At 53.3% G+C, this 115343-nt stretch carries 100 protein-coding genes (2 of these 100 running past the window's edge); 44 read left to right on the forward strand and 56 right to left on the reverse strand.

Annotated features, from left to right (window positions below; translation table 11 throughout):
• From ACIPDS_RS14260 to bcsR, 9 genes are all read right to left on the reverse strand, one after another.
• Nucleotides 1-1291, reverse strand: partial view of a pitrilysin family protein gene (locus ACIPDS_RS14260; protein ID WP_166515345.1) — the 5' portion only. Its footprint begins 200 nt before the window's first position; 1291 of the gene's 1491 nt are visible here — the first part of the coding sequence; it begins with the start codon at nucleotides 1289-1291; its stop codon lies off the left edge, out of view.
• 285 nt (nucleotides 1292-1576) lie between these two features.
• Nucleotides 1577-2863 carry a dicarboxylate/amino acid:cation symporter gene (locus tag ACIPDS_RS14265; RefSeq protein WP_166515344.1) on the reverse strand — a complete coding sequence of 429 codons (1287 nt, stop codon included), beginning with the start codon at nucleotides 2861-2863 and terminating at the stop codon, nucleotides 1577-1579.
• 142 nt (nucleotides 2864-3005) lie between these two features.
• Nucleotides 3006-5024 (reverse strand): biofilm formation regulator HmsP, encoded by a 2019-nt coding sequence (gene hmsP, locus ACIPDS_RS14270; protein WP_400736988.1) that lies wholly within the window; start codon nucleotides 5022-5024, stop codon nucleotides 3006-3008.
• Between the two features lie 151 nt (nucleotides 5025-5175).
• Complete coding sequence (gene bcsC, locus ACIPDS_RS14275) at nucleotides 5176-8481, reverse strand: cellulose synthase complex outer membrane protein BcsC (RefSeq protein WP_400736991.1); 3306 nt, start codon at nucleotides 8479-8481, stop codon at nucleotides 5176-5178.
• Nucleotides 8463-9560: a cellulose synthase complex periplasmic endoglucanase BcsZ gene (gene bcsZ / locus ACIPDS_RS14280; RefSeq protein ID WP_400737617.1), complete on the reverse strand. Its 1098-nt coding sequence runs from the start codon at nucleotides 9558-9560 to the stop codon at nucleotides 8463-8465. Before bcsZ ends, bcsC begins: the two co-directional genes overlap by 19 nt.
• 6 nt (nucleotides 9561-9566) lie before the next feature.
• On the reverse strand, nucleotides 9567-11861 hold the full coding sequence (gene bcsB / locus ACIPDS_RS14285; protein WP_400736994.1) for a cellulose biosynthesis cyclic di-GMP-binding regulatory protein BcsB: 2295 nt from the start codon (nucleotides 11859-11861) through the stop codon (nucleotides 9567-9569).
• Between the two features lie 13 nt (nucleotides 11862-11874).
• On the reverse strand, nucleotides 11875-14493 hold the full coding sequence (gene bcsA / locus ACIPDS_RS14290; RefSeq protein ID WP_400736997.1) for a UDP-forming cellulose synthase catalytic subunit: 2619 nt from the start codon (nucleotides 14491-14493) through the stop codon (nucleotides 11875-11877).
• Entirely contained in the window at nucleotides 14490-15239 is a 750-nt protein-coding gene (gene bcsQ / locus ACIPDS_RS14295; protein ID WP_400737000.1) for a cellulose biosynthesis protein BcsQ, read from the reverse strand. The genes bcsA and bcsQ overlap by 4 nt, the downstream gene beginning before the upstream one ends.
• Before the next feature lie 163 nt (nucleotides 15240-15402).
• On the reverse strand, nucleotides 15403-15597 hold the full coding sequence (gene bcsR / locus ACIPDS_RS14300; RefSeq protein WP_166515338.1) for a cellulose biosynthesis protein BcsR: 195 nt from the start codon (nucleotides 15595-15597) through the stop codon (nucleotides 15403-15405).
• A gap of 301 nt (nucleotides 15598-15898) precedes the next feature.
• Between bcsR and bcsE the strand changes: the two genes are divergently transcribed.
• From bcsE to bcsG, 3 genes are read left to right on the forward strand one after another with little or no spacing between them, the layout of a single operon-like run.
• Nucleotides 15899-17458: a cellulose biosynthesis protein BcsE gene (bcsE, locus tag ACIPDS_RS14305; protein ID WP_400737004.1), complete on the forward strand. Its 1560-nt coding sequence runs from the start codon at nucleotides 15899-15901 to the stop codon at nucleotides 17456-17458.
• On the forward strand, nucleotides 17455-17652 hold the full coding sequence (bcsF, locus tag ACIPDS_RS14310; RefSeq protein WP_166515336.1) for a cellulose biosynthesis protein BcsF: 198 nt from the start codon (nucleotides 17455-17457) through the stop codon (nucleotides 17650-17652). The genes bcsE and bcsF overlap by 4 nt, the downstream gene beginning before the upstream one ends.
• Nucleotides 17645-19318: a cellulose biosynthesis protein BcsG gene (bcsG, locus tag ACIPDS_RS14315; RefSeq protein ID WP_400737009.1), complete on the forward strand. Its 1674-nt coding sequence runs from the start codon at nucleotides 17645-17647 to the stop codon at nucleotides 19316-19318. Before bcsF ends, bcsG begins: the two co-directional genes overlap by 8 nt.
• A 1481-nt stretch (nucleotides 19319-20799) precedes the next feature.
• On the opposite strand, the gene dppF is transcribed toward bcsG, so the two are convergent.
• From dppF to ACIPDS_RS14355, 8 genes are all read right to left on the reverse strand, one after another.
• A complete protein-coding gene (gene dppF, locus ACIPDS_RS14320) occupies nucleotides 20800-21807 on the reverse strand; it encodes a dipeptide ABC transporter ATP-binding subunit DppF (protein WP_400737012.1) in 1008 nt (335 codons plus the stop codon).
• On the reverse strand, nucleotides 21804-22787 hold the full coding sequence (gene dppD / locus ACIPDS_RS14325; protein WP_166515333.1) for a dipeptide ABC transporter ATP-binding protein: 984 nt from the start codon (nucleotides 22785-22787) through the stop codon (nucleotides 21804-21806). Before dppD ends, dppF begins: the two co-directional genes overlap by 4 nt.
• Nucleotides 22788-22797: 10 nt before the next feature.
• Nucleotides 22798-23700, reverse strand: a complete 903-nt coding sequence (gene dppC / locus ACIPDS_RS14330; RefSeq protein WP_166515332.1) for a dipeptide ABC transporter permease DppC — start codon at nucleotides 23698-23700, stop codon at nucleotides 22798-22800.
• A gap of 9 nt (nucleotides 23701-23709) precedes the next feature.
• Nucleotides 23710-24729, reverse strand: coding sequence for a dipeptide ABC transporter permease DppB (gene dppB / locus ACIPDS_RS14335; protein WP_279215856.1), 1020 nt, complete (start codon nucleotides 24727-24729; stop codon nucleotides 23710-23712).
• 159 nt (nucleotides 24730-24888) lie between these two features.
• On the reverse strand, nucleotides 24889-26496 hold the full coding sequence (dppA, locus tag ACIPDS_RS14340) for a dipeptide ABC transporter periplasmic-binding protein DppA (RefSeq protein ID WP_166515330.1): 1608 nt from the start codon (nucleotides 26494-26496) through the stop codon (nucleotides 24889-24891).
• Nucleotides 26497-27227: 731 nt separating this feature from the next.
• Nucleotides 27228-28907: a kdo(2)-lipid A phosphoethanolamine 7''-transferase gene (gene eptB / locus ACIPDS_RS14345; protein ID WP_166515329.1), complete on the reverse strand. Its 1680-nt coding sequence runs from the start codon at nucleotides 28905-28907 to the stop codon at nucleotides 27228-27230.
• Nucleotides 28908-29120: 213 nt separating this feature from the next.
• Nucleotides 29121-30323 carry an MFS transporter gene (locus ACIPDS_RS14350; RefSeq protein WP_166515328.1) on the reverse strand — a complete coding sequence of 401 codons (1203 nt, stop codon included), beginning with the start codon at nucleotides 30321-30323 and terminating at the stop codon, nucleotides 29121-29123.
• Nucleotides 30324-30495: 172 nt separating this feature from the next.
• A complete protein-coding gene (locus ACIPDS_RS14355; RefSeq protein ID WP_400737020.1) occupies nucleotides 30496-31203 on the reverse strand; it encodes an autotransporter domain-containing protein in 708 nt (235 codons plus the stop codon).
• A 155-nt stretch (nucleotides 31204-31358) separates the two neighbouring features.
• Between ACIPDS_RS14355 and tag the strand changes: the two genes are divergently transcribed.
• Both tag and ACIPDS_RS14365 read left to right on the forward strand, forming a co-directional pair.
• Nucleotides 31359-31940 carry a DNA-3-methyladenine glycosylase I gene (tag, locus tag ACIPDS_RS14360; RefSeq protein WP_400737023.1) on the forward strand — a complete coding sequence of 194 codons (582 nt, stop codon included), beginning with the start codon at nucleotides 31359-31361 and terminating at the stop codon, nucleotides 31938-31940.
• Nucleotides 31918-32349 (forward strand): N-acetyltransferase, encoded by a 432-nt coding sequence (locus tag ACIPDS_RS14365; RefSeq protein ID WP_166515325.1) that lies wholly within the window; start codon nucleotides 31918-31920, stop codon nucleotides 32347-32349. Before tag ends, ACIPDS_RS14365 begins: the two co-directional genes overlap by 23 nt.
• On the opposite strand, the gene ACIPDS_RS14370 is transcribed toward ACIPDS_RS14365, so the two are convergent.
• Nucleotides 32327-34651: a molybdopterin guanine dinucleotide-containing S/N-oxide reductase gene (locus ACIPDS_RS14370; protein WP_400737027.1), complete on the reverse strand. Its 2325-nt coding sequence runs from the start codon at nucleotides 34649-34651 to the stop codon at nucleotides 32327-32329. The genes ACIPDS_RS14365 and ACIPDS_RS14370 overlap by 23 nt on opposite strands.
• A gap of 157 nt (nucleotides 34652-34808) precedes the next feature.
• On the opposite strand from ACIPDS_RS14370, the gene ACIPDS_RS14375 reads away from it, so the two are divergent.
• The 6 genes from ACIPDS_RS14375 (at nucleotide 34809) to ghrB (ending at nucleotide 40729) form a co-directional block, all read left to right on the forward strand.
• A complete protein-coding gene (locus ACIPDS_RS14375) occupies nucleotides 34809-35471 on the forward strand; it encodes an OmpA family lipoprotein (protein ID WP_166515323.1) in 663 nt (220 codons plus the stop codon).
• 100 nt (nucleotides 35472-35571) lie between these two features.
• The gene (locus tag ACIPDS_RS14380; protein WP_400737030.1) at nucleotides 35572-36588 is read left to right on the forward strand and encodes a LacI family DNA-binding transcriptional regulator; all 1017 of its coding nucleotides are present in this window, start codon (nucleotides 35572-35574) and stop codon (nucleotides 36586-36588) included.
• Between the two features lie 100 nt (nucleotides 36589-36688).
• A complete protein-coding gene (locus ACIPDS_RS14385; protein ID WP_400737032.1) occupies nucleotides 36689-37438 on the forward strand; it encodes a sugar phosphate isomerase/epimerase family protein in 750 nt (249 codons plus the stop codon).
• Between the two features lie 3 nt (nucleotides 37439-37441).
• Entirely contained in the window at nucleotides 37442-38380 is a 939-nt protein-coding gene (locus ACIPDS_RS14390) for a sugar kinase (RefSeq protein WP_400737034.1), read from the forward strand.
• Nucleotides 38381-38451: 71 nt separating this feature from the next.
• The gene (locus ACIPDS_RS14395; protein ID WP_166515319.1) at nucleotides 38452-39732 is read left to right on the forward strand and encodes an MFS transporter; all 1281 of its coding nucleotides are present in this window, start codon (nucleotides 38452-38454) and stop codon (nucleotides 39730-39732) included.
• 22 nt (nucleotides 39733-39754) lie between these two features.
• A complete protein-coding gene (ghrB, locus tag ACIPDS_RS14400) occupies nucleotides 39755-40729 on the forward strand; it encodes a glyoxylate/hydroxypyruvate reductase GhrB (protein ID WP_400737038.1) in 975 nt (324 codons plus the stop codon).
• 36 nt (nucleotides 40730-40765) lie between these two features.
• Here the strand turns inward: ghrB and ACIPDS_RS14405 are convergent, their stop codons facing one another.
• Nucleotides 40766-41476, reverse strand: a complete 711-nt coding sequence (locus ACIPDS_RS14405) for a DUF3053 domain-containing protein (protein WP_166515317.1) — start codon at nucleotides 41474-41476, stop codon at nucleotides 40766-40768.
• A gap of 418 nt (nucleotides 41477-41894) precedes the next feature.
• Between ACIPDS_RS14405 and ACIPDS_RS14410 the strand changes: the two genes are divergently transcribed.
• Together ACIPDS_RS14410 and cspA are read left to right on the forward strand one after the other, a co-directional pair.
• Entirely contained in the window at nucleotides 41895-43268 is a 1374-nt protein-coding gene (locus ACIPDS_RS14410) for an MFS transporter (RefSeq protein WP_400737041.1), read from the forward strand.
• Nucleotides 43269-43609: 341 nt separating this feature from the next.
• Nucleotides 43610-43822, forward strand: a complete 213-nt coding sequence (cspA, locus tag ACIPDS_RS14415; protein WP_061284519.1) for an RNA chaperone/antiterminator CspA — start codon at nucleotides 43610-43612, stop codon at nucleotides 43820-43822.
• Nucleotides 43823-43876: 54 nt separating this feature from the next.
• Here cspA and ACIPDS_RS14420 read toward each other — a convergent pair whose 3' ends face one another.
• The 5 genes from ACIPDS_RS14420 to ACIPDS_RS14440 all read right to left on the reverse strand — a co-directional run bounded on the left by ACIPDS_RS14420 (nucleotide 43877) and on the right by ACIPDS_RS14440 (nucleotide 49710).
• Nucleotides 43877-45496: an ABC-F family ATP-binding cassette domain-containing protein gene (locus ACIPDS_RS14420; protein ID WP_400737045.1), complete on the reverse strand. Its 1620-nt coding sequence runs from the start codon at nucleotides 45494-45496 to the stop codon at nucleotides 43877-43879.
• Between the two features lie 301 nt (nucleotides 45497-45797).
• Nucleotides 45798-45950, reverse strand: a complete 153-nt coding sequence (gene hokA / locus ACIPDS_RS14425) for a type I toxin-antitoxin system toxin HokA (protein WP_126441025.1) — start codon at nucleotides 45948-45950, stop codon at nucleotides 45798-45800.
• Between the two features lie 328 nt (nucleotides 45951-46278).
• The gene (glyS, locus tag ACIPDS_RS14430; RefSeq protein WP_400737049.1) at nucleotides 46279-48348 is read right to left on the reverse strand and encodes a glycine--tRNA ligase subunit beta; all 2070 of its coding nucleotides are present in this window, start codon (nucleotides 48346-48348) and stop codon (nucleotides 46279-46281) included.
• A 9-nt stretch (nucleotides 48349-48357) separates the two neighbouring features.
• Nucleotides 48358-49269, reverse strand: coding sequence for a glycine--tRNA ligase subunit alpha (gene glyQ, locus ACIPDS_RS14435; RefSeq protein WP_166515313.1), 912 nt, complete (start codon nucleotides 49267-49269; stop codon nucleotides 48358-48360).
• A 138-nt stretch (nucleotides 49270-49407) separates the two neighbouring features.
• On the reverse strand, nucleotides 49408-49710 hold the full coding sequence (locus ACIPDS_RS14440) for a YsaB family lipoprotein (RefSeq protein WP_400737053.1): 303 nt from the start codon (nucleotides 49708-49710) through the stop codon (nucleotides 49408-49410).
• Nucleotides 49711-49878: 168 nt separating this feature from the next.
• On the opposite strand from ACIPDS_RS14440, the gene ACIPDS_RS14445 reads away from it, so the two are divergent.
• Nucleotides 49879-50874: an acyltransferase gene (locus ACIPDS_RS14445; protein ID WP_400737056.1), complete on the forward strand. Its 996-nt coding sequence runs from the start codon at nucleotides 49879-49881 to the stop codon at nucleotides 50872-50874.
• A 36-nt stretch (nucleotides 50875-50910) separates the two neighbouring features.
• Here the strand turns inward: ACIPDS_RS14445 and yiaA are convergent, their stop codons facing one another.
• The 4 genes from yiaA to xylA all read right to left on the reverse strand — a co-directional run bounded on the left by yiaA (nucleotide 50911) and on the right by xylA (nucleotide 54792).
• Nucleotides 50911-51348: an inner membrane protein YiaA gene (yiaA, locus tag ACIPDS_RS14450; RefSeq protein ID WP_400737059.1), complete on the reverse strand. Its 438-nt coding sequence runs from the start codon at nucleotides 51346-51348 to the stop codon at nucleotides 50911-50913.
• A gap of 70 nt (nucleotides 51349-51418) precedes the next feature.
• Entirely contained in the window at nucleotides 51419-51769 is a 351-nt protein-coding gene (gene yiaB / locus ACIPDS_RS14455; protein ID WP_400737062.1) for an inner membrane protein YiaB, read from the reverse strand.
• A 167-nt stretch (nucleotides 51770-51936) separates the two neighbouring features.
• Nucleotides 51937-53391 carry a xylulokinase gene (xylB, locus tag ACIPDS_RS14460; protein ID WP_400737065.1) on the reverse strand — a complete coding sequence of 485 codons (1455 nt, stop codon included), beginning with the start codon at nucleotides 53389-53391 and terminating at the stop codon, nucleotides 51937-51939.
• 78 nt (nucleotides 53392-53469) lie between these two features.
• Nucleotides 53470-54792, reverse strand: a complete 1323-nt coding sequence (xylA, locus tag ACIPDS_RS14465) for a xylose isomerase (protein WP_166515308.1) — start codon at nucleotides 54790-54792, stop codon at nucleotides 53470-53472.
• A 359-nt stretch (nucleotides 54793-55151) separates the two neighbouring features.
• Between xylA and xylF the strand changes: the two genes are divergently transcribed.
• The 4 genes from xylF to xylR all read left to right on the forward strand — a co-directional run bounded on the left by xylF (nucleotide 55152) and on the right by xylR (nucleotide 60181).
• Nucleotides 55152-56144, forward strand: coding sequence for a D-xylose ABC transporter substrate-binding protein (gene xylF / locus ACIPDS_RS14470; protein ID WP_166515307.1), 993 nt, complete (start codon nucleotides 55152-55154; stop codon nucleotides 56142-56144).
• 83 nt (nucleotides 56145-56227) lie between these two features.
• Nucleotides 56228-57769: a xylose ABC transporter ATP-binding protein gene (locus tag ACIPDS_RS14475; RefSeq protein ID WP_400737070.1), complete on the forward strand. Its 1542-nt coding sequence runs from the start codon at nucleotides 56228-56230 to the stop codon at nucleotides 57767-57769.
• Nucleotides 57747-58928 (forward strand): xylose ABC transporter permease XylH, encoded by a 1182-nt coding sequence (xylH, locus tag ACIPDS_RS14480; RefSeq protein ID WP_400737072.1) that lies wholly within the window; start codon nucleotides 57747-57749, stop codon nucleotides 58926-58928. Before ACIPDS_RS14475 ends, xylH begins: the two co-directional genes overlap by 23 nt.
• A 68-nt stretch (nucleotides 58929-58996) precedes the next feature.
• The gene (xylR, locus tag ACIPDS_RS14485) at nucleotides 58997-60181 is read left to right on the forward strand and encodes a D-xylose utilization transcriptional activator XylR (RefSeq protein ID WP_400737075.1); all 1185 of its coding nucleotides are present in this window, start codon (nucleotides 58997-58999) and stop codon (nucleotides 60179-60181) included.
• A gap of 64 nt (nucleotides 60182-60245) precedes the next feature.
• Here the strand turns inward: xylR and ACIPDS_RS14490 are convergent, their stop codons facing one another.
• Complete coding sequence (locus tag ACIPDS_RS14490) at nucleotides 60246-61085, reverse strand: protein bax (RefSeq protein ID WP_400737078.1); 840 nt, start codon at nucleotides 61083-61085, stop codon at nucleotides 60246-60248.
• A gap of 308 nt (nucleotides 61086-61393) precedes the next feature.
• On the opposite strand from ACIPDS_RS14490, the gene ACIPDS_RS14495 reads away from it, so the two are divergent.
• Nucleotides 61394-63430, forward strand: coding sequence for an alpha-amylase (locus tag ACIPDS_RS14495; protein WP_400737081.1), 2037 nt, complete (start codon nucleotides 61394-61396; stop codon nucleotides 63428-63430).
• A 171-nt stretch (nucleotides 63431-63601) separates the two neighbouring features.
• The gene (avtA, locus tag ACIPDS_RS14500) at nucleotides 63602-64855 is read left to right on the forward strand and encodes a valine--pyruvate transaminase (RefSeq protein ID WP_400737084.1); all 1254 of its coding nucleotides are present in this window, start codon (nucleotides 63602-63604) and stop codon (nucleotides 64853-64855) included.
• A 45-nt stretch (nucleotides 64856-64900) separates the two neighbouring features.
• On the opposite strand, the gene ACIPDS_RS14505 is transcribed toward avtA, so the two are convergent.
• Nucleotides 64901-65362 carry a 4Fe-4S dicluster domain-containing protein gene (locus ACIPDS_RS14505; protein ID WP_400737087.1) on the reverse strand — a complete coding sequence of 154 codons (462 nt, stop codon included), beginning with the start codon at nucleotides 65360-65362 and terminating at the stop codon, nucleotides 64901-64903.
• 438 nt (nucleotides 65363-65800) lie between these two features.
• On the opposite strand from ACIPDS_RS14505, the gene ACIPDS_RS14510 reads away from it, so the two are divergent.
• Nucleotides 65801-66136 (forward strand): hypothetical protein, encoded by a 336-nt coding sequence (locus ACIPDS_RS14510; protein ID WP_166515296.1) that lies wholly within the window; start codon nucleotides 65801-65803, stop codon nucleotides 66134-66136.
• Nucleotides 66137-66250: 114 nt separating this feature from the next.
• Here the strand turns inward: ACIPDS_RS14510 and yiaY are convergent, their stop codons facing one another.
• The 5 genes from yiaY to ACIPDS_RS14535 form a co-directional block, all read right to left on the reverse strand.
• Entirely contained in the window at nucleotides 66251-67402 is a 1152-nt protein-coding gene (gene yiaY / locus ACIPDS_RS14515; RefSeq protein ID WP_400737091.1) for an L-threonine dehydrogenase, read from the reverse strand.
• A 183-nt stretch (nucleotides 67403-67585) separates the two neighbouring features.
• Complete coding sequence (selB, locus tag ACIPDS_RS14520) at nucleotides 67586-69436, reverse strand: selenocysteine-specific translation elongation factor (RefSeq protein WP_400737094.1); 1851 nt, start codon at nucleotides 69434-69436, stop codon at nucleotides 67586-67588.
• On the reverse strand, nucleotides 69433-70824 hold the full coding sequence (gene selA / locus ACIPDS_RS14525; protein ID WP_400737097.1) for an L-seryl-tRNA(Sec) selenium transferase: 1392 nt from the start codon (nucleotides 70822-70824) through the stop codon (nucleotides 69433-69435). Before selA ends, selB begins: the two co-directional genes overlap by 4 nt.
• 96 nt (nucleotides 70825-70920) lie before the next feature.
• A complete protein-coding gene (locus ACIPDS_RS14530; RefSeq protein ID WP_400737620.1) occupies nucleotides 70921-71529 on the reverse strand; it encodes a glutathione S-transferase in 609 nt (202 codons plus the stop codon).
• A gap of 211 nt (nucleotides 71530-71740) precedes the next feature.
• The gene (locus tag ACIPDS_RS14535) at nucleotides 71741-71950 is read right to left on the reverse strand and encodes a hypothetical protein (RefSeq protein ID WP_400737100.1); all 210 of its coding nucleotides are present in this window, start codon (nucleotides 71948-71950) and stop codon (nucleotides 71741-71743) included.
• 274 nt (nucleotides 71951-72224) lie between these two features.
• On the opposite strand from ACIPDS_RS14535, the gene ACIPDS_RS14540 reads away from it, so the two are divergent.
• The 5 genes from ACIPDS_RS14540 (at nucleotide 72225) to trmL (ending at nucleotide 77189) form a co-directional block, all read left to right on the forward strand.
• Complete coding sequence (locus ACIPDS_RS14540; RefSeq protein WP_166515289.1) at nucleotides 72225-72587, forward strand: YibL family ribosome-associated protein; 363 nt, start codon at nucleotides 72225-72227, stop codon at nucleotides 72585-72587.
• 278 nt (nucleotides 72588-72865) lie between these two features.
• Nucleotides 72866-74521: an L-lactate permease gene (gene lldP, locus ACIPDS_RS14545; RefSeq protein WP_166515288.1), complete on the forward strand. Its 1656-nt coding sequence runs from the start codon at nucleotides 72866-72868 to the stop codon at nucleotides 74519-74521.
• Nucleotides 74518-75294 carry a transcriptional regulator LldR gene (gene lldR, locus ACIPDS_RS14550; RefSeq protein ID WP_400737105.1) on the forward strand — a complete coding sequence of 259 codons (777 nt, stop codon included), beginning with the start codon at nucleotides 74518-74520 and terminating at the stop codon, nucleotides 75292-75294. Before lldP ends, lldR begins: the two co-directional genes overlap by 4 nt.
• Nucleotides 75291-76475 (forward strand): FMN-dependent L-lactate dehydrogenase LldD, encoded by a 1185-nt coding sequence (lldD, locus tag ACIPDS_RS14555; protein WP_400737108.1) that lies wholly within the window; start codon nucleotides 75291-75293, stop codon nucleotides 76473-76475. The genes lldR and lldD overlap by 4 nt, the downstream gene beginning before the upstream one ends.
• Nucleotides 76476-76715: 240 nt before the next feature.
• Nucleotides 76716-77189 (forward strand): tRNA (uridine(34)/cytosine(34)/5-carboxymethylaminomethyluridine(34)-2'-O)-methyltransferase TrmL, encoded by a 474-nt coding sequence (gene trmL / locus ACIPDS_RS14560; protein WP_123651055.1) that lies wholly within the window; start codon nucleotides 76716-76718, stop codon nucleotides 77187-77189.
• Nucleotides 77190-77275: 86 nt separating this feature from the next.
• On the opposite strand, the gene cysE is transcribed toward trmL, so the two are convergent.
• The 5 genes from cysE to ACIPDS_RS14585 all read right to left on the reverse strand — a co-directional run bounded on the left by cysE (nucleotide 77276) and on the right by ACIPDS_RS14585 (nucleotide 80467).
• Entirely contained in the window at nucleotides 77276-78097 is an 822-nt protein-coding gene (gene cysE, locus ACIPDS_RS14565; protein WP_166515285.1) for a serine O-acetyltransferase, read from the reverse strand.
• A gap of 77 nt (nucleotides 78098-78174) precedes the next feature.
• The gene (gene gpsA, locus ACIPDS_RS14570; RefSeq protein WP_400737111.1) at nucleotides 78175-79194 is read right to left on the reverse strand and encodes an NAD(P)H-dependent glycerol-3-phosphate dehydrogenase; all 1020 of its coding nucleotides are present in this window, start codon (nucleotides 79192-79194) and stop codon (nucleotides 78175-78177) included.
• On the reverse strand, nucleotides 79194-79661 hold the full coding sequence (secB, locus tag ACIPDS_RS14575) for a protein-export chaperone SecB (protein WP_052282753.1): 468 nt from the start codon (nucleotides 79659-79661) through the stop codon (nucleotides 79194-79196). The genes gpsA and secB overlap by 1 nt, the downstream gene beginning before the upstream one ends.
• Before the next feature lie 84 nt (nucleotides 79662-79745).
• Nucleotides 79746-79997: a glutaredoxin 3 gene (gene grxC / locus ACIPDS_RS14580; protein ID WP_062775832.1), complete on the reverse strand. Its 252-nt coding sequence runs from the start codon at nucleotides 79995-79997 to the stop codon at nucleotides 79746-79748.
• A gap of 38 nt (nucleotides 79998-80035) precedes the next feature.
• A complete protein-coding gene (locus ACIPDS_RS14585) occupies nucleotides 80036-80467 on the reverse strand; it encodes a rhodanese-like domain-containing protein (RefSeq protein WP_400737116.1) in 432 nt (143 codons plus the stop codon).
• Nucleotides 80468-80715: 248 nt separating this feature from the next.
• Between ACIPDS_RS14585 and gpmM the strand changes: the two genes are divergently transcribed.
• Genes gpmM through ACIPDS_RS14600 form a run of 3 tightly spaced genes read left to right on the forward strand, consistent with a single transcriptional unit; the run spans nucleotide 80716 to nucleotide 84468 of the window.
• The gene (gene gpmM, locus ACIPDS_RS14590; RefSeq protein WP_400737119.1) at nucleotides 80716-82263 is read left to right on the forward strand and encodes a 2,3-bisphosphoglycerate-independent phosphoglycerate mutase; all 1548 of its coding nucleotides are present in this window, start codon (nucleotides 80716-80718) and stop codon (nucleotides 82261-82263) included.
• 9 nt (nucleotides 82264-82272) lie between these two features.
• Entirely contained in the window at nucleotides 82273-83544 is a 1272-nt protein-coding gene (gene envC, locus ACIPDS_RS14595; protein WP_166515281.1) for a murein hydrolase activator EnvC, read from the forward strand.
• Nucleotides 83545-83547: 3 nt separating this feature from the next.
• Nucleotides 83548-84468: a divergent polysaccharide deacetylase family protein gene (locus tag ACIPDS_RS14600; RefSeq protein ID WP_166515280.1), complete on the forward strand. Its 921-nt coding sequence runs from the start codon at nucleotides 83548-83550 to the stop codon at nucleotides 84466-84468.
• A 258-nt stretch (nucleotides 84469-84726) separates the two neighbouring features.
• Here the strand turns inward: ACIPDS_RS14600 and ACIPDS_RS14605 are convergent, their stop codons facing one another.
• The 3 genes from ACIPDS_RS14605 to kbl all read right to left on the reverse strand — a co-directional run bounded on the left by ACIPDS_RS14605 (nucleotide 84727) and on the right by kbl (nucleotide 88003).
• A complete protein-coding gene (locus tag ACIPDS_RS14605; RefSeq protein WP_400737124.1) occupies nucleotides 84727-85677 on the reverse strand; it encodes a glycosyltransferase in 951 nt (316 codons plus the stop codon).
• Between the two features lie 94 nt (nucleotides 85678-85771).
• On the reverse strand, nucleotides 85772-86797 hold the full coding sequence (tdh, locus tag ACIPDS_RS14610; protein ID WP_166515278.1) for an L-threonine 3-dehydrogenase: 1026 nt from the start codon (nucleotides 86795-86797) through the stop codon (nucleotides 85772-85774).
• A 9-nt stretch (nucleotides 86798-86806) separates the two neighbouring features.
• On the reverse strand, nucleotides 86807-88003 hold the full coding sequence (gene kbl, locus ACIPDS_RS14615; protein WP_166515277.1) for a glycine C-acetyltransferase: 1197 nt from the start codon (nucleotides 88001-88003) through the stop codon (nucleotides 86807-86809).
• Between the two features lie 216 nt (nucleotides 88004-88219).
• On the opposite strand from kbl, the gene rfaD reads away from it, so the two are divergent.
• The 4 genes from rfaD to ACIPDS_RS14635 are packed head-to-tail and all read left to right on the forward strand — an operon-like array spanning nucleotide 88220 to nucleotide 92461.
• Nucleotides 88220-89152, forward strand: coding sequence for an ADP-glyceromanno-heptose 6-epimerase (gene rfaD / locus ACIPDS_RS14620; RefSeq protein ID WP_400737129.1), 933 nt, complete (start codon nucleotides 88220-88222; stop codon nucleotides 89150-89152).
• Between the two features lie 9 nt (nucleotides 89153-89161).
• On the forward strand, nucleotides 89162-90208 hold the full coding sequence (rfaF, locus tag ACIPDS_RS14625; protein WP_400737132.1) for an ADP-heptose--LPS heptosyltransferase RfaF: 1047 nt from the start codon (nucleotides 89162-89164) through the stop codon (nucleotides 90206-90208).
• A gap of 3 nt (nucleotides 90209-90211) precedes the next feature.
• On the forward strand, nucleotides 90212-91189 hold the full coding sequence (gene rfaC / locus ACIPDS_RS14630; protein ID WP_400737135.1) for a lipopolysaccharide heptosyltransferase RfaC: 978 nt from the start codon (nucleotides 90212-90214) through the stop codon (nucleotides 91187-91189).
• A 27-nt stretch (nucleotides 91190-91216) separates the two neighbouring features.
• Complete coding sequence (locus ACIPDS_RS14635; RefSeq protein ID WP_400737138.1) at nucleotides 91217-92461, forward strand: O-antigen ligase family protein; 1245 nt, start codon at nucleotides 91217-91219, stop codon at nucleotides 92459-92461.
• Nucleotides 92462-92496: 35 nt separating this feature from the next.
• Here the strand turns inward: ACIPDS_RS14635 and ACIPDS_RS14640 are convergent, their stop codons facing one another.
• From ACIPDS_RS14640 to rfaQ, 6 genes are all read right to left on the reverse strand, one after another.
• A complete protein-coding gene (locus ACIPDS_RS14640) occupies nucleotides 92497-93282 on the reverse strand; it encodes a glycosyltransferase family 25 protein (RefSeq protein ID WP_400737141.1) in 786 nt (261 codons plus the stop codon).
• Nucleotides 93283-93308: 26 nt separating this feature from the next.
• Complete coding sequence (locus tag ACIPDS_RS14645) at nucleotides 93309-94328, reverse strand: glycosyltransferase family 8 protein (protein WP_400737144.1); 1020 nt, start codon at nucleotides 94326-94328, stop codon at nucleotides 93309-93311.
• A gap of 48 nt (nucleotides 94329-94376) precedes the next feature.
• Nucleotides 94377-95393, reverse strand: coding sequence for a lipopolysaccharide 3-alpha-galactosyltransferase (gene waaO, locus ACIPDS_RS14650; RefSeq protein WP_400737147.1), 1017 nt, complete (start codon nucleotides 95391-95393; stop codon nucleotides 94377-94379).
• Nucleotides 95394-95518: 125 nt separating this feature from the next.
• On the reverse strand, nucleotides 95519-96316 hold the full coding sequence (rfaP, locus tag ACIPDS_RS14655; protein WP_400737150.1) for a lipopolysaccharide core heptose(I) kinase RfaP: 798 nt from the start codon (nucleotides 96314-96316) through the stop codon (nucleotides 95519-95521).
• A complete protein-coding gene (locus ACIPDS_RS14660) occupies nucleotides 96309-97433 on the reverse strand; it encodes a glycosyltransferase family 4 protein (RefSeq protein ID WP_400737153.1) in 1125 nt (374 codons plus the stop codon). The genes rfaP and ACIPDS_RS14660 overlap by 8 nt, the downstream gene beginning before the upstream one ends.
• A complete protein-coding gene (rfaQ, locus tag ACIPDS_RS14665) occupies nucleotides 97430-98500 on the reverse strand; it encodes a lipopolysaccharide core heptosyltransferase RfaQ (RefSeq protein ID WP_400737156.1) in 1071 nt (356 codons plus the stop codon). Before rfaQ ends, ACIPDS_RS14660 begins: the two co-directional genes overlap by 4 nt.
• A gap of 405 nt (nucleotides 98501-98905) precedes the next feature.
• Here rfaQ and waaA point away from each other — a divergent pair, with 405 nt between their 5' ends.
• Nucleotides 98906-100183 (forward strand): lipid IV(A) 3-deoxy-D-manno-octulosonic acid transferase, encoded by a 1278-nt coding sequence (gene waaA, locus ACIPDS_RS14670; RefSeq protein WP_400737159.1) that lies wholly within the window; start codon nucleotides 98906-98908, stop codon nucleotides 100181-100183.
• A gap of 8 nt (nucleotides 100184-100191) precedes the next feature.
• Nucleotides 100192-100671, forward strand: coding sequence for a pantetheine-phosphate adenylyltransferase (gene coaD, locus ACIPDS_RS14675; protein ID WP_166515266.1), 480 nt, complete (start codon nucleotides 100192-100194; stop codon nucleotides 100669-100671).
• 50 nt (nucleotides 100672-100721) lie between these two features.
• Here the strand turns inward: coaD and mutM are convergent, their stop codons facing one another.
• The 4 genes from mutM to radC all read right to left on the reverse strand — a co-directional run bounded on the left by mutM (nucleotide 100722) and on the right by radC (nucleotide 102987).
• Entirely contained in the window at nucleotides 100722-101531 is an 810-nt protein-coding gene (mutM, locus tag ACIPDS_RS14680; RefSeq protein WP_166515265.1) for a bifunctional DNA-formamidopyrimidine glycosylase/DNA-(apurinic or apyrimidinic site) lyase, read from the reverse strand.
• A 98-nt stretch (nucleotides 101532-101629) separates the two neighbouring features.
• Nucleotides 101630-101797 carry a 50S ribosomal protein L33 gene (rpmG, locus tag ACIPDS_RS14685; protein ID WP_003024094.1) on the reverse strand — a complete coding sequence of 56 codons (168 nt, stop codon included), beginning with the start codon at nucleotides 101795-101797 and terminating at the stop codon, nucleotides 101630-101632.
• A 22-nt stretch (nucleotides 101798-101819) separates the two neighbouring features.
• The gene (gene rpmB, locus ACIPDS_RS14690) at nucleotides 101820-102056 is read right to left on the reverse strand and encodes a 50S ribosomal protein L28 (RefSeq protein ID WP_062775871.1); all 237 of its coding nucleotides are present in this window, start codon (nucleotides 102054-102056) and stop codon (nucleotides 101820-101822) included.
• Nucleotides 102057-102321: 265 nt separating this feature from the next.
• Nucleotides 102322-102987: a DNA repair protein RadC gene (gene radC, locus ACIPDS_RS14695; protein WP_166515264.1), complete on the reverse strand. Its 666-nt coding sequence runs from the start codon at nucleotides 102985-102987 to the stop codon at nucleotides 102322-102324.
• 166 nt (nucleotides 102988-103153) lie between these two features.
• Here radC and coaBC point away from each other — a divergent pair, with 166 nt between their 5' ends.
• The 3 genes from coaBC (at nucleotide 103154) to slmA (ending at nucleotide 105560) form a co-directional block, all read left to right on the forward strand.
• On the forward strand, nucleotides 103154-104374 hold the full coding sequence (coaBC, locus tag ACIPDS_RS14700; RefSeq protein WP_400737623.1) for a bifunctional phosphopantothenoylcysteine decarboxylase/phosphopantothenate--cysteine ligase CoaBC: 1221 nt from the start codon (nucleotides 103154-103156) through the stop codon (nucleotides 104372-104374).
• Nucleotides 104352-104810 (forward strand): dUTP diphosphatase, encoded by a 459-nt coding sequence (dut, locus tag ACIPDS_RS14705; protein ID WP_035895829.1) that lies wholly within the window; start codon nucleotides 104352-104354, stop codon nucleotides 104808-104810. The genes coaBC and dut overlap by 23 nt, the downstream gene beginning before the upstream one ends.
• Nucleotides 104811-104963: 153 nt before the next feature.
• Nucleotides 104964-105560, forward strand: coding sequence for a nucleoid occlusion factor SlmA (gene slmA, locus ACIPDS_RS14710; RefSeq protein WP_166515263.1), 597 nt, complete (start codon nucleotides 104964-104966; stop codon nucleotides 105558-105560).
• Nucleotides 105561-105596: 36 nt separating this feature from the next.
• Here the strand turns inward: slmA and pyrE are convergent, their stop codons facing one another.
• Together pyrE and rph are read right to left on the reverse strand one after the other, a co-directional pair.
• Complete coding sequence (gene pyrE, locus ACIPDS_RS14715; RefSeq protein ID WP_234501743.1) at nucleotides 105597-106238, reverse strand: orotate phosphoribosyltransferase; 642 nt, start codon at nucleotides 106236-106238, stop codon at nucleotides 105597-105599.
• A 63-nt stretch (nucleotides 106239-106301) separates the two neighbouring features.
• Nucleotides 106302-107018, reverse strand: a complete 717-nt coding sequence (gene rph / locus ACIPDS_RS14720) for a ribonuclease PH (protein ID WP_061281027.1) — start codon at nucleotides 107016-107018, stop codon at nucleotides 106302-106304.
• A 125-nt stretch (nucleotides 107019-107143) separates the two neighbouring features.
• On the opposite strand from rph, the gene ACIPDS_RS14725 reads away from it, so the two are divergent.
• From ACIPDS_RS14725 to ACIPDS_RS14735, 3 genes are all read left to right on the forward strand, one after another.
• The gene (locus ACIPDS_RS14725) at nucleotides 107144-108007 is read left to right on the forward strand and encodes a YicC/YloC family endoribonuclease (protein WP_166515261.1); all 864 of its coding nucleotides are present in this window, start codon (nucleotides 107144-107146) and stop codon (nucleotides 108005-108007) included.
• A gap of 294 nt (nucleotides 108008-108301) precedes the next feature.
• Nucleotides 108302-110032, forward strand: coding sequence for a phosphoethanolamine transferase CptA (locus tag ACIPDS_RS14730; protein WP_400737173.1), 1731 nt, complete (start codon nucleotides 108302-108304; stop codon nucleotides 110030-110032).
• 233 nt (nucleotides 110033-110265) lie between these two features.
• The gene (locus ACIPDS_RS14735; protein WP_166515259.1) at nucleotides 110266-110883 is read left to right on the forward strand and encodes a trimeric intracellular cation channel family protein; all 618 of its coding nucleotides are present in this window, start codon (nucleotides 110266-110268) and stop codon (nucleotides 110881-110883) included.
• Here ACIPDS_RS14735 and ligB read toward each other — a convergent pair.
• The gene (gene ligB / locus ACIPDS_RS14740; protein WP_400737626.1) at nucleotides 110880-112556 is read right to left on the reverse strand and encodes an NAD-dependent DNA ligase LigB; all 1677 of its coding nucleotides are present in this window, start codon (nucleotides 112554-112556) and stop codon (nucleotides 110880-110882) included. The two genes, ACIPDS_RS14735 and ligB, sit on opposite strands and share 4 nt — an antisense overlap.
• Before the next feature lie 256 nt (nucleotides 112557-112812).
• Between ligB and gmk the strand changes: the two genes are divergently transcribed.
• The 3 genes in view from gmk to spoT are tightly spaced (at most 53 nt apart) and all read left to right on the forward strand, a layout consistent with a single transcriptional unit that may run on beyond the window.
• Nucleotides 112813-113436, forward strand: a complete 624-nt coding sequence (gene gmk, locus ACIPDS_RS14745) for a guanylate kinase (RefSeq protein ID WP_166515258.1) — start codon at nucleotides 112813-112815, stop codon at nucleotides 113434-113436.
• 53 nt (nucleotides 113437-113489) lie between these two features.
• A complete protein-coding gene (gene rpoZ / locus ACIPDS_RS14750) occupies nucleotides 113490-113765 on the forward strand; it encodes a DNA-directed RNA polymerase subunit omega (RefSeq protein ID WP_002442542.1) in 276 nt (91 codons plus the stop codon).
• Between the two features lie 17 nt (nucleotides 113766-113782).
• On the forward strand, nucleotides 113783-115343 hold the 5' portion of the coding sequence (spoT, locus tag ACIPDS_RS14755; protein ID WP_400737179.1) for a bifunctional GTP diphosphokinase/guanosine-3',5'-bis pyrophosphate 3'-pyrophosphohydrolase. Its footprint extends 554 nt past the window's final position; the window shows 1561 of its 2115 coding nt (coding positions 1-1561); it begins with the start codon at nucleotides 113783-113785; its stop codon lies beyond the right edge, outside the window.

Below are 115343 nucleotides of genomic sequence, written 5' to 3' on the forward strand. Positions count from 1 at the left end.
CCAGCGTCAGCGAATCAAGGAAGCTCTGGCGCAGCTTTTGGTACTGCTCCGGCGCAATGTCTACCACCTGATTTTGCTGTGAACGTATGCGCTGGTTAATGAGCACGTCGGTATCCATTCTGGCGTAGGTCGCAAACAGCTTTTGCAGCTCGAGCTTTTTCTGCGCAATCAGCGCATCAAATTCGTCTTGCGGCAGACCGTTTTCACGAATTGCGGCCAGCTCTCGTGCAACCAGTCCCAGATTACCGTCGAGCTTTTCGCCCGGAGAATCCAGGTTAATGCTGCACTGCGCGCGCAGGTAAAGCACGCGGCAATCGAAGCCCAGCCCGATGTCTTTCATGTTGGTACGGCTTAGCTTTTGCTGAACGTGCCAGAACAAGGCTTCACGCGCCAGGTCCGCACGCCAGTAGCGCAGAAGCGCCGCTGATTCGCGGATGGGCTGCCACGGCGAGTCCCACATAATGGACAACCGGTCCTGACTCACCGCGTTAGTCATAATACTTACGGCTTCCGGGCGCAATGGCGATAACGTTGGCACGATGGCTGGCGTTTCGCGCTTGCCTTTGAGCTCACCGAAAATTTTGCCGATCTGTTCGATGGTCGCACGGCTATCAACATTGCCCACCACGACAAGCGTCATGGCATCCGGCGTGTACCATTTTTGATAAAACTCGGCGAGTTGCTTGGCATCTACTGGCTGCTTCAACGGTTCGGACGGATCGTGGCCCAACATGGTCGAACCTTTCAGGCGATAGCGCCACCAGCCCTCTTTCGTGTCCTGCGGCCAGGTGGCGACCATATCCTGCTCAGCCAGCGCGCGGCCCACGGTTTCAGTGGTGATGTTCGGTTTCGCCAGCGAGCTTGCCAGCCAGACCAGCGCTTCTTTTTGCAAATCGCTGCGGTTATTCGGCAGGCTCAGGTTAAAACGGGTGTAATCATAAGAGACAATCGCCGGCGGGAGCGGGCGTTTTGGGTCGATTCCCTGCTGCCACATTGAGCGCACCTGCGCAGCAGGCAGGCTGCCGCTTTGGGTCAGCGCGATACGCGGAATAAGGTGGCTGTAGCCGGTCTGCTGAGCGCTTTCGTTCAGCGAACCAATATCCACCGAGAGCCGGATTTCTACACGGTCACTCGGACGTTGCGGAGTGGCAAGCACCTGCCACTGGAAACCATTTGGCAGCGTACCTTGTTGCCAGGCCGGGTCCGGCTGGAGCGTTTCTGCCTGCACACAGCTGGCTGCTGCCATCATCAGCAAACCACCGGCTAAAAGTCGAATTGTTGTGCCCTGCATGTGAACCCCTGATGAACATTCCTGGTGACTTCCTGAAGGGATCGAGCTGCCGCAACGTCAGTCGCCGCTCTGTCCCTTGAGGGAATAAAAGATAACCGCACTGGGGCCGTTATCAAAAATCTTGAAGTAAATACGTCAGTTAGACCACACAATCACGTAAATGTTGCATAGCTAAGTAAAATAAAAATCACCTTAAACTTATGCTAACAGGTTCAGTAAAAGACGCGCCTAATTATGCGCAGGAGCCCGCACTCCAGCAAGGGAGTACGGGCTTAAGTGAGAGGATTAAGAGGATAATTCGTGCGGTTTGTTAGCAGTCGGACGGTTATTAAGCACGTCGTCGAGCTGTTTGGCATCAAGTTGTTTCACACGCTTCGCCACCACAATCGTCGCCACACCGTTACCAATGAGGTTAGTCAAGGCGCGCGCTTCTGACATAAAGCGGTCGATACCCAGAATCAGCGCCAGGCCGGCAACCGGCAAGTGCCCTACCGCTGAGATAGTCGCCGCCAGCACGATAAACCCGCTGCCGGTAACGCCCGCCGCCCCTTTTGAAGAGAGCAGGAGCACCACTAACAAGGTGATCTGGTGGAAGATATCCATGTGGCTATTGGTCGCCTGTGCGATAAACACCGCCGCCATCGTCAAGTAGATAGAGGTTCCATCGAGGTTAAACGAGTAGCCGGTTGGAATCACCAACCCCACCACCGATTTACGACAGCCCAGCTTTTCCATCTTATCGAGCATGCGCGGCAGCGCCGATTCTGAGGAAGATGTTCCCAGCACAATCAGCAGTTCTTCTTTGATATAGCGAATAAATTTGAAAATGCTAAAGCCGGTCGCACGGGCAATCGAACCCAGCACCACCACCACGAACAGGATACAGGTGATGTAGAAGCAGACAATCAACTGCCCCAGTTGCACCAGCGTACCGACGCCGTATTTACCGATGGTAAAGGCCATCGCCCCGAACGCACCAATCGGCGCCAGGCGCATGATCATGTTGATAATGCCGAAAATAACCTGGGAGAAGCTTTCAATGACATTGAAGATCAGCTGGCCTTTATGCCCAAGACGATGGAGGGCAAAACCAAACATCACCGCAAACAGCAGCACCTGCAAAATATTCCCGCTGGCGAACGCGCCGATGACGCTTGACGGGATGATGTCCATCAGGAAGCCGACAATTCCCTGATCTTTAGCCTGCTCGGCATACATCGCCACCGCTTTGGCATCAAGCGTTGCCGGGTCAACGTTCATTCCGGCACCGGGTTGCACTACGTTTACGATAATGAGGCCGATAATCAGTGCAATCGTACTGACCACTTCAAAGTAGAGCAGCGCCACGGCACCGGTTCGGCCTACCGCTTTCATACTTTCCATGCCAGCAATCCCGGTTACAACCGTACAAAAAATAACCGGGGCAATAATCATTTTAATCAGTTTTACGAAGGCATCACCGAGCGGCTTCATTTGCGCGCCCAGTTCCGGGTAATAGTGACCGATTAATACACCGATCACTATCGCCGTCAGCACCTGAAAATAGAGGCTTTTGAAGAAAGAGGTTTTCATAGGATGTCCTTAAGCTATAGCCACAGGAAAAGTAGGGGTTAATTTTACCTGTGGGCACAAAATAACATCCGGGAAACATAATCGAAATATTTGTACGTGATTTTGATACTTAATTGTTAAAAACTTGAGCTGACACGCATAATCACGCGTCATTTACTTCCGGCAGCAGTGATTTCTCCTTGCCTAAATAATCCTGCTCAAAGACCTCTGCCGGGACGGCGCGCGCAAACAAAAAGCCCTGGAGAATATCGACCTCAGCCGCCTTCAACCATTCATATTGCTCTTTTGTTTCAACACCTTCGGCAACGATTTGCAGGTTGAGGCTACGCCCAAGCTGAATAATTGCCGCCACCATGCTGGCATCTTCCGGCAGCGTTTCGATAAAGATTTTGTCGATTTTTAAGATATCGACCGGAACGGATTTCATATGCTGTAGCTGACGCAGCCCGGCGTAGCCCATACCAAAATCATCCAGCGCGATGCGGACGCCGGCATTGCGCAGCGGACGCAGAATCGCCACCGCCGCTTTCGGGTCATCAATGCGGCGGCTTTCCGTCACCTCCAGCACCAGGGTGCCAGGTGCGATGCGGTAGTGATTTAACAGCGCCAGCATGTCGGACACCATATCGTGGTGCAGCAGCTGTAAGGCGGAAATATTCACCGACAACGGCAGCATAATGCCGCGCGATTGCCACACCGCCAGCTGGCGGCAGGACTCTTCCAGCACCCAGTGACCGACGGTCACCATCAGGCCGCAGGATTCAATATTGTCGATAAGATCGTCGGGTAACACCCAGCTACCGTCCAGCTGGCGCTGGCGCAGCAGCACTTCGGCGCTACAGATTTTGCCGGTAGCGGCCTCCACCTGCGGCTGAAGCCAGACGGAGAATTGTTGGTTATCCAGCGCGGTCAGAATATCGCTCTCTTCCGTCAGACGTTTCTGGGCTTTCGCCATCTGGTCTGGGTCGAAAAACTCAATCTGATTTTTCCCTTTACGGCGCGCGGTGAAGGCGGCGGAGATCGAGCGGCGGTAGAACTGTTCCGCGGTCAGGCCTTCGCTGCCCATTGCAATCCCGATACTGGCGCTTGGCCGGAGCTGGATGCCCTGCAACGGCAGCCGCTCGTTAATAATAGTAAGTACTTGCTGACCTAACGTAATGGCATGCCACGGCTCTTTAACGCCGTTGGCCAGAATGGCGAAGTCGTAGCCGCTTATCTGCGCCAGCACCATACGGGGCGAAATCACCTGCTTAATTTTCTCCGCCAGCGTGAGCAGTAGCATCTCGCGCTGCTCCTCTTTTAGCACGCCCGCCGTATCCTGTAGCGTTTCACAGGCGATGGTCAGCAGCGCGACCGGGGATTTGCGCGCCAGACTCTGCTCCAGCAGGCCCAGCAAAAAGGCTTTGTTCGGCAGGTCTGAGATGGGAAAACGCGTCGATTGGCCGCTAAGTTCGTCGTATTGACGTAATAACGCCTGCTGATTACGGTTATAGCTGCGCACCAGCGTACCGATTTCATCGTCATGATGCAGCGGCGGCAGCGTCAACTGGTGCCCGATGCGATCCGCTCCCGGGAGATCGTGTATCTCATATGCAATCTTGCGCAGCGGTCTGACAATCAGCCGGTTGATGCACCAGGTGAGCGCGACGGTCAGAATCAGCACTAAAAGGAAGTAAGCGGTCACTATCGTTGCCAGCGCGCTCATCACGAATTTATACATGCGATAAGAGTCAGCCTGAAGCACCAGATAGGCCAGCGGCTGCGGATTTGCCGGGCGTTCCAGTGAATAAAGCGGCAGCGAAATTTGTACCGGCAATTCAAAGATACGGGTGATGTTCACCGGCACCGGGCGTTCGGGGATAAAGCTCATGCGCAGCGCCTGGAACTGATTCGGCAGCACCACGTCTGCGCGGCTAACAATTCCGGCTGGCTGAATACGTTCAAGAATGCTTTCGGCTTCTGGAATATCCGCCTTAAGAATGGCGGCGGACAGCGGCTGGCGCACGGAGCGCGCGATACTCTCAAGTTGCGCAGCGGTGTTATAGCGATCCTGCTGAACAAAATGGAACAGCAAGATGAAGCAAAAGATAAATAAAAACAACATGGTTACCACAGCAACCATCGCCATTTGTTTTATGGTAAGTGAACGGCTGACGCGCAAAAGAGCTCTCCACAGATACGAACGTATTGCTCAGGCATTGAGAATAACGAGGCTGGCGCCAAAGTCAAAATTGACGCTGACACAAAGATTATAACCCGGTCTGTAACCGGGTTATATAAGACGAACACTTAGAGCACGATTACTTATAGCGCTACCAGTCGGCGTAAGGCACCAGCGGCTGCGGCGGCATATCGAGATCGCCCTGCCAGCCTGCGGCAGAATAGCGCACATAAAGCAGCGCATGGCTTGGCGTGTAATCCTTCGCCTGCTGAATATCGACGCCCGCGCCAACAAACCAGTTTGATGTTACCCGTCGCTCGACAATGGCCCGCGCCGTGTAACCAAAACCCTGGCTGCTGCCGCCGCCGTTAGTGGCTTCACTGGCGGCTTTTTGCCATTGCGACGGGATAAGATTCATCAGCGGATAACGCGGCTCAGTTTTGCTGCGCGAATGTGACCAGGACACCGAACCGCCCAGCTCCCACGACCAGTTTTCGGTACGCTGACGCCAGTTGACCGGCACCGCAAACGACACGTACTCCTGAGGGCTGTAATAGCCGCCCTGGCCCAGCGTGTAGCCGCTCAGGTCTTTCTGGTAGTGCCAAATCATATTATTCAGCCCCACCGTAACCCGGCGATTATTTTCGTTGATCGCTTTGTAGTAATAGCCGGTCATCCAGCGCACGCGCCAGTTGTCCGCCACGTTCTTACCGGTTAGTTGATCGCCACCCAGTGACGCCCAGATACCGTTGGCCTCACCTTTGTCATAGCTCATGCTAACAACGCCACCGTCGGCACGAACGCCACCCCAGGTGGTGCCCGGATGCAGGCCGCTGCTGTTATCTTTCTGTCCGCCAAATGCCAGCAGCGAACTGGAGACCGGGCGGCGGTGTGCGTTCAACGTGTAGCCCACCGGGCCAAGATCGTTGCTGTAGCTCAGACCACCGACGACATCCACCACCTTGAAACCCATTGGCGTGGTGCCAATATCCGCGTCCCAGGTGTCATTTTTCCAGCCAATGGCTACGCTTGCGCCACTGTCACTTTGATTCTTCGAACCGTAACAGGTGGCGAGGTCACACGTCCCCCACTGTTCTTTATACGCATTATTTTTACTGGAGAAGGTCCCGGCATCCATATTCACCAGATCCGAGCGGAAGAACATGCGCCCATCATAAAGCGGGGCATCCACCTGGAACATGGTGGTGTGCGCTTTCAGATCGGAGTAACCACCCGTGCCGCTGGAACCCCAGAATTCATGCTGAAGCGTGACGTTCAGATCCTGCTGACGGTAGAGATCGGCGGCATCGCTGCGCACGCCGCGCTTGAGCCAGTCATCTTTCGCGTCATTACGCGTCAGACGGGTAAAGCTGTCGTTATCCTGCGGCCGCGCCGGGGTGATATCCGCCGCCACCATCGCATCTTTGTAAGTCTCCAGCGCCCGTTGTGGATTGCCGTCCAGCGCCTGATAGCGCGCGGCATCACGCAACACCATCGCGCTTTCCATTGAAGGCGGCTGTGCTTTGGCCTGTGGCACCATGGCGGTAAGCATTTTCTGCGCCGCAGCCGTGTCGCCCAATTGCGCGCTGACTAGCGCAATCCGGCGCTGGGTTCCCAGCGATCGTTCGCCTTCGGCAGGCAAGGCGGCCAGTTGCTGGCGCGCCGCCAGGGCATTCCCCTGCGCCGCATAAACTTCCGCCAGCCCCAGACGAGCGTCTTCATTCTGCGGTTCTTTTGCCAGCAAGGCGTTGTATTCCGCCAGCGCGGTAGCATTATCGCCCCGCTGCTGCGCCCAATCGGCCAGCGTTGAATGGATACGGGCTGACTCTGGCTGTTGTTTTAACAGCGCAATGGCCTGTGGCTCCTGACCAGCATCCCGCAGCAGGTTGGCCCGGGCAATAAGCTGGTCACTGCGCAGCCGCGTATCCAGTTCACGAATATTGTCCGTCCACTGCGCCGTCGGTAGCGCGGCCAGATGCGACAATGCCGCCTCATCCTGTCCGTTACCGGATAAATACAGGCTATAGGCATACACCTGATCGGCATCGGTCGGTTTTTTGCGCGCCAGATTGAGCATCAGGTTGTCGGCTTCGGCGCGTTGCCCGGCGCTGACCAGGTCACGTGAGAGCCGATAGGTTATCCAGACGTCATCCGGCGACAGCGCCAGACGACGGCGCTGCAATTCGGCGGCCTGCGCCCAGCGCCCCTGGTTCTCAAGCGCCTCTGCCTGCTGCGAAAGCCGGTCATTGGTCAGACTACGTTCGATATCATCAATACTGCGTCGCTGGCTGGCGGAGAGACCGTTGATAAAGGCCGTCGCGCGCTCGGGTGATTGCGCGCGATAGAGATTCGCCAGTCCGCGTATCGCGCTGCTGTTGCCTTTATCCAAACGCAATGCTTGCTGATAGTAACGCTCAGCGCCCGCGCTATCTTTTCTGGCGAGCGCCACATCGCCTAGCCCCAGCACCGCATAGCTGTCCGTGGCGTCAAGCCGGCGTGCCTGCTGATAAGCGCTCTGCGCCTGTTCCAGATTATTGGCTTTCAGCGCCGCGTCGCCTTTGCGGATAAGCGGCCAGTAAAGCTGCCAGGTCTGCGGTTTGCTGGCTTCCACTTCTGCCGCTTTTGCCTGCTGTTCGGCCTTCGCGCGCTGCACCGGGTCAGCCATTTGCTTTTGCTGCTCCGCCAGCATGCCACGCGCGCTATCCACCGACTCGCCGGTGCTGAAAATCATCAAATAACGTTGCAACGCCTGCACGCTGGCCGGGCTGGTTGGGCTATCTTTGATGGCATTAAACCAAAGATCGCTTGCCGCCCCGCGACCGCTGGAGGATTTTGCCATCTGCTCAAGCACCGCAAACGCGTCATCGCGCTGGTTGCTGGCAAACAGCATGTTGACCAGGGTTATCTGTAGGCCAAGGTTACCCGGCGACTGGCGGTTCAAGGCTTGCAGATGGTTAAGCGCCTCATTGCGGCGCTCAGGAATTTTCGCCACCGTCGTCCAGTACTCGACGGCGTAATCACCGTCCGGCGGCGGGCCGTTAAAGGCTTTCTCATATGCCGCAAGCGCCTCTTGGGCATGGCCGGTGGTGGCCTGCAAACGCGCTTCCTGAAGCGCCTGACGCCCTGCGCTACTGTTGAGGCCAATTTCAATGCGTGCCGCGTTGTATTCCGCCGAATTCGGGGCCACCTGCGCCAGTTTATCCAGCTGTTTTTGCGCCCCCGCACCGTCGCCCTGACGCAGTAAATAGCGCATCCGCGCCGCCAGCACTTTTGGATTATTCGGGTTAATAAGTTCAAGTCGATACAGCGACTGCTGCACCAAATCTTCGCGTTTACTGGCCTCGCCCAGGCGCACCTGGTTGAGCAACTGCTCTTCTGCCGAGGTATCCGCAAAGCCTGGCGGAACAAACGTCAAGCCAAGCGAGAGAGTGATTAAACTTAGTGTGAACTTGCGCATTCCTGGCCCCAGTCAGGTAGTAATTCGCCGCGGGCGCTAAAGCGAAAACGGTGTTGATCCCAGCCCTGGCCAAAAAGGGTCAGCACAAAATTATAGTACGCATCCGCGCCGGGAAAATGGTCGGCAACGCGCTGGCGTTGTACCGCCGTGGCGTCACGATTTTGTAGGAAGGGTAATAATGAGGCAGAGAAGCCTACCGGGCCATCGCCGGTGACTTTGCCCGTGGCTATCGCTACTTTTTCAGGGGGAAGCCCCTGCTTGACGGTCTGCGCCGCCATCGCGTTAAAGCGTTTAAGCAAACGCGCTTTTTGCGGGTCGGCATCATTCATCATACCCACCCACAGATAGACGCGAATAGCATCGTAGCTGCCGATGACATCCGTCGCTTTTAGCTGCCAGCCCTGCGTTTTATCGTAGCTCACCCAATCCGGGGAAAAACCCTGCGGTGCGGTATCCATCAATAGCTTGAGGTTCGTGTCACGCAGCGCAGTCCACGGTGCGCCGAAGCGGCTGAAATACTGCGCCACCTGCGGTGGTAAATAGCTCGGATTAAAGCGCCAGCGTGTCTCCTCAGCAAAGCCCACGCGACCGGGCAGCAGCATTAAGCCTAAGCCCGGCACCTTCACCACTTCATCTTCAGCGATTTTTGCCAGCAGCGCTTTGCCGGTGGCGCTGTAGTCGTCGTTTTTCCACAGTCTACCGGCTTCAAGCAGCGCCCAGGCAATCCAGATATCGGAGTCAGATGCAGAGTTGCTATCCAGCACCGTCCATTCCGTTTCGCTCTTTTTACCCCACAGCCAGGCCGGAAGATTCTCGCGCAGGGAGCCTGCGGCGAGATTATTCTGCGTCCAGTTCAGCAGCGAAGCGAACGCCTTTTGATCGTTGGCTGCCAGGGCAAAGAACAAAGCGTAGCTTTGCCCCTCCGAGGTGGTAATTTTGCGCGAATCGCTGGGGTCGATAACGCGCCCTTCGGCACTGACGTATTCCTGCTTAAACTGCTCCCAGGCCGGCCACTGACAGGCGGCCTGAACCTGGCCGCCGAGGGCGCATAACACGATTATCCAGCGCAGCATTTTCATCAAGGCTTACTCGTCTTCTGGATCCAGGCGACGACGGCTAATGATACGCAGCAGACGCCACAGTACCCACGCCAGCAGCACGATACTTATCGCCGCAAAGATAGCTAATAAAACGGGGTGATTTGACAGCGCAAACCACACGCGTTCAAACCACGGCAGGTGGCCGACATAGTAAATATCGCCCACGCGCAGGCTGCTGACGCCCGATTCACGAATCACCGAGACGGAGCCAAACATCGCCGCGCGTTTGCCGCTGTCATTCAGCGCATTGTTCAGTAGGTTGTAGCCGGTGGCGCTGTCCGCCAGCAGTGCGACAACGCTGCGCTGTTTGTGATACGGCGATTCAAAGCCGACGATCGCCGCCATCGGGCCTGTGGAGGTGATCCCCGTCTGCACGCTTGGCTGACGATCGTCCGCATCCAGATAGATGCTCGGCAGATCGTTATGGCGCACCGGCGTTTTCACCCAGCTCTGGGTGGCATTCACCAGCAGGTCGATATGCTTGTCATCTTTGAGTTTTTGCGGAATGGAACCAATCAGCAGCAGATCGGCGTCTTTATCCTGAATCTGATTACCCTCATCGACGATAGTCATTTTCGCGCCCGCAAGGCCAGTCTGGCCGCCAATGACGCCAACGGCGTTCAGCAACGTACTGACCTGCGCCTCTGACGGCGTTTTTGGCATGACGATAACGGTGTCGGAAAGGTCAGCCATGCGGGTGAATGGGAAGCCAGCGTTGGCAAACGTACGCAGGTCCGGCATCGGCAGGAAGTGATAGTAATGCGAGAAGTCGATAGTCGAATCGTCGCTAATTACCACGTGGTTCTGTACCGGCTGGAAAGTGACGCAGTTATCTACCGAGCCGCCGGGCATCGGGTTCATATACTGGAAGTCAAAGCGCAGCTGGTTCATCGCGCCCAGACGCAGCGCCGGGATGCTGACATCATTTTTACCGTCCAGCAGACCTTGCAGAATCGGCAGGCGCAGCATCAGTTTATTGACGTCCTGCGTGCTGTTGAGGCTAAAGGATTGCAGGAACTGGTTGTTCAGGCTGATGTCCATCCGCGAGCTGTCCTTCACCGGCGGCATGGTGTAGCGATATTTCAGATCCATATCAATGCCGGTACTGCGCATCAGGTAGAGATCCGGTGGCAAGTTCAGCGACAGGTTGATAGACGCAGGCTCAAGCCCGGTCGACTGTAGCTGCTGCTCGTAGGTTTTCAGCTCGCCAAAGGTGACCGGGCGGTCGGTACGCACCCAGTTCGGCGCATCATAAGGCACGCGCGCCAGCAGCGGTTTCACTTCATCTACCGTAACGCTATCGCCACGGAACAGAATATTCCCCGACGAGATCCCCTGTGCCGCTTGCAGCAGGTCTTTATCATCACGACCAAAGACCACCAGCAGTTTCAAATACGGATTGGTCGGGTGATCTATCATTTCGACCGTTGGCGCTTTTACCGGCGGATGATCGCGCAGGAAGTCCGGGCGATTATCGTTGGTGGCAAAGACGATAGCATTGCGGTCAGGCAGTGAATTGTAGAGCACCGGGAACGTCTGGCCGCGCCAGCCCGCTTTCGCGCCAAACCAGGATGCAATAATCCCTGCCGCCTGCTGTTGCTGGAGGTCTGGGGATTTGGCAAATACCATCGGCAAATTCAGCGCGCGGTTATCGCGGGCGTCAAAGAACGGCACCGGGAAGTGTGAAAGGTCATTGCGCAGCTTCAGCGACTGGTAGGTTAAATCCAGCGAGCTGTTACGGGCAACATCGAGCCACACGGTGGTGTTCGACGGGTTTTCACAGACGTCGCGATAGTGGCCTATAAACTCAAGGCGCACGCGGTTAAAGTCGGTGATATACAGCGGGTCGACGGCGATTTGCGTTGTCACCTTCTGCCCAAGCTGCTCTTTGGTTACCGGCAGCACGCCCATCAGCTCATCGTTAAGATAAACCTTCAGCTGTGAGGTCACCGGCAGTAATGATGGCGATGGCGTATAGGTCAGGTTCAGCATCGCCTTCGATACCACTTCATCGCTGCGCATCCCAAACTCAATGCTGCCGTTCGGGTTTGCGCCCCGCAGCACCATGCTGCCCGGCGGTGGCGCAATCTGCGCGAAAGAGAGCTTCACATCACGGCCAGGCGAATCTTCCACCACCACCGGCGTGGCAGCCACGTCAGGGGTCGCCGCCTGCGTTGGGGCAACGGACAGTTCGGTCGTTGGTTCGGAATACGTCGTAAGCGGTAGCAAACCGCCCACCCCCATCGCCACTGCACAAATCCAGGAAAGGTTTCTTTTCATCGCATCATCATCATTATTGTTGAGCCACAGCCGATAGCGGATGCTCGATTATCACGCCGCGCTCTGGACGACGCGGGACGAACGAGGCCACCCACGCCACAAGCGAAGTGAGTGACCGGAAAATTTCTTTTGCCACCGGCGGCGCAAATTCTGCCAGGTGGCGATAACCACGGAACCCCAGCTTCAGAATATCCATTAAGCTTTCCAGCGGTTTATCTTCCGGGAAGCTGTCTTGCCAAAGCGCCCACGTATCCGCGCGCGCAAACGTACACTGCACAAAATCGATATGCTGACGGGTGCTCATCGGCAGTAATTTGAGGCCGACTTCATTCCCCAGCACACGCACCACCTGAGTCGGGAAGACATACTCTTGCTGGCCGCGTTTGAGCAGAAGATTGACCTTTTGCTCCTCCAGCACCTGGGCATCGCCGTTAATTCGGATCCCCACGCCGCCGTCTGAGAAGTCGTGAACCGTACAGGAGAAGAGATGACCATCTTCGCGGGAAATCGCCCCCGGCATCTTAATTTCCACGCGGTGCGAGCGTCGCACCTGCTTACTTTCAACCGATACCGCTACCGCACCGCCAAGGATAATCAGGTTATAGAATACCCACAGCAGACTGACCCATACGGTGAGGATTTCATCTTCCGGCCCGTACATGTAACGCCAGATACCAAACGCCACGCCGAGCAGATTCAGCAGTACCAGATAGATATACGGGCGGGAGATCACCCAGTCGACATACTCTTCTTTCACCAGGCCACCTTTGGCGGTGACGTTGAACTTGCCTTTATGCGGGGCGAATAGCGCCACCATGGTCGGCGGCGCAATGTACCAGGCCAGTACCGTTTCATAGATTTCACTCCAGAAGGAGTGGCGGTATTTACCCTGAATTTTCGAGTTAGTCAGGCTGGCGTGAATCATGTGCGGGAACACAAACAGCGCAATCATCAGCGCCGGGGCGTAAATGATGTAGGCGTGTAAGAGCAGGAAAGCCAGCGGCGCGGTCAGGAAGATAAGCCGCGGGATACCGGATAAGAAGTGGAACATGGCATTCAGGTAGCAAAGCCGCTGCGGTATTTTTAATCCTTTGCCAAACAGCGGGTTATCGAGGCGGAAGATTTGTACCATGCCGCGCGCCCAGCGAATACGCTGACCGATGTGCGCAGACAGGCTTTCTGTCGCCAGACCCGCCGCCTGCGGCAGACGCATATAAGCCGAGGTATAACCCAAACGGTGCAGGCGCAGCGAGGTGTGCGCATCTTCGGTGACGGTTTCAACGGCAATGCCGCCTATCTTGTCCAGCGGCTCGCGACGGATAACCGCACAGGAACCACAGAAGAAGGTGGCATCCCACATATCGTTACCGTCCTGCACCAGTCCGTAGAACAGCGTACCTTCGTTAGGTGTTTTACGAAAACGCCCCAGGTTACGTTCAAACGGATCCGGCGAGAAGAAGTGGTGCGGCGTCTGCATCATCGCCAGCTTCTTATCTTTAAGGAACCAGCCCATGGTCATTTGCAGGAACGAGCGCGTTGGGACGTGGTCGCAGTCGAAAATCGACACGAATTCGCCTTTTGCATATTTAAGCGCGTTGTTGATGTTCCCGGCTTTCGCATGTTCATGCGTCGTTCGCGCGATATATTCAACGCCCACATCTTTGGCAAACTGGCGGAATTCTTCACGGCCCCCGTCGTCCAGGATCCAGACCACCACTTTATCTTTCGGCCAGTCGATGCCCAATGAGGCGTAAACGGTATTTTTAACGACGTTGAGGTCTTCGTTGTAGGTCGGAACAAAAATATCTACGGTCGGCCAGCTATCCATATCCTTCGGTAGCGGTACCGGCTGGCGATTGAGCGGCCAGGCCACCTGGAAGTAGCCCAGCACCAGCACAATCCAGGCGTAGGTTTCAGCAAACAGCAGTATCAGGCCACAGACGAGGCTCACCGGATCGTTCCAGTTCAGCGTCGAGGTATAGCGCCACCAGATGTAACGACAGGAGACCGTCAGCGACAATACGATAAGCATCAGCGCGGAGAAGCGCCCCGGAATACGTCGCACCAGCAGCGCAACGCCCCACAGCAGCAGCAGGAAGACAAACTGCGAAAGCGGGTTAAACGGCTGTGTGATACACACCAGCGCCAGAAGGAGCGATAGCGCCACCACCACTCCAAGAATCAACCGACGCAGTTTAGGATTGAGATGCGCCAGCTCCTTTCTGTTCGCCCGGTCGCTCGCTTGCGGATTGATGCGTGCCGGTAGTTCGTCTGCCCAACGGATGTAGCGGTTGCGTAGCCGGTCAATACCTGCCAGAGGGCGCCATTCGCGGGGTGTACGGCTTTCCGGCGGTTTCGTGGCAATGAGCCAAATGGCTTGTAATAGGTAACGTAGCGGGTCGAGCGGGCGCGGACGAGAGAAATTAATATGCGGGAAAAGCACGTCCTGACGCACAAGTAACGCCTGCCAGCGCGCGTTCTCCAGCGGCAAAAACATCCATGCCAGTCCAACCCATAGGCAGGTTAGCGTTGCTGCGAGCGCCGACGATTTGTTGCGACGATAATCCATGTAGCGTGCGCGAATACGCGCATAAACTGGCGGGACGAAGATCCAACTGCCGAGGCGAATCATGCTTCGCGCTCCGCCGCATGATGTCCGGCATAGTGCATCAGGCACCAGTTGGCGAGGGTGATCATCTCTTCCGCCGCCAGGGAGTCATAGCGATATTCGCCCAGCGGCTGTTTGCTTGCCAGACTCTCCGCCATCGCTTCATCGCGGTGGATAACCACCGGTAATAACCGAGGCTGGGTTTGTAACCAGACCTGGTAGAGATCTTCTTGTAAAGGACTGCTCATACGCAGGCCGTTCAGTAAAAGGTGGGTATTCGTCGGCAGCGGCTGTTGATGCAAGCGGATATGGCAGTTCGCATCCGGTTTCACCACGGTCAGGGTAAAGTGACAGGCTTCAATAAGGGGGGATGTCCAGGGATAAAAAGCCTGCGGCAGGTCAATCAGGATCCACTGGTATTTCCCCTCTTGCTCTAACGTACTGGCAAGGGTGGCAATAGCCGCCAGCGTGTCGCCGCGGGTGTGGATATTTTGCTGCTCACCTGCCTGCAACTGACCAAAAGGGAGAACATCGATATGCGAGGTGTAACGCAAACCTGCATCACGCCAGTCTTTACCGTCCAGCAGCGCACGCGCCCAACCGCTGTCACGACTAATCTCGTCGTTAAACGACAGACGCAGCATGTTGTCCGGGCAGGCATCGATAACCACCACCGACTCCCCGAGCAGTTGCAAAGACCACGCTAATGCCGCCGTGACGGAGGTTGTACCCACTCCACCACGCAGGCCCTGTAATCCCAAAATAGCCATTCTGGCTTCCTTAGAGCCTATCCCAGTAGGCGTAATTGTTGAAGCCAGTTTGGTGCCGGACAGCGCGCAGAAACCGCAGCGTACACGGAGTACGTGAGGATTTCGAGCACTGCCCGGTGCCAAACTGGCGAATAAAATAGCCTAATGGGTTAGGCTCTTATTTTTATTTGGCATTTTGTTCTGCAAACTCCGCCAGCAGTGGCCAACGCTTAAACGCCGCAGCTAATTTTTCTCGCTGCGAAATATCAGTGTAATCTATATTGGGTAGAGAGAAAGCCCGGCTCAGCGCGATAAAATCATTCTGAAAGGTGTAACCAAGTTGCGAATCAACTGATTTCACAGGTTTATTATCTGCCATCGTTTATTTCCTCTGAAATCAAATCCTGATGCACTGCGTCAATCGAAAGACAAATTTTCTATGAATTTCGTTTATACTCGTCTTACTTCTGATCGAGCTTATGTGCATCGTCGTTTACGCATTTCGATTACATAGTTATGCACAAACCAGTCGAAATTAACGTTCTTATCACATGGCGATAAGTCGATTTAATAAGATTATACATGCTAAATCTGATGCTATTTAATTTCAATATTAGGTTTATTCTGACGTTTACACTAGTAAACTTAGACGCAAGATTATCGTCGATAAGAGGGACACGATGAACCCCATATTTTCTATTGGTATTGATTCATTGTGGGATGAAGTCAGCCATATGCCCACAGGCGGCGTGTGGTGGATGAATACAGACCGTCATGAAGACGCAATTAGTCTGCTCAATCAGACGCTTTCGGCGCAGGCTGAAGGGGCGAAAGTCGCCGTTGTCAGCATGGGCGAAAATCCAAAAAACCTTATAGAATTAACGGGTAATTCGGGCCCCAAACGTATTTCGATGTTTGCCATGCAGGATAGCGCTGATGGTCTATACTTGATGCGCCGCGATTTGCTCTGCACGCTTCAACCAAATAACTATTTTATTATCCTTGTATGCTCTCATAACGCCTGGAAAAATATTCCTGCGGAAAAACTTTTAGATTGGGTAAAGAAATCGCAGAAATGGGCGAAATACTACCATTGCACTCTGCTGGTACTGAACCCAGGCAACAATGCTGATGCCCAAATATCCCTATTATTAGGTGCATATCGCTCGCTCTCCGGTCTCGCAAGTTTACGTTACCAGGGTGATAGTCAACTGCTGGATATATCTTACTGGGCCAATGAAAAAGGCGTCAGCGCGCGCCAGCAGCTTTTAATTACCCACAATGGTAACCGTTGGCAATTATCTCAGGATGAAATTGCCAACGTTCAACCACGCAGTGATGAAAAAGAAGTGCTGAGTAATATCGCTATTCTTGAAGGCGCTCCGGCATTGTCCGAACACTGGAGCTTATTCGATACCAACGATGCGGTTTTTAATGCTGCGCGTACTGCCCAGGCTGCCACGGTCATATTCTCGCTTAATCAAAACAGTCAGGTAGAACAGCTTGCGAGATTCACCCACACCTTACGCCGCCAGCGCGGCAGTGCATTAAAAATTATCGTTCGCGAAACCACCGCGAGCCTGCGCGCCACCGACGAGCGATTGCTATTAAGCTGCGGTGCTAATCTGGTGATTTCCGCTAACGCCCCGCTGTCGCGAAGCCTGACGTTGATTGAAAGCGTGCAGACGCAGCAGTTCACCCGCCACGTTCCAGAAGATCTCTCGACCCTGCTTGCGAATACTGAGCCGCTGAAGCTCAAGGGCTATCAGAAGTGGGATGTTTTTTGCGAAGCGGTGCAAAAAGTTATCAATAACACCTTATTACCCGCAGACAGCAAAGGCGTGATGGTCGCCCTGCGTCCGGCTCCCGGGCTGCGCGTTGAGCAGGCGCTGACATTATGTCGTCCACACCGTGTCGGCGATATTGTCACCATCGCTGACAACCGGCTGGTGCTGTTCCTCCCTTTCTGTCGGGTAAACGATCTTGATACCGCACTGAACCATATTTTCCCGCTGCCAACCGGTGATATTTTCTCTAACCGCATGATTTGGTTCGAAGATAAGCAGATTTCCGCAGAGCTTGTGATAATGCGTGACGTGAAACCGGAGAACTGGACAAAACCCTTAACGATTGCGCCGAAACCGACCAACGTTATCAACGCCACCTACGAGGGCAAAGGCTGGCGCCGTTATCCAGAACCGCATCGCCTGTCTACGGATACCGAAGGAACACCGTCATGATGTCGATAAGCGATATTATTCAATTGGTTGTACTTTGCGCGCTGATTTTCTTCCCGCTAGGCTATCTGGCGCGCCATCATCAACGACGCATTGAGAACGCGTTTCGTCTGATGTTTCTTAAACCCCGTTATGTTAAACCAGTAGGCGTTTTACGCCGGGATCTGGCCGCCAGGGCAAAATCAAAAAATGACTAAATCGACGCAAAATGCCGCCACTCAACCTTCCCCACTTTGGCATTACTGGCGGGGACTGGCGGGCTGGAATCTCTATTTCCTGGTGAAATTCGGGCTGCTGTGGGCGGGATATTTAAACTTCCACCCCATGCTCAATTTGGTCTTTATGGCGTTCTTATTGCTGCCATTACCGAATAATCGCCTGCACCGCTGGCGGCACTGGATAGCTATTCCGCTAGGCTTTGCGTTGTTCTGGCATGATACCTGGCTCCCCGGCCCTGAAAGCATCATGAGCCAGGGTTCGCAAATTGCTGGATTTAGTGCTGACTATGTCTGGGATCTGGTTACCCGCTTTATCAACTGGCAGATGGTGGGCGCCTTCTTTGTGCTGGTTGTGGCATGGCTGTTTTTAAATCAGTGGATTCGTATTACCGTTTTTGTGGTCATCGCGATGGTCTGGATCAACCTCAGTACGCTGGTTGGCCCATCCTTTAGCCTGTGGCCTGCGGGGCAAAAAGCCGACGCTACGGCCGCGAATACCGCGGCACCCGCGACGGCGGCTGGCAGCAGTGCCACCAGCGCCGATATTCCGGCGCAAACCGCTGCGCCAACGTCGGATAATCTGAATGCCTGGCTAAGCAGTTTCTATGCCTCAGAAAGCAAACGGGCCACCACGTTCCCGACCGCGCTTCCGGCAGATGCTCAGCCGTTTGATCTGCTGGTGATTAATATTTGTTCGCTGGCGACCTCCGACGTTGAAGCGGCGGGACTGCTCCAGCATCCATTATGGTCACATTTTGATATCCGCTTTAGTAACTTCAACTCCGCAACCTCTTATAGCGGCCCGGCGGCGATTCGTTTATTGCGCGCCAGCTGTGGGCAAACATCGCATACCGACCTTTATCAGCCAGCAGGGAATCAATGTTATCTGTTTGATAACCTTGCTAAGCTTGGTTTTAACCAGCACCTGATGCTCGACCACAACGGCGTGTTTGGGGATTTCCTCAAAGAGGTGCGGAATAATGGTGGGATGCAAAGCCCGCTGATGGATCAAAGCAAACTCCCGGTTAACCTGCTCGCCTTTGATGGCTCCCCGGTGTATGACGATCTTGCCACGCTCAACCGCTGGCTTAACTCACCGGATAAACCCGCCGGTGACCGTTCCGCCACCTTCTACAATATTTTGCCGCTTCATGATGGCAACCACTATCAAGGGCAAAGCAAGACCGCAGACTACAAAGCTCGTGCGCAGAAACTGTTTGATGAGCTGGACGCGTTTTTCGATGAGTTGCAGAAGTCAGGTCGCAGGGTGATGGTTATCGTGGTGCCGGAACATGGCGCGGCGCTGGCGGGCGATAAAATGCAGGTTTCCGGCCTGCGTGATATCCCAAGTCCGTCGATTACCCACGTCCCGGCTGCCGTTAAGTTCTTCGGTATGAAAGCGCCGCACCAGGGTGCCGCGGTGGATATCAACCAGCCGAGCAGTTATCTGGCGATTTCCGAACTGGTCGCACGTGCGGTGGATGGCAAAATCTTCACCGAAGATACGGTTGACTGGTCTGCCTTCACGGGAAATCTGCCGCAAACCGCCGCCGTCTCCGAAAACTCGAATACGGTGGTGATGCAGTATCAGGGGAAACCTTACGTTCGTCTGAACGGTGGTTCCTGGGTGCCATACCCGCAGTAAAAACAAAAAAGGCCGCAGGATTTTACCCCTGCGGCCCGTTTCGGGCGCATGCCGCCACTGCGGCGGACATCACGCCCCGTCAGGTTAGAACTTGAAGAAGTGACGTACCAGCGCGACCACGATTGGGCCGACGATGGAGGTCACAACAGCAAGTAATAACGCCTCGTTGAGCGTCATATAACCGCCTGCGTTGCAATGGCAACCGTTCGCGGCTATCCTCTTGTTGTCGAGCAAGTGAATCGCCCCCGTTATGTTGCCGGTTTATACCAAACAACGTGCGGGGGTTTTCTCTTTCCAGCAACCGATGCCGCCGGGGATCAATGCAGAGATAAGCACCGAGCAGCCCCGGGGGCGGCGTAAACGCCTTGCCCGGGCTACAAATACAAAAAAGGCCGCAGGATTTTACCCCTGCGGCCCGTTTTGGGCGCTGCTGCCACTGCGGCGGACATCACGCCCCGTCAGGTTAGAACTTGAAGAAGTGACGTACCAAAGCGACCACGATTGGGCCGACTATGGAAGTCACCACGGCAAGTAATAACGCCTCGTTGAGCGTCATATAACCGCCTGCGTTGCAATGGCAACCGTTCGCGGCTATCCTCTTGTTGTTGAGGCAAGTGAATGGCCCCCGTTATGTTGCCGGTTTATACCAAACAACGTGCGGGGGTTTTCTCTTTCCAGCAACTGATGCCGCCGGGGATCAAGCCCCCGCAACATTGCGCCTCATCAGAAAACCCGACTTGCCAACGATACTACTGCAATCCGCCGCTCAACTCGCCGTCACCGCCCCATTTTCAGAATTGCGCCCGACCGGCTCGTAGCCCGGCCGAGCAGAGCGACGCCGGGGATCGATGCAGAGATAAGCACCGAGTATTCCCGGGGGCGGCGTATACGCCTTGCCCGGGCTACAAATACAAAAAAGGCCGCAGGATTTTACCCCTGCGGCCCGTTTCGGGCGCTGCTGCCACTGCGGCGGACATCACGCCCCCGTCAGGTTAGAACTTGAAGAAGTGACGTACCAGCGCGACCACAATTGGGCCGACTATGGAAGTCACCACGGCAAGTAATAACGCCTCGTTGAGCGTCATATAACCGCCTGCGTTGCAATGGCAACCGTTCGCGGCTATCCTCTTGATGTCTGGTCAAGTGAATGGCCCCCGTTATGTTGCCGGTTTATACCAAACAACGTGCGGGGGTTTTTCTCTTTCCAACAACCGATGCCGCCGGGGATCAAGCCCCCGCAACATTGCGCCTCATCGGGGAAACCCGACTTGCCGACGATACTACTGCAATCTGCCGCTCAACTCGCTGTCACCGCCTCATTTTCAGAATTGCGCCCGACCGGCCCGTAGCCGGCCGAGCAGAGCGACGCCGGGAGCACCGAGCAGCCCCGGGGGCGGGGTAAACGCCTTGCCCGGGCGACAAATACAAAAAAGCCGCAGGGTTTTATCCCTGCGGCTCTGTTATAGCTGATGAGTATAGGTTTACGCCGTTTTCTCTGGATTTTCGTCCTGATCAACCGCAAAACACGCGACCAACTGACCCCCGTAGTCTTTCAACTGCGGCTGCAGCTGAGTACACGGCCCAAAACGGCGGCGGCAGCGAGCGTTAAATGCGCAGCCCGGCGGTGGATTGAGCGGGCTTGGCAGTTCGCCTGTCAGCTTGATGCGCTCGCGACGGTCGTCCGGATTCAGACGTGGGGTCGCTGAGAGCAACGCCTGGGTGTATGGGTGACGAGGATTATTGAAGATCTGATCCTTCGTACCCTTCTCCACGCAGCGCCCCAGATACATCACCATCACTTCATCAGCAATATGCTCAACAACCGACAGATCGTGCGAGATAAAGACGTACGACAGCCCCAGATCCTGCTGCAAATCCATCATCAGGTTCAATACCTGTGCGCGGACAGACACGTCGAGGGCAGAAACCGGTTCATCAGCAATCACCACGTCCGGGTCGAGCATTAAACCGCGGGCAATCGCGATACGCTGGCGCTGGCCGCCGGAGAACATATGCGGATAGCGGTCGTAATGCTCCGTTTTCAGACCCACCTTCGCCATCATCGCCAGCGCTTTTTCACGGCGCTGCTCTTTGCTAAGCGAGGTGTTTATCTGTAACGGCTCCTCCAGAATTTGCCCCACTTTCTTACGCGGGTTCAGCGAACCGTATGGGTTCTGGAACACAATCTGGATTTTCTGCCGACGCAGTTTCTGCGCCTGTGGATCGTGCTTAAGCAGATCCTGCCCTTGATAATAAAGTTCGCCGCCGGTCGGAATTTCAATCATCGTTAATAGGCGGCCCAGAGTGGATTTCCCACAGCCTGACTCGCCCACCACCGCCAGCGTTTTACCGCGCTCGAGGGTAAAGGATACGCCATCCAGCGCTTTCACCAGGCGTTCCGGGGCGAAAATGCCCTTTTTCACCGGATAGTGTTTTTTCAGATCAATGGCCCGCAGCAGCGGCTGCGAGGTGGCCTCATGCGTACTCATAGTGTGGGCCTCCCGGCATCATCGAGTGGGTAGTGGCATTTCGACTGACGACCGCTGGCAAGCAGGTTCAGCTCGGGTTCAACGCTGCGGCATTTATCCGTGGCATACGGGCAGCGCGGGTTCAGCAGACAGCCTGCAGGGCGATCGTACTTGCCCGGCACCACGCCCGGCAGCGAGGCCAGACGTGCTTTATCCTGGGCAAACTCCGGCAGCGCACGCAGTAAGGCTTGAGTATACGGATGACGTGGCGCGCGGAAGATATCCGTTGCCGCGCCGGTCTCCACCACTTGACCGGCGTACATCACGATGATTTTGTGTGCCGCTTCGGCGACCAGCGCCAGATCATGGGTGATCAGAATCAGCGCCATGTTCTCTTTTTGCTGTAATTCCAGCAGCAGTTCGATGATCTGCGCCTGAATGGTCACGTCCAGCGCGGTGGTCGGTTCATCGGCAATCAACAGCTTTGGACGACAGGCAATCGCCATGGCGATCATCACGCGCTGGCTCATACCACCGGAAAGCTGGTGCGGATATACGTCGAGACGCGAAGCCGGGTCGGGGATCCCCACCTGGTTTAGCAGGTCGATAGCCCGCTGACGACGGGTTTTCTTGTTGCCACCCTGGTGCACCTTAATGGCTTCCATAATCTGGAAACCGACGGTGTAACACGGGTTGAGGCTGGTCATCGGATCCTGGAAGATCATCGCCACTTCGGCGCCCACCAGATTCCGGCGCTCTTTCTCCGAAATACGCTTCAAATCCTGACCGTTGAAGGCGAGGCTTTCCGCCATCACGCGGCCGGGATAGTCAATCAGCCCCATAATCGCCAGAGAACTGACCGATTTCCCCGAGCCCGATTCCCCAACGATACCGACCACTTCACCCTGATCCACACTGTAGCTTACGCGGTCTACGGCTTTAAACGGTGTGCCTTCGTCGCCGAAGTGCACCGATAATTTATCTACATTTAATAACGCCATCTCGAACCTCTTACTGCTTCAGTTTGGGATCGAGCGCATCACGCAAACCGTCACCCATCAGGTTAAATGCCAGTACCGTCAGCAGAATAGCCAGCCCCGGGAAGGTCACAACCCACCAGGCACTTTGTGCAAACTGCAAAACGTCAGAGAGCATGGTGCCCCATTCCGGCGTAGGCGGCTGAGCGCCCATCCCCAGGAAGCCAAGAGCAGCCATATCGAGAATGGCGTTAGAGAAACCGAGCGACGCCTGAACAATCAGCGGAGCAAGGCAGTTCGGCAGAATATTGACGAACATCTGGCGCAGCGCGCCAGCGCCGGCCACGCGGGAAGCGGTCACGTAGTCGCGATTCACCTCCACCAGCACGGCGGCGCGCGTTAAGCGGACATAGTGCGGCAGGGCCACGAAAGTCAGCGCCAGCGCGGCGTTACCGATGGAAGGGCCAAAGATCGCCACCAGCACCAACGCCAGCAGCAGGCTTGGCAGCGCCAGCATAATATCGACAACACGCATGATGACGTTATCAATAATACCGCCGAAGTAACCGGCAACCAGCCCAAGCACCACGCCCATAATCAGCGACAGTACAACCACCAGGCAGCCGACCAGCAGCGATAAACGCGCGCCGTACATCAGACGCGATAACACATCGCGGCCCACATCATCAGTGCCAAACAGATGCGCCCATGTGCCGCCATCCTGCCACGCAGGAGGAGCCAGCAACGTATCGCGGAACTGGTCCGCCGGGTTATACGGCGCAATCCAGTTCGCAAAGATGGCAATAAACAGCACGATGACCACATACACCAGGCCAACGACCGCGCCTTTATTACGTTTAAAGTAATGCCAGAATTCCTGGAAAGGGGTCATCGGCACCGGTGCGGACACCGTTTTGGTTTCAGTAACTTGTGTCATGACGGCCCCTTACTTCTTATGACGGATGCGCGGGTTAACCACGCCGTACAGCAGGTCAACCAGCAGGTTGACGAGGATAATCATCGTCGCCACCAGCAGTACTCCACCCTGCACCACCGGATAGTCGCGGCGTTGTAGGGCATCGATTAACCAACGTCCCAGGCCCGGCCAGGAGAAGATGGTTTCCGTCAAAATGGCCCCAGCCAGCAGCGTACCGACCTGCAGGCCGATAACGGTGACCACCGGCAGCATGGCATTGCGCAAGGCGTGGACAATAATCACGCGCATCCGGGTCAGGCCTTTAGCACGGGCGGTGCGGATATAGTCCTCGCCCAGCACTTCCAGCATCGACGAACGGGTCATACGCACAATCACCGCCAGCGGAATCGTACCCAGCACCATCGCCGGCAGAATCATATGCGCCAGCGCGTCGATGAAGTTGCCCTCTTCGCCCCAGATGGCGGTATCAATCAGCATGAAACCAGTTAGCGGGTTGGTATCGTCAAGGAACACCATATCGCTCACGCGCCCGGAAACCGGCGTCAGGTTCCACTGTACCGATACCAGCATGATAAGCATCATGCCCCACCAGAAAATCGGCATAGAGTAGCCAGTCAGCGCCAGACCCACCGCGGTGTGGTCGAAGATAGAACCGCGTTTAACTGCCGCCAGTACACCTACCGGGATACCCACAGCGACGGCAAAAATCATGGCGCAGATACCGAGTTCCAGCGTCGCTTTAAAGCGCGGCACGAACTCGTCCCATACCGGGAGTCGGCTTTTTAATGAAATACCCAAGTCGCCGTGCAGTACGCCCCAGATATAGTGGAGATACTGCTGCCACATCGGCTTATCAAGGCCAAGTTCGGCCAGCAGCTGGGCGTGGCGCTCAGGGGAAATACCACGCTCGCCCGCCATAATCATCACCGGATCGCCGGGGATCATATGCACAAAGGCAAACGTCAGAAGGGTGATACCGATAAACGTTGGGATCACCAGACCCAAACGTTTGAGGATAAACTGCAACATAACCCTGATTCTCTCTAATGACGGCCCGCCTGGTCACAGGACGTCTGTATTGCTCACAAATCTGCCGTCTTGCTCAAACGAGAGGGACGCAGATACGGCGCAGCTTCCCACCCAAGGGGGGCAGGAAGCGTCGCGTTGCCGATTAAGGCATCATCTTTATTATTCGATAGAGACGTTGTCGAAGTGGTGCTTACCTAATGGATCAACCACGTAGCCTTTGACTTCTTTACGCACTGGCTCGTAAACGGTGGAGTGAGCGATGATCAGCGCCGGAGCCTGATCGTGCATCACCACCTGAGCCTGTTTGTACAGTTCAATACGCTTGTTGTGGTCGTCGGTCGCACGTGCCGGTTGAATCAAATCTTCAAACGGCTTGTAGCACCAGCGAGAGTAGTTGGAACCGTCTTTCGCCGCAGCACAGCTGAACAGGGTGGCGAAGAAGTTATCCGGATCCCCATTGTCCCCGGTCCAACCCATCATCACGGCCTGGTGTTCGCCCGCTTTCGCACGCTTGAGGTACTCGCCCCACTCGTAGGTCACGATTTTGGCCTGTACGCCGATTTTCGCCCAGTCAGCCTGAATCATCTCAGCCATGCGGCGAGCATTCGGGTTGTATGGACGCTGTACCGGCATCGCCCACAGCTCAACGGTAAAGCCTTTGTCCTGGCCTGCTTCTTTGAGCAGCGCTTTGGCTTTTTCTGGATCGTAGCTGTAGTCTTTGACGTCGTCGTTATAGCCCCACATGGTTGGTGGGATCAGGTTCTTAGCGGCAACGCCTGCACCCTGATAAACCGCTTTGATGATCGCCTCTTTGTTGACCGCGTAGGTCAGCGCCTGGCGAACTTTGACATCATCAAATGGTTTTTTCTCGGTGTTGAAGGACAGGTAACCCACGTTCAGGCCCGCCTGTTCCATCAGGTTGATGCTCTTATCTTGCTTCATGCGCGAGATATCAGCCGGGTTCGGGTACGGCATCACCTGGCATTCGTTCTTCTGCAACTTGGCGTAACGCACGGAAGCGTCAGGCGTGATGGAGAAGACCAGACGGTCGATCTGCGGCTTGGTGCCCCAGTAGCCCGGGAACGCTTTGTAGAGAATGCGGGAGTCTTTCTGGTACTGCAGCAGCTGGAATGGACCAGTACCAATTGGGTTCAGGTCAACCTTCTCCGGCGTACCGGCTTTCAGCATGTTGTCAGCATATTCTTTTGACAAAATGGACGCGAAGTCCATCGCGAGGTCTGCCAGGAATGGCGCTTCCGGGCGAGTCAGCACAAACTGAACGGTGTTATCGTCGACTTTTTTCACTTCGCTAATCAGGTCTTGCAGGCCCATGCCTTCAAAGTATTCATAGCTGCCGCCAGAAACCTTGTGATACGGGTTCTGGGCATTTTTCTGACGATCGAAGGAGAAGACGATATCGTCGGCGTTCACGTCACGCGTCGGTTTGAAATCTTTATTATCCTGCCACTTCACGCCCTGACGCAGGTGGAAGGTGTAGGTTTTGCCGTCTTCGCTGATGTCCCATTTCTCCGCCAGACCCGGGATCACTTCCGTGGTACCGGTTTTGAATTCAACCAGACGGTTATAGATAGGAACTGAGCTGGCATCGTAGGTGGTGCCAGACGTGAAGAGCTGTGGGTTAAAGCCTTCCGGCGAACCTTCTGAACAGTAAACCAGGGTTTTTGCCTGTACGCTGGCGGCAACGGTCATAGCGACCAGGCTGAGACCCAGCTTCAGCATCCCTGACTTCTTCAAGGAAATACTCATTATTGTGCTCCAAAGTGATATGTGTTGTTTTACCCTTTGCAATGGGTTACACCGCCAGGCCTTTATTTGTGTTTTACCCGGCCAGGTCGATGCGTAATAGAGGCGGAATTCCTTTCACTTAGAACAACTGAGTTGCAGCGCATATTCTCCATGAAATGCCCCTCATGCCCTACAATCTGTCAACAGAATGTGAATACGTCAATACAGTTAGCCGGGATTTGTATTGAAGGTGAGAATAGATGGGCAAAGATTAAAAAAACCCCCAAGGGCTATTTTCAGCAGAGAAATTTATGCTACGGCGTTAAAGGCAGAGTTATCCACTTAATACTTTGCAACATTTAGTGATTAACATTTAAGCGTTAGGTGAAAAAATTCTTTCGATATGATGAATATCTGAGCGATTAATGCGGTGAACGTTAAAACGCACAGGTGAAAATGCTGGGCTTAGTCATAAGTAGCACGAAAAAAGATTCATCTATGCATAAAAAAAAGCAATGGAATATGTCACAGAATTGTTAACGCGTAGCGGAAGAATTTGGGACGGTGTTGTCGTCCTGGGAAGGGGGCATGTTCCCGGCGTCGCTTCGCTCGGCCGGGCTACAATTATCGTCACCACATTGCCGGATGGCGGCGACGCCTTATCCGGCCTACACCCCAGCATCCGACATCGAGTGGTAGCCCGGGCAAGGCGTTTACGCCGCCCCCGGGGCAGCGCCGAATCAAACCCAGCGCTACTTCTTATCAGGTACGTGGCACCAGTTGTTATGCTCGTTGATACCCCCATCCGGCGAGGTGTATCCCAGACAACCCATAATCGTGTCGTACAGCTCAACGTGACGCTTTGGCTGCTTCATCGCGGCCTGTTGTTTCAGGTAGGCGAACGACTTCGCGTGGTCAGGGTTTTCCAGATATTTATCCGACATCCACACCATCATCGGCACGCGGAATTGCTCCGGCGGCGCCATCTTGCGCGGCGTACCGTGCAGGCGCTCATGCTCGTTGATAGACTCACCGTGGTCGGCGGCAAAGAACACAATCGCCTTCTTGTCGCGCATCTGATCGAAGATATTCACCAGGAAATGGTCAACATAGGTGATTGAGTTATCGTAAGAATTGATTAACTCCGCCTTGCTGCACTTATCGTCCACGTTGACGCACTCCGGCTTCCACTGCGCGAAACTACGCGGATAGCGCTGCGTATAGTTAAAGTGTGAACCTTTGGTATGCAGGATAATCAGATGCTTACCGTCCACACCGCTACGCGCCAACACGGTTTTCATCTCATCGGCCAGCAGCATGTCGTCGACGCTTTTGCCGCGGTTACGCGGTTCGGCGCCAATCTGCTCACGATAGGCAATGTTATTCGCCATCGTGTTGCTGTAGAACCACAGCTCGCTTTGCATCGCCAGCAGGTCGCCGGTAAAACCGAGTTGATGCAATACTGCAAACACGTTCTGCTCTTTGAGCGTGCGCTGCGGGTTATCGCTGGCACCGCCTTGACGCACGAACATGCAGCGCAGTGACAGCTTGGTGGCGGTGTCGCAGGAGTAGCCACGGAACGCCACCAGGTTTTTCTCTTTTTCCAGCTCCGGCGTGGTATTACGCTCGTAGCCGAATAGACCCATATGATCCCAGCGGGTGGTTTCCCCGATGATAAACACCACATAGGTATCATCGAGACCTTCCGGTGCGACATAGGTGAATTTTTTGGTCGGGTCGATAAACTCTTTGGTGTCAAACCTCTCATCGACCTGCGTCCAGCCGTACAGGCTCAGCGCGGAGACCCAGTTCGTGGGCAGATAGGAGTTTGCCAGCACGCCGCCGTAGCTTGGCAAATCAACCTGCGAGAGACGCTCGCTCTCCTTGAGATGGGCCTCCATCAGGCGAATCGGCCCCCACACTAACGCAGCGCACGCTAAAATCACCGCGATACTGCGGACACGCTGCCCCGGCGTGCGAAGTTGATTGAGCAACGTATCGCGCGCGCCGTTCAGCCAGATGAAAACCAACGGTACGATGCTGGTCAGCACCAGCCATGAGATGAAATGCCAACCGACGACCTCTTTAGACAGATCGACATCCGTGGTCATTACCGAGGCAATAATGCCATAACCAATCACCACGTTCAGATTGGTCATGTAGTAGCTGGCGCCGGCAGAAATCAACACCACCACCGTTGCCAATACCTTCCACAGCGTACGTCCACCTAACGACAGCATACGCAGTAAGAAGAACGTCACCAGCAACGTGCCCACCAGCTCAATAGCGATAAAAATCCCTTTTTCGGCGCTAAAATCTTGTAGGTAGCCCTCAAACCGACGGACAAACACGGAATAATTCATAAACCAGCCGATGTAGATAGCCAGCAGAAAACTGAGCGTCTGCTGGGACATCGCTTTTATATATGTCATGCGAAAAACCCTGGAAAAAGGGAGAACCAAAAACGTGTTACCAATAACAGTAAGTAAACTCGTTAATATTTGCGGTCGGCTATAAGAGCCTTTATTGCAAGCGCGGTCAGTAGACAACAAGAAAGGGGAAAAGTATTTGGGAGAAATGTGATTTGGCCAGATATTTACAAAAATATCTGGCCAGAATCTACTTAATAAGTGAGGTAATTATTTTCAGGCGTGCGCCTGATGCAAGATTTCTGTTTTTGGCTGACGGATAGTGGTCGACAGCGCCAGGGAGATAATCAACAAGGCGAAGATGACGCAGAAGGTCACATAGAAGCCGCCGAACAGGGAAGCAATCAGCGAACCACAGATGCTACCAATCCCGAAACCTAAGTAAATCACACCGTAGTTTTTCGCCAGGTTATTCAGACCAAAGAACTCACTGACCAGCGATGGGAATACGGTAATCGTGCCGCCAAAGTTAAAGGCAACGCAGGCAATGGCTGCAAAGAAAGTGTATTCATTGAGCGGTGCGAACAACAGTGCTGCCATCCCTACCAGAGAAATAACTTGCCCGATGGTGATAACACGAATGCGGGAAATCTTATCGGACAAAATACCCAGTACCAGGCGACCGCTCAGGTTGGCAATAGAGATAATCGTCACCGCGTTAGCCGCCGTCGCCAGATCCAGATGTACCATGCCCTGCGCAATATCTTTCGCCACACCGATAACGTACAGACCGCTCATACAAGCCGTCAGGAACATCACTGCCAGCATCCAGTACTGTGGTTTGCGCATTGACTCGGCCAGCGTGAAATCGTTCTCCATCACACCGTCGTGGCTTGCTACTGCCTGATTTGGTGCATCTTTCATCAGCATCGCGCCGAAGACGATCATCACCAGCACAATGGCGCCCCAGATCATGAAGGTTTTTTCCAGGCCGACGGTTTCCAGCAGGTGGCTATCGATAAATTTGAACCCCAGGCTGCCTAAACCGTAAGAACCGATAGCAAAGGCAGAAATCAGACCCTTACGTTCCGGGAACCATTTTACGCAGTTGGAAAGCGTTAACAGGTAACCTGCGCCATCCGCGAGGCCGACAATCACCCCTGCGCTCAGCCACAGCATTGGCAAGCTGTTCGCATGTGCGGTCAGGAAGAAGCCTAAGCCCAGCAAAACACCAGAGGCCATAGTGACGTGCTTCACGCCGAAACGCTCCTGCAGTTTACCGGCAACTGATGAGGAGATAGCCAGGCCTAAACTTAGCAGACCAAAAGAAAACGCCACCTGGCTTACGGATGCATCCAGCTTGGTAGACAGCGCGCTGTTGAACAAGCTCCAGGTGTAAACGGAACCTAAAGCGAATTGGGTAATAATGGTGCCGAATAATGTCAGCCAGCGAGTGTGATTTTTAGTTGCAGCGTTCATGATGAAGATGCCTTCTTAAATTAACTGCTGCCAACGATAACGAAGTTAGCATTTTCGCGGGTTTAAAAAGGCATGAAGTGCGTTCAGGACGGAATGAAATGCATCAGCGGCGGAATGAACGACATTGCAAAAAATGACCTGCCGCTGATGTCTATAAGATAAATTGACGATTTCAGAAGCGTGCGCTGACGCCCATGGTGTAGAAATAGTTCGCCCCAACGCTCATATTATCCGCCTGCGAAAGCGCGGCATAAGCGGCAAGATGTGAATTCAGCAACATATCGGCACCAACGGTGACATCAACCCAGTTACCGTCCTGTAAAGCCGTGGGCATACGATTAAGCCCGGACTGCGCTTTCCATTGGTTTTCACCGAACTGCTGATTGTAGCTCACCTGCGCCCACGGGCGAATGCCCAGCCAGGCGTGTGAATCTACCCGCCAGCCCAGCGTGCTGACGCTGGCGTGCCACAAGGGGTCGGTCAGCGATGCGGTCGACGCAACATCACCAAACTCATTCCACATATACCCCGGCGAACCATCATAATGCCATTGTGCAACCGGCCCCGTAGTGAGGTGGTCGGAGAGCGGAAAATTCCAGCCCAAACTCATCGTTTTATTGGCGTCCAGCGGCATATCGTCCGGTGCATTTCTGTTTAACCCGGGCCCTGACTGCACCGCTTCAATGCGCTCAGCCAGAATGTCATCATAGCGAGGTTGGTGATCGCTATCCCATGTATAGCGCTCAGCAGTATTATTGTGTGAGTCAGACACGATATATTCTTGTTGCCATGCATGCGCATGTGGGGAAAGTAACATCCACACGAAAACCGCTGCTGGCGACATATATCGCCAGTGACCAATGCATTTCTTGTTAATCATCAATTGACTCCAGAGAAGAGCCAGATTCGGCAGTTATTGTTATGTTTTATAGGAGTGACTCCTGTATTAACTATTGCTTCTTTATTTTCGGCGTCAAGCGAAGTTCAGGGTTTTATTAAGGTGCGTGGGTCATCGACAAAAAAAGGGAGAACCAGATGCAACGTTGCGGTTGGGTAAGCCAGGATCCGCTTTATATCGAGTATCACGATAACGAATGGGGAGTGGCCCAGCGTGATAAGCAAATGCTGTTTGAGATGATCTGTCTTGAAGGCCAGCAGGCCGGGCTGTCATGGATAACGGTGCTGAAAAAACGCGAAAATTATCGTCAGGCCTTCCATCAGTTCGACCCCGTGAAGGTGGCGGCGATGACCGAAGAAGATGTTGAACGCCTGGTGCTGGATGCCGGCATTATTCGCCACCGGGGAAAAATTCAGGCCATCATTGGCAACGCCCGCGCGTTTTTGGCGATGGAGGCCAACGGTGAGCCGTTCAACGATTTCGTCTGGTCGTTTGTCGATAACACGCCGACAATCACCGACGCGGCAACGCTTAGCGACATTCCGACCTCAACGCCTATCTCAGACGCCCTGTCGAAAGCCCTCAAAAAACGCGGCTTCAAATTTGTTGGCACCACGATTTGTTATTCCTTCATGCAGGCCTGCGGTCTGGTCAACGACCATGTGACCGGCTGCTTCTGCCATCCTGGAGTTCAGCATGATCAGAAAATGGAACACTAGCCAGTTCGAGCCATTACTCGCGCTGTGGCTGGATAGCACCACCTACGCACATCCGTTTATTGCCGAACAGTACTGGCAGGATAGCCTGCCGAGCGTGCGAGATACCTATCTCCCTGTTGCCGAAACCTGGGTCTGGGAAGAACCACAGGGCCTGCTCGGCTTTATCAGCGTGATTCAGGAACGTTTCGTCGGCGCACTGTTTGTTGCCCCCGATGCCATTCATCGGGGGATTGGTAGCGCGTTGATTAACGTCGCTAAGCAGCATTTTTCTGATTTAAGCCTTGAGGTGTACCAGAAAAATATCCGGGCGGTAAATTTCTACCACGCGCAGGGTTTTCGTATTGAAGACAGCGCGTGGCAGGAGGAGACCCGGCATCCCACCTGGATTATGCGTTGGCAGGCGGATTAAAGGCGGTTAACGCCAGCGCCGGGCCGTCATACTTTTCGACCCAGGCCAGCGCCGTGTTGCCCGCGCAGCCATTCCCCAGCCGTGAGCTGGGGATATCCTTGGTGAGCACGTTCACCGCGCCATTTTTGCAAATGCCACCCGCCTCAGGGGCTAAATCAGGCCATGCCCCTTCATGTAAGCACATCACGCCAGGCCTGATATCGTCACTGACCACGGCACCGGCTAGCACCTGACCACGCTGATTCCACAGGCGCACAAGGTCACCTTCACGGATCTGCCGCGCTTTTGCATCCTGCGAATTTATCGTCAGCGGCTCACGCCCTGCCACCACATAGCGTTCGCGCAGTGAAGTGTGATTGAGCTGACTGTGCAAACGGTGCGCGGGATGAGCGGATAAGAGCTGAAGCTGCCCCGGCTGCGCGTTGCCGTGCCACTCATCGGGCGCCAGCCACATGGGATGCGGTGGACAGTCCGGATACTGGAAGCTGGCAATGCGCTCAGAATAGATCTCAATTTTACCGCTCGGGGTTTTTAACGGATTGGCCTGCGGGTCGGCGCGAAACGCGCTAAAACGGACAAACGCCGCATTCTGCGCGCTTTCCGGCATTTCAATAAGTTGATTGGCTTCCCAGAAAGTGTCGAATGGCGGCAACGTCACCTGTTGGCTCGCGCCCCTCTCACCGGCGATGCGGTAAAAAGTTTCCAGCCACTGGAGTTCACTTTTGCCTTCGGTAAATCGCGCGCGACCGCCCTTCTCCCAGCGCTCGCTTAAATCGGCGAACACCTCGAAATCATCACGCGCTTCATCACGCGGCATCACCACCCTTTTCATCGGCACCAGATGCTGATTGCTGTAATCGCCGGTCATGGTCAGGTCATTACGTTCGAACGAGGTGGTGGCGGGCAGGACGATATCGGCGTGGCGCGCGGCGGCCGTCCAGTTACATTCAGAGATAACCACCAGCTCTGGTTTCTGCCAGGCCTTGATAAGACGGTTGGTATCCTGGTGATGGGTAAAGTTGGCGCCGCCCGCCCACCAGACAAAGCGAATATCCGGGAAGTGGCGGTCGAGACCGTTATGCTGATAGGGCGCGCCGGGGTTTTCCAGTGCCTCAACGATTCGCGCCACCGGGATTTTATCCACGGCATCGACACCGCCTTTAACCGAACCCTGCATGGAAGCGAGCACCGCCGCACGTCGCGTTGGATTGCCACCATTTGCAAAATGATAGGAAAGACCAAAACCGCCGCCTGGCGTACCGATCTGTCCTAACATGGCGGCTAACGTCACCAGCATCCAATGTTTTTGTTCGCCAAACTGCTGGCGCTGCATTCCCCACCCGGCCATTAACATGGTGGTATTTTGACGGAAGATATCCGCTAATTCGCGAATTTTATCCGCACTTACTCCGCAAATCTTAGCAGCCCACTGTGCCGATTTAGCCTCGCCGTCCGCGTTGCCCAGCAGGTAATCGGCAAAAACTGAATACCCTGTGGTGTAGGTTTCAAGGAACGCGCGATCGTGCCAGCCGTTTTCCACCAGCGTATGGGCAATCCCTAACATCAGCGCCACATCGGTTCCCATATGGGGGGCTACCCACTCCATCGCATCGCCGAAAAATTCCACGCTCTCCGATCGCATCGGATCGATGCAGATCAGCTTTTTACCGCTTTTTCGCAGCGCCTCAAAATAAGCGATGCCCTGTTCGTCCGAGGCATTCCAGGCAATTTTCAGCGTATTAAGCGGATTGGCGCTCCACAGTACGACCACCTCGCTGTGCTCGAGAATCAGCGGCCAGCTGGTCTGCTGCTGATACACCTCATTGCCGCCAACCACATGCGGCATGATGGCCTGTGCCGCGCCGGTAGAGTAATCACCCAAATGACCGGTATAGCCGCCAGCCAGGCTCATATACCGCTGCAACAACGTTGCCGCTTTATGCAGTACGCCGTTAGACCGCCAGCCGTAAGAACCGGCAAAAATGGCCGATGGGCCATACGTCTCACGAATACGTTTGTGTTGCGCGTGCAAAAGATCCAGCGCCTCATCCCAGCTCACCCGCACAAATTCATCCTGACCGCGCACGCCTACAGGCGCCTCCGGCGAGGCCAGATAACCTTTACGTACCATCGGATAGCGGATGCGAGTTTTGCTGTGCACCTGGTCGCGCACCACGCTTTGCAGCGAATTAGGATGCGAAGTCGGCAACGCCCCGCGGGACGCCAGAACATTCTCGCCGTCAGTGTCGACAAGAATCGGCCCCCAATGGGCGGCGGTTAATACGGAAAAGGGTGTAGACAAAGTGAGCGCTCCTGCAGGTGGTCATCGTTTATTTATTGCGCCGGTCAATGTTACTTACAAATTTCAGAGAGTTCCCAAGAATTTTCTTCAGGTTCGCACGTCATAATCATGCGCCACGGTCGCTGTGGTGAAAATAAGAATGTCACAAGGAATTAAGATGAATAAACGTATTTTGGTCATTGCTGCTATTGTGAGCGGCACCCTGGCGGTATCTGGCTGCACAACAAACCCTTATACCGGCGAACGTGAAGCGGGTAAATCTGGCATTGGCGCGGGCATCGGTTCGCTGGTCGGCGCGGGCGTCGGCGTGCTCTCGTCATCGAAGAAAGATCGCGGCAAAGGCGCGTTGATTGGTGCGGCAGCGGGCGCAGCGCTCGGCGGCGGCGTAGGCTATTACATGGATGTTCAGGAAGCCAAACTGCGAGACAAAATGCAGGGCACTGGCGTGAGCGTAACCCGCAGCGGCGATAACATCATCCTGAATATGCCAAACAACGTCACCTTCGATAGCAGCAGCGCAACCCTTAAACCGGCGGGTGCGAACACGCTGACCGGCGTGGCGATGGTGCTGAAAGAGTACAATAAGACCGCCGTTAACGTGATGGGCTACACCGACAGCACCGGAAGCCAGGATCTGAATATGCGTCTTTCCCAGCAGCGCGCCGATAGCGTGGCCAGCTCGCTGATTACTCAGGGCGTTGAAGCCAGCCGCATCCGCACGCGCGGTATGGGCCCAGCGAACCCAATCGCCAGCAACAGCACGGCTGAAGGCAAAGCACAGAACCGCCGCGTTGAAATCACCTTAAGCCCAATTCAGTAATTGTGCCGTCGGATGGTGGCGTCACCATCCGACATGAATCAACTTGCCATCAACGATTTTCGCGTTAAGGTGTTGTCACTTTCAGGCGAGAGACATTTCCATGGCAAAATCAGCGCGCCCTACCATCAGCGATGTGGCAAAAGCCGCGAAAACCGGCAAAACCAGCATTTCACGTTATCTTAATGGCGAAAAACATCTGCTTTCCGATGCGCTGCTGGCGCGTATTGAAGCCGCTATTGCCGAACTCGACTATCGCCCAAGCCTGATGGCCCGCAATTTAAAGCGCGGCCGTACCCGCCTGATTGGCCTCATCATCGCCGATATCACCAATCCCTATTCGGTAAATGTGTTAAGCGGCATTGAAGCCGCATGTCGCGACAAAGGCTTCACCCCGCTGGTGTGTAACACCAATAACGAGGTGGATCAGGAGCTGCACTATCTCGATCTGCTGCGCAGTTATCAGGTGGAAGGCATTGTGGTGAATGCTGTCGGGATGCGCGAAGAGGGCCTGCATCGGCTACAGCAATCCGCCCTACCGATGGTGCTTATCGACCGCAAAATTCCTGATTTTGCTTGTGACGTCGTGGGGCTGGATAACACTCAGGCCGCCACCACCGCTACCGAACATCTCATTGAGCAAGGCTTTGAAGCGCTGCTGTTTCTCAGTGAGCCGCTCGGCACCGTCAACACCCGCCGCGAGCGCCTGAGCGCCTTTCGCGCCACGCTTGCCCGTTATCCAGGAATGGTGGCGGAGAATGCAGAGGTGCCGCTGGCCGAAAACGCCCAGCTTGATAACACGCTGCGCCAGTTTCATCAGCAACATCGCGGAATGCGCAAAGCGGTCATTTCCGCCAACGGCGCGCTCACGCTACAGGTGGCCCGCTCGATGAAACGCATCGGCCTGAACTGGGGCAGTGATATCGGCCTGCTGGGGTTCGATGAACTGGAGTGGGCGGAGCTTGCCGGCGTGGGTATTACCACCCTGAAACAGCCTACCTGGCAGATTGGCTACGCCGCCGTCGAGCAGGTGGTTCGCCGCATTGAAGGCACTTCAGAAACGCTACATGAGCAGGTGTTCTCAGGTGAGCTTATCGTGCGCGGATCAACGGCGCGTTAACATTCCTTCGTGATGGTGATCATAAATTCAACATAGTATGATTTTCTTTGGAACCGATTCCATTTAGCGTATTAGCAAGAGCGTTAGATTTGGAGTTCCTATGCAAAGAAAAATCATGGTGGTCACCGCCGCCTACGGCCACGACGTTGTTCGCCACGCTGGCGGACAAATTGCTCTGCTGCCTATCATCGCGGGCGCAAAGGCAGATGGCGTGGAAATTCGCCGTGAAATGTTCACGCCAGCGGAGCTTGAAACGCTGCCCGACCTGGCATCCGCCATTGAGTCGGCGGGCCTGCTAGCCTGCTACTCTGCCCCAGAACCCCTGTTTATGCCCGATGGCACTCTCAACCCGCAACTTCCGGCATTGCTGGAAGAAGCTAAAACACTCCGCGCGCTGTGGCTGAAGGTTTCGCTGGGCCATTATTCCGATACCAGGCCGTTTACCCTGCTTCGCGACTGGCTGGACAGCAGCGGCATGAAACTGGTGGTCGAGAACGATCAAACCGACTGCGGACGCTTGCCGCCAATGCAGCGCTTTAATGCCGCCTGCCATACGCAAAAACTGCCAATATCACTAACATTTGATATGGGCAACTGGCTGTGGGTTGGCGACTCCCCGGAAGCTGCCGCCCAACAGCTGGCGCCATCCGTCGGCTATATTCACGTTAAAGCCGCCACCTCACATCGAGATAGCTACCGCGCCATTCCACCCGATGAAGCGGAACCGCGTTGGCTGGCGCTATTAAACGCGCTGCCTGCGGACGTGCCGCGCGGTATTGAATTCCCGTTAGAGGGCGCTGACCTGACGACAGTCACTCGCCGCTACGTTGACCTGTTACGTAAGGAGTAATCGATGAAAGATTCACTGGATGTCATCACCATCGGTGAAGCGATGGCCATGTTTGTCGCCACCCAGACCGGCGATTTAGAAGACATTGAGCAGTTTATTAAGCGCGTAGCCGGGGCCGAACTCAACGTTGCGACTGGCCTTGCTCGTCTGGGGCTCAATGTGGGCTGGGTCAGCCGCGTGGGAAATGACAGTTTTGGCCGTTTTGTAGTCAACTCCCTGAAAAAAGAGGGGATCGATGCCCGCGGTGTCGCGATTGATCCTCATCATGCAACCGGCTTTCAGCTCAAATCTAAAGTCGAAAATGGAACCGATCCCATTGTGGAGTATTTCCGCAAAGGTTCGGCTGCTAGCCATCTGTCGATTGAAGATTATCAGGATGCGTACTTCTCCAGCGCGCGTCATCTCCACTTAAGCGGTGTAGCTGCGGCACTTTCAGATAGCTCATACGAACTGTTGGCCCACACCGCACGCACCATGAAAGCCCAGGGTAAAACGCTCTCTTTTGACCCAAACTTACGCCCGGTGCTGTGGAAAAGTGAAGCGGAGATGGTTGAAAAACTCAACGCTCTGGCGTTCCAGGCCGACTGGGTGCTGCCGGGTCTGAAAGAAGGCGCGATCTTAACCGGGCAGCAAACACCGGAAGGGATTGCCGATTTTTATCTCCATCACGGCGTAAAAGCCGTAGTGCTGAAAACCGGTGCCGATGGCGCCTGGTATAAAACCGCTGACGGCGAGCAGGGCTGCGTTGCTCCGGTGAAGGTGGACAACGTCGTTGATACGGTCGGGGCTGGCGATGGGTTTGCCGTAGGCGTTATCAGCGCGCTACTGGAAGGCCGAAGCCTGCATCAGGCGGTAACCCGCGGCAATAAAATTGGCGCGCTGGCCATTCAGGTCCAGGGCGATAGCGAAGGATTACCGACGCGTGAAGCGTTAGGCGAATAACGTCACGTTTAAAAACCGCCTCCTCTGTACCCTACATGCAGCGGCGGCAAAGCGAAAATAGAGGCAGGCCTATGAACAGCTCTACAAACGCAGCAAAACGTTGGTGGTACATCATGCCAATCGTGTTTATCACGTACAGCCTGGCGTATCTTGATCGTGCGAACTTCAGTTTCGCCTCCGCCGCCGGAATTAACGAAGACTTAGGGATCACCAAAGGGATTTCATCCCTGCTTGGCGCCCTGTTCTTCCTCGGCTACTTCTTCTTCCAAATCCCCGGCGCGATTTACGCCGAACGCCGCAGCGTACGCAAACTGATCTTTGTGTGTCTGATTTTGTGGGGCGGCTGCGCATCACTGACTGGGATTGTCAGCAACATTCCCGCACTGGCTGCCATTCGTTTTATCCTCGGTATCGTTGAGGCGGCCGTGATGCCGGCGATGCTCATCTATATCAGTAACTGGTTCACCAAGTCAGAGCGTTCAAGGGCCAACACCTTCTTGATACTCGGCAACCCGGTGACGGTGCTGTGGATGTCGGTGGTTTCTGGCTATCTTATTCAGGCGCTGGGCTGGCGTGAAATGTTCATTATTGAGGGTGTCCCGGCGGTCATCTGGGCATTCTGCTGGTGGGTGTTGGTTAAAGACAAACCATCGCAGGTTGGCTGGCTAAATGAGTCAGAAAAAGCGGCCTTGCAGGCGCAGCTCGAACGTGAACAGCAGGGCATTAAAGCGGTGCGTAACTATGGCGAAGCGTTCCGATCACGCAACGTAATCCTGCTGTGCATGCAGTATTTTACCTGGAGCATCGGGGTTTATGGGTTCGTGCTGTGGCTGCCGTCGATTATCCGCAGCGGGGGCGCAAACTTAGGCATGGTCGAAGTGGGTTGGCTGTCATCAGTGCCGTATCTGGCGGCAACGGTGGCGATGATTGTCGTCTCATGGGCTTCCGATAAGCTGCAAAACCGCAAGCTGTTCGTCTGGCCATTACTGCTGATTGCCGCCTTTGCTTTTATTGGTTCATGGGCGGTCGGCGCGAATAACTTCTGGCTCTCTTACACCCTGCTGGTGATTGCCGGTGCCGCCATGTACGCGCCGTACGGGCCCTTCTTTGCCATCATTCCTGAGATGCTGCCGCGCAACGTGGCCGGTGGCGCGATGGCGCTCATCAACAGTATGGGTGCACTGGGCTCGTTCCTCGGTTCCTGGGTCGTCGGCTACCTTAACGGCGTCACCGGAAGCCCATCGGCATCGTACATTTTTATGGGGGTAGCGCTTTTTGCCTCAGTATGGCTAACTCTGATTGTTAAGCCTGCTAATAATCAACAGCTACCGGTTGGCGCACGCCACGCTTAAATTTTAACTTACGGAGATTCGCATGAAGCCGTCCATTATTCTCTATAAAGCGTTACCTGACGATTTACTGCATCGCCTGGAAGAGCATTTTACCGTGACTCAGGTGGCTAACCTGCGCCCGGAAACCGTTACGCAGCATCAACAGGCTTTTGCCGAAGCAGAAGGCCTGCTGGGCTCCAGTGAAGCCGTCAATACCGCCCTGCTGGAGAAGATGCCAAAGCTTCGCGCCGCTTCCACTGTCTCCGTAGGTTATGACAATTTTGACGTCGATGCGCTCAACGCCCGCCGTGTGCTGCTAATGCATACGCCAACCGTCCTGACCGAAACCGTGGCCGATACGGTCATGGCGCTGGTATTGAGTTCGGCTCGTCGTGTGGTTGAAGTGGCGGAGCGCGTCAAAGCGGGTGAATGGAAAAAGGGCATCGGTTCAGACTGGTTCGGTATTGATGTCCACCATAAAACGCTGGGCATTGTAGGGATGGGACGCATTGGCATGGCGCTGGCCCAGCGCGCGCATTTTGGCTTTGATATGCCGATTCTGTATAACGCCCGTCGTCGTCACCCACAGGCTGAAGAACGTTTTAATGCCCGCTACTGTGAATTAAATACTCTGCTGGAGGAGGCTGATTTCGTCTGCCTGATCCTGCCGCTGACCGATGAGACGCACCATCTGTTTGGCGCTGAACAGTTCGCCCGCATGAAGTCGTCCGCCATCTTTATCAACGCGGGTCGCGGCCCGGTGGTCGATGAAAAGGCGCTGATTGCCGCACTGGAGAAGGGTGAGATCCACGCCGCTGGGCTGGATGTCTTTGAGCAGGAACCGCTCTCGGTGGATTCGCCGCTGCTGAAAATGCCGAACGTGGTGGCACTGCCGCATATTGGCTCTGCAACGCATGAAACGCGCTATAACATGGCTGCTTGTGCAGTAGATAACCTGATTGATGCGTTGGAAGGGAAAGTGGAGAAAAACTGCGTGAACCCGCAGGTTGCAGGCTAAAACAAACTGGCCCGGCAGGGTGCCGGGCCAAAAACATTATTTGGTCGCGTCGACGGCTGCGGTCCAGGCCTGGCTAAATGCCTGGTGCTGCGACGCCAGTGGGCCAATCAGCGTGTTGTACTGACTTGCCTGCTGAGAAGTCGGGAACTGGATACCGTTCGCCACGAAACTCACCTCAGCGCCCTGCTGTGCGACAAAGTCACCCACCTGAACCAGCTGCTGGGTAAAGACCTGAGCTGCTGGGATAAGCGGTTGCAGTGCCTCAGACGGCGCGGTCACCACTTTGCTGTAAACCTTATCAAATACCGGTTTCAGATCGTCGGGCTGCTTCAGCGCGGCATGAGCGGCATCAGCCTGCATTTTTGCATTCTGCAACTGCTGGCTCAGTACGTTCAGCGAACCATTGGCTTGACGCAGCGGCTCGCGCTGAGTCATATAATCTTGCGGAACGCGAATGGCGTTAACGCTATCAACAACCGGGCGTAAACCCGCATCCATCGCCTGGCTCACCTGCTGTGAATAACCATAAATGACGGCATAGTCGGAAACAAAAGGCCCGAACTGTTTTTTCTGGTCAGCCGTCAGCGTTGGTAGGCGTTCACCGCCACGCATCACGGTATTCTGCAAGAAATCGACGAAGGCTTTACGCTGATCGCCTTCCTTATCAAAACACCCACTCAGGCTAACAACCATCAATAACGCCGCAACAGGCGCAAACCAGCGAGAGCAGGACTTTCCTGTCGCCATTTTCATACTCCTTCAGCCAAAAAAAAGCGCAAACCGGCACACGCGTGCCTAACGATGACAAGGATAGTCCAGAGCCGCGCCGCAAGATACCTTTTTCATCGGTTCGACACCGGTTCAGCATAAATGTTAACAAGCTGTTGCATTCATCACATTTATCGCAATAAATCCAACTATCAACCATGCAATTAACTATCTGATATTTATGTAATTAAAACATTAATTCTCAGCGGGCGACCTATGGGTGAACGATTATCGCACACTTACGTTTGCCCATGCATTGTGAGAAACACCGCTAAGTGATTTGATTTAATGAACGATTAACGACAACTCGTTCGATAATCGCCCAAACACCTCGATACCATCGGGAGAGATAAGAGATATCAATCCGGCTCTCTCAATCGCTAGCAGGAATTACCGCATGACAACACAGACAACAACGGATATTCAGGCTTTTATCAACCGTCACCCTTTCTCAAAGTACCAGTGGATGATTCTTGTGCTGTGCTTTGTGACTGTCGCAATGGACGGGTTTGACACCGCCATAATCGGTTTTATCGCCTCTGACCTGGTTCAGGAGTGGGGCGTGCAGAAGTCAGACCTTGGCCCTGTCATGAGCGCTGCGCTAGTCGGCCTCGCGTTGGGTGCCCTCACCGCAGGCCCAATGGCAGACCGCATTGGCCGCAAGAAAGTCCTGGTGCTCTCGATTCTGGTGTTTGGCGGCTTTAGCCTGATTACCGCTTTCGCCACCTCGTTAACGCAGTTAACCGTCCTGCGCTTCTTGACCGGCCTGGGACTTGGTGCCGCCATGCCGAACGCCGCAACGTTAATGAGCGAATACGCCCCTGAGCGGCGTCGGGCATTATTGGTTAACCTGATGTTTGTCGGTTTCCCGATTGGCTCCTCAATGGGAGGATTTATTTCCGCCTGGATGATCCCCCATTACGGCTGGCAGAGCGTGCTGGTGCTTGGCGGCGTGATGCCGCTTGCGCTGGCCGTCGCACTAATTATTCTGTTACCGGAGTCCGCCCGTTATCTGGCGGTGAAGAATAAATCCCAGCAGCAGATTGGCACCATTCTGCGCCGTATTGCTCCTCTACCGGATAATACTCATTTTGTTTTGCAAGAAGCCGGACAGGTGAAAGAGCAATCGGCGCTGGGCGTGATCTTCTCCCCACGCTACCTGGTGGGCACCATTATGCTGTGCCTGACCTACTTTATGGGCCTGTTAATTTTCTACCTGCTGACCAGCTGGCTGCCGCTATTGATCCGCGAGACAGGGGCGACGCTGAGCCAGGCATCTATTATTACCGCACTGTTCCCACTGGGCGGCGGTATTGGGGTGCTGATACTCGGCGCGTTAATGGACAAAATCAATCCGAATAAAGTGGTCGCCGTGGGTTATCTGCTCACGGGGATATTCGTCTGCCTGGTCGGTTTCTCAACCGACAGCCTGGTGCTGATGGGAGTCATGGTGTTTATCGCTGGTACCATTATGAACGGCGCACAATCGTCAATGCCCGCGCTGGCTGCGGGTTTTTACCCGACTCAGGGGCGAGCAACGGGTGTCGCCTGGATGCTGGGGCTAGGCCGCTTCGGAGGAATTCTGGGGGCCTTCAGTGGCGCATTCCTGATGCAGGCTGAGCTTTCATTCAAGACCATTTTCGCGCTGCTGGCGATCCCTGCCTTGCTGTCAGCTATGGCATTAATGATTAAATATGCAGCAAGCAAACGTCAGCTTAAAACCGCGGACGCCGTACCGGTAGTTTTGCCAGAGTCGGGCCAAAAAGTATAAAAAATACCCCAGCAGGAGTACTGCTGGGGCGTAATGACATTTTTTTACATTAGCATTCAAAAGAGGTTATTTTCTTTAAAATCAAATTATTAAACTAAATTCACTGGTGTCAAAACGAAGCGGCCTCATAAATTTCCTGCGGATAACGTTTGCTTTCCAGATAAGAAGTATGCGTTAATGCACTCACGGTTTGACCTACAGACCACAAAGCAGTGAGTAAAGCAGTTCCCTTCAAGGTTATCCATTGGTACCCCTCGTAGCGACATTTTCTTTACGCTTTTAAATTCTGTAAAGCATGCCATAATGCCGAAAGGCTCATTTAATATTTAAAGGTAATTTCTATGTCCGGTAAAATGACTGGTATCGTAAAATGGTTCAACGCTGATAAAGGTTTCGGTTTCATCACTCCTGACGACGGTTCAAAAGACGTGTTCGTACACTTCTCCGCTATCATGAACGATGGCTACAAATCTCTGGACGAAGGTCAGAAAGTTTCCTTCACCATCGAGAACGGCGCTAAAGGCCCAGCAGCTGGCAACGTAACTTCTCTGTAAGTTAACGCCGCTAAGAATTTTAAATCCCTGCCTTATGGCGGGGATTTTTTTTACCTATACCTCAGCGAAATACCAGCCCGAATCCCGCCACTCCAGACAGTGCGTCAACTTTAGTGCCTGCAAAAATGCCTCATCGTGTGACACGACGATCATCGCGCCAGAAAAATCAGCCAGCGCGGCTTCAATCGCCTGCACCGAAGAGAGATCCAGATGATTTGTGGGTTCATCCAGTAACAACAGCTGTGCCGGTTCTTTTTGCCACAGTGCGCAAGCTAGCGCCGCTTTTAACCGTTCGCCACCGCTAAGCTCCGTAAGCGGTAAATTCACTTTGTCCGCTCCCAACTGCAACTGCGCCAGACAGGTACGAATTGCGCCCTCTTCTAGCGGCGTATCGCCTGCACGAAGATGCGCCATCACCGACAATGATAAATCCAGTTGCGTAAGATGCTGATCCAGCCAGGCCGCTGTGACCGACAGCTGACTGTAGCCAGCTAGCGGAGCGTCTATTCCCATAATTGTTTTCAGTAGCGTTGTTTTTCCGCAGCCGTTCGGGCCGCGTAACGCTACTCGCATCGGGCCATCCAACCGCCAGTCAAGCGGGGGAAGTGTCTGATGAGCCAGATGTAGCGCTTCCATGACCACCACCTGTTTACCCGCAGCTACATGGCTTCCCGGTAAGGTAAACATCACCGGGCTGTCTTCCACCACTCGCTCACGCGACTGCCTCACCGCGTTATCCAGCGCCCCGGTTTGGTCCCGATGCTGACGCAGCAGCGTACCGGGACGTTCTCGCGCGGCACCTTTGTATTTCACCCGCTCAAACGAGGCGATGTTGAGGTTATCGACGGTACGCAGCGTTTTAGCTGACCGCCTCTGGCAATCATCATGTTCCTTTTGCATCCGCGCGCGAGTGCGCCGTCTTTCGGTGGCAGCATGTTCCAGCACCGCTCGAGCCGCCGTCTGTTCAGCATCGCGCTGTTGTTGGTAATCAGCGTAACTTCCACCATAGCTACGCAAAGCGCCTGGGGTCAGTTCAAGAATACGGGGCATACGCGTCAGCAGCTGCCGGTCATGGCTGGCGATAAGCGCGCCGCCGCGCCAGTTTTCAAGCTGCCGATAGAGCCATTCTCGACCGGCGCTATCGAGGTGATTGGTCGGTTCATCAAGCAGCAAATAGTCAGCGTCAGAGATAAACGCTGCACACAGCAACGCTTTTATCCGCTCACCCCCGCTGAGTGAGGAGGCGAGCCGCTGCGGAGTCAACTCCCCCAGCCCCGCATCCTGAAACGCCGTACTCAGGCGAAAAGGAAGATCCCAATAACCGTCCAGCGCCTCAATATCCTCTGCCAGCGCATTCCCTTGTTCAAGGCGTTGTAAAGCCGCATAAATCGGCGCATAGCCCAGCAACTCGACAAGAGTGACGTCAGGCGCAACGGTGTGTTGCTGCGCAACATAGGCAGACGATGCGAGACATTCAATATGCCCGGTCGACGGAGAATCAATACCCGCCAGCAAGCGTAATAAACGGGTTTTGCCAACGCCATTACGCCCCACCAGACCGCAAAGCGATTGATCCAGCGAAAGATTTAACGGGCCAAAAAGGGTATCGCCCGTCGCAAATTGACAGGTGACCTGATGCAAAATAAAAGAAGGGGATTGCGCACAATGGGCCATAAGCACTCCTGAGTGAAATCAATAACTCCCCTGCTTGCAGCAAGCTGCTTAGCAAGGATTCGAATTCAGCAGGTGTGTTTGTCCATTTTCGTGTGCCTCAGTGAGACGAGGGATTCGTCGCCGCAAAGGATAAACGTATTGCGTGGCGAATTTCAAGGCTATTTTTTGGGCGCTTTGGATTTATGAAAAAAGGCCCCACCAATACGAGAGGCCTTTTCGTTATTTTTGGATAAAAAAACAGGGTGCACTGAGAATGCATAACACCGAAAATTTGGCGGGGATAACTCCCCGCCAAAAGCCCTTACTGGTTAATATCACAGGCTAAAGATGCCGCGACTTCATTGTTTCCTTGCTTAATATGCAATTCACATAATGAATCACGAACCATCCAGGTAAATAATAGAATAGTGAGACATATCACTATCAAACTATACAACATAGATTTTTGTGGCATCCCTAGCCCCTTATGTTGATTTTCAACGAGTAAGAGACTACCCTTATGGTGTTCATGCATAGAGGTGGCCTCACTTTGATTTATTATCAGGTGGGGCTTTTCTCTGTCTGCCTTTTGGAAAATACCTGAGACAAACAGTCTCAAGCACCCGACTCTATTCTATCTCAAATATTCTTTATCTCTGTGTGAACGTATTCCTAAAATATTTCTTAGCTATCAATGAAAATAGCAAAAATATAATTCAAATCATTATTAATGGTTCACGTAATAATATTTAAGATATAAAAAAACCTGCTCGAAAGCAGGTTTTTTTCAAGCTAACTCATTGTTACTGCAGCAGAGAAATATCCGCTACCTGCAAGAACAATTCGCGCAGTTTAGACAGCAGCGTCAGACGATTGATACGAACATCTTTGTCTTCTGCATTCACCATGACGTTTTCGAAGAACTCATCCACCGGCTCACGCAGCGATGCCAGCTCAACCAACGCTTCCTGGTAACGGCCCGCAGCAAAGTACGGCTGCAGTTTGTCGCGCAGCACAACCAGATTGCCCGCCAGCTTAATTTCCGCCGCTTCTTTCAGTACCGACGCATGAACGATGTCATTGAGCGTTTCGTCAGACTTGGCAAGGATGTTGGATACACGTTTGTTCGCCGCAGCCAGCGCAGACGCCTCTTCCAGCGTACGGAAGTGCGAAACGGCTTTCATACGGGCATCAAAGTCTGCCGGACGTGTCGGACGACGCGCCAGTACAGCCTGGATGGTGTCAACGGTGTAACCTTCGTCCTGGTACCAGGCACGGAAGCGACCGAGCATGAAGTCGATAACCTCATCGACGACTTTCGCATTAGTCAGCTTGTCGCCGTACAGACGAACCGCTTCTTCGGTCAGCGTTTGCAAATCGAGATTCAGGTTCTTCTCGACGATAATACGCAGCACGCCCAGCGCGGCACGACGCAGCGCAAACGGGTCTTTATCGCCTTTCGGGTGCTGACCGATACCAAAGATACCCGCCAGGGTGTCCATCTTATCGGCAATCGCCAGCGCACAGGCTACCGGGTTCGACGGCAGGTCATCACCGGCAAAGCGCGGTTGATACTGCTCGTTGAGCGCCACCGCTACGTCTTCCGCTTCACCATCGTGACGCGCGTAGTGCATGCCCATCACGCCCTGAGTATCGGTGAACTCAAAGACCATGTTGGTCATCAGGTCGCACTTAGACAGCAGACCGGCGCGAGTCGCGTGGTTTACGTCCGCACCAATCTGAGCGGCAATCCAGCCCGCCAGCGCCTGAATACGATCGGTTTTGTCGCGCAGCGTACCCAGTTCCTTCTGGAACAGCACGGTTTGCAGGCGCGGTAGATTGTCTTCAAGACGTTTTTTGCGGTCAGAATTGAAGAAGAACTCAGCATCCGCCAGACGTGGACGAACCACTTTCTCGTTACCCGAGATAATCTGAAACGGATCTTTTGATTCAATGTTGGCGACGAAAATAAAGTTCGGCAGCAGCTTGCCCGCGTTATCGTAAACTGGGAAATACTTCTGGTCGCCCTTCATGGTATACACCAGCGCTTCCGCCGGTACCGCGAGGAATTTCTCTTCGAATTTTGCCGTCAGAACGACCGGCCATTCAACCAGAGAGGTAACTTCTTCCAGCAGGCTTTCGCTCAGATCCGCGTTACCGCCAATCTTACGCGCCGCTTCTTCAGCATCGGCTTTGATTTTCGCTTTACGCTCGGCGTAATCAGCAATCACTTTGCCGCGCTGGCGCAGGATTTCAGGATACTGATCGGCATTGTCGATGGTGAACTCAGGCTCGCCCATAAAGCGATGACCACGGATCACACGGTCAGACTGGATACCGAGAATGGTCGCAGGAATCACTTTGTCGCCTAAGAGCAGCGTCACGGTGTGAACCGGACGTACAAAGTGGACATCAGACGCGCCCCAGCGCATCAGTTTTGGAATAGGCAGCTTAGCCAGTGAGGTGGCGATCATGTTCGGCAGCAGCGCTTCGGTGCTTTCGCCCTTGACGTGTGCGCGATACAGCAGCCATTCACCTTTATCGGTTTTCAGACGCTCAGCCTGATCGACGGTGATACCGCAGCCGCGCGCCCAACCCTCAGCCGCTTTGCTTGCTTTACCTTCAGCGTCAAACGCCTGGGCAATCGCCGGGCCGCGTTTTTCGACTTCGCGATCGGCCTGTGCCGCCGCCAGATTTGCCACTTTCAGCGCCAGACGACGCGGTGCAGCAAACCATTCAACTTTACCGTGCGCGAGGCCAGCGTTATCCAGCTCCGCAGTCACGTTCGCAGCAAAGGATTCAGCCAGGCTGCGCAGTGCTTTTGGTGGCAGCTCTTCAGTGCCGATTTCCACCAGGAAAGTTTTCTCAGACATGGCCGCCTCTTATTTATTCTTGTTGCACAGCGGGAAGCCAAGGGCTTCACGGGAAGCATAGTAAGCTTCTGCGACTGCTTTGGTCAGCGTACGAATGCGCAGGATATAGCGCTGGCGCTCGGTGACGGAGATGGCTTTACGCGCATCCAGCAGGTTAAAGCTATGGGCGGCTTTCAGAATACGCTCGTAGGCAGGCAGCGGCAGCGGGTTTTCCAGCGCCAGCAGCTGCTGGGCTTCTTTCTCATACTGCTCAAAGCAGGTGAACAAGAAGTCGACGTCCGCGTATTCAAAGTTATAAGTCGATTGCTCAACTTCGTTTTGGTGGAACACGTCGCCGTAGGTGGTTTTACCCAGCGGGCCGTCGCTCCAGACCAGATCGTAAACGCTGTCCACGCCCTGGATATACATCGCCAGACGCTCAAGGCCGTAGGTAATTTCGCCGGTAACCGGTTTACATTCCATGCCGCCGACCTGCTGGAAGTAGGTGAACTGCGTCACTTCCATGCCGTTTAGCCACACTTCCCAACCCAGACCCCAGGCACCCAGCGTTGGGTTCTCCCAGTTATCTTCCACGAAACGGATATCGTGAATGGTTGGATCCATACCCAGCTCTTTCAAAGACCCGAGGTACAGCTCCTGGATGTTGTCCGGAGACGGTTTAATCACTACCTGGAACTGATAGTAGTGCTGTAAACGGTTCGGGTTTTCGCCATAGCGGCCATCGGTTGGACGGCGGGATGGTTGCACGTAGGCGGTTGCCATCGGCTCTGGCCCCAACGCACGCAGGCAGGTCATTGGGTGAGATGTGCCCGCGCCGACTTCCATGTCCAGTGGTTGAACAATGGTGCAGCCTTGACGAGCCCAGTAATCCTGTAAGGTCAGGATCAGGCCCTGGAAGGTCCTGGTATCAAACTTTTGCATATGATTTCGTGCTGGATACGTGTGGATTGAAAGGAAGGAACCAGTATACCCGCTGGCTGCGAGATATACAGTATGAAACCGGGTTGTTTAGGGAAAATTGGGGGAAACAGGCCGAATTTTACCGCATTCGTGCCCGTCTTAGCGCATGGAGAGATGTAAAAAGTCGCCATCCGCATCGAATGAGCAGACAAAACTTTCATTTTGCGCGGTATATCCGCGCAGCTCGTAACTCCCCTGGAATCGCACAAAACCCGTGACATCAATTTTCTGTGCCGCCGTATTATATCGCTGCGCTGCACTATCCTTGCACAGTTGTTCCATGCTGAGTGAAAGTGCAGGATCTACTCTGGCACTCTGCGTTTTCTGTGCAACAGGTGGCTCCACCGTTGAACACCCAGCCAGCAGCATCAACGCCAGCATTGGGAGAAGAGACTTCGACATTATTTCTATTTCCAGGCGGTTATTTTAGGCTGTACCCTTTCACACTCTCGTATTGTCCGAATCTCTCCCCAACTCTACAAGTCTGGGGGAGAAAACTCAGAACTTTCCCGTGCAATAGCGCGTAAGCGACGGGCCAGAATCTATTTATAGCGGAGAAAAGGGCGTCTGATGCAAGAAAAGATAAACTGGATTGATAATTTACGCGCAATAGCCTGTTTGATGGTGGTGATGATCCATACCACCACCTGGTTTGTAACGCATCCTCATGACATCAGTCCGTTAAACTGGGGCTTCGCTAACGTACTCAACTCCGCCTCCCGCGTCAGCGTGCCGCTGTTCTTTATGATTTCAGGCTACCTGTTTTTTGGGCCACGCAGCGCACAGCCGCGCCATTTTCTGCGCATCGGCCTGTGTTTGCTGTTCTACAGCACGCTTGCGCTGATATTCATTACTACCTTTACCCACATCAACGTGGAAAACTCGTTAAAAAACCTACTGCAAAAGCCGGTTTTCTATCATCTGTGGTTTTTCTTCGCCATCATCGTTATTTATCTGGTTTCACCACTGATAGAGGTAAAAGCCATCAGCGGCAAAATGCTGCTGGCGCTGATGATCATGCTGGGTATTGTCGCCAACCCGAATACCGTTTCCCTTAGCAGCCACGGCGCAACGTGGTTGCCAATCAATCTTTACATCAATGGCGATACCTTCTATTACGTGCTTTATGGGCTACTTGGACGAGCGCTGGGAATGATGGAGACCAACAAAAAAGCGCTGACGGCAATTTGTGGGCTCCTTTTTGTCGGCGCAGTATGGATAATTTCACGCGGTACGCTGCATGAATTGCAGTGGCGCGGTAACTTTGCCGACACCTGGTATGTATACTGCGGGCCGATGGTCTTTATCTGTGCGGCGGCGTTATTCATTGTGGTGAAAAATACCCTGAACCACCGCGTTCTTCCCGGACTGTCGTTGATTTCGCGGCATTCGCTGGGCATTTATGGCTTTCATGCGTTTATTATTTATCTGCTTCGCAGCTGGAATATTGATATCAAAAACTGGCCAGCGCTGGATATTCTCTGGGTGTTTTCCGCCACACTCGCGGGAAGCTTATTGCTTTCAATTGCCTTACAGCGTGTGGATAAACGCCGACTGGCGAGCTAACGATAATACGCCCGGCGATAAACCGGGCGCCTTCAATTACTCTGCTAACCCTTCATCAACCGTGTGGGTCTCGTGCTCCTGCCCAATGCCGTTATCGCGGATATTTTTCTGCACCGCCACCGCGCCAAATAGACTCAGGAAGAAAGCCAGACCGTAAAACCCTTTTTCGCTCAGTAGCAGCGTGGCATTCCACAACCCTACAAGCAGCAGGGCCACACTGATAATAAATACGCTAAGGCAAGTGATGTAATAAATATTGGTGGTCGGAATGCCTTCATATTTATCACGAACCGTTTTTTGATAGGATGCCGCAGAGAAAAGGCCCAGTATCAATACTGAGAAATAATAGCCTTTTTCATTTAACAGCATATCTGCGTTCCACAGCCCCAGCAGATAAGTCACGACGCCACCCACGAGTGCAATCCATGACACAATGCTAAATGCAGGTGAATACGTTGATGCCTTACTTTCCATCTCACAACCTCTTTCCATTGAGTAAAACTGAGAAAAATAATCGATTAATCAGCTCTATTTTTTTCACCGCTCAATCTTTTTGTGATGAACGAAATAACGAGACCTGCCCATACAGGGACAAAAAGAAGGCGATGGGGTACACCACACGTTCAATCAGCGATAAGGGGGCGTTTACCACTCCCACGAACAGGAGCCCAACCGTTAGCAGGGCCACCATCTGACACACGTAGGCAAAGCGTTCATCCACCCGCCCAGCGCTTTCCTCGCGCAAATAAACATAGGTGACAAACATTCCCGTCATGAGCACGCCAAGAAAATAACCTTTTCCACTCAATAGCGGGCAAGCAGACCATAAACCCAATGCGTAAACCAATACGCCGACGATGAGTAACAACCAGGAAGCCAATACGGATACTTTCATTTGGATCTCCTTATCCACCCAAAATACCTTATGGGGAACCGGAGAAACGCGACATAGAAATGTCATATAAAGAGGGATCTTTCAGAAAAAAACTATATTTAATTATTATCATTTTGCGCGTTTAATTCTTTTAATAAATGCCTCCTGAAATCAGGAGGCATTTATCATCATGACATTAACGGCAGTAATTGCTGATAGATTTGTCGGAAGGTTTCACGCTTTGGCGCATAGTAGGCAAAGCGCTCTGCATCTGGGTGATGCTCTTGTTCCAACGCCAGCTGCGGCAGCAATTGCGCATACGACTTATCTTTGCAGATTGCCAACTGCGCCAGGCGTGCGGCACCTAACGCCGGGCCTACGTCGCCACCGGTGCGGTAATCGAGCTGCTTGCCACAAATATCCGCCAGCATTTGCCGCCAGTAAGCGCTACGTGCGCCCCCGCCGATAAGCGTGATGCTTTTCGGCTCAACGCCGCAGGCATGAACCACGTCCATTCCATCCGCCAGCGCAAAACCCACACCTTCCAGCACGGCGCGAGCCAGCTCAGCCGGGCCATGTTGATGGGTAAGGCCGAAGAAGACGCCTTTGGCTTCAGGATTGTTATGCGGTGTGCGCTCGCCGGAAAGATACGGCAGGAACCATACTGGCCCCGCATGACTATCAGCCGACTCGGCTGCGGTAATCAGCGCCGGCACGTTTTCTAACCCCGTCAACTTCGCCGCCCAATCGAGGCACGATGCGGCACTCAGCATCACCGACATTAAGTGCCATCGGCCCGGTAAGGCATGACAGAAGCTGTGCACGGCGCTTTCAGGTTTACTCAGGAAACCTTCGCTCACCGCAAAATAGACGCCTGACGTGCCCAGCGACAGCATCGCCTGCCCGGCATCGACCATTCCAACGCCCACGGCCCCCGCAGCATTATCGCCCCCACCGGCGACAACCGGCACCGCAGGCATATTCCACGCTTTGGCGACTGAAGCTAATAGATGCCCGATAATATCGCAGCCTTCGTAAAGCGCTGGCATATTATCGCGGGTCAACCCACAAGCGGCGAGCATCTCATCGCTCCAGTCACGCTTTGCTACGTCCATCCACATTGTGCCTGCCGCGTCAGACATGTCGCTGGCAAAATCGCCCGTCATCCGCAATCGCAAATAATCTTTCGGTAACAGAATCTTATCAATCTGGCGGAAGATCTCTTCTTCATGCCGCTGCACCCACAGCAGTTTGGGCGCGGTGAAGCCTGGCATCATCAGGTTGCCGGTAATCTGACGCGAGTTTTTCACCCGCTCTTCCAGCAGTTGGCATTCTTGCGCACAGCGGCCATCGTTCCATAAAATTGCCGGGCGCAGCACATGCTGCTGTTTGTCCAGCAGCGTCGCACCGTGCATCTGCCCGGCAATGCCGATTGCTTTAACACCCTGCAAGCTATGCTGCTGCCCTAACCCTTTCATGGCAAGGTCTGTTGCCTGCCACCACTGCTCAGGATCCTGTTCCGACCAAAGCGGGTGAGGACGAGAAACCGTTAATTTTTCCGTGTGCGAGGCCAGCACGGTGCCCTGCTCATCAAGCAGGATCGCCTTTACGCCAGACGTTCCGAGATCTATGCCGATATACATCGCGACTGCTCCTTTAATGAGAACGATGCCCGGCAAGCTTACGCTTCCGGGCATTGTTTATGCTGCAAAACTCACGGCTTACTTGTCGAACAGGTAGTGGTTAACCAGCCCTTCCAACAGTTCCTGATGACCGCTCTGATGCTGCGGCGCCAGCTGATTCTGCTCGGCATACTTCGCCAGATCCTGCAGTGACATCTGACCTTTCAGAATCTGCTGACCCAGTTCGCCGTTCCAGCCTGCATAGCGTTTTGCCACACGTTTATCCAGCTCACCGCCTTCAATCATGCGAGCGGCCACTTTCAGCGACAGCGCCATAGTGTCCATCGCACCGATGTGACCGTAGAACAGATCATACTTGTCGGTACTCTGACGACGAACTTTGGCATCAAAGTTCATACCGCCGGTGGTGAAGCCGCCTGCTTTGAGGATTTCATACATCACCAGCGCATTTTCTTCTACGCTGTTCGGGAACTGGTCGGTATCCCAGCCCAGCTGCGGGTCGCCACGGTTGGCATCCACGGAACCAAACAGGCCCAGCGCAATGGCAGTGGCAATTTCGTGATGGAAAGAGTGACCGGCCAGCGTCGCATGGTTTGCTTCAATATTCAGCTTGATCTCTTTTTCCAGACCGAACTGCTTCAGGAAGCCGTACACCGTTGATGCATCATAGTCGTACTGGTGCTTGGTCGGCTCTTGCGGTTTGGGTTCGATAAGCAGAGTACCCTGGAAGCCGATTTTGTGTTTGTGCTCAACCACCATCTGCATAAAGCGGCCGATCTGCTCGCGCTCCTGACGCAGGTCAGTGTTCAGCAAGGTTTCATAGCCTTCACGGCCGCCCCACAGAACATAGTTTTCGCCGCCCAGTTTATGAGTGGCGTTCATGGCAGTGAACACCTGCGTTGCCGCCATGCTGAACACTTCAGGGTCAGGGTTAGTTGCGGCACCCGCGCCGTAACGTGGGTTAGTAAAGCAGTTTGCAGTACCCCACAGCAGTTTCACGCCGCTTTGCTGCTGTTTTTCAGCCAGCACATCAACCATCTGCGCAAAATTGTTCAGATACTCTTTGAGGTTGGCGCCTTCAGGAGATACGTCAATATCATGGAAGCAGTAATAAGGAACATTCAGCTTGTGGAAGAACTCAAATGCAACATCAGCTTTACGTTTCGCGCGCTCGATGGCTTCGCCCGGCTGCTGCCACGGACGGTCAAATGAACCGATACCGAACATATCTGCCCCGTTCCAGCAGAAGGTGTGCCAGTAACAGGCAGCAAAGCGCAGGTGATCTTCCATACGTTTGCCCAGTACTAACTCATCTGGGTTGTAGTGGCGGAAAGCCAGCGGGTTTTCGGTTTTCGGGCCTTCGAAACGAACACGATCCAGTTGGTCGAAATAAGCTTGCATAATGAACTCCATAATCTGACAGGCGACGAGGAAGACTTCGTGTTCTCATACTGAATTCTGAATTGCCGTTGCTCAATTACGTTATTTCACACTGGTATTAAGAGAATCCACAAATGTGCGCTGGCTCCCAAAATAAAAAGGGATCTCGCTTCCTTTAACTTAGTAATTGTTGCATTCAATAATTTTAAAATCAGATCGCGGTCAAAAATTAGCAATTAAACCAAATATCGTAATGGCAAGATAAAAATCTGTAATTGCCAGCCACGATTAACATGTTAAAAATTTGCTGCGTGTTAAGTCATCTCTGTTTCTTTTATCGCCAATCTCATCACCTTACCCCTACAGAAGGCATTACGATTATGAAGATAAAGAACCTTTGCCTCACACTCTGCGCATCGTTACTCCTGACCAGCATGGCCAGCAGTGCCAAAGAAGTTAAAATCGGCATGGCTATTGATGACCTGCGCCTTGAGCGCTGGCAGAAAGACCGCGATATCTTTGTGAATAAGGCCGAACAACTGGGCGCGAAAGTGTTCGTCCAGTCAGCAAACGGTAACGAAGAGACGCAAATGTCGCAGATCGAAAATATGATCAATCGCGGCGTCGATGTCCTTGTTATTATTCCTTATAACGGTCAGGTACTTAGCAATGTAATTAAAGAGGCTAAGCAAGAAGGAATTAAAGTCTTAGCCTATGACCGCATGATTAATAATGCTGATATCGATTTCTATATTTCTTTCGATAACGAAAAAGTCGGCGAAATGCAGGCTCAAAGTCTGGTTAACCAGGTTCCTCAGGGGAATTATTTCCTGATGGGAGGATCACCGGTTGATAATAACGCCAAACTGTTCCGTTCCGGCCAGATGAAAGTATTAAAACCCTATATTGATGAAGGCAAAATTAAAGTTGTCGGCGATCAATGGGTTGATGGCTGGCTGCCTGAAAATGCGCTGAAAATTATGGAGAACGCGCTGACCGCCAACAATAACAAAATTGATGCGGTTGTTGCCTCAAACGATGCCACCGCAGGAGGCGCTATTCAGGCGCTGAGCGCTCAAGGGCTGGCGGGGAAAGTGGCGATCTCCGGGCAGGATGCTGACCTCGCTGGCATCAAGCGCATTATCAACGGTACGCAGACCATGACCGTGTATAAACCGATTACGCTGCTGGCGAACAGTGCCGCCGAAATTGCCGTCGAGCTGGGTAATGGCCAGCAACCGAAAACAGATGCCACGCTGAACAACGGTCTGAAGGAGGTTCCATCCCGCCTGCTTACCCCAATTGAAGTCAATAAAACCAATATTGACGAAACCGTCGTGAAAGATGGTTTCCATAAGAAAAGCGAACTCTAAAAGGCATGCCCCGGCACCTCGCCGGGGCGGCCCGGATGTTGAGATTGTGTCGACAACCTGGCTTACGCGGAGCACAAGCATCTATGCCGTATTTACTCGAAATGAAGAGCATTACCAAAACCTTCGGGGTGGTTAAGGCTATCGATAATGTCAGCTTAAGATTAAACCCAGGCGAGGTCGTTTCCTTGTGCGGTGAGAACGGCTCTGGCAAATCGACCTTAATGAAAGTCCTATGCGGTATTTATCCTCATGGCAGCTATGAGGGTGAAATTATTTTTGCCGGGGAAACTCTACGTCCCACACATATTCGCGATACCGAACGTAAAGGTATTGCCATTATTCACCAGGAGCTGGCGCTGGTTAAACATCTGACGGTGCTGGAGAATATCTTCCTCGGCACGGAAATCAGCCGCCACGGCGTACTCGACTACGACACCATGACGCTGCGCTGTGAGAAGCTACTGGCGCAGGTCAACCTCGCCATTTCGCCCGATACGCGCGTGGGTGATTTAGGGCTGGGCCAGCAGCAACTGGTTGAAATCGCTAAGGCTCTCAACAAACAGGTACGCCTGCTGATTCTCGATGAACCTACCGCCTCTCTTACCGAGCAGGAAACGGCCATTCTGCTCGATATTATCCGCGACCTGCAAAATCACGGTATCGCCTGCGTCTATATCTCGCACAAGCTCAATGAGGTGAAAGCCATTTCTGACACCATCTGCGTGATTCGTGACGGGCAGCATATCGGCACCCGCGACGCCAGCAGCATGAGTGAAGACGACATCATCACCATGATGGTCGGACGTGAACTCACCGCCCTCTATCCGAATGAGCCCCATACCGCCGGTGACGAAATTCTGCGGGTAGAAAATCTCACCGCCTGGCATCCCGTCAACCGTCATATTAAGCGCGTTAACGACATCTCATTTAGCCTGAAACGCGGGGAAATTCTCGGCATCGCCGGGTTGGTCGGCGCGGGGCGTACCGAAGCGGTACAGTGTCTGTTTGGCGTCTGGCGCGGTCGCTGGGAAGGAAAAATCTTTATTGATGGTCAGCAGGTCGCTATCAACAATTGCCAGCAGGCCATCGCTCACGGCATCGCCATGGTGCCGGAAGACCGCAAAAAAGACGGTATTGTGCCGGTAATGGCGGTGGGCAAAAACATAACTCTTGCCGCGTTGAGCGATTTTAGCGGCGCCTTAAGCAGCCTCGACGATGCCAAAGAGCAGCAGTGTATTTTACAATCCATTGAGCGACTTAAGGTCAAAACTTCTTCGCCGGATCTTGCGATTGGGCGGCTAAGCGGCGGCAATCAGCAAAAGGCCATTCTGGCACGTTGCCTGCTGCTCAATCCTCGCATCCTGATCCTCGATGAACCCACGCGCGGCATTGATATCGGCGCGAAATATGAAATCTACAAACTGATCAATCAACTTGTGCAACAAGGTATTGCCGTCATTGTGATCTCTTCTGAATTACCGGAAGTGCTGGGTTTAAGCGATCGCGTGCTGGTGATGCATGAAGGGAAACTGAAAGCCAATCTGGTGAACCATAACCTGACCCAGGAACAAGTGATGGAAGCCGCCTTAAGGAGCGAACGCCATGTCGAAAACCAATCCGTCTGAACTCAAACTGGCGGCCCCTGCACCGACCCCGGCGCTGCGGCTGAAATCATTAAATTTACAAGTTTTCGTGATGATCGCCGCGATTGTGGTGATTATGCTGTTCTTCACCTGGACCACTGATGGCGCCTACCTTAGCGCGCGTAACGTCTCAAATCTCCTGCGCCAGACCGCCATTACCGGCATTCTAGCCGTCGGTATGGTATTCGTCATTATCTCCGCGGAAATTGACCTTTCTGTCGGTTCGATGATGGGCTTGCTCGGCGGGGCCGCCGCTATTTTCGACGTCTGGTTCGGCTGGCCACTGCCTCTGACTATCATCGTGACGCTGGTCATGGGCCTGGTACTGGGCGCGTGGAATGGTTGGTGGGTCGCTTATCGTAAAGTGCCGTCCTTTATTGTCACCCTCGCCGGGATGCTCGCCTTCCGTGGTATTCTGATTGGTATCACGAATGGCACCACGGTATCGCCCACCAGCGCGGCAATGTCGCAAATCGGCCAGAGCTATCTGCCTAATGGTGTTGGCTTTACCTTTGGGGCGATTGGGCTAATGGCGTTTGTCGCCTGGCAGTGGCGCGGACGGGCACGTCGCCAGACGTTAGGACTCACTACTCTCCCGTCAACCGGTGTTGTGGGGCGTCAAGCACTGACGGCAGTCATCGTGTTAGGTGCCATCTGGCTGCTTAATGATTATCGTGGCGTACCGACGCCAGTACTGTTGTTGACGCTGCTGATGCTCGGCGGCATGTTTATGGCCATGCGCACCGCGTTCGGTCGCCGTATCTACGCTATCGGCGGCAATATTGAAGCTGCACGACTGTCCGGGATTAACGTTGAGCGTAATAAGCTCGCGGTATTTGCCATTAACGGCCTGATGGTGGCGATTGCCGGGCTTATCCTCAGCTCTCGCCTTGGCGCAGGCTCGCCGTCGGCGGGGAATATAGCAGAACTGGATGCTATCGCCGCATGCGTTATCGGCGGCACCAGCCTTGCAGGCGGTGTCGGTAGCGTCGCGGGCGCGGTCATGGGCGCATTTATTATGGCGTCGCTCGATAATGGAATGAGTATGATGGACGTCCCAACCTTCTGGCAATACATCGTCAAAGGTGCGATTTTGCTGCTTGCCGTCTGGATGGACTCCGCCACCAAACGGCGCGCCTGATTACCAGACCGTGGTGTTGCCAGACCGCTTTGGCAACACCCCTCATGATTCACGAGGAACCCTGAACCATGTTTGGAAAACGTCATCGCGTCACGCTGTTATTCAATGCCAACAAAGCTTTTGACCGTCAGGTGGTTGAAGGCGTGGGCGAATACTTACAGGCGTCACAGTCTGAGTGGGACATCTTTATCGAAGAAGATTTCCGTGCGCGTATTGAGAACATCAAGGAATGGCTCGGCGACGGCGTTATCGCCGACTACGATGACCCGACAATAGAAGCCTTACTCACCGATGTTGACGTGCCTATCGTCGGCGTTGGCGGCTCTTATCATCGTCAGGATCAGTACCCTCCCGTCCACTACATTGCGACCGATAACTATGCGCTGGTTGAAAGCGCCTTTTTACATTTGAAGGAAAAAGGGGTGCATCGTTTTGCATTCTACGGTTTGCCTTCTGCCAGCGGCAAACGCTGGGCCGAGGAGCGCGAATACGCATTTAGCCAGATCGTTGCCAAAGAGAAGTACCGTGGTGTTATCTATCAGGGCCAGCAAACCGCGCCGGAAAATTGGCAGCATGCGCAAAATCGGCTGGCCGACTGGCTGCAAACGCTACCGCCGCAAACGGGCATTATCGCCGTCACCGACTCCCGAGCACGCCACGTTTTGCAAGCCTGTGAGCATTTGCATATTCCCGTGCCCGAGAAGCTATGCGTGATAGGAATTGATAATGAAGAACTCACCCGCTATCTCTCCCGCGTGGCCCTCTCATCGGTGGCGCAGGGCGCAAGACAGATGGGCTATCAAGCGGCAAAACTGATGCAGCGACTGCTCGACAACGAAGCATTACCGCTCCAGCGCGTGCTGGTGCCGCCAATGCGTGTGATGGAACGCCGCTCAACCGATTACCGTTCGCTAAACGACCCGGCGGTGATCCAGGCTATGCACTACATCCGTAATAACGCCTGCAAGGGCATTAAGGTCGAGCAGGTTCTGGACTCGGTTGGCATTTCCCGCTCTAACCTCGAAAAGCGTTTCAAAGAGGAAGTGGGGGAAACTATCCACGCCGTGATCCACAGCGAAAAGCTGGAAAAAGCACGCAGCCTGCTGGTTTCGACGTCGCTATCAATTAACGAAATCTCACAGATGTGCGGCTATCCATCGCTACAGTATTTTTATTCAGTGTTTAAGAAAGAGTATGACACTACGCCGAAGGAGTACCGCGAGCAGCATAGCGAGGCCTTGGTGCAGGCTTAGGTTGCTTCGTCGCAAACAAAAAAGCCTTCCATCGCTGGAAGGCTTTTTTACGATTCAGAACCGATTACATATGCGCGGCAATCAGACGCTGGTTATCCTGATACATCGCAAACAGGTAGTCGTTATAGCTAGAACCTTTAGTCGAATAGCCTTTCAGCTTATGGATCATCGCCGTGGCGGTGACTTCCTGATCCGTTTTACGCAGTTGCGCGCGTGACTTACGGAACGAAGAATAAGCCGGGTGCGTATTCAGGTTTCTTGCATACGCCTGCACGGACTCTTTCACTGAGTCAAAACGGGTATACCCGTTCATCGCACCTGCGCCACAACCCTTTCCGCACTTCATGCCGAACAGGTTGTTGTTATTACGCGCCAGTTTAGAAGTACCCCAACCGCTTTCTGCGGCCGCCATGGTAGCAACCATGCTGCCTGGAATAATATCGACACGTTCAAGCAGCGAGTTCCACGGCACCTTACGGGTATTGCCGTTCCAGCTCACTTTATAGCGAGCGGCAATATCTTTCAGACGCGCACGCTCACTCGGCGACCATCGGCCTTCGTACTGCTTGGAAACCAACCAGTTACGATCTGCGGTGATGGCTGCATTTTGACTTGTGATATAAGGCATTACCGTCCGGAGAAACGCGCGTTTCCGTGGTGTTCCGGAAGGGTATTTTCGCAAATCAGGAAGTGAACTGCTCTTTACACTATTGCGAGAATACTCTTGTTTACTGCTGGCCTTTCTAAAACTTGTCTTGTTTGCCGTAACTTTATGATGCTTTGTTACCGAGGCTTTTTGATGCTTTGTTACCGTGTGTGTTTTTGCGAACACCCCACCTGAAAATGTGCAGATGAGTAACATGAGAATCGCGGCCCCATATCGTCGGATGGGAGTCGATATCATTAGGTCTCCTGGTCGGATGCAATCATTCCAACGCCTTCTTATTTAATAAAATTGCGAGCTTAATCGCAAATTATAGCAAAAATAGCCCAAAATAGCACGTCTAAGAAATAGTCCGATTCCGAAACGGCACACCGGACGCGATTCAGCATATGCCAATTCGCACTGACAAAATGCCGGACAGCTCTCATTTTAGCTCATTTTTTGACCGCCATCACTCAGCCCTTACTCTCCTCCTGGCCTGGGGAGGATAACAGCGCAGCGCCCGACTGGCACACTTGAGAAAATCCCCTCTGGCACAGGATACTGGAATGAAACTCGCCGCTATTCTTCCGTTACTGATACCCGCTTTCGCGAGCGCCGCAAGCTGGACGACTGACGATTTCCCGGCATTTTCTGCCGACGGAACGGGTAAATTCAGTAGCCAAAAAACGTTGACCAAGAGTACTCGCCCTCTTCGATTGAATTTTGACCAACAGTGCTGGCAGCCCTCTTCCGCCATTCGCCTGAACCAAATGCTCTCGCTGGAGCCGTGCAAAGGCGAGGCGCCACAATGGCGTCTGTTCCGTGATGGCACCTATACGCTGGAAGTCGATACCCGCTCCGGTACGCCTACGCTGACCATTGCCGTCAACAGCGCCGCTGAGGCCAGCGCAGCGCAGGTTTCCGTCCGTCAATGTCCGCGCTGGGACGGAAAACCACTGACGCTGGATGTTAGCCAGACGTTTGCCGAAGGTAGCCTTGTCCGCGATTTCTACAGCGGTAAGACGGCCGTTGTCACCCAGGGGAAAATTACCTTACAACCCGCAGAGCACAGCAATGGCTTATTGTTGCTGGAAAGTGCGGCTAGCGAAAAAACCGCCCCATTTAGCTGGCACAACGCCACGGTCTACTTCGTGCTGACCGACCGCTTCGTTAACGGCGACCCCGGTAACGACAATAGCTATGGTCGCCATAAAGATGGGATGCAGGAAATTGGCACCTTTCACGGTGGCGATCTTAAAGGGCTCACCAGCAAGCTCGACTATCTGCAAAAATTGGGCGTCAACGCGCTGTGGATAAGCTCACCGCTTGAGCAGATCCACGGCTGGGTCGGTGGCGGCACGAAAGGCGATTTCCCGCATTATGCCTATCACGGCTACTACACTCAGGATTGGACCACGCTCGATGCCAACATGGGCACGGAAGCCGATCTGCGCGCGCTGGTTGACGGTGCCCATCAGCGCGGCATCCGCATTTTGTTTGATGTGGTGATGAACCACACCGGCTACGCGACGCTTGCCGATATGCAGCAGTACCAGTTTGGCGCGCTTTATCTGCAAGGCGAGGAAATCACTAAAACCCTGGGCCAGCACTGGACCGACTGGAAACCTGGCCCCGGGCAGAGCTGGCACAGCTTCAACGACTACATCAATTTCAGCGACAAAGCCGCCTGGGAAAACTGGTGGGGCAAAGCATGGATCCGCACGGATATCGGCGATTACGACAATCCGGGTTTTGACGACCTGACCATGTCGCTGGCTTTCCTTCCCGATCTGAAAACCGAATCCACGACGCCCGGCGGATTACCCAATTTCTATCGCCACAAGCCGGATACCCACGCAAAAGCCATCGACGGTTATACCCCGCGCGACTACCTCACCCACTGGCTTAGCCAATGGGTACGGGATTACGGTATTGACGGCTTCCGCGTGGATACCGCCAAACACGTCGAAATGGCGGCATGGCAGCAGTTGAAAACGCAGTCCACCGAAGCGCTGGCGGCGTGGAAGAAAGCCAATCCACAAAAAGCCGTGGATGATGCGCCATTCTGGATGACCGGCGAGGCCTGGGGCCACGGGGTTATGCAAAGCGACTATTACCGCCACGGCTTCGACGCGATGATTAACTTCGATTACCAGGATCAGGCGGCTAAGGCCAGCGACTGCCTGGCCAATATCGATGCCACCTGGCAACAGATGGCGGAAAAGCTTCAGAGCTTTAACGTTCTGAGCTATTTGTCGTCTCACGATACCCGCCTGTTCAGGGAGCAAGGCGGCAATGCGGCTGAACTGTTGCTGCTGGCTCCCGGTGCGGTACAGATTTTCTACGGCGATGAGTCAGATCGTCCCTTTGGCCCTACCGGCTCCGACCCGCTGCAAGGCACGCGTTCACAGATGAACTGGCAGGATGTCGCCGGTCGCTCTGCGCAGACCGTCGCACACTGGCAGACTCTGGGGCAGTTCCGCGCCCGTCACCCGGCCATTGGCGCAGGTTTGCAGACCACGCTTTCTCTCCCCCAGGGCTACGGTTTTGTTCGTGAAAATGGACAGGATAAAGTGATGGTAGTCTGGGCAGGTAACCGCTGATTTATGCTTCATACAGCCTGCGCCCGGCGCGCAGGCTTTTAGCACAAAACGCTAACCAATACGCAATATCACGCGTTATCCACTTAATAATCCTCCAGCAGCTCATTTGCACCGCATCGTGAGTGGCGTTATCGTTACCGACATCACAAAATAAGCAATAGAAAATCAGCTATGACATTTTCACTTTTCGGCGACAAGTTCACCCGCCATACAGGCATCGCCCGCCTGATGGAAGACCTCAACGACGGTTTACGCACCCCAGGCGCCATCATGCTTGGCGGCGGTAATCCGGCGCAAATCCCAGAGATGAACAGTTACTTTACGAATCTCCTGGCCCAGATGCTGGAAAGCGGCAAAGTCTCTGAAGCGCTATGCAATTACGATGGCCCACAAGGGAAGAACGATCTGCTCGTCGCCCTCGCCGATATGCTGCGAAATGAATTAGGTTGGGAGATTGGCCCGCAGAATATTGCACTGACAAATGGCAGCCAAAGCGCATTTTTCTACTTGTTTAACCTGTTTGCCGGACGCCGCGCCGATGGCACCACTCGCAAGGTGCTTTTTCCGCTGACGCCGGAGTACATCGGCTACGCAGATTCCGGTCTTGAAGACGATCTTTTCGTCTCGACGCGCCCTCACATCGAGTTACTGCCGGAAGGGCAGTTTAAGTACCACGTCGATTTCGACAACCTGCCAATCGGCGAAGATACGGGGATGATCTGCGTTTCTCGGCCAACCAACCCGACGGGGAATGTCATTACCGACGATGAAGTGAAGAAGCTGGATGTATTGGCCCGTCAGCATAACGTCCCGCTGGTTATCGACAACGCCTACGGCGTGCCCTTCCCCGGCATTATCTTTAGCGAAGCCACGCCGCTTTGGAACCCAAACACCATCTTGTGTATGAGCCTGTCTAAGCTTGGCTTACCGGGTACCCGCTGCGGGATTATTATCGCCAATGAGAAAATCATCACCGCCATCAGCAATATGAACGGCATTATTAGCCTCGCGCCCGGCGGCATAGGCCCTGCCATGATGTGTGAAATGATTAAGCGCAAAGACTTGCTGCGCCTGTCGGAAACGGTTATCAAACCGTTCTACTATCAGCGCGTTCAGGAAACTATCGCTACCATTCGCCGCTATTTACCGGAAGATCGCTGCCTGATTCATAAACCGGAAGGCGCGATTTTCCTGTGGCTGTGGTTTAAAGATTTGCCGATCACCACTGAGGAACTGTATCAGCGGCTGAAAAAACGTGGCGTCCTGATGGTTCCCGGCAACTTCTTCTTCCCGGGCCTGGACAAACCGTGGGATCACACGCATCAATGTATGCGCATGAACTATGTTCCTGAGCCGGAAAAAATTGAAGCGGGCGTGAAGACTCTCGCCGAAGAGATTGCGCAAGCCTGGCGCGAAAAAGGCTAATGCAGGAGCGGTCAGGCTTTGCTTATTGGGCCTGACCTCAACCACCTACATGAATGCGGGCTTCACGATTTGCCCAACATCAACACAGGCCAGCGCCTGCGTAGGACACGCCGCCACGCAGGCTGGTCCTTCCTCACGATGACGGCATAAATCGCATTTTACCGCCTGCGCCCGTGACCGTTGCACAACCACGTTCATCGCGCCAAACGGACAGGCGAGCATACAGCTCTTACACCCGATGCAGCGTGCTTGATCGACGCTGATATAGCCATCTTTGCGCGAGATGGCCCCCGTTGGGCAGACATTTCCGCACGGTGAGTCTTCACACTGGTGACAAGCTACCGCCGTCGAAAACGTATCCCCCTTCACCACGCGAATACGCGGAAGGAACGCCTCACGCGATACCGCCGCGCAGGCCTGCTGCTCCTGATGCGCCACGACGCAGGCGACCTCGCACGTCCGGCAACCAATACACTTCATGGAATCAGCGACAATAAACGGGTTCATTCCCCACTCCGTTGTGGACAGTAAACCCTAAGAGTGCCAGAGCAGGTCGATGTTGTGCTTTGATCCGACATCGGTGGTCAGCATTTTTTGTTAGATGCCTGAGCCTATTCGGTCATTTGCCTCATGCCGAATGAACATGCTAATTACATTTACGATACCTCAGTAGCGCAGACGCTAACGTTGATTCCGTTGGATCAATGAGGGCAAGTACCCGTAATAGATAATCACGTAGGCCGGATAAGGCGAAAGCCGCCATCCGGCAATCTGCACCGCGCCGCCCGATGGCGCTACGCTTATCAGGCCTACCTGTTGCAGGTGCTCACTGTACCTACAAATATTGAGAGCTTTGTCCGATCTCAAACTTTGATTAGCTATCACCTCAGTATCGTTTCACCTATAGTTGTTTCCACGTTTTCCAACAACATAGCGCACAATAACATGGACGAATTCCAGACCGTTTCGCTGAAAAAAATCAGCGCGGGCAGCCTGTTTAAAATCCACCTGCTGGGCCTGATGTGCTCACTGGTGCCATTGGGTATTTTTAACGGTATTTTAGGGGCAATTGGTATTACGCTTATTGCCGTCCGCTGGAACGGCGAGGTGATGCACGGCTTTGGCGTGCTTATTATCAGCCCGTTGTTTTTCGCCCTACTCGCACTGGTATTAACCGGGATTATGGGCTGCCTGAGCTGGCTTGGGCTGTGGATATACGGACAATGTCGTTCGCTAGAATTGCGTGTCGTTTACGACAATCAAAATTCGCAGGATAAATAAGGTGCCGGGGATTCCCGGCGGCGCTTCGCTTGGCCGGGCTACAGGATAGAGTAGCCCGGACGAGGCGTTTACGCCGACTCCGGGAAGCTCCCCCAAATCGGCGCGGCACAGGTATTACATCGCGGCGCGGAAAATCGCCATGATTTCGTCGTGCGTTGCCTGAATTGGGTTGGTAAAGCCGCAGGCATCTTTCAGCGCGTTGGTTGCCAGAACCGGGAAATCTTCTTCCTTCACGTTCAGGTCACGCAGACCGGCAGGGATATTCACCTGACGCGCCAGTTTACGAATCGCGTCGATGCAGGCTTGTGCGCCCTGCTCGTTGCTCATCGCGCCTACATCAATACCCATCGCCTGAGCACAGTCACGCAGACGTGCAGCGGCCACTTTACTGTTAAACACCTGCACATGCGGCAGCAGAACCGCATTGCATACGCCGTGTGGCAGATCGTAGAAACCGCCCAACTGGTGCGCCATTGCATGAACGTAGCCCAGAGAAGCGTTGTTGAACGCCATCCCTGCCAGGAACTGCGCGTAGGCCATCGCTTCACGCGCTTCACTGTTGCTACCGTTCTCTACCGCCGTTGGCAGATTTTGCACAATCATGGTGATCGCTTTCAGCGCACAAGCGTCGGTAATCGGCGTAGCAGCAGTTGAAACATAGGCTTCAATGGCGTGAGTCAGCGCATCCATCCCGGTCGCCGCGGTCAGCCCTTTCGGCATTCCTTCCATCAGTGAAGAGTCGTTGACCGACAGAACTGGCGTCACATGCTTATCAACGATGGCCATTTTGATATGGCGATCAACGTCAGTGATGATGCAGAAACGGGTCATTTCAGACGCCGTACCCGCCGTGGTGTTAATGGCAATCATCGGTAGCTGCGGTTTAGCAGAACGGTCGACGCCTTCGTAGTCACGAATGTCGCCGCCGTTGGAGGCCACCAGCGCAATCCCTTTCGCGCAGTCGTGCGGTGAACCGCCACCCAGCGAAATCACGCAGTCACAATCATTAGCACGCAGCATCTCCAGCCCTTCCTCAACGTTAACCGTCGTTGGATTCGGGTGCGTTCCATCAAACACCACGCTCAGAATGTCATATTCCTGGAGACGTTTTTGAATATCGCCAGCGACCCCAAGCTTATTCAAAACGGCATCGGTGACAATCAGGGCACGACGATAGCCGTAATCCTTCATGGTATTCATTGCGTCATTTAACGCGCCGTTGCCGATGACATTCACTGATGGAATGAAAAAAGTTGATGCAGCCATGATAGTTCCTTTATTTAATAAGCAGGCCACGAGGGTAGAGCAATAGAGCATGGGAAAATATGATCGGCATTGCATTTTTTCCCATCGGGAAAATAAAAAGCACGTCAGGTTGATATTCCTAACGTGCTGATTCTTCATCAATATATTTTTGTGTTTAAATTGATATATTTTCTATATCAATTGTTAATTTTTATTATCGGGGAAAAGTAGCGCATCGCGTAATAAATGATCATTTCCGCGACGACGCGTAAAGCCAATGCGGTTGAAATATTCCAGAATCTGAATGGCTAATTTCCGACCAACATTTAATTTATCACGGAAATCAGCCGCACAGGTCGAGCCTTTTTCCAGGTCAAGTTCACGGATCATACTGGCAAATGCCACAATGCGATCGTTGCGATAATAACGGTCTTTGACAACCGCCGTGATCATCCCCTGCTGCGCTGCCAGTCGTAATATACCGCGCATGGTGTTCTCTTCCGTACCGGTTTGCGCCGCCATATCGCGTACCCACCACGGTTCATCGCCAAACAGCGGTGCGGCCTTCATCCAGATGGCCTGCTGCTCGTCGGTAAACCCGGCTTTGTGATCTGGCAGATGCAGCCAACCGTGGTGGCTGGCAATGGTGCCGCTTTCACGCATCTGCTCAATCAGCGTCAGCACCAGCGCCTCATCTTCCATCGGCAACGCTATACGGCGTAGACGCTCACGCCCCGGGCCCGGTTCATCTTTGTGCTGTTCATGGTAAATCGCCAGCGCATCTAACAATTTACGCTGCCAGCGTGCCGCCAGCGGCGCATCCAACAGGCTATCCCCCGCGAGGATAAAACCAGGTTTAGCAATTAATTGCTGTAATCCAGAAGGACTCAACTGACGCGCCCAGCCAAACTCACCGAGCTTGACCGCATCGCGGGAGAGATGCACTGCGAGCGCCTGAGCGTCCTCTTTTGCCACCGCCAGCGTGGCAATCCACGCCAGATATTCAGCTTTACGTTTGCCGCGCCTTGGTGAGTTGAGGGTCACCACTCGCGCCCCCGCCAGCGTCGCTTTAGCCGAGATATCACGCAATACCAGGCGGTCGTTATCCGCCAGCCACAGCGGGGAATCGAGCACCAACTCTGCCAGATTGTTTTCCAGAAGCGATACGCGCCCGGTGATATGGCTGGCCGCATGGTGAATATGCAGCGGCTGCCATTGGCCGAGCGGCGCGTGGCTTTGCAGCTCAACAATCACGCGCTCAGAAGGTTCAGGCGGCGCTTCTGATAACAGCCAGTCACCCCGCTTGAGATCGTCTTTTTCGGCCGCCCCGACAATGTTTAGCGCAATTCGCTGCCCGCCGTGTGCCTGTTCGACCGATTGATTCTGCGCATGCAAACCGCGCACGCGCATCGGCGTATTTTTGCCCGTTAACCACAGCGTGTCGCCCACGCGGACATCGCCAGACAGCGCCGTGCCGGTGACCACTAAACCCGCACCTTTAACGGTGAACGCGCGGTCAATCGCCAGGCGGAACCGCTGATGCTCCATACGATCGCGCGCAGAGAGTTGACGTAAGTGGTCACGCAGCGCGTCAATCCCAACCCCTGCCGTCGCTGCCGTTTCAAATAACGTCGCCTCTTCAAAGCCAAATTCACGCAGAACGTCGGTTATTTGCTGGCGAACCTCCTCGATACGCGCGGTATCCACGCGATCGGTTTTGGTCAGCGCCACGGTCAGCGTCGGGTTCCCCGTCAGTTGCAGAATGGCCAGATGCTCGCGGGTTTGCGCCATCACGCCATCATCGCACGCCACCACCAGCAGGGCATGATCGATGCCGCCCACGCCCGCCAGCATGTTTGAGAGAAACTTTTCGTGACCGGGCACATCGATAAAGCCCAGCACGCGACCATCCGGCTGCGGCCAGTAGGCGTAGCCCAGGTCGATGGTCATGCCGCGGGATTTCTCTGCCGGCAGGCGGTCGGCGTTAATACCGGTAATGGCCTGCAACAGAGTGGTTTTGCCGTGGTCAACGTGCCCGGCGGTGGCAATAATCATTTCAACAACATCTCCAGAAAACGAGGTTCATCTTCAAGGCAGCGCAAATCCAGCCACAGGCGACCATCATAAATGCGCCCGATAACCGGGATAGGCAGGCTACGCCAGCGATTCGACAGCGTTTCAAGCTGGCTGCCACGACCGTCGAGCGGCGTCAACGCAATCGCGGCGCTTGGCAGACTTTCTGACGGCAGCGATCCGCTACCGATTTGTGAAGCACAGGGCATGACCTGCACGGAGAATTCATCACCGTAGCGCTGAGCCAGCGGTTCACGCAGGCGTAGCGCCTGCTGGTGAATCTCTTCTGCGCGCCGGCTTAATAAGCGTAGCGTCGGCAATTCAAGCGCCAGTTTTTCAGGATGCAGATACAGACGTAGCGTCGCTTCGAGCGCCGCCAGCGTCATTTTATCCGCCCGTAACACCCGTTTGAGCGGGTGGCTTTGAAGCTCGGCAATCAGCGCTTTCTTGCCGACGATGATCCCGGCCTGCGGGCCGCCCAGCAGTTTGTCACCGGAGAAGCTCACAAGGCTTACGCCCGCGGCAATCATCTCCTGCGGCATCGGCTCTTTTGGCAAGCCGTAACGGCTAAGGTCAATCAGTGAACCGCTACCCAAATCCGCCACTACCGGCACGTCGAGCTCACGGCCTATCTCCGCCAGTTCAGCTTCATCAACCGATTTGGTAAAGCCTTGAATGCTGTAGTTGCTGGTGTGTACCTTCATCAGCAGCCCGGTATTGTCGTTCACCGCCTGACGATAATCTTTGGCGTGGGTGCGGTTAGTGGTGCCCACTTCATGCAGGACGCAGCCCGCCTGGCGCATCACGTCGGGAATACGAAACGCGCCGCCAATCTCTACCAGCTCGCCGCGCGATACCACCACCTCTTTACCGGCCGACGTCGCCGCCAGCATCAAAAGCACCGCTGCGGCGTTGTTATTGACGATACAGGCATCTTCCGCACCGGTAATCCGGCACAGCAGATCGGCCAACGCGCGATCGCGATGCCCGCGCCCGGCGCCGTCTAAATCATATTCCAGCGTTACCGGATCGCGCATTGCCTGGGTGACGGCATCAATGGCCGACTGCGCCTGTTGTGCACGGCCCAGGTTGGTATGCAGCACGGTACCGGTGAGATTGATGACCGGGCGCAGCGCGCTTTGCGCATCAACGTTCAGGCGTTTTTCCGTCTCCCGCGCCCAGTCCTCACTCCATGCAGGAAGTGCGTGCTGTTCGCGGATGCTCAGACGCGCTTCATCCTGCATCTGGCGGAGCTGTTCCACCACCTGCGAGTGACCATGAGCATCGAGTAAACGGGTAAATGCCCGATCGCGAAGCAGGCGATCGGTGGCAGGAAGCTGGCTGTAGAGCGAACGGTTTTCGGTAGTCATGAGTAGGCCTGACGGTTAAATGTTACCCCTCCCGCCGGGAGAGGGAGTCATAAGGGGATTGTACAACGCAGAGCAACCTGGTGTTATAGCGTTCAATCAAGCCTTTGGCGGTTCGGTACGGGCAAAGCTTTCGCGCAGGAATAGCGTTTCGACCAGTTTCACCAGATTGGGTCGGTCCACACACCAGCCCGGCGCAATGCGGCGGAAGTTCAGGTAGCCAATCGCGCAGGCAATGGCGATCGTAGCAAGATTGAGGGTATCGGTTTTCAGCGTGCCATCCACCAGGTAGCCTTCCAGCGCATCCAGGCTGCGAGAGATTTTCTCCCGCTGACGTAAAACTTCCTCTTCGGACTGCTGCCCGGCCGGACGCGCCAGCTCACGAACGGAGGTCAGTCCCGCGTCCATTATGCCATCAGCCAATGCTTCAAGCTGGCGCACCTTTAGCGCCGCCAGCGGGTCGCGTGGCACCATATCCGGCGCAACGTCGAGCTGTTCGATATATTGGGCAATAATCGGCGAGTCAAACCAGTATTCGCCGTCGTCGGTCACCAGTGCGGGCACTTTGCCCAATGGATTAAACTGCGCGACGCCATTTTCTGCGTTATAGGGCTGCTCGTTCACAAACTCAAAGGCGAGCCCCTTTTCCAGTAAGAGGATTGATATTTTACGTACAAAAGGGCTGGTGTAGCTGCCGACCAGTTTCATCATTATCTCCTTTGTGCCAACAAAGAGATCAGTATGGCTCAGGCCGCCGCATTCGCCCTCAGGTTTTTACTGACCAGGTGATCCAGGTAGAGATTATGGGCGTCAGGCATTTCGCCATCATCCAGAAGGGAGATGTTGAGCGAGAGACGAGCAGTAAAAATCGCTGGTAACGGAGGGGATGCATTACCAGCGAGAAACGCATCTTGCCGCGTTATTTGCGAGGTTTTTCCACGGGGCGGTAAAGGTCGCGATAGTACTCCAACCGCGCCAGGAACATCTCCGCTTTGTCTTCAGGAATATCAGCAGGAACATGGTCAGAATGCGGCCGTTTGTGTAAATACTCCATGAATGCCTGACTGGAAGCCATGAAATCTACCGCTTTATCAATTATGCGTGGTACGTTTTCACCCATTTTGTTCATCGCATATCCTCCCTCTACAAGATCCCTCTTAAGCATGGATAATCTTCAGAATTAGGGTTGAGGAAAATGTGCGAATTTAGGCCAGTAGTTTTCTAAAAAGCGATCCAGTTAACTATTTCATGAAATAGCAATGAAATTCAATACTTTATATATATTCACTGCGAATTATCGCCTGATGAAATTAGCCCATTTTGTATAATTAACTACCAGAAATGAGCGACAACGCGCATACTAGAGAGCATCACGTCTATTTTATTATCAGAATATCAGCAACATGAAAGAAATCGAAAAGAACGAAATCAAACGCCTGAGCGACCTGCTTGACGCCATTCGCCACCAGCAGGCAGCACTCTCTTTGGTCGATAGCGCTGAAAAGTACGCTGAATTAGAAGCGGAAAAAGCGAAGCTCGAAACTGAAATCGCACGTCTGCGCGAGGTGCATTCACAGAAGCTGAGCAAAGAAGCGCAAAAGCTGGCAAAACTGCCGTTTAGCCGTGCTATCACTAAAAAAGAACAAGCGAACATGGGGGCGCTGAAAAAGAGCGTTCGCGGTATCGTTGTGGTTCATCCAATGACCGCTCTGGGTCGTGAGATGGGCCTGCAGGTTATGACCGGGTTCGCTAAAACCGAGTTCTAATCTCCCGTTCCTCACCTTCTCCCGCCCGGGAGAAGGTGTGTTTGCTCCACGCTTCCCCTCTAAATTGGCCCAACCAATTCAACAACCAAACCGCTATCACTTCACAAGTTAACCATAAACCGTCACAATAGCATTGCTCATGCATAACATTTGGTTAACCATTCATTGTCATTATCCCTACACCATCTAATTGGCAGGGCCACTTTTACACAAACTGTGACGCACAGATGAGCCCAGACTCACCGCGAAGCAATGCGTGCGGCCCCCTGGAGACCTGCATGAGCCTCTGGCAACAAAACTACGACCCGGCTGGGAATATCTGGCTATCAAGCCTGATAGCATCGCTCCCAATCCTGTTCTTCTTCTTCGCGCTGATTAAGCTCAAGCTGAAAGGTTATGTAGCAGCGAGCTGGACGGTGGCTATCGCGCTGGCCGTCGCGCTACTGTTCTATAAAATGCCGGTCGACCGGGCGCTAGCGTCGGTGGTATACGGTTTCTTCTACGGCCTGTGGCCGATTGCCTGGATTATTATCGCTGCCGTTTTCGTCTACAAAATCTCGGTGAAAACCGGGCAGTTCGACATCATTCGTTCGTCGATTCTCTCCATCACCCCAGACCAGCGTTTGCAGATGCTGATTGTCGGCTTCTCCTTCGGGGCTTTCCTTGAAGGGGCGGCAGGATTTGGCGCACCGGTTGCTATTACCGCCGCGCTGTTAGTTGGGCTGGGCTTTAACCCGCTGTACGCTGCGGGGCTATGTCTTATCGTCAACACCGCGCCGGTTGCCTTTGGTGCGATGGGGATTCCGATTCTGGTCGCAGGCCAGGTTACCGGTCTGGACAGCTTCGAAATCGGTCAGATGGTTGGCCGTCAGCTGCCGTTCCTGACCATTATCGTGCTGTTCTGGATCATGGCGATTATGGACGGCTGGCGCGGGATAAAAGAAACCTGGCCTGCGGTGATGGTCGCGGGCGGTTCGTTTGCTATCGCGCAGTACCTCAGCTCTAACTTCCTCGGCCCGGAACTGCCCGATATCATCTCCTCACTGGTATCGCTGGTCTGCCTGACGCTGTTCCTCAAACGCTGGCAGCCAGTGCGTATCTTCCGCTTTGGTGATATGGGCGCATCGCAGGTCGATATGGATCTGTCGCGTACCCGCTACACTGCCGGGCAGATCGTTCGTGCCTGGTCGCCGTTCCTGTTCCTCACCGCTACCGTCACCCTGTGGAGCATTCCACCGTTCAAAGCGTTGTTTGCCCCGGGCGGCGCGCTATACGATCTGGTGATTAATATTTCGGTGCCGTACCTCGACAAACTGGTCGCGCGTATGCCACCGGTGGTGAATCAGGCGACCGCCTATGCGGCGGTGTATAAATTTGACTGGCTCTCCGCCACCGGCACCGCCATTCTGTTTGCCGCACTGCTCTCGATAGTCTGGCTGCGCATGAAGCCGAAAGAGGCCATCAGCACCTTCGGTTCTACCCTTAAAGAGCTGGCGTTACCGATTTACTCTATCGGCATGGTGCTGGCGTTCGCCTTTATCTCTAACTACTCCGGCCTGTCCTCGACGCTGGCATTGGCGCTGGCGCACACCGGTCATGCCTTTACCTTCTTCTCGCCGTTCCTCGGCTGGCTTGGCGTATTCCTGACCGGCTCAGACACCTCCTCCAACGCCCTGTTCGCCGCGCTCCAGGCCACCGCCGCGCAGCAGATTGGCGTCTCGGACGTGCTGCTGGTTGCCGCTAACACTACCGGCGGCGTGACCGGGAAGATGATTTCACCGCAGTCCATCGCTATTGCCTGTGCGGCGGTAGGCCTGGTCGGTAAAGAATCTGACCTGTTCCGTTTCACCGTGAAACACAGCCTGATTTTCACCTGTATGGTGGGCGTGATTACCACGCTGCAGGCGTATGTCTTAACCTGGATGATTCCGTGATTACACTGCCCAAACGTCTGTCAGACGATGTCGCCTGCCGCGTGCGGGCGCTGATTGAAGAACAACAGCTGGAAGCGGGTATGCGATTGCCCGCTGAACGTAAACTGGCAAGCCAGCTTGGCGTCTCGCGCAATTCACTGCGTGAGGCGCTGGCGAAACTGGTCAGTGAAGGATTGCTGCTTAGCCGTCGCGGCGGCGGCACTTTCGTACGCTGGCAGCACGAGGGCTGGTCTGAACAAAATATCGTGCAGCCGCTGAAAACCCTGCTCGCCGATGACCCGGATTACAGCTTTGATATCCTCGAAGCTCGCCACGCCATCGAAGCCAGCACCGCATGGTATGCGGCGATGCGCGCCACCGATGCCGATAAAGAAAAAATCCGCCTCTGTTTTGAAGCCACCCAAAGCCACGACCCGGATCTCGCCTCACAGGCCGACGTGCGTTTCCATTTAGCCATTGCCGAGGCGTCCCACAATGTGGTGCTTCTGCAAACCATGCGCGGATTTTTCGACCTGCTGCAATCCTCGGTGATTCAGAGCCGCGAGCGCATGTATCTGGTGCCACCGGTATTTGCGAAGCTGACCGAACAGCATCTGGCCATCCTCGATGCCATTACCGCCGGTGACGCCGAAGGTGCACGCCAGGCGATGATGGCGCATCTTGGTTTCGTCCACACCACCATTAAACGTTTTGATGAAGACCTGGCCCGCCAGGCGCGGATCACCCGCTTGCCCGACGACCACACTGATATTTCCAGGGAGAAAAAAGCATGATTATTTCCGCCGCCAGTGACTACCGCGCCGCCGCACAGCGCATCCTGCCACCGTTCTTGTTCCACTACATTGACGGAGGCGCGTATGCGGAACATACCCTGCGGCGCAACGTGGAAGACCTGTCGGATGTGGCGCTGCGTCAGCGCATACTGAAAAACATGTCCGATCTGAGCCTGGAAACCACATTGTTCAACGAGCAGCTTGCGATGCCGGTAGCCCTTGCGCCGGTTGGCCTGTGCGGCATGTATGCTCGTCGTGGTGAAGTGCAGGCCGCCGCCGCCGCGGATGCCAAAGGCATTCCGTTTACCCTCTCCACCGTGTCGGTGTGTCCGATTGAAGAAGTGGCGCCAACCATCAAGCGCCCGATGTGGTTCCAGCTATATGTGCTGCGCGATCGCGGCTTTATGCGTAACGCGCTGGAGCGGGCGAAGGCGGCTGGCTGTTCAACGCTGGTGTTTACCGTCGATATGCCAACGCCGGGTGCGCGCTACCGCGATGCCCATTCCGGCATGAGCGGACAAAATGCCGCAATGCGTCGCTACTGGCAGGCGGTCACTCATCCACAGTGGGCGTGGGACGTGGGGCTGAACGGTCGTCCACACGATTTAGGCAATATTTCCACCTACCTCGGTAAACCGACCGGGCTGGAAGACTACATTGGCTGGCTAGCCAATAACTTCGATCCGTCAATCTCGTGGAAAGACCTCGAGTGGATCCGTGAATTCTGGGACGGCCCGATGGTGATCAAAGGGATCCTCGACCCGGAAGACGCACGTGACGCAGTGCGTTTTGGCGCCGATGGGATTGTGGTCTCCAACCACGGCGGTCGCCAGCTCGACGGCGTGCTCTCTTCCGCCCGTGCGCTCCCGGCCATCGCTGATGCGGTGAAGGGTGATATCGCCATTCTGGCCGACAGCGGGATCCGTAACGGACTGGATGTGGTGCGTATGATTGCGCTGGGCGCGGATACCGTCCTGCTGGGGCGTGCGTATCTGTATGCGCTGGCAACGCAGGGTCAGGCGGGGGTGGCGAACCTGCTGAATCTGGTTGAGAAAGAGATGAAGGTGGCGATGACGCTGACCGGGGCGAAATCGATTAAAGAGATTAGCCGCGATTCGCTGGTTCACAACGCTGAAGCGGCGCAGGTATTTAATGCGATTAAGCAGGGGAGTGCTGCGTAGTTCAGTGCGGGGGGTTCCCCTCACCCTAACCCTCTCCCCGAAGGGGCGAGGGGACCGTTCGGCGTCGTTTGATGCTTTTGCTCTCTCCCTGACCCTTACCCCACAGGAGCGAGGGGGACGTCTGGTCAACGTTTGCATATTCGCAGACCGGCGCTGCTCCCTCTCCCTTTCAGGGAGAGGGCCGGGGTGAGGGTTTCCCCAAATTCTGCTATCCTGCCCCCCGCAATCCAAGGGGGCAGCATGCTTAACATCGTTTTATTCGAACCTGAAATCCCGCCGAATACCGGGAACATCATCCGTCTGTGCGCCAATACCGGCTTTCGCCTGCATATCATCGAACCGATGGGCTTTGCCTGGGATGACAAACGCCTACGTCGCGCAGGTCTCGATTACCATGAGTTCACCGCCGTCACGCGCTATGCCGATTACGCCGCGTTTGTTGAGAGCGAAAACCCGCAGCGTCTGTTTGCCCTGACCACCAAAGGTACGCCCGCACATAGCGCGGTGAGCTATCAGGACGGTGACTATCTGATGTTTGGCCCGGAAACGCGCGGACTGCCTGCGACCATTCTGGATGCGCTGCCGCCAGAGCAAAAAATTCGTATTCCGATGATGCCGGACAGCCGCAGTATGAACTTGTCGAACGCGGTGTCGGTGGTGGTGTATGAGGCGTGGCGCCAGCTGGGGTATCCGGGCGCGGTATTGCGCAGCTGATATTTGCCGGATGGCGGCTACGCCTTATCCGGCCTGCATATTACGGTAGCCCGGCCAAGCGCAGCGCCGCCGGGAAGGCAACAACTTCAAATCCCGTCGCCGTACTCAAATCCGTGGTTAATGCCGTTGAAGTGCTGATCCATATCCATCGACGGTTTATCCGACTCCGGCTTGCCGACGATACGCGCCGGGACGCCTGCGGCAGTGGTATGCGGTGGCACAGGCTGTAAAACCACCGAACCGGCGCCAATCTTCGCGCCGCGCCCTACTTCGATATTGCCGAGAATTTTCGCTCCAGCGCCAATCATCACGCCTTCGCGGATTTTCGGGTGACGGTCGCCGCTGGTTTTACCGGTACCGCCCAGGGTCACCGATTGCAGAATCGACACGTCGTTTTCAATCACCGCCGTTTCACCCACCACAATACCGGTAGCATGGTCGAGCATTATGCCGCGACCAATTTTTGCCGCTGGGTGGATATCCACCTGGAACGACACTGACACCTGATTTTGCAGGAAAATAGCCAGCGCACGACGCCCCTGCCCCCACAGCCAGTGGCCAATGCGGTAAGCCTGCAAAGCGTGGAAGCCTTTTAGATAAAGGAGCGGCGTAGAATATTTATCGACCGCCGGGTCACGGGTGCGCACGGCCTGAATATCACAGGCGGCTGAGGCGATCATTTCTGGATCAGCTGCGTAGGCTTCCTCCACCACTTCTCGAATGGCGATGGCCGGCATAATTGGCGATGCCAGCTTGTTGGCGAGCATGTAGCTTAATGCACTGCCCAGATTTTCATGCTTGAGTAGCGTAGCGTGATAGAAGCTGGCGAGCATAGGCTCGCAGTCGGCCAAGGCGCGGGCTTCGGCTTTAATATTGTTCCAGACAATTTCCAGTTCTTCACACGACATTGCATACTCCAGACGTATTGGAACGATCGGCCAGTCTCTGCTGGCCGGATCGTCGGGATGACAAAGGTTCCCTGCGATTAGTTGCCGCTATGCTCATCCTTGCGTGCACGACCTAATAAGGTCAATGCTGCCTCGCGCGCACTTTTTCCGCAATATAATACCTGATAAATTTCCTCGGTTATTGGCATTTCGACACCCACACGGTGCGCCAACTCGCGAACTTCTTTGGTATTACGGTAACCTTCGACCACCTGGCCAATGGTGTCCTGCGCTTCCTGCACCTGCGCGCCCTTGCCCAGCGCCATACCGAAACGACGGTTGCGCGACTGGTTATCGGTACAGGTGAGCACTAAATCGCCCAGCCCCGCCATGCCCATAAAGGTCACAGGATCTGCGCCGAGCGCCACGCCCAGACGAGACATTTCGGTCAGCCCACGGGTGATTAATGCCGTACGAGCATTGGCGCCAAAGCCGATGCCATCAGAGATACCGGCGCCAATCGCAATCACGTTTTTCACCGCGCCGCCCAGCTGGACGCCGATGAAATCCGGGTTGCTGTAGACTCGGAAGCTCTTGCCACAGTGCAGCAGTTGCTGCAAATCGTCGGCAAACACCGGGTCTGTCGCTGCCAGAGAAATCGCGGTCGGTAAGCCCGCCGCCAGCTCTTTGGCGAACGTTGGCCCTGAAATCACCGCCAGCGGGATATCCGGGCCCAGTGCTTCGCGCGCAACCTCTTGCAGCAGGCGGCCCGTTTCAGCCTCCAGCCCTTTTGTTGCCCACACGATGCGTGCATCGTCGCGCAGCAGCGGTTTCATCTGGCGCAGGACATCACCAAAGACATGGCTCGGCACCACCACCAGAATATCGCGGCTGGCGGCAAGCGCAGTGGCTAAGTCACTTTCAAGATGAAGCGTATCGGGGAACGGAACGTCAGGCAGGAATGCCGCGTTACAGCGATCGTGCTGTAGCGTTGCGACATGTTTTGGATCGTGGCCCCAGAGTATAACCGGGTGGCCATTTCTTGCCACGGTGATGGCAAGAGCGGTGCCGTACGAGCCGGCACCGATCACAGTCATTGAAGCGTTAAGTGCGTTCATCAGGCATCCTGATGTTGTTCTGCACCTTCGCCAGCCTGCTGCTGCAAATAGTTCATGAACAGCGCATCAAAGTTAACTGGCGCAAGGTTCAGCTGTGGGAAAGTCCCACGGGAAACCAGGCTGGTGATGCATTCACGCGCATACGGGAACAGGATGTTCGGGCAGTATGCACCCAGACAATGGGCCATCTGAGTCCCTTCGATACCTTCAATGGAGAAGATACCCGCCTGCTGAGTTTCGCACAGGAACGCAGTTTCTTCGCCCAGAGTCGCCGTTACGGTGACACGCAGCACCACTTCATACACGCCTTCAGCCAGCTGGTTGGATGCGGTATCAAGATCAAGTTTAACCTCTGGTTGCCAATCTTTCTGGAAAACCTGAGGGGCATTTGGCGCTTCGAAAGAAACGTCTTTGGTGTAGATGCGTTGGATCTGGAAAGCCATTTCTGCGTTGTTTTGTTCTGACATGTGTAAAAACCCTTTCGTGTTGTCCTTAAAATAGGCGGTATGCCTCACGCCCACAAAGGGCAGGCGTGAGCGCTTAATAAAGCATTATTTCAGCAGGGGATCGAGTCCACCACGAGCATCAAGCGCATACAAGTCGTCACAGCCGCCAATGTGCTGTGCATCAATAAAAATCTGCGGAACCGTCGTACGTCCACTGCGCTGAATCATCTCTTCGCGCTTTTCGGCGTTACCGTCAATCGGCAGTTCTTCGAAAGACACGCCTTTTGCTGACAGCAGCGCTTTTGCACGATGGCAATAAGGGCAGGTCGCTTTGGTATAGATTTCAATCTTCGCCATTACATCTCTCCTGACTTTACCCGATAAATGAGCAGGTCTTACTTTCCGCGAACCAGAGGCAGGTTTTCACCGCTCCAGCCAGCGATACCTTCTTTGAGTACGAAGACTTTTTCAAAGCCCGCTTTCAGCAGCAAGCTAGCTGATTCAGTGGCTTGCATACCGGTACCGTCGGTAACAATCACCGGCTTGTCTTTGTGTTTGTCCAGCTCGCCGATGTTATTGGCTTTGATTTCAGCAGGCAGCAGGTTCAAAGAACCGGCGATGTGGCCTTTACGGAAATCGTCACGCTGGCGCAGATCAACCACCACCGCGTCTTCTTTGTTAATTAAACGCGTCACTTCGCCACGGGTGATGACTTTAACTTTGGACATCAGCCCTTTGAACGTGGTGAACAGCACGGCCGCCAGCAGCGCGATCCACGCGATACTCAGAACTGGGTGACGACCAACAAATTGCATAATCTCTTGCATGGGGGGTAACAGCTCCCGACGTGTAATGTTTAAAAACCAGGGAAGGAGTATACCTGCGGCGTGGCGCAAATACAGCCAGCGCGCGTGATGTAATGTATTTTCTGCGGCGTGCTACGGAAAAAAGGAGAAAAATGTGTGCTTTTCGCCCATCATCTCCCCGCTTTCTTTGATCTCTCATTGTTATTTTATCGATTCAGCTGTAGTAAAATTACGCAAATTTTCTGTCTTTTGAGCATGAGGTTGTCGCAATGTCGGTTTCTAAAAAACCTATGGTACTGGTGATCCTGGATGGCTACGGCTACCGCGAAGAGCAGCAGGATAACGCTATTTTCAGTGCAAAAACTCCTGTTATGGATGCGCTGTGGGCAAAACGTCCGCATACCCTGATCCAGGCATCAGGTCTGGAAGTGGGCCTGCCTGATGGTCAGATGGGCAACTCCGAAGTGGGTCACGTAAACCTTGGCGCTGGTCGCATTGTTTATCAGGACCTGACCCGTCTCGACGTTGAAATCAAAGAACGTACTTTCTTCGCAAACCCAGTGCTGTCTGGTGCCGTTGATAAAGCCGTTGCCGCAGGCAAAGCCGTGCACATCATGGGCCTGCTGTCCGCCGGTGGCGTTCACAGCCATGAAGATCATATCCTGGCAATGGTTGAGCTGGCAGCCGAACGTGGCGCTGAAAAAATCTACCTGCACGCTTTCCTCGACGGCCGTGATACCCCGCCGCGCAGCGCTAAAGGTTCCCTGCAAACATTTGAAGACAAATTTGCCGCGCTGGGCAAAGGTCGCGTGGCGTCCATCATTGGTCGTTACTACGCCATGGACCGCGATAACCGTTGGGATCGCGTTGAAGAAGCCTACAACCTGCTGGTTGAAGCGAAAGGCCAGTTCCAGGCAGATACCGCCGTTGCCGCGCTGGAATCCGCTTATGCCCGTGATGAAAACGACGAATTCGTGAAAGCGACCGTTATCCGCGCTGAAGGCCAGGCCGATGCCGCTATGGAAGACGGCGATGCGCTGATCTTCATGAACTTCCGCGCAGACCGTGCGCGTGAAATTACCCGTGCATTCGTTAACGCTGATTTCGATGGCTTCAAGCGTCGCAAAGAAGTGAAGCTGGGCGATTTCATCATGCTGACCGAATACGCCGCAGACATCAAAGCACCGTGCGCTTACCCACCAGCGTCTTTGGAAAACACCTTTGGCGAGTGGATGGCGAAGCACGACAAAACGCAGCTGCGCATCTCCGAAACTGAGAAATATGCGCACGTGACCTTCTTCTTTAACGGCGGCGTAGAAGACCCGTTCAAAGGCGAAGATCGCATCCTTATCAACTCCCCGAAAGTGGCGACCTACGACCTGCAGCCAGAAATGAGCTCCGCTGAGCTGACTGAGAAGCTGGTTGCGGCTATCGAAAGCGGCAAGTACGACACCATCATTTGTAACTACCCGAACGGCGATATGGTTGGTCATACCGGCGTGATGGAAGCGGCTGTGAAGGCGGTTGAAGCGCTGGATCACTGCCTGGATGAAGTCACCCACGCTATCGAAAAAGTAGGCGGTCAACTGCTGGTTACCGCTGACCACGGCAACGCTGAGCAGATGCGTGACCCGGCTACCGGCCAGGCCCACACTGCCCACACCAGCCTGCCGGTTCCGCTGATCTACGTTGGCGATAAATCCGTGAAAGCGGTAGAAGGCGGTAAGCTCTCTGATATCGCGCCAACCATGCTGTCACTGATGGGGATGGAAATCCCGCAACAGATGACTGGTAAGCCGCTGTTCATCGTGGAATAATCCCTCCCCATGAGGGGAAAGGCGATTTATTCCATTAAATGGGCCGGAGCAACGCTTCGGTCCACGTTGTACGCCAGCGCGCTTAGCGCTGGCGTATTGCTGTGCGCCACGCCCGCCCACGCGGACGACCGCTCACAGCTGCAATCTATTCAGGCCGATATCGCCGCCAAAGAGCGCGCGGTACGCCAACAGCAACAACAACGCGCCACCCTCTTAGCCCAGCTTAAAGCCCAGGAACAAGCTATTTCCGTGGCCGCACGTCAGCTGCGCGAAACGCAAAACTCGCTGGCGCAGCTTAATGCGCAAATTGCCGAGATGAACGCTTCTATCGCCAAACTCGAAAAGCAGCGGCAGGCGCAGGAACGTAATCTTGCCGCCCAGTTAGATGCGGCGTTTCGTCAGGGCGAGCATACCGGTATTCAGCTTATTCTCAGCGGTGAAGAGAGCCAGCGCGGGCAGCGTTTACAGGCCTATTTTGGTTATCTGAATCAAGCGCGCCAGGAAACGATCGCCGAGCTTAAAGAGACGCGCGAGCAGGTTGCGGCACAGAAAACTGAGCTTGAAGAGAAGCAAAGCCAGCAGCAAACGCTGTTATACGAACAACGCGCCCAGCAGACCAAGCTGGAGCAGGCGCGTAACGAACGTCAGAAAACCCTTTCAGGGCTGGAATCTTCTATCCAGCAAGGGCAGCAGCAGTTAAGCGAAATGCGGGCTAACGAATCACGCCTGCGTAACAGCATTGCACGTGCCGCCGCCGCGGCGAAAGCCCGCGCCGAGCGTGAAGCCCGGGAAGCCGATGCGGTGCGTAGCCGCCAGCAAGAGGCAACCCGTAAAGGCACCACCTACAAACCTTCCGAAAGTGAACGCTCGCTAATGGCGCGAACCGGCGGTCTGGGCGCGCCACGCGGTCAAGCCTACTGGCCGGTACGCGGTACAACGCTGCATCGCTATGGCGAACAGCTGCAAGGTGAGCTACGTTGGAAGGGGATGGTCATTAGCGCATCGGAAGGCACCGAAGTCAAAGCCATTGCCGATGGTCGCGTCATCCTGGCCGACTGGCTGCAGGGCTATGGTCTTGTGGTCGTGGTCGAACATGGTAAAGGCGATATGAGCCTGTACGGTTACAACCAGAGCGCACTGGTCAGCGTTGGCACGCAGGTGCGTGCCGGACAGCCTATTGCTCTGGTGGGCAACAGTGGCGGTCAGGGCAGACCGTCGCTCTATTTCGAAATTCGCCGCCAGGGTCAGGCGGTCAATCCACTGCCGTGGTTGGGAAGATAAGATTTGCTTCAATTTCGCCAGGTCGTTCTTCTGAGTTCTCTGGCATTAGCTGCACCAGGCTATGCTGGAAAACTGTCTATCGTTATCGATGATTTTGGTTATCGCCCGCACCAGGAAAACCAGGTGCTGGCAATGCCGTCCGCCATATCTGTCGCCGTTTTACCCAATGCGCCGCACGCCCGTGAAATGGCGACCAAGGCGCATAACAGCGGTCGCGAAGTGCTCATCCATCTGCCTATGGCGCCGCTGAGCAAGCAGCCGCTGGAAAAAGATACCCTGCGCCCGGAGATGAGTCAGGGCGAAATCGAGCGCATTATTCGCGAAGCCGTGGATAAAGTGCCGTATGCCGTGGGTCTGAACAACCATATGGGCAGCGCAATGACCTCCAGCCTGCCCGGCATGCAGAAGGTGATGCAGGCGCTGGGTCGCTATAACCTCTACTTTCTCGACAGCATGACCATCGGGAATAGCCAGGCGATGCGCGCGGCAAACGGTACCGGGGTGAAGGTGATTAAGCGTCGCGTGTTCCTGGATGACACGCAAAATGAGGCGGATATTCGCGTGCAGTTCAACCGCGCCATCGCGCTTGCCAGACGAAACGGCTCGGCCATTGCCATCGGCCACCCGCACCCGACTACCGTACGCGTCCTTCAGCAGATGGTCTATAACCTGCCCTCTGACATCACGCTGGTCCGCCCAAGCAGCTTACTTAATGAGCCGCAGGTAGATACCTCGACCCCAGGCCGCAATTCACCGCAAACCGAGCCTACCGCACCGCGCAATCCGTTCCGTGGCGTGAAGCTGTGTAAGCCGAAGAAACCGCTGGAACCTGTGTACGCCGACCGCTTCTTCAATGTGTTAAGCGAGAGCATTACTCATAGCACGCTGGTGCAGTATATGCAGTTGCAATGGCAAGGGTGGTAGGCAACGTTTGAAGCAAAAACCGCAATAATCTCGCGGTTTGAGATTGCTAACAAAGGTGCTTAAAGTGAATGAGGGTTCGTTTTTCTCCCTTCCAGGGAGAGGGCCGGGGTGAGGGTCATAACGAGCTGATTAATGAGCAGGTTTACCCCTCACCCTAACCCTCTCCCCAAAGGGGCGAGGGGATCGCCCGTGCTCTTTTTAGGGTTTGTCATCAGTCTGAAACCGCGATAGTTTCGCGTTTTTTTTCTGCCTTGCGTTCTACGCCCGCATTTTTAACCACAGGCGGAACAGGAACCAGGCGCTGTGCATATCGGTAACCCCTTTTGCGAGGTCACCCAGCTTAATCATTTCATTAAATTTTTGCCGCACTGCCGTCCGGTCTTGTATTTTGCGACGGTACAGGCCGAGGAAATGGCCGCTCTCTTTAAGCGCATGAATCAGCAATGAACGACGTACCGGCGCATATTCGTCTCGTTTCGCATAAGCAATTAATTTACTGATGATATCAATATAGCTATAAGCGCGAGGGTCGTAGTAACGCGTATGGTTGGTAATAGATTCAGTATTTTTTATATAGTAATAATCAGGTGTTTCGGCAACATAAAAATGACCATTCGCTAACGCCAGCTCGGTTGTCCAGAGTATATCTTTATGGCTGCTACCAAGATGGAAGTCGATATTATTGTTTTTAATGTATTCTGAGCGAATAATCTGCAACCAGATATAATGTGGCCATTCACGCACCTTCACCGCGTGGTTAATCCACTCGAAGCCGCGCTGTGGCTGATTATAAATTTGTCGCGAATGGACGCGGCGTCCGTGATGTTTTTGACGCGCGGCGGTAAACATGCCATTCGCCACCAGAACGTCACAGTTGTTTTCTTCCGCTAACGAGAATCGCGAATAAATCATATCGGGATGAATTTCATCATCCGCATCCAGCAAAATAAGCCATTTGCCTTTATGCGCAGCCAGCCCCGCATTTCGCGCAGCATAAACGCCGCTGTTTTTTTGAGTGAGAACTTTCAGCCGGGGATCGGTAATAGAAGAAAGAATGTGCAGCGTATTATCCGTTGAGCCATCATCAATAACAATTAACTCCAATGACACTCTTTGTTCGGCTAAAACATCATCAACCATCTGCTTAATGCTTTTTTCGCCGTTATAAACCGGAATAATGACGCTCACATCGATTGTCTGGCTGGTCATACTCGCCCTTTGCAGTAAAAATTAAACTGGCACTAGCCTACTAGAGATTGTGGCGAAAATAAAAGGCCTGGCGCATTCTCCAGGCCTTTTGTCATTAATCCCAGCTCAGAATCACTTTCCCTGATTGGCCGGAACGCATCGCGTCAAAGCCCTTCTGGAAATCATCGATACTGAAACGGTGGGTGATGATGGGTGACAGATCCAGGCCAGACTGAATCAATGCCGCCATCTTGTACCAGGTCTCAAACATTTCACGGCCGTAGATACCTTTAATAAACAGACCCTTAAAGATAACTTTCGTCCAGTCGATAGACATATCGGATGGCGGAATTCCCAGCATCGCAATACGGCCGCCGTGGTTCATGGTATCAAGCATGGAGCGGAACGCCGGTGGCGCGCCGGACATTTCCAGACCCACATCGAAACCTTCGGTCATGCCCAGTTCGGCCATCACGTCGTTGAGGTTCTCTTTCGATACGTTTACCGCACGCGTCACGCCCATTTTACGCGCCAGCTCCAGACGGTATTCATTGACGTCAGTGATGACAACGTTACGTGCACCCACGTGTTTAGCCACCGCAGCCGCCATCACGCCAATAGGGCCTGCGCCGGACACCAGGACATCTTCACCCACGAGATCAAATGAGAGCGCGGTATGAACAGCGTTACCAAACGGGTCGAAAATGGAGGCCAGATCGTCAGAGATGTTGTCGGGGATTTTGAAGGCGTTGAACGCTGGGATCACCAGCTGTTCTGCAAAGCATCCCGGGCGGTTCACCCCTACGCCGATAGTGTTGCGGCACAGATGCGTCCGGCCCGCGCGGCAGTTACGGCAATGCCCACAGGTAATATGACCTTCCCCAGAAACGCGGTCACCAATCTTAAAACCACGCACTTCCTGGCCGATACCGATGACTTCACCGACGTATTCATGCCCCACAACCATCGGAACCGGGATTGTCTTCTGCGACCATTCATCCCAGTTATAGATATGCACATCGGTACCGCAGATTGCGGTCTTACGGATCTTAATCAGCAGGTCATTATGGCCGAGCTCCGGTTCTGGAACATCGGTCATCCAGATGCCTTCTTCGGCTTTCAGTTTAGATAACGCTTTCATCTCACACCCTTAAGCAATTACGCCCAGTTGTTTACCGATGCGGGTAAAGGCTGCCACCGCACGTTCAATTTGTTCCGTCGTATGCGCCGCCGACATTTGGGTACGAATACGCGCCTGACCTTTTGGTACTACCGGGAAGAAGAACCCGGTCACGTAAATCCCTTCTTTTTGCAGTTCACGGGCAAAGTTCTGCGCGATGACCGCGTCACCCAGCATCACCGGGATAATCGCGTGGTCAGCCCCAGCCAGCGTGAAACCAGCCGCGCTCATTTTCTCGCGGAACAGACGGGCGTTAGCCCACAGGCGGTCACGCAGTTCAGCACCTGACTCCACCATCTCAAGAACTTTAATGGAAGCGGCGACGATGGCTGGCGCCAGAGAGTTGGAGAACAGGTATGGGCGTGAACGCTGACGCAGCCATTCCACCACCTCTTTACGCGCAGCGGTATAGCCGCCGGACGCGCCGCCGAGGGCTTTGCCCAGCGTACCGGTAATAATGTCAACGCGCCCCATCACTTCGCAGTACTCATGGGAACCACGACCGTTTTCGCCTACGAAGCCGACAGCATGAGAATCATCGACCATCACCAGCGCATCGTATTTGTCTGCCAGATCGCACACGCCTTTCAGGTTGGCAATGACGCCGTCCATTGAGAAAACGCCGTCAGTGGCAATCAGCACATGGCGAGCACCGGCTTCACGCGCTTCTTTCAGGCGAGTTTCCAGTTCTTGCATATCGTTGTTGGCATAACGGAAGCGCTTCGCTTTGCAAAGACGTACGCCGTCGATGATGGAAGCATGATTCAGCGCGTCGGAAATGATGGCATCCTCTGCGCCGAGCAGAGTTTCAAACAGGCCGCCGTTAGCGTCGAAACAAGAAGAGTACAGAATGGCATCTTCCATCCCGAGGAAGTTTGCTAGCTTCTTCTCAAGCACTTTATGGGTGTCCTGGGTGCCACAGATGAAACGTACAGACGCCATGCCAAAACCGTGGCTGTCCATACCCGCCTTCGCCGCGTTAATCAGCTCAGGATGGTTAGCCAGACCAAGATAGTTATTGGCGCAGAAGTTGATGACGTGGTTACCGTCACCTACGGTGATATCCGCTTGCTGGGCGGAGGTGATAATACGTTCTTCTTTAAACAATCCTTCTGTACGAGCAGTTTCCAGATCATTCGTTAACTGTTTGTAAAAATCACCACGCATTGCAACTCTCCAGATTCGGTAAAATTTGGCACATATTACCCAAAGCTATACGCTGATACGAGATGATGCATGTCTGAATGAATTATTTGCAGCATAAATCACGTGGCTTGGGTTTGCGCAAAGGTGAAAGGCTGAAGCCCTGGCAATGTGATGATATGATAATAGACATTCGTGTCCGGGATACTCCCGGGCACCCACAATTCAAAGGTTACAGTTATGATTATCGTTACCGGCGGTGCTGGCTTCATCGGCAGCAACATCGTGAAAGCGCTTAATGAAAAGGGCATCACTGACATTCTGGTGGTGGATAACCTGAAAGACGGTACCAAGTTCGTGAACCTGGTCGACCTCGATATCGCCGATTATATGGATAAAGAAGATTTTCTGATCCAGGTAATGGCGGGTGAAGAGTTTGGCGACATTGAAGCCGTGTTCCACGAAGGCGCTTGCTCCTCCACTACCGAGTGGGACGGTAAGTACGTGATGGATAACAACTATCAGTACTCTAAAGAGCTGCTGCACTACTGCCTGGAACGTGAAATTCCGTTCCTGTACGCCTCCTCAGCCGCAACCTACGGCGGCCGTACCAGCGACTTTATCGAGTCCCGCGAGTTTGAAAAACCGCTGAACGTCTACGGATACTCTAAATTCCTGTTCGACGAATATGTCCGCCGCATCATGCCGGAAGTGGATTCCCCAATCGTCGGTTTCCGCTACTTCAACGTCTATGGCCCGCGTGAAGGCCACAAAGGCAGCATGGCGAGCGTGGCCTTCCACCTGAACACCCAGTTGAACAATGGCGAAAGTCCGAAACTGTTTGAAGGCAGCGACAGCTTCAAGCGTGATTTCGTCTATGTGGGCGATGTGGCAGCCGTTAATCTGTGGTTCTGGGAGAACGGTATCTCCGGTATCTTCAACCTCGGTACGGGTCGTGCAGAATCCTTCCAGGCCGTGGCTGATGCCACCCTGGCGTTCCACAAAAAAGGCAGCATCGAATACATTCCATTCCCGGATAAACTGAAAGGCCGCTATCAGGCGTTCACCCAGGCGGATCTGACCAACCTGCGTGCCGCTGGCTACGATAAGCCGTTTAAGACCGTCGCCGAAGGCGTAACGGAATATATGGCCTGGCTGAATCGCGACGCGTAAGAAGTTAGCATGAAAATACTGGTGGTCGGCCCGTCATGGGTGGGCGACATGATGATGTCGCAAAGTCTCTATCGCACGCTCAAGGCGCGCTATCCCCAGGCGATAATTGATGTGATGGCACCCGCGTGGTGCCGTCCATTATTATCGCGAATGCCGGAAGTCAACGAAGCCATCGCCATGCCGCTTGGGCACGGCGCGCTGGAAATTGGCGAACGGCGCAAGCTCGGTCATAGTCTGCGCGAGCGGCGCTATGATCGCGCCTATGTCCTGCCTAACTCTTTTAAATCGGCGCTGGTGCCGTTCTTCGCGGGCATTCCTCTGCGTACCGGGTGGCGCGGTGAAATGCGCTATGGCCTGCTAAACGATGCGCGCGTGCTGGACAAAGACGCCTGGCCGCTGATGGTCGAGCGCTACGTGGCGCTGGCCTACGATAAGGGCGTGATGCGCTGCGCCAAAGATCTGCCGCAGCCGCTGCTATGGCCTCAGCTACAGGTTCACGAAGGTGAGAAATCACTGACCTGCAACGCCTTCTCGCTGTCAAGCGACCGTCCGATGATTGGCTTTTGCCCTGGCGCTGAATTCGGCCCGGCAAAACGCTGGCCGCACTATCACTATGCAACGCTTGCAAAGCAGCTGATCGACGAAGGCTATCAAATTGTGCTTTTCGGCTCCGCCAAAGATAACGACGCGGGCAATGAAATCATTGCCTCGCTCAGCGATGAACAAAAAGTCTGGTGCCGTAATCTGGCCGGGGAAACCCAGCTGGAACAGGCGGTTATCTTGCTTGCCGCTTGTAAAGCTGTCGTGACCAACGACTCTGGTCTTATGCACGTTGCCGCCGCGCTAAACCGGCCTCTGGTGGCGCTATATGGCCCAAGCAGCCCGGACTTTACCCCGCCGCTGTCGAACAAGGCCCGCGTGATTCGTCTGATTACCGGTTACCTCAAGGTGCGTAAAGGCGATTCTGCCCAGGGCTATCATCAGAGCCTCATCGACATCACGCCAGCTCGCGTGCTGGAAGAGCTAAATGCGCTGTTGTCTGGCGAGGAAAGCTAACGCATGCGGGTTCTGATTGTTAAAACCTCTTCCATGGGCGATGTCCTGCACACGCTGCCTGCTTTAACCGATGCGATGCGCGCCATTCCCGGCGTTCGTTTTGATTGGGTCGTCGAAGAGGGTTTCGCGCAAATTCCTTCCTGGCATGAAGCGGTGGATCGCGTCATCCCGGTGGCGATTCGTCGCTGGCGTAAAGCGTGGTTCTCCGCCGCCATCAAGGCCGAACGTAAAGCCTTTCGCGATGCGGTTCAGGCGGTGAAATACGATGCTATTATTGATGCTCAGGGTCTGGTGAAAAGCGCTGCACTGGTGACTCGTCTTGCGCACGGCGTAAAGCATGGGATGGATTGGCAGACGGCGCGTGAGCCGCTGGCAAGCCTGTTTTACAACCGTCGTCACCACATCGCCCGGCAACAGCATGCCGTCGAACGCACGCGCGAGCTGTTCGCCAAAAGCCTGGGGTATACGAAGCCTGAATCTCAGGGAGATTATGCGATTGCGCAGCATTTCCAGCGCGCTCTCACATCGGACGGAATGCCCTACTGCGTCTTCTTACACGCGACAACCCGTGATGATAAACATTGGCCAGAAGCGCATTGGCGTGAGTTGATTGGGCTGCTCAAGGATGAAGGGCTACAGATTAAATTGCCGTGGGGTGCGCCTCATGAAGAAGCCAGAGCAAAGCGTCTGGCACAAGGATTTGAGTACGTGGAAGTTCTGCCGCGCCTGAGTCTTGAAGAGGTGGCGCATGTGCTGGCAGGGGCGAAATTCGTTATTTCAGTCGATACCGGGCTAAGTCATCTGACCGCCGCGCTGGATCGTCCAAATATGACGCTGTATGGGCCAACAGACCCAGGCTTGATTGGCGGTTATGGGAAAAATCAGGAGGCATGTTGCTCCGCATCTCACAATCTTACCGATCTTTCCGCAAAAGAGGTCTGGCCTTTTATTAAAAAAATCATAAATCAATCAATATCTTAACTTAAATGTATTGTGGAATTTTATTATATGATGAGCAAAAAGATTGCTGATAATGCGTGTTACACAATCACCACCGGGTTGTGTTTCCTCGCATTATTACTTCTTCCCTTTCAACAAGATTTTGCAATGAAATCCTTGAGAATTGCCGGGGAAGTGGCGTTGTTGGCTATTTTCATTTCACCACGTAAGTACCTTAAGTCTGATACGATTTATATAGCAATCAGCCTTCTTGTTTTATCGATATTATTTTTTGCATGGTTCAGGATTTATAAAACGCCAGACTCTGAATATGTTGGCGCTTACATGAACTATCGTGACTGGAGTCTGGTGGGAATATTTTCAGCGTTTGCCCTACCCGTGATTTCGACGGCAAGAGAGCAATTTAAAAAGCTAACAAACTATGCTCATCTGGCAGTCTCGCTAGTGGTCATCACTGCCTATGTAGTTTATTCGTGTTATCAATACTTTATCCTTCATGATACCCGAGCCATTCTCTCTCTGACCTATGGGCCAGGGGCGCCGGCTGCAGCATATACGATCACATTTATCTCATTATATGCCTTGATAACGGTATCAACTCTCGTCAACAAATACCGATTACCGTTGCTCATATTGATAGGTTTTACCAGCTTCATTGCGATATCTGCGACCGCAACACGTGCCGGAATTTTCACCTATCCACTATTGTTTGCCTTTATTTTCTGGAAACAAGTACAGGGCTATAGCAGCAAGCAGAAAAAGATGGGTATTTATGCCTTTTTAGCGCTTGCCGTTGTATCCGTGTCCGTACTTCATGAACCCATTATGAAAAGGGTCAATGATTTAAGAACGGACATTATTAAGTACAACGCTGACAACTCAGAAACATCCGTTGGTGCACGATTCGCCATGTATAAAACAGGTCTTGAATCGTCGTACAACAACTATGTTGGGCAGCCGCTTGAAGAACGCAACGAGAAGATCAAAGCTATTGTTGCTGACAATAAGGATCTTTCGGGGGCACGTCATTATCTCAACGTACACCTGCATAACCAGTTGATTGACACACTTTCAACCACCGGTTGGTTAGGCGTTATATTAAACATCGCATTTTTGCTCGCCGTCATTCGATACATCCATAAGCAACATTCTTCCTTAATGTATACCTATGTTGTGGCATTAATGATGTTTAGCTTGAGCGATACATTAACGTACTCTACTCCAATACCTTTAGCTTGGTTGCTAACATTACTGTTGATGTGCTCTTTAGTTAACAACAAAGTCCAGAATTAAAAAAAAGGGCCAGATGATTAATCTGGCCCTTTAAATTAGAAAAAGCTTCCTAGAAAAACTCTAACCTGATAACGAAGCGAGAGTATATTAGATACAATCACACTCCGTTTCTTTACACTCAACTCTTTACACTTATTTATTCTACTTAACTCAAGATGTGAGTTTGAGATATTAACGATCGGATGAGTGACTATATCGCAAAAATAGATATCATCCATCACATCATTCTCAAAAAGAATTTTTCGATCGTCAATCAAATAAAAACCATGAGAAGAAAATAGCTTCAATGCCTGTTGGCAGTATCTCTGATCAACGATATAACTACAGGTTCGAGTAACCTTATGTTTCTTGTAAGTTACCTTCCTGAAGCGGACACCACCAATTTTTTGAGTATGGAGTAGACTTAAACCAAAGAGTTGGTAATCCGAAGTGCCCTGCTGCCCACCCAGAACATAAGAACAACCACTCTTGAGAGGGGATGTTGACTGAGACAGCGCGTGTAGAACATCAGACAACCTGCGGTCAAAATGAACGTCATCTTCCAGTACCAAGGCCCATTGAAGGTTTCTATCCAAAATCCGCTGATAAACCGCAAGATGGCTAAACGTACAAGCCATTTCTGGTTCGGTCATCTCCACGTATTGCGTACCCGCGTTAGCAGGCACATTTTTTTTGGCACTCTTAAATTCATCACTGCGATAATCAATCGCATCGAAAAATTCGAAATCAATATTTAAATTATTTAAAAGCCTGGCGATCTTCTCTCTACGCTCAATATCACTTTTCAGTGAGATGATGAAAACGGGGAAATTCTCATTCATAGGCATCGGTATGATTACACTAAAAGTTATTTTAGGAATTTATTCTTTCGATAAAAGAATAAAGAACGCAACGCTCTGATGTAGCGTTTTTGATATAAACAATGCTTATATTCTTCTCTATATTCCACTGTTGATTTGGATTTTAAATAACTTTCATCCTTCCATGGGGTTAACTTATATATTGCACGGAAATAGATCGATGCCTCATATTCAGCCCATTCATGCCAAGGCTTCGTAATACCCGTGTAATGAATAAATACCGTTTCATCTTTGATAAAATTTTTATAATAATTATTATCTTTACGCTCAAATTCTGACTTCAAAGGATAGATGGCATTATATTTTCTATCGAGATAAATCAATCGCCCGAAGAATATTATATTTAATGCATCCTGGTCCGGGTACTTCAGCTTACCGGTTTGCCCTTCACGTTGAATCAGAGAAAATATTTTATCAGAGCAATGGCTTTCACTCCACTGCTTCAAGTTAGCATAAATAACACCTGAGTTAAAATATTTATTCTCGAAATCAAAAGATAACCGCTGTTGGTTTTTCTTCTGCAATTCCTCAACATCGGGTACAACTGCTGCAAATTTGTCACCCAGATCGAGATCCTCAAGCTCTCTGATATCATTCTTACAAATAACATCGGAATCAAGATAAAGCAGGGTGTCACTCACTTGATACAGATAATCGAAGGCCAATATCCTATAATAGATAGATAAAGGCCATACTACGCTTGCAGGCAGGTTATCAAGAACGCTTTCATCAATAGTATAAAGATAAACTGAAGCACCGAATGGCTCGACAATCGACTTCAATCGCTCAGTATACTCTTCTGAAACTGAGTCCGTGAAAATATGAAAGTGATAATTTATTGTTTTATCTTTGTTATTCTCAAGGATGGACGCAATAGAGATTGCGGCCCCCATTTGATAATTTGCATCCGTCCCATATGCGATATGAAAGCTGCGGCCTTCACTCGCAGATAACCTACCAGAGACAAATGAGTATTTCTTTTCAACGAACTCCGCCAGTGCATTCATTATTAACCACCACGAAAATAACTATAATAATTATAAGCGTTTTAACAATTAACTTAATATTGTTTTTATTTTATATAAGTAATACTTTGCCCAGCAGCGCAGAGCTTCCATTTTTTTATTTTGCTTTAGGAAATGCTTAGCAGCATATCGGCTTTGTACGGCATTACCGGGTTCAAGCAGTGGCACCGTTCTCCAGGGGGATGCCTCTTTCCCCTCATAGAAGAACGTCGATACCGGATACCCACCCCATGAATGCCAGGGTTTCGTCGGGCCAATGTAGTGAACAAACACGGTTGAATCCTGAACAGGGTTTGTTGATACTGCTTTCAATTCATAATTGAGACTGTATTGGGTATTGAATTTTTTATCAATAAATCTCACCTTACCTACCAGCAGCATATTTAATACATCCTGGTCCAGGTGAGTAATAATATTTGCAGTCGCAGGGTCGCTCAGCAGTTCAATGGCTCGCGCTGAGATATTATCGGCAGCCCACGCAGGAATATTGATTAACAAAAATCCAGCATTAAAATAGCCTTCACTCAGGCCTGGCGTTGATAAATGCTCTGCCCGACGCTTCCACCATTTATCATTTCCTTCAATAACCACAGCAGCAATCTCATTGGCCTGATATTCCAAATCGATTAACTCCTGAACGCTCCCTTTACAAGCAATATCGGCGTCAAGATACAGTATTTTATCAAGCTTACCCGTAAAATAGTCAGCAATAATAAATCGAAAATAGGTTGCGTAAGACCAGTTTTTAGTACTTGGCAGTTTTTTTAACGATTCACAGTTGATTAAATAAATGATAATCCGCGTATTATTTTCTTTTGCTAGCTGATCGAATTGCTCGCGAAAATCATCTGAGAAGTAATCGGTAAAAACGTGGAATGTAAATTTTGCCTGTGGATTAGTCAGAAGTATTGAGGCAATTGAAATTCCGCATCCAAACAGGAAATTTTTGTCCAGACCAAAACATATATTAAATGTTTGTTCTTCATCAGAATTGGTGTAATTACAATCAATTTCTGAAAGAATAAATTCTTTATTATCTAAATACATATGTTTTACTTCTCGCTTTTATGGTCTGCTACTAACCCTAAATAACAAACCCTAACGTCACCCTATGCGTAAAACATAGCAACTGCTATATAAAACATTCGTTAAAAGGGTGAATTTAATATTTATTAAAGAGATTTTCTCTCTGTGCGTTCACGAATCTTTTCAGCTTTGCTGTCTGCCTGCTGTATCAGCGCTGTTTCTTGCGACAGAATATCTCTTAAAGATTGACCAAAGTAGAGCTTCATAAATCTGAATATATCACGCTGCGTTAAACCGATATTCAACGATGAGAAATAAAGCCCAATCAGATCTTTATCGCGCCAACGGCGTGGAACCTGGCTACGGATCTGCGCGCGGTGCAGGTCAATAACGGAGATTTTTAGCGTTTCTTCCTTACCCTCAAACGGCAAATGCAGCAGGAAGTGGCAGATATAGCAGTCACGATGATTAATGCCGCTTAAATGCATTTTACGCACCATGTCCGCCACACGTTTAATAATCATACGCTTAACGGCTACAGCAGGAGGATTGGCAACCCAGTCGGCGCAATAATCTTCGAGGCTGACGGTCGGCGTTAAATCTTCGGTGATGATAAATGACGTTTTGGTCAGCGGATTTAAACCCTTTTCGCCAAAACCGACGCCCTGCATGGTATCAACACCGGCATCTTTCAGACGGTGAATCGCATTCCACTCTCTGTCAGCACCCAGTACCGGCATACGCAGTGATATCAGGTTTTTCACAATCTCTTTTAACGAGGTGCCGCGATGCCACTTCAGGAAATAGCTGCTACCCGCCAGTTCAAAACGTAACGTACGACGGGTTTCCAGTTCACGAAACACCTCGCCGCGTAGCAGTTTAACTTCCTCAAACGCATCTTTTCCGCGCCACAACGTGGCCAGCGGTTCGTTCAGCTCAACCATCTAAATCACCTATAATGATATCTGCCGCTTTTTCCGCCAGACTGTATAAATCTTGTGTATCAGCATAATTACGCGCATTTTCCGTCCACGCCGAGCGTAACTCAGGCTGCGTTAACGCCTTGAGTAAAATCTCATTCAAGGCTTCCTGACGGAAAGGTTCTTCGAGAACGGCTCCACAATTGGCATCCGCAATATAGTGCGCATAACCGCAAACGCTGGTTGTTAGTACCGGTAAGCCGGCGGTAACCGCTTCTAGCAAGACAATCCCTGCGGCTTCCTGATAGGCCGGATGCAATAAAAGATCTGCTGCCGCCATTAATTCAGCAACATCATTACGACCACTGAAGAAATGCACCTGATGGCGAATACCCAGTTTCTCAGCCAATACCGCAAATTTACCAGGCTTATCCTGGCCAACAATAAAGAGCTGAGTATTCAGACGCAGGCTTTCAGGTAAGGAAGCTAAAGCGGTCAGGGTACGGTCAACGCCTTTACGCGAGAAGTCAGACCCGACCTGTAGCAAAACATTCTGCGAAGCCGTCAGACCATTTTTTTCACGGTATACCTGACGAGCATCCGGGATCTGCTGGCTATATTTTCGGTCAGGATAAATTCCCGGAGGCAGAATATGAAAGCGTCCAATTTCAGTCTGATAGTGCTTTTGGAAATCAGCAATCTGCTTATCGGTCAGCATCAACAGCTGCGTGGGTTTCCCCTGCTCGAAGGTCGCACGTTCAAAAGCGGCGTAATGACGATAGCGCGGGGTCAGACGATAGAAGAAACCTTTCTCCTGTTCGACTTTCTCGGCATAGCACACATCAGCGGCATAATAGACATCCAGCCCTGGCATTTTATTGAAGCCCACCACACGGTCAACCGGATGCTCACGCAGATGGTTTTGCACCCACCTGTAATACTCGGCATTACGACCATGGTTGGTACCGGATTTAACCGGAACCAGTATTAACTCGAAGGCATCCGGGTATTCCCCTTCCCACGATTGGGTATAGATGCGGACATGATGTCCGCGCGCCGCCACGGTTTGTGCGACGCGCATAAAGTCGCGCTGTAACCCACCAAAGGGAAAGTACTTATACAGACAGAATGCAACGATCATAATTCTTCGCCTATGACGGGTGCGGCATGATTGACCGGCAAGATTTTATCCACTGCGGCGATGACATCTTCTGCTGGAATAACCGAAAGATACATCTCATTGCGGTCGCGCTCGACACGCGGCGGCATCGGTCGATAATCACCCGCCCAGAATTGAATCATATTGTTTGACCACGGCCGCCAGAATTTGTGGTCTGTCGCACCGAAAAGGCAGATAAGCGGCGTCTTTACCGCCGCAGCAATATGGCCAGGGGCAGAATCCACGCCGATGAATAAGGCGGCATGGTCAATTAATGCGCCCAGTTCAGGAAAGGTTAACTGACCGGCAAGCGACGTCACAGGCGGTTTTTTACAGCCCTCGGCAATCGCCGTCACGCAAGCTAAATCCTCCGCTCCGGGGCCCGATGTCAGTACCACTTCAATCCCACGATCGTGCAGGGCATCAATGACCTGAGAGAATTTCTGATTCTCCCAGCATTTAAAAATCTGCCGTGCCGTAGGTTGGATAACGACATAGCTGTCACCCACGCTGGTTTTATCCAGCTGAGCGCGAACGCGTCCCCAACAGGCCGGGTTATAGCTCATCGTCGTCTCGGCCACGCAGGAATGAAGGCCCAGCGGTGCCAGCACCGACAGGTTACTCTCCACCACGTTTTCCCCTTTAAGCGGCGCGAGGTGAGTAAAGCTATGGCGCCAGAAGCGCGACTGACGGTGATGGTAGTCCTGCGAAATGCTCATCGGGACATTCAGCATGCGCACGAGTACAGCCGCCATCCATTGATCGGCCATGTTGATCACAAGGTCGTATTTATTTGCACGCAATATCTTGATTAAACTAACGAAGTTGGTAATTTTTTCTGCCGCTTTGGCTTTCTTATTTTTGATACCATACAACGCGTGTATTTCAGGATTCTCGGACAAAATCGGGATCGTGTCCTGATACAACAAGACATCAATTTCCGCATCAGGATAATGCTGTTTAAGCGTGCTAATAACGGGTGTGGTCAGCAACATATCCCCGTGAAAACGCATTTTAATGAGCAGAATTTTTCTAAATGGCTTTTCCACAAGCGACTCTTTGGTTGAGATTGTCCGGTAAATGTTAGAAAAAAAGCACGCTACCGCCCCAGGCTCAACAGCTACCTGATTACTGATATTGCACTTATTTTAGACGCGCTAGTGTATCACTTCTTTTGTCGCAATCCGAACGGGAAGGATTTTGTGCCAGAAAAGCGCTTAACCCTTATATATCATGACAATAACCATATAATTATAGTCAGTCTCACCGGCTTACGTCCGCGAAATATGCACGGAGGTCATGGGCGCCAGACCGCGTAAAAAGTGGGCGCAACGACATTAACCGTCCCTCGCGGCCTTACCGTGGTTAATTTAGACCAAAAACAGCAAAAGTAATGGTAAAGCCTCAGGTAAATACATAGAATCCTCAGCACATTCATAACTCAGCTATTTATTATGCTTGAATTGCTTTACACCGCCCTTCTCTACCTTATTCAGCCACTGATCTGGATACGGCTTTGGGTGCGCGGACGTAAAGCGCCAGCCTATCGTAAACGCTGGGGTGAACGTTACGGTTTCTATCGTCAGCCGCTTAAACCCGGCGGGATTATGCTGCACTCGGTTTCCGTTGGTGAAACGCTGGCGGCTATCCCGTTAGTTCGCGCGCTGCGTCATCGCTATCCTGACCTGCCGATTACTGTGACCACCATGACGCCAACAGGTTCTGAGCGCGTCCAGTCGGCCTTTGGTAAAGATGTGCAGCACGTCTACCTGCCTTATGATTTACCCGATGCTTTAAATCGCTTCCTCGATAAAATTGACCCGAAGCTTGTGTTGATTATGGAGACGGAGCTGTGGCCCAACCTGATTGCCGCCCTGCATCGTCGTCATATACCGCTCGTGATTGCTAACGCGCGTCTTTCTGAACGTTCCGCGGCCGGCTACGCTAAACTTGGATCGTTTGTACGCACGCTCTTGCAGCGTATTACGCTGATTGCGGCGCAGAATGAAGAAGACGGCCAACGCTTTGTGGCTCTGGGCGCTAAAAATAGCCAGGTCACCATCACGGGCAGCCTGAAATTCGATATCTCAGTGACCCCGCAGCTGGCAGCGAAGGCGATCACGCTGCGCCGCCAATGGGCGCCCCATCGTCCGGTATGGATTGCCACCAGCACCCATGATGGTGAAGAAAGCATTATTATTGCCGCCCATAAAGCGCTGTTGCTGCAATATCCTGATTTATTACTGATTTTAGTGCCTCGTCACCCGGAACGCTTCCCGGATGCCATCAATCTCACGCGTCAGGCAGGTCTTAGCTATACCACACGTTCGTCAGGTGAAGTGCCTTCTGCCACAACGCAGGTAGTTATTGGCGACACGATGGGTGAACTGATGCTGCTGTACGGCATTGCCGATCTGGCCTTTGTTGGCGGTTCACTGGTTGAGCGCGGCGGTCATAACCCGCTGGAAGCCGCGGCACACGCGATTCCTGTACTGATGGGGCCGCACACCTTTAACTTTAAAGATATCTGCGCACGTCTGGAACAGGCGAGCGGGCTGATTACGGTTACTGATGCCGCGAGCCTCGAAAAAGAGGTCGCTTCCCTGATAGCCGATGCGGATTATCGCAGTTTCTACGGTCGCCACGCCGTTGAGGTTCTGTACCAGAACCAGGGTGCGTTGCAGCGTTTATTGCAGCTCCTGGAACCGTATCTGCCGCCGAAAACGCATTGAGGACAATTATGCAAAAACGGGCAATCTATCCAGGCACCTTCGATCCTATCACTAACGGTCACCTTGATATCGTGACCCGCGCCACCTGCATGTTCGACCATGTTATCCTCGCCATCGCAGCCAGCCCTAGCAAAAAACCCATGTTCGATTTGAGCGAACGCGTGGCGTTAGCACAGCAGGCAACGGCGCATCTTAGCAACGTGGAAGTGATGGGCTTTAGCGATCTGATGGCGAATTTTGCCCGTACTCAGCAAGCCAATATCCTGATTCGTGGTCTACGTGCCGTGGCTGACTTCGAGTATGAAATGCAGCTAGCGCATATGAATCGCCATCTGATGCCGGAGCTGGAGAGCGTTTTCCTGATGCCGTCTAAAGAGTGGTCGTTTATTTCATCGTCATTGGTAAAAGAAGTGGCGCGCCACAACGGCGATGTAACTCATTTCCTGCCTCAGAACGTGCATCAGGCGCTGATGGAAAAGCTGGCGTAAGATTGAGGCTTTCCCGGCGGCGCTGCGCCTGGCCGGGCTACTCGATAGGTCTACTTCTGACACTGGCGACAATAGAACGTCGCCCGCTGCGCATGTTTGCTGGCGGTAATTGGCGTTCCGCAAAGACGACACGCTTCACCTTTACGCCCATAAACCTGCAGTTCCTGCGCGAAGTATCCTGGCTTCCCGTCGCTTTGCAGGAAGTCCTTGAGCGTCGTACCACCCTGCTCTATTGAACGTTTCAACACCGCTTTGATCGCGTCGACCAGGCGTTCGCACTCGTCTTTTGATAACGATGACGCCAGCCGATCTGGATGGATCCGCGCCGCGAACAGCGATTCGCTCGCATAGATATTGCCAACACCCACCACAAGCTTGTTATCCATCAGCCAGGGTTTTATCGCCGTCTTCTTCTTCGCGCACTTTGCCAGCAGATATTCAGCGTTAAAGGCTTCGCTCAGCGGCTCAGGGCCGAGGTGAGCAAGGACAGGGTGCCCTTCCAGCGATACCGTCCATAGCCACGCCCCAAAGCGACGTGGGTCGGTGTAGCGCAGGACTTTACCATTGCTCATCACCAGGTCGACGTGGTCGTGTTTTTCCGCTGGGAGTTCTTCCGACAAGATACGCAGACTGCCCGACATCCCCAGATGGATGATTATCCAGCCGTCAGCAAGTTCAAGCAGCAGGTATTTAGCGCGTCGCTGGACGCTCAGGACAGGTTTATCACTGAGACGATAGATTTCATCGGAGACAGGCCAGCGTAGGCGACCGTTGCGAATCACCGCATACTGGATGGTCGCACCGACCAGATGGGGCTCAATTCCCCGGCGGCTGGTTTCAACTTCAGGTAATTCAGGCATAGCGTCTCCGGCAAAAATTCAGATGTCTTTATTATGGGGACGCGCAGAAAACAAAAAACCCCGCCGAGGCGAGGTTTTTTGCTACATCAAAACTAAAATTATTTGATTTTAGCTTCTTTGTAGAGAACGTGCTGACGGACAACTGGATCGAACTTTTTCAGTTCCAGTTTTTCCGGCTTAGTACGTTTGTTCTTCGTGGTGGTATAGAAGTGACCAGTACCAGCAGAAGAAACCAGCTTGATTTTCTCACGAATACCTTTAGCCATGATTTATTTCCTCTTTAAGTACTTAGTACTTTTCGCCACGGGCACGCATTTCAGCTAAAACTGAATCGATGCCTTTCTTATCAATAACACGCATACCTTTAGCAGATACACGCAGGGTGACAAAACGCTTCTCGCTCTCAACCCAGAAACGGTGAGAGTGCAGGTTCGGCAGGAAACGGCGTTTAGTCGCGTTCAGTGCGTGGGAACGGTTGTTACCGGTCACCGGACGCTTGCCAGTAACTTGGCAGACTCGGGACATGTCTATTCTCCAAAAATCAAATTAGCTCGAGCTTCGTATGGGGTATCGGCGCCTCGTCAGGCTTTACAGCCCAGTCGTCGCAGTTCTACACATCAATCTCTCAGGCCGCTAAGCGACTTGAATGATTCAGTGTCTAAGTGAACTCTCGACTGCCAGGCCCAAATGCCAAACCCGAGATTCTCAAAGGTGGCGTAGTATACGCTGCGCCAGCGATATGCTCAAGTCCCGAACAGACAAAGATCCCGATGGATCGCGTAAAAGACTGCTAAATCCAGCCTCGTTCGGCAAAAGAAACATACTCACCACGACTTATAACCAGGTGATCAAGCACGCGTACATCCATGAATTGGCAACACTTTACCACCCTCTCAGTAATAAGTCTGTCTGATTTACTGGGTTCAGCATTTCCTGAGGGATGATTATGCGCAAGGATCACCGCCGCCGCGTTGACTTTGATGGCTTCTCGTACAATTTCACGGGGATGCACCTCAACATGGCTTAACGTCCCGGAAAAAAGACGGCTGTGTTTGAGTACCTTGTGTTGATTATCGAGGAAGATAACCAAAAAGATTTCACGCTCTTCATCGGCCAGCTGGCTTTGTAAAAACTCCCGCGTCATTTCAGGACTCAGCAAAGGGTCTTCTGCCAGCATCCGCAGGCTAAAGTAGCGACGGGCCAGTTCAGCCACTCCCTTGAGCTGGGCGTACTTAGCAAGCCCGATACCCTCCACTTTCCTCATCTCTTTTTCTGAGGCCGACAGCAGGCCGTAGAGTGAGCCAAAATGGCGCAGCAAATCATGTGAGTAACTCATCACGCTTTTTTCGCGCGTTCCCGTACGCAAAAAAAGTGCGAGCAATTCAATATCGGAGAGCGATTCGATACCAAACTGTTGCATCTTTTCACGCGGCATCATCGCCTCTGAATTCTCCATTGCAGCCTCCTACCTTTCACTTGCTCCATGCTGTCACAGCCTTGTCCGCGCTGCACGATGCAGTTATCACTCTTGCGTAGCGCCTCGCAAAGTGCCGCGCACGACCTCGCAAGGATTGTGATAAAATGCGCGGATTCTGGTGTCATTCAAACAGGAAAGAATCATGATGAGCCTGGCCGGTAAGAAAATTGTTCTTGGCGTCAGCGGCGGTATCGCGGCTTACAAAACGCCGGAACTGGTGCGTCGACTGCGTGAACGCGGCGCAGATGTCCGCGTCGCGATGACCGACGCGGCAAAAGCCTTTATTACCCCACTAAGTCTTCAGGCTGTTTCCGGTTATCCGGTCTCTGATAGCCTGCTTGATACCGCAGCAGAGGCCGCAATGGGCCACATTGAGCTGGGAAAATGGGCTGACCTCGTCATCCTCGCACCCGCCACAGCGGATCTTATCGCGCGTATTAGCGCGGGCATGGCAAATGATTTGGTCTCGACCATCTGTCTTGCCACGCCATCGCCCGTGGCCGTCGTTCCAGCGATGAACCAGCAGATGTACCGTGCCGCAGCGACCCAGCACAATCTTGAGGTGCTGGCATCACGTAATCTGCTTATCTGGGGCCCTGACAGCGGTAGCCAGGCCTGCGGCGACGTAGGTCCTGGACGGATGCTCGATCCGCTGACGATTATCGACATGGCTGCGGCGCATTTCTCGCCCGTCAAAGATCTGCAACATCTGAACATCATGATTACCGCAGGCCCAACCCGTGAGCCGCTGGATCCGGTTCGCTACATCTCAAACCATAGCTCCGGGAAAATGGGTTTTGCGATTGCGGAAGCTGCCGCTCGTCGTGGTGCGAACGTCACGTTAGTCAGCGGCCCGGTTTCATTATCAACGCCGGCCTTTGTGCAGCGTATTGACGTTACCACTGCCGTCGAGATGAATGCCGCCGTTCAGGCAACGGTCGAGAAGCAGCAGATTTTCATTGGCTGCGCCGCCGTTGCGGATTATCGCGCAGCCGTTATTGCCGAAGAAAAAATTAAGAAGCAAGACACCCAGGGCGATGAATTCACGATAAAAATGGTGAAAAACCCAGACATCGTGGCGGGCGTTGCTGCTCTGAAAAATCATCGTCCCTATGTCGTAGGATTTGCCGCCGAAACGAATAATGTGGAAGAATACGCGCAGCAAAAGCGTAGCCGTAAAAACCTTGATTTGATTTGTGCTAATGATGTGTCGCAATCAAATCAAGGGTTTAACAGCGATAACAATGCATTACATCTTTTCTGGCAGGACGGCGAGAAGCGTTTACCGCTCGCCAGTAAGTCACTCCTGGGCCAACTATTATTGGACGAGATCGTTACCCGTTATGATGAAAAAAATCGACGTTAAAATTCTGGACTCGCGTATTGGCCAGCAGTTCCCGCTGCCGACCTATGCTACCGCAGGCTCTGCTGGCCTTGACCTACGCGCATGTCTTGATGACGCCGTAGAACTGGCTCCAGGTGAAACCACCTTGTTGCCAACCGGTCTGGCGATTCACATTGCTGATCCATCGCTGGCCGCCGTCATGCTTCCGCGTTCGGGCCTGGGCCATAAGCACGGCATCGTGCTGGGCAACCTGGTTGGGCTTATCGATTCCGATTACCAAGGACAGCTGATGGTTTCCATCTGGAACCGCGGGCAAACGACCTTCACCATTGAGCCGGGCGAACGCGTAGCGCAAATGGTGTTTGTTCCAGTCGTACAGGCCGAATTCAATCTGGTCGAATCGTTTGAAGCCACCGATCGTGGCGAAGGTGGCTTCGGTCACTCCGGGCGTCAGTAACCCGCCCTAAGGCGCGTCACCTCAAGCGTGGCGCGCCGGTTTTTTACGCATCTCACGGCGTCATAAATGCAAAAAGAACACAACAAAGCGATGTTGTGGTCACCGTGCGGGTGCTCGCCTGACAAGTGTGTATTTTCAGGGGTATTTTAGAACATGGCAGAAAAGCAAACTGCGAAAAGGAATCGTCGCGAGGAAATACTTCAATCCCTGGCGTTGATGCTGGAATCCAGCGACGGCAGTCAACGTATTACGACCGCGAAACTGGCCGCTTCTGTGGGCGTTTCCGAAGCAGCACTGTACCGGCATTTTCCGAGCAAGACCCGCATGTTCGATAGCCTTATTGAGTTTATCGAAGATAGCCTGATTACCCGTATCAACCTGATTCTGAAGGACGAAAAGGACACCACTGCGCGCTTGCGCCTGATAGTGTTATTGATCCTGGGCTTTGGGGAACGCAATCCCGGCCTGACGCGAATCCTGACCGGCCACGCGCTTATGTTTGAACAGGACCGCCTACAGGGGCGTATTAACCAGCTTTTTGAGCGTATTGAAGCCCAGCTGCGACAGGTTCTGCGCGAGCGGAAAATGCGTGAAGGGGAAGGTTACGAAACGGATGAAACGATACTGGCAAGCCAGCTATTAGCCTTCTGCGAAGGGATGCTGTCACGGTTTGTTCGCAGTGAGTTTAAATACAGCCCGACGGATAATTTTGATGCCCGCTGGCCGCTGATTCTTGCCCAGCTACAGTAATCAGATAAAAATCCCGGTTTGCACCGGGATTTATTTTTAAACGCCGTACGCTTCGCGGTAAGCGCGCACCGAGGCCAGATGCTCCGCCATCTCAGGTTTTTCTTCCAGATAGGCAATCAGGTCTTTAAGCGTAATGATTGAAATCACCTCGCAGCCGTAATCACGCTCCACTTCCTGGATTGCAGAAATCTCGCCACGTCCGCGCTCCTGGCGGTCAAGCGAGATCAGCACACCCGCCAGTTTCGCACCGTTAGCCTGAATGATTTCCATTGATTCACGAATCGCAGTACCGGCGGTGATGACATCATCCACCAGCATCACGCGACCGGTCAGCGCGCTGCCCACCAGATTGCCACCTTCGCCGTGGTCTTTCGCTTCTTTACGGTTAAAGCAGTAGGGATAATCGCGGTCATGATGCTCTGCAAGCGCTACCGCCGTGGTGGTCGCAATAGGGATGCCTTTGTATGCGGGGCCAAACAGCAGATCGAAATCAATACCGGAATCCACCAGCGCTTCGGCATAAAAACGGCCTAACAGAGCCAGATCGCGCCCGGTATTAAACAGCCCGGCGTTGAAGAAATAGGGGCTTTTGCGCCCGGATTTCAGCGTAAATTCGCCAAACTTAAGTACCTGCTTGTTAAGCGCAAACTCAATAAACTGGCGCTGATACGGTTTCATGGATTCGCTCCTCATCTCACTTTATTACGGACAAAAAAAAGGGCGACAACGTCGCCCTAAAAATCAATTTTCTAACGCCGCCTTCTGCGTCGTCACAATAGATTCGATTCCCCCTCGGGCCAACGCCAGCAGGGTGAGTAACTCTTCATGGGTGAACGGTTCGCCTTCAGCCGTGCCCTGAACTTCAATGATGCGACCATCTTCGGTCATCACCACGTTCATATCCGTTTCTGCCGCTGAATCTTCCACATATTCCAGGTCGCACAGCGCTTCGCCGTTCACGATACCCACGGAAACCGCGGCCACCATGCCTTTCATTGGGTTGGTTTTCAGCTTGCCCGCGGCGACCAGTTTGCCCAGCGCATCGGCCAGCGCCACGCAGGCACCGGTAATAGACGCAGTACGGGTACCGCCATCGGCCTGGATAACATCGCAGTCCAGCGTGATGGTAAATTCACCCAACGCTTTCAGGTCAACCGCAGCGCGCAGCGCCCGCGCAATCAGACGCTGGATTTCCATGGTACGACCGCCCTGCTTACCCTTTGCCGCTTCGCGCGCGTTACGCGTGTGGGTTGCTCGTGGCAGCATGCCGTATTCGGCGGTAATCCAGCCCTGGCCCTGACCTTTCAGGAAGCGCGGCACGCCTTCATCGATAGAAGCGGTGCACAATACTTTGGTGTCACCAAATTCGACCAGCACGGAGCCTTCAGCGTGTTTTGTGTAATTACGGGTCAGGGTGACGGGACGCACCTGGTTGGCACTACGACCTGTTGGACGCATGATTAAATCTCCGGCTTGAAACGAATGTGGCTGCGCATTATACGGACTAAAGACGCTTATTCCTATCCTGATAAGTTCATGGAGGCTATAATCCCCCCATCTCTCCTTTAAAAACAGGAACGTCTATGATCCGCAGCATGACCGCCTATGCCCGCCGTGAAATTAAGGGCACTTGGGGCAGCGCCGCCTGGGAACTGCGCTCGGTTAACCAACGTTATCTCGAAACCTATTTTCGTCTGCCGGAACAATTCCGCAGCCTCGAACCGGTGGTTCGTGAGCGCCTGCGTACCCGTCTGACCCGTGGGAAAGTAGAATGTACTTTGCGCTTTGAGCAAGATGCCAGCGCGCAGGGAGAGCTTATCCTCAACGAGAATCTGGCGAAGCAGCTGGTCAATGCGGCGAACTGGGTCAAAATGCAGAGCGACGAGGGTGAAATTAACCCGGTCGATATTCTGCGCTGGCCGGGCGTGATGGCCGCTCAGGAACAAGATCTCGACGCCATTGCCGCCGAGATTCTGGCCGCACTGGACGGTACGCTGGACGATTTCATCGTCGCCCGCGAAACAGAAGGTCAGGCTCTTAAAACGCTGATTGAACAGCGCCTTGAAGGCGTCAGCGGTGAAGTGACCAAAGTCCGCGCCCATATGCCTGAAATTTTGCAGTGGCAGCGTGAGCGTCTGGTCGCCAAGCTGGAAGATGCGGAAGTACAGCTGGAAAATAATCGTCTGGAGCAGGAACTGGTTCTGATGGCGCAGCGTATCGACGTTGCCGAAGAGCTGGATCGTCTGGAAGCGCACGTTAAAGAAACCTATAACATCCTGAAGAAGAAAGAGGCCGTTGGCCGTCGTCTCGACTTTATGATGCAGGAATTTAACCGCGAATCGAACACCCTGGCTTCTAAGTCAATCAACGCCGATGTCACTAAATCCGCTATCGAGCTGAAAGTGCTGATTGAGCAAATGCGCGAACAAATTCAGAATATTGAATAAATTCAGCTAATTATAGCCAAGACATTCATGCCCGTGATAATGCGGGCATTTTTAATTCAGGTAGTTTCTTTTTCCTCACTATCATTGCATTATTATCCCGCTCTTCACGAAGGGCGATTATGGAAAAAAATGTGATGTCCCAGAGCGTTATTCCTTTTTGGATCAGACCATACTTATTACCCCTTTGGGTAATATGCCTGGTTATTTTCGCCCTCTGCTATCACTCTAATTATTTCTTAAGAATTGGTAGCTACACTGGCCGCCTTATGCCTTAACCTAAAATAAGCTAAACGTATGCGATTCACTGACACTCAGAACACTCCAGCCTTTAGCTGGAAAGCCCTTGGTTGGGCCATATTGTATTTCTGCTTTTTTTCCACAGCATTACAGCTTGTTATCTATGCCACTGGTTACAGCGGTTCCAACGGACTAAGAGACTCCATTCTCTTTAGCCTATTATGGCTGGTTCCCATATTCCTGTTCCCCAAGCAGACCCGAGTTATCGGAGCAATTATTGGGGTTGTCCTCTGGGCAACATCACTTGCGGCCATTAGTTATTTCCTTATTTATGGTCAGGAATTTTCCCAAAGCGTTTTATTTGTGATGTTTGAAACCAACACGAATGAAGCAGGTGAATTCTTAAGTCAATATTTCAGCCTGAAGATCGTGTTAGTCGCCCTGGTCTACACTGCGATAGCCATTTTACTCTGGACGCGCTTACGCCCGGTATACATCCCAAAACCATGGCGCTGGCTGGTTGCCACTGCACTGCTCTACGGACTGGTTGTGCATCCGTTTGCCCGAGGCGTGGTTATCGGTAAACCAGCAGGCGATGTTTTAGACGGCCTCTCAACGCGTGTTGCTCCTGCTGCTCCGTGGCAGTTTGTCACCGGCTATTATCAATATCATCGCCAGTTAGATAGCCTGACAAAACTCCTGAATGACAACCACGCTCTCCCGCCGCTGGCGAATCTCAAAGACAGCAGCGGAAACGCGCCACGGACGCTGGTGCTGGTCATCGGTGAGTCGACGCCACGCGGTCGCATGAGTCTCTACGGCTACCCGCGCGAAACAACGCCAGAACTCGATACCCTGCATAAAACCGATCCGAACTTCACCGTTTTCAATGACGTCGTGACTTCGCGTCCCTATACCATTGAGATCCTGCAACAGGCCCTGACGTTCGCCAACGAACAGAATCCCAATTTGTATCTCACCAAACCTTCGCTGATGAATCTGATGAAGCAGGCGGGCTACAAAACTTTCTGGATTACCAATCAGCAGACGATGACCAAACGCAATACCATGCTGACGGTATTCTCCCGACAAACCGATCAGCAGTTCTATATGAATCAGCAGCGTACCCAAAGCGCACGCGAATATGATTCTAATGTTCTGGCACCGTTTAAGCAGGTTCTGGCCGACCCGGCAGAGAAGAAATTTATTATTGTGCATCTGCTGGGTACACATATTAATTACGAGTACCGTTACCCTGAAAACTGGAACAAATTCTCCGGTAAAACCGATACGATGCCAGCCGGTTTAAGCCAGGAAGAGCAGGATACTTATAATAATTTCGACAACGCGAACCTCTATAACGACCACATCGTGGCAAGCATAATCAAAGACTTTAAGGCAACGGATCCTAACGGTTTCCTGCTGTACTTCTCCGATCATGGTGAAGAAGTCTACGACACGCCGCCGCATCACACGCAGGGGCGTAATGAAGAAGCCCCTACGCGCCATATGTACACCATTCCGTTCCTGCTGTGGACTTCGGAAAAATGGCATGAAGCGCATCCGCGTGACTTCTCCCAGGACGTAGACCGCAAATACAGCAGTTCTGAGCTTATCCATACCTGGTCCGATTTAGCAGGGTTAAGCTACGAGGGCTATAACCCAAATCGGGCGCTGACCAGCCCTCAGTTTGTGGAAACCACCCGCTGGATTGGTAACCCTGAGAAGAAGAATGCGCTGACCGATTACGATAAGCTGCCGTATGGCGAGCTGACCGGAAATCAGTAACAGGCTCTAAGGCCGCTTCATCAAGAAGCGGCCTTGCTGAGACGTGCAACGATCATCATTAAAATTATCTAATCTCAAATTTCATTCTCGGATTAACGCAACCCCGCTATAGCTAACCCTACCCATATCAATCGGATTATTTAATCTAATCTAAATGCTCTTGCCTTAGAAAATCTCAATCGTGATAAAGCGCACAAATCGCTACCCTCCAGCCATTCATTCCGGGAGCGAATATGTTACTGCACATCCTTTATCTTATCGGCATCACCGCCGAAGCCATGACCGGCGCCTTAGCGGCCGGACGTCGTCGTATGGATACCTTTGGCGTGATTATCATCGCCACAGCCACCGCGCTTGGCGGTGGCTCTGTACGCGATATGTTGCTGGGTCACTATCCCTTAGGTTGGGTGCAGCACCCGCAATACATCATTATCGTGGTGATTGCCGCGGTACTGACCACCATTGTTTCTCCCGTCATGCCACATCTGCGCCGTCTGTTTTTAGTGCTTGATGCCATCGGACTTATCGTCTTTTCAATTATCGGCGCACAGATTGCGCTGGATATGGGCGAAGGCCCGGTCATCGCCATTATCGCCGCCGTAGTAACCGGTGTCTTTGGCGGAATTTTGCGCGATATGTTCTGCAAACGAATCCCGCTGGTGTTTCAAAAAGAGCTTTACGCCGGGATCTCCTTTGCCGCCGCCGTGCTGTACGTTGCCTTACAGCACTATGTCAGCAACCACGACGTGGTGGTTATCTCCACGCTGCTGTTCGGTTTTACCGCACGGATGCTGGCGCTAAGGTTGAAGCTGGGCCTTCCGGTGTTCCACTACCGCCACGAAACGCACTAATCAAAACCGTTCACCCCCAACGCCCGGAGCTGGTCGGCCAGCTGGTTTACCGTTGGGTGGTGAATAAACGTCACCAGGCTGCGTGCTTTTTCTGACCCAACGCCGGGTAAGGTTTGCCACTGCGGTTCCTCTCGCGCCTGTAACTGCTGCCAGTTGTTATCCCTAAGCGCTTTTAAGGCGTCTGCGGGCAATGGTAAACCGAGGGCTTTCAACCATAGTCGGAAAGGCTGTCGACGCGTCATATCAAAGCGGTGCCAGAGCTGCTGAGCCCGCGTTTTAGAGACTCCCGGAACGTCTTCCAGTTGCGCCTGTGTTAGCGCAAGCCAGGAAAAAATATGCTCGAAGGGCTGAGCCCTAATCAACGCATTCCATCCGGCCTCACCTAATCCTTCAATATTGAATACCTGGGCTGAACCCAACCAATTCAGACGCGCCATAAATTGTTCATGGCACTCGGGCGTTCGATTAAAGCAGGTGAGTGAATGATAACGAGGCGCTGGCGGCATCGGCTTGCTGCGATCTAGCCCACGCCAGACCACGCTATCCAATCGGGGAATCCCTTGCCCGGCCAAACTGACCAACAGCTGATCGCCTTTGGTGATATCCAGATTCTCCCAACGTTGTACTGAGCCAATACTGACCCGTTGTACCTGCTTATCATCAAGCTTAATGGGGACAAGGTCTGCCACAACCGCAATCTTACCGGTGCGCCCAATGGTAAAAAGGATACCACTGACCTCAGCCACCTGTGACACGGGCTGATATTTCCATGCTGCGACCCAGGAGCCCTGAGCGGGCAACCAATGTGTGCCCGCGGACTCCTTTGCTGAACGGATAATCACGCCATCCGTCGCAAAAGGCAGCGGTGAAGTAAACCAACGCTCGCGCCAGTCTGCCACCTCCTGAATTCGCGACACGGGGTGGGAGTAATGTGATACGAGCTCAAAACCTGATGCTGCCAGCACCGCCAGGCGCTCGCGCATGTTGTTTGGCCCATCCGGCCATGCCCAGATAAACAGCGACAAAGATGATAAAGGCTGATTTTGCCCCTGACGCATAAGCATACCGGCAACTTTCGAGCGCGCATTCATACCACCCATCTTCTGCTGTACATGCGCGTCCGCACGCAGAAAAACCTCCCCTTGCAGCACGCTATTCGCCAGTACACCCTCAACTTTCTGCGGTAACGATGGGATATGGCGAGCTTTCTCCGTCCAGTCCTCCCCAATTAACCCATTGCCCCGGCTAATCATCTGCTGTAAACGCCCGTGGCGGTAAACCAGCGTAACGGCAACACCGTCAACTTTCGGCTGAACCCACAGATCGCTTTTCCCTTGCATCCACCGCTCAACCGAGCGCGCATCCGCCAACTTTCGAACGCCGGTGTGGGCGACGGGATGATTCACCGCGCCCTGCAACGGCGGTAGGCTTGAGGCTTCTGCCGCTGTCACGCCAAAACAGTGCTGCCAAAACGCCAGCCGGGCTGAAAGTTGGTCGTAGACGCCATCATTCACCTCACTTGCCCCTTCATGCCAGTATGCTTCGTTCCACTTGGCGATTTGCCCCTGTAACTGCGCAATTTCTTGCCCGGCTCGCGCAGGTGACCATTCCGGGCAGGCCGCATGGACATGCGTGACTAAAAATATGGCGAAACCGGCTACCCATCGTCTCATCATTATCCCCCTCAAATGCGAATAACCGTTTGTAACGCAACCCTTTAGGTGGGGCGAGGGACAAGAACTCGTTTTCCGAGCAGGCTTCCGGGATAAAGAATTTGTTGCAGCAACACGCAGAGATTTCAGGAAAACTGCTCGCAAATTAAAATAAACTGGCGCAAAAAGTGTGACAAAGGCTACGTCGCGTAGCGGTGCCGTGTATAATAGGCTCGTATGTAAGTTCTCTTTCGATAATCACATACAAAAGACACTCATGGCTCAAGGCACGCTCTATATTGTTTCCGCCCCTAGTGGCGCGGGTAAATCCAGCCTGATTCAGGCTTTATTGAAAACCCAACCGTTGTATGACTCCCAGGTATCTGTTTCGCATACCACGCGCGCGCCGCGTCCGGGTGAAGTGCACGGCGAACATTATTTCTTTGTGAATCACGACGAATTCCGCACGATGATTGGCGAAGAGGCATTTCTTGAGCACGCTGAAGTCTTTGGTAACTATTACGGCACCTCACGCAAAGCCATTGAGCAGGTACTGGCTACCGGCGTTGATGTCTTCCTCGATATCGACTGGCAGGGCGCACAGCAAATCCGTAAGAGTATGCCGGGCGCGCGCAGTATCTTTATTTTGCCGCCGTCCAGAATTGAACTTGACCGTCGCCTGCGTGGCCGCGGTCAGGACAGCGAAGAGGTGATCGCAAAACGTATGGCTCAGGCAGTTGCAGAAATGAGCCATTACGCGGAATATGATTACCTTATCGTGAATGATGATTTTGATACCGCCCTGGGCGATCTGAAAACGATCATCCGCGCTGAACGTTTGCGCATGAGCCGCCAAAAGCAGCGACATGACGCTTTAATCAGCAAATTATTGGCAGACTGAACCCACTTTCAGTATCATGCCCAGTCATTTCTTCACCTGTGGAGCATTAAAGTATGGCACGCGTAACTGTTCAGGACGCTGTAGAGAAAATTGGTAACCGTTTTGACCTGGTTCTGGTCGCCGCGCGTCGCGCTCGTCAGATGCAGACAGGCGGTAAAGATCCATTGGTACCGGAAGAAAACGATAAAACCACCGTTATCGCACTGCGCGAAATCGAAGAAGGTCTGATCAACAATCAGATCCTCGACGTACGTGAGCGCCAGGAACAGCAAGAGCAGGAAGCCGCTGAATTACAAGCCGTTACCGCTATTGCTGAAGGTCGTCGTTAATAATAAGCGGGTCGCCCTTGTATCTGTTTGAGAGCCTGAATCAGCTGATTCAAAATTACCTGCCGGAAGACCAGATTAAGCGTCTGCGGCAGGCCTATCTCGTTGCACGTGATGCTCACGAGGGGCAAGCACGTTCAAGCGGTGAACCCTATATCACGCACCCGGTTGCGGTAGCCTGCATTCTGGCCGAGATGAAACTCGACTATGAAACGTTGATGGCCGCCCTGCTGCATGACGTGATTGAAGATACCCCTGCCACCTACCAGGACATGGAGCAGCTCTTTGGCAAAAGCGTTGCCGAGCTGGTAGAGGGGGTGTCGAAACTTGATAAACTCAAGTTCCGCGATAAGAAAGAGGCGCAGGCCGAAAACTTTCGCAAAATGATTATGGCGATGGTGCAGGATATCCGCGTCATCCTCATCAAGCTTGCCGACCGCACCCACAATATGCGCACGCTGGGCTCATTACGCCCGGACAAACGTCGCCGCATCGCCCGTGAAACGCTCGAAATTTACAGCCCGCTGGCCCACCGTTTAGGTATCCATCACATCAAAACTGAGCTTGAAGAGCTGGGTTTTGAAGCGCTGTACCCTAACCGCTATCGCGTGATTAAAGAAGTGGTGAAAGCCGCGCGCGGTAACCGTAAGGAGATGATTCAGAAGATCCTTTCTGAAATCGAAGGGCGTTTGCAGGAGGCGGGAATTCCGTGTCACGTCAGCGGTCGTGAAAAGCATTTATACTCGATCTACTGCAAAATGGTGCTTAAAGAGCAGCGTTTTCACTCGATCATGGATATTTACGCTTTCCGCGTAATCGTCCACGACCTCGACACCTGCTACCGCGTTCTGGGGCAGATGCATAGCCTGTATAAACCCCGTCCGGGTCGCGTTAAAGACTATATCGCGATTCCTAAGGCGAACGGATATCAATCGCTGCATACCTCAATGATTGGGCCGCACGGCGTCCCGGTCGAAGTCCAGATTCGTACCGAAGATATGGATCAGATGGCAGAGATGGGTGTCGCAGCACACTGGGCCTACAAAGAACACGGCGGCGAAAGCAGTACAACCGCGCAGATCCGCGCCCAGCGCTGGATGCAAAGCCTGCTGGAATTACAGCAGAGCGCCGGTAGCTCGTTTGAATTTATTGAAAGCGTCAAATCCGATCTCTTCCCGGATGAGATTTACGTTTTCACCCCGGAAGGCCGCATTGTCGAACTGCCCGCAGGCGCTACGCCGGTGGACTTCGCCTACGCCGTGCATACCGATATCGGTCATGCCTGCGTTGGCGCACGCGTCGACCGTCAGCCTTATCCGCTGTCGCAGCCGCTTTCCAGCGGTCAGACGGTAGAAATCATTACCGCGCCAGGCGCTCGCCCGAATGCCGCATGGCTCAATTTTGTCGTCAGCTCAAAAGCGCGCGCCAAAATCCGCCAGATGCTGAAAAACCTTAAGCGCGACGACTCGGTTAGTCTGGGCCGCCGTCTGCTCAATCATGCGCTGGGGGGGAGCCGTAAACTGGCTGAGATTTCCCCTGAGCACATTCAGCGCGAGCTGGAACGCATGCGTCTTGCGACTC

The organism is Kluyvera sp. NPDC087067, assembly GCF_044745165.1.
GTDB lineage: Bacteria > Pseudomonadota > Gammaproteobacteria > Enterobacterales > Enterobacteriaceae > Kluyvera.

Bases quoted from the DNA above. Each gene is read 5' to 3' on its own strand.
- ACIPDS_RS14265 (WP_166515344.1), bottom strand. From the start codon at position 2,863: ATGAAAACCTCTTTCTTCAAAAGCCTCTATTTTCAGGTGCTGACGGCG.
- bcsC (WP_400736991.1), bottom strand. From the start codon at position 8,481: ATGCGCAAGTTCACACTAAGTTTAATCACTCTCTCGCTTGGCTTGACG.
- bcsZ (WP_400737617.1), bottom strand. From the start codon at position 9,560: ATGAAAATGCTGCGCTGGATAATCGTGTTATGCGCCCTCGGCGGCCAG.
- bcsB (WP_400736994.1), bottom strand. From the start codon at position 11,861: ATGAAAAGAAACCTTTCCTGGATTTGTGCAGTGGCGATGGGGGTGGGC.
- bcsA (WP_400736997.1), bottom strand. From the start codon at position 14,493: ATGATTCGCCTCGGCAGTTGGATCTTCGTCCCGCCAGTTTATGCGCGT.
- bcsQ (WP_400737000.1), bottom strand. From the start codon at position 15,239: ATGGCTATTTTGGGATTACAGGGCCTGCGTGGTGGAGTGGGTACAACC.
- bcsR (WP_166515338.1), bottom strand. From the start codon at position 15,597: ATGGCAGATAATAAACCTGTGAAATCAGTTGATTCGCAACTTGGTTAC.
- bcsE (WP_400737004.1), top strand. From the start codon at position 15,899: ATGAACCCCATATTTTCTATTGGTATTGATTCATTGTGGGATGAAGTC.
- bcsF (WP_166515336.1), top strand. From the start codon at position 17,455: ATGATGTCGATAAGCGATATTATTCAATTGGTTGTACTTTGCGCGCTG.
- bcsG (WP_400737009.1), top strand. From the start codon at position 17,645: ATGACTAAATCGACGCAAAATGCCGCCACTCAACCTTCCCCACTTTGG.
- dppF (WP_400737012.1), bottom strand. From the start codon at position 21,807: ATGAGTACGCATGAGGCCACCTCGCAGCCGCTGCTGCGGGCCATTGAT.
- dppD (WP_166515333.1), bottom strand. From the start codon at position 22,787: ATGGCGTTATTAAATGTAGATAAATTATCGGTGCACTTCGGCGACGAA.
- dppC (WP_166515332.1), bottom strand. From the start codon at position 23,700: ATGACACAAGTTACTGAAACCAAAACGGTGTCCGCACCGGTGCCGATG.
- dppB (WP_279215856.1), bottom strand. From the start codon at position 24,729: ATGTTGCAGTTTATCCTCAAACGTTTGGGTCTGGTGATCCCAACGTTT.
- dppA (WP_166515330.1), bottom strand. From the start codon at position 26,496: ATGAGTATTTCCTTGAAGAAGTCAGGGATGCTGAAGCTGGGTCTCAGC.
- eptB (WP_166515329.1), bottom strand. From the start codon at position 28,907: ATGACATATATAAAAGCGATGTCCCAGCAGACGCTCAGTTTTCTGCTG.
- ACIPDS_RS14350 (WP_166515328.1), bottom strand. From the start codon at position 30,323: ATGAACGCTGCAACTAAAAATCACACTCGCTGGCTGACATTATTCGGC.
- ACIPDS_RS14355 (WP_400737020.1), bottom strand. From the start codon at position 31,203: ATGATTAACAAGAAATGCATTGGTCACTGGCGATATATGTCGCCAGCA.
- tag (WP_400737023.1), top strand. From the start codon at position 31,359: ATGCAACGTTGCGGTTGGGTAAGCCAGGATCCGCTTTATATCGAGTAT.
- ACIPDS_RS14365 (WP_166515325.1), top strand. From the start codon at position 31,918: ATGATCAGAAAATGGAACACTAGCCAGTTCGAGCCATTACTCGCGCTG.
- ACIPDS_RS14375 (WP_166515323.1), top strand. From the start codon at position 34,809: ATGAATAAACGTATTTTGGTCATTGCTGCTATTGTGAGCGGCACCCTG.
- ACIPDS_RS14380 (WP_400737030.1), top strand. From the start codon at position 35,572: ATGGCAAAATCAGCGCGCCCTACCATCAGCGATGTGGCAAAAGCCGCG.
- ACIPDS_RS14385 (WP_400737032.1), top strand. From the start codon at position 36,689: ATGCAAAGAAAAATCATGGTGGTCACCGCCGCCTACGGCCACGACGTT.
- ACIPDS_RS14390 (WP_400737034.1), top strand. From the start codon at position 37,442: ATGAAAGATTCACTGGATGTCATCACCATCGGTGAAGCGATGGCCATG.
- ACIPDS_RS14395 (WP_166515319.1), top strand. From the start codon at position 38,452: ATGAACAGCTCTACAAACGCAGCAAAACGTTGGTGGTACATCATGCCA.
- ghrB (WP_400737038.1), top strand. From the start codon at position 39,755: ATGAAGCCGTCCATTATTCTCTATAAAGCGTTACCTGACGATTTACTG.
- ACIPDS_RS14405 (WP_166515317.1), bottom strand. From the start codon at position 41,476: ATGGCGACAGGAAAGTCCTGCTCTCGCTGGTTTGCGCCTGTTGCGGCG.
- ACIPDS_RS14410 (WP_400737041.1), top strand. From the start codon at position 41,895: ATGACAACACAGACAACAACGGATATTCAGGCTTTTATCAACCGTCAC.
- cspA (WP_061284519.1), top strand. From the start codon at position 43,610: ATGTCCGGTAAAATGACTGGTATCGTAAAATGGTTCAACGCTGATAAA.
- ACIPDS_RS14420 (WP_400737045.1), bottom strand. From the start codon at position 45,496: ATGGCCCATTGTGCGCAATCCCCTTCTTTTATTTTGCATCAGGTCACC.
- hokA (WP_126441025.1), bottom strand. From the start codon at position 45,950: ATGCCACAAAAATCTATGTTGTATAGTTTGATAGTGATATGTCTCACT.
- glyS (WP_400737049.1), bottom strand. From the start codon at position 48,348: ATGTCTGAGAAAACTTTCCTGGTGGAAATCGGCACTGAAGAGCTGCCA.
- glyQ (WP_166515313.1), bottom strand. From the start codon at position 49,269: ATGCAAAAGTTTGATACCAGGACCTTCCAGGGCCTGATCCTGACCTTA.
- ACIPDS_RS14440 (WP_400737053.1), bottom strand. From the start codon at position 49,710: ATGTCGAAGTCTCTTCTCCCAATGCTGGCGTTGATGCTGCTGGCTGGG.
- ACIPDS_RS14445 (WP_400737056.1), top strand. From the start codon at position 49,879: ATGCAAGAAAAGATAAACTGGATTGATAATTTACGCGCAATAGCCTGT.
- yiaA (WP_400737059.1), bottom strand. From the start codon at position 51,348: ATGGAAAGTAAGGCATCAACGTATTCACCTGCATTTAGCATTGTGTCA.
- yiaB (WP_400737062.1), bottom strand. From the start codon at position 51,769: ATGAAAGTATCCGTATTGGCTTCCTGGTTGTTACTCATCGTCGGCGTA.
- xylB (WP_400737065.1), bottom strand. From the start codon at position 53,391: ATGTATATCGGCATAGATCTCGGAACGTCTGGCGTAAAGGCGATCCTG.
- xylA (WP_166515308.1), bottom strand. From the start codon at position 54,792: ATGCAAGCTTATTTCGACCAACTGGATCGTGTTCGTTTCGAAGGCCCG.
- xylF (WP_166515307.1), top strand. From the start codon at position 55,152: ATGAAGATAAAGAACCTTTGCCTCACACTCTGCGCATCGTTACTCCTG.
- ACIPDS_RS14475 (WP_400737070.1), top strand. From the start codon at position 56,228: ATGCCGTATTTACTCGAAATGAAGAGCATTACCAAAACCTTCGGGGTG.
- xylH (WP_400737072.1), top strand. From the start codon at position 57,747: ATGTCGAAAACCAATCCGTCTGAACTCAAACTGGCGGCCCCTGCACCG.
- xylR (WP_400737075.1), top strand. From the start codon at position 58,997: ATGTTTGGAAAACGTCATCGCGTCACGCTGTTATTCAATGCCAACAAA.
- ACIPDS_RS14490 (WP_400737078.1), bottom strand. From the start codon at position 61,085: ATGATATCGACTCCCATCCGACGATATGGGGCCGCGATTCTCATGTTA.
- ACIPDS_RS14495 (WP_400737081.1), top strand. From the start codon at position 61,394: ATGAAACTCGCCGCTATTCTTCCGTTACTGATACCCGCTTTCGCGAGC.
- avtA (WP_400737084.1), top strand. From the start codon at position 63,602: ATGACATTTTCACTTTTCGGCGACAAGTTCACCCGCCATACAGGCATC.
- ACIPDS_RS14505 (WP_400737087.1), bottom strand. From the start codon at position 65,362: ATGAACCCGTTTATTGTCGCTGATTCCATGAAGTGTATTGGTTGCCGG.
- ACIPDS_RS14510 (WP_166515296.1), top strand. From the start codon at position 65,801: ATGGACGAATTCCAGACCGTTTCGCTGAAAAAAATCAGCGCGGGCAGC.
- yiaY (WP_400737091.1), bottom strand. From the start codon at position 67,402: ATGGCTGCATCAACTTTTTTCATTCCATCAGTGAATGTCATCGGCAAC.
- selB (WP_400737094.1), bottom strand. From the start codon at position 69,436: ATGATTATTGCCACCGCCGGGCACGTTGACCACGGCAAAACCACTCTG.
- selA (WP_400737097.1), bottom strand. From the start codon at position 70,824: ATGACTACCGAAAACCGTTCGCTCTACAGCCAGCTTCCTGCCACCGAT.
- ACIPDS_RS14530 (WP_400737620.1), bottom strand. From the start codon at position 71,529: ATGAAACTGGTCGGCAGCTACACCAGCCCTTTTGTACGTAAAATATCA.
- ACIPDS_RS14535 (WP_400737100.1), bottom strand. From the start codon at position 71,950: ATGAACAAAATGGGTGAAAACGTACCACGCATAATTGATAAAGCGGTA.
- ACIPDS_RS14540 (WP_166515289.1), top strand. From the start codon at position 72,225: ATGAAAGAAATCGAAAAGAACGAAATCAAACGCCTGAGCGACCTGCTT.
- lldP (WP_166515288.1), top strand. From the start codon at position 72,866: ATGAGCCTCTGGCAACAAAACTACGACCCGGCTGGGAATATCTGGCTA.
- lldD (WP_400737108.1), top strand. From the start codon at position 75,291: ATGATTATTTCCGCCGCCAGTGACTACCGCGCCGCCGCACAGCGCATC.
- trmL (WP_123651055.1), top strand. From the start codon at position 76,716: ATGCTTAACATCGTTTTATTCGAACCTGAAATCCCGCCGAATACCGGG.
- cysE (WP_166515285.1), bottom strand. From the start codon at position 78,097: ATGTCGTGTGAAGAACTGGAAATTGTCTGGAACAATATTAAAGCCGAA.
- gpsA (WP_400737111.1), bottom strand. From the start codon at position 79,194: ATGAACGCACTTAACGCTTCAATGACTGTGATCGGTGCCGGCTCGTAC.
- secB (WP_052282753.1), bottom strand. From the start codon at position 79,661: ATGTCAGAACAAAACAACGCAGAAATGGCTTTCCAGATCCAACGCATC.
- grxC (WP_062775832.1), bottom strand. From the start codon at position 79,997: ATGGCGAAGATTGAAATCTATACCAAAGCGACCTGCCCTTATTGCCAT.
- ACIPDS_RS14585 (WP_400737116.1), bottom strand. From the start codon at position 80,467: ATGCAAGAGATTATGCAATTTGTTGGTCGTCACCCAGTTCTGAGTATC.
- gpmM (WP_400737119.1), top strand. From the start codon at position 80,716: ATGTCGGTTTCTAAAAAACCTATGGTACTGGTGATCCTGGATGGCTAC.
- envC (WP_166515281.1), top strand. From the start codon at position 82,273: ATGAGGGGAAAGGCGATTTATTCCATTAAATGGGCCGGAGCAACGCTT.
- ACIPDS_RS14605 (WP_400737124.1), bottom strand. From the start codon at position 85,677: ATGACCAGCCAGACAATCGATGTGAGCGTCATTATTCCGGTTTATAAC.
- tdh (WP_166515278.1), bottom strand. From the start codon at position 86,797: ATGAAAGCGTTATCTAAACTGAAAGCCGAAGAAGGCATCTGGATGACC.
- kbl (WP_166515277.1), bottom strand. From the start codon at position 88,003: ATGCGTGGTGATTTTTACAAACAGTTAACGAATGATCTGGAAACTGCT.
- rfaD (WP_400737129.1), top strand. From the start codon at position 88,220: ATGATTATCGTTACCGGCGGTGCTGGCTTCATCGGCAGCAACATCGTG.
- rfaF (WP_400737132.1), top strand. From the start codon at position 89,162: ATGAAAATACTGGTGGTCGGCCCGTCATGGGTGGGCGACATGATGATG.
- rfaC (WP_400737135.1), top strand. From the start codon at position 90,212: ATGCGGGTTCTGATTGTTAAAACCTCTTCCATGGGCGATGTCCTGCAC.
- ACIPDS_RS14635 (WP_400737138.1), top strand. From the start codon at position 91,217: ATGATGAGCAAAAAGATTGCTGATAATGCGTGTTACACAATCACCACC.
- ACIPDS_RS14640 (WP_400737141.1), bottom strand. From the start codon at position 93,282: ATGAATGAGAATTTCCCCGTTTTCATCATCTCACTGAAAAGTGATATT.
- ACIPDS_RS14645 (WP_400737144.1), bottom strand. From the start codon at position 94,328: ATGAATGCACTGGCGGAGTTCGTTGAAAAGAAATACTCATTTGTCTCT.
- waaO (WP_400737147.1), bottom strand. From the start codon at position 95,393: ATGTATTTAGATAATAAAGAATTTATTCTTTCAGAAATTGATTGTAAT.
- rfaP (WP_400737150.1), bottom strand. From the start codon at position 96,316: ATGGTTGAGCTGAACGAACCGCTGGCCACGTTGTGGCGCGGAAAAGAT.
- ACIPDS_RS14660 (WP_400737153.1), bottom strand. From the start codon at position 97,433: ATGATCGTTGCATTCTGTCTGTATAAGTACTTTCCCTTTGGTGGGTTA.
- waaA (WP_400737159.1), top strand. From the start codon at position 98,906: ATGCTTGAATTGCTTTACACCGCCCTTCTCTACCTTATTCAGCCACTG.
- coaD (WP_166515266.1), top strand. From the start codon at position 100,192: ATGCAAAAACGGGCAATCTATCCAGGCACCTTCGATCCTATCACTAAC.
- mutM (WP_166515265.1), bottom strand. From the start codon at position 101,531: ATGCCTGAATTACCTGAAGTTGAAACCAGCCGCCGGGGAATTGAGCCC.
- rpmG (WP_003024094.1), bottom strand. From the start codon at position 101,797: ATGGCTAAAGGTATTCGTGAGAAAATCAAGCTGGTTTCTTCTGCTGGT.
- rpmB (WP_062775871.1), bottom strand. From the start codon at position 102,056: ATGTCCCGAGTCTGCCAAGTTACTGGCAAGCGTCCGGTGACCGGTAAC.
- radC (WP_166515264.1), bottom strand. From the start codon at position 102,987: ATGGAGAATTCAGAGGCGATGATGCCGCGTGAAAAGATGCAACAGTTT.
- coaBC (WP_400737623.1), top strand. From the start codon at position 103,154: ATGAGCCTGGCCGGTAAGAAAATTGTTCTTGGCGTCAGCGGCGGTATC.
- dut (WP_035895829.1), top strand. From the start codon at position 104,352: ATGATGAAAAAAATCGACGTTAAAATTCTGGACTCGCGTATTGGCCAG.
- slmA (WP_166515263.1), top strand. From the start codon at position 104,964: ATGGCAGAAAAGCAAACTGCGAAAAGGAATCGTCGCGAGGAAATACTT.
- pyrE (WP_234501743.1), bottom strand. From the start codon at position 106,238: ATGAAACCGTATCAGCGCCAGTTTATTGAGTTTGCGCTTAACAAGCAG.
- rph (WP_061281027.1), bottom strand. From the start codon at position 107,018: ATGCGTCCAACAGGTCGTAGTGCCAACCAGGTGCGTCCCGTCACCCTG.
- ACIPDS_RS14725 (WP_166515261.1), top strand. From the start codon at position 107,144: ATGATCCGCAGCATGACCGCCTATGCCCGCCGTGAAATTAAGGGCACT.
- ACIPDS_RS14730 (WP_400737173.1), top strand. From the start codon at position 108,302: ATGCGATTCACTGACACTCAGAACACTCCAGCCTTTAGCTGGAAAGCC.
- ACIPDS_RS14735 (WP_166515259.1), top strand. From the start codon at position 110,266: ATGTTACTGCACATCCTTTATCTTATCGGCATCACCGCCGAAGCCATG.
- ligB (WP_400737626.1), bottom strand. From the start codon at position 112,556: ATGAGACGATGGGTAGCCGGTTTCGCCATATTTTTAGTCACGCATGTC.
- gmk (WP_166515258.1), top strand. From the start codon at position 112,813: ATGGCTCAAGGCACGCTCTATATTGTTTCCGCCCCTAGTGGCGCGGGT.
- rpoZ (WP_002442542.1), top strand. From the start codon at position 113,490: ATGGCACGCGTAACTGTTCAGGACGCTGTAGAGAAAATTGGTAACCGT.